Source organism: Streptomyces sp. NPDC019890, from assembly GCF_044903445.1.
Taxonomy (GTDB): domain Bacteria; phylum Actinomycetota; class Actinomycetes; order Streptomycetales; family Streptomycetaceae; genus Streptomyces.
In genome coordinates, this window is the sequence record NZ_JBJDQK010000001.1 from 901,884 (window position 1) to 983,966 (window position 82,083).

At 69.3% G+C, this 82,083-nt stretch carries 49 protein-coding genes and 2 pseudogenes (1 of these 51 cut by a window edge); 19 read left to right on the top strand and 32 right to left on the bottom strand.

The annotated features are described in order from the left end of the window. The 5 genes from ACI2LP_RS04065 to ACI2LP_RS04085 all read left to right on the top strand — a co-directional run. Window positions 1-698, top strand: the 3' portion of a protein-coding gene (locus ACI2LP_RS04065; protein ID WP_404722964.1) for a DNA cytosine methyltransferase. Its footprint begins 574 nt before the window's first position; only the last 698 of its 1,272 coding nucleotides appear in the window; its start codon lies beyond the left edge, outside the window; its stop codon occupies window positions 696-698. Continuing rightward, window positions 698-1,828, top strand: a complete 1,131-nt coding sequence (locus ACI2LP_RS04070; protein WP_404722965.1) for a DnaB-like helicase N-terminal domain-containing protein — start codon at window positions 698-700, stop codon at window positions 1,826-1,828. The genes ACI2LP_RS04065 and ACI2LP_RS04070 overlap by 1 nt, the downstream gene beginning before the upstream one ends. A gap of 57 nt (window positions 1,829-1,885) precedes the next feature. After that, the gene (locus tag ACI2LP_RS04075) at window positions 1,886-2,392 is read left to right on the top strand and encodes a hypothetical protein (protein WP_404722966.1); all 507 of its coding nucleotides are present in this window, start codon (window positions 1,886-1,888) and stop codon (window positions 2,390-2,392) included. 642 nt (window positions 2,393-3,034) lie between these two features. Continuing rightward, window positions 3,035-3,910, top strand: coding sequence for a hypothetical protein (locus ACI2LP_RS04080; RefSeq protein ID WP_404722967.1), 876 nt, complete (start codon window positions 3,035-3,037; stop codon window positions 3,908-3,910). Further along, a complete protein-coding gene (locus ACI2LP_RS04085; RefSeq protein WP_404722968.1) occupies window positions 3,907-8,295 on the top strand; it encodes an AAA family ATPase in 4,389 nt (1,462 codons plus the stop codon). Before ACI2LP_RS04080 ends, ACI2LP_RS04085 begins: the two co-directional genes overlap by 4 nt. Before the next feature lie 512 nt (window positions 8,296-8,807). On the opposite strand, the gene ACI2LP_RS04090 is transcribed toward ACI2LP_RS04085, so the two are convergent. The 4 genes from ACI2LP_RS04090 to ACI2LP_RS04105 all read right to left on the bottom strand — a co-directional run bounded on the left by ACI2LP_RS04090 (window position 8,808) and on the right by ACI2LP_RS04105 (window position 13,643). Next, window positions 8,808-9,596 carry a hypothetical protein gene (locus ACI2LP_RS04090; RefSeq protein WP_404722969.1) on the bottom strand — a complete coding sequence of 263 codons (789 nt, stop codon included), beginning with the start codon at window positions 9,594-9,596 and terminating at the stop codon, window positions 8,808-8,810. 108 nt (window positions 9,597-9,704) lie between these two features. Further along, window positions 9,705-9,854: a hypothetical protein gene (locus ACI2LP_RS04095; protein ID WP_404722970.1), complete on the bottom strand. Its 150-nt coding sequence runs from the start codon at window positions 9,852-9,854 to the stop codon at window positions 9,705-9,707. 574 nt (window positions 9,855-10,428) lie between these two features. Further along, window positions 10,429-12,993, bottom strand: coding sequence for a hypothetical protein (locus ACI2LP_RS04100; protein WP_404722971.1), 2,565 nt, complete (start codon window positions 12,991-12,993; stop codon window positions 10,429-10,431). A 302-nt stretch (window positions 12,994-13,295) separates the two neighbouring features. After that, window positions 13,296-13,643, bottom strand: a complete 348-nt coding sequence (locus ACI2LP_RS04105; protein ID WP_404722972.1) for a hypothetical protein — start codon at window positions 13,641-13,643, stop codon at window positions 13,296-13,298. A gap of 130 nt (window positions 13,644-13,773) precedes the next feature. On the opposite strand from ACI2LP_RS04105, the gene ACI2LP_RS04110 reads away from it, so the two are divergent. After that, complete coding sequence (locus ACI2LP_RS04110) at window positions 13,774-14,352, top strand: Ku protein (RefSeq protein WP_404722973.1); 579 nt, start codon at window positions 13,774-13,776, stop codon at window positions 14,350-14,352. Window positions 14,353-14,380: 28 nt separating this feature from the next. Here the strand turns inward: ACI2LP_RS04110 and ACI2LP_RS04115 are convergent, their stop codons facing one another. Then, window positions 14,381-15,034 carry a hypothetical protein gene (locus ACI2LP_RS04115; RefSeq protein WP_404722974.1) on the bottom strand — a complete coding sequence of 218 codons (654 nt, stop codon included), beginning with the start codon at window positions 15,032-15,034 and terminating at the stop codon, window positions 14,381-14,383. A gap of 206 nt (window positions 15,035-15,240) precedes the next feature. Here ACI2LP_RS04115 and ACI2LP_RS04120 point away from each other — a divergent pair. Continuing rightward, window positions 15,241-15,528, top strand: a pseudogene (locus tag ACI2LP_RS04120) (hypothetical protein); the annotation flags it as partial. Here ACI2LP_RS04120 and ACI2LP_RS04125 read toward each other — a convergent pair. Both ACI2LP_RS04125 and ACI2LP_RS04130 read right to left on the bottom strand, forming a co-directional pair. Continuing rightward, window positions 15,523-15,957, bottom strand: a pseudogene (locus tag ACI2LP_RS04125) (cupin); the annotation flags it as partial. The pseudogenes ACI2LP_RS04120 and ACI2LP_RS04125 overlap by 6 nt on opposite strands. 81 nt (window positions 15,958-16,038) lie before the next feature. After that, window positions 16,039-16,203: a hypothetical protein gene (locus ACI2LP_RS04130; RefSeq protein WP_404722975.1), complete on the bottom strand. Its 165-nt coding sequence runs from the start codon at window positions 16,201-16,203 to the stop codon at window positions 16,039-16,041. 198 nt (window positions 16,204-16,401) lie between these two features. Between ACI2LP_RS04130 and ACI2LP_RS04135 the strand changes: the two genes are divergently transcribed. Continuing rightward, window positions 16,402-16,815: a pyridoxamine 5'-phosphate oxidase family protein gene (locus ACI2LP_RS04135; RefSeq protein ID WP_404722976.1), complete on the top strand. Its 414-nt coding sequence runs from the start codon at window positions 16,402-16,404 to the stop codon at window positions 16,813-16,815. A 423-nt stretch (window positions 16,816-17,238) separates the two neighbouring features. On the opposite strand, the gene ACI2LP_RS04140 is transcribed toward ACI2LP_RS04135, so the two are convergent. The 3 genes from ACI2LP_RS04140 to ACI2LP_RS04150 form a co-directional block, all read right to left on the bottom strand. Further along, complete coding sequence (locus ACI2LP_RS04140; RefSeq protein ID WP_404722977.1) at window positions 17,239-18,129, bottom strand: DUF5655 domain-containing protein; 891 nt, start codon at window positions 18,127-18,129, stop codon at window positions 17,239-17,241. Between the two features lie 510 nt (window positions 18,130-18,639). After that, on the bottom strand, window positions 18,640-18,972 hold the full coding sequence (locus ACI2LP_RS04145) for a transposase family protein (protein WP_404722978.1): 333 nt from the start codon (window positions 18,970-18,972) through the stop codon (window positions 18,640-18,642). A gap of 465 nt (window positions 18,973-19,437) precedes the next feature. Further along, entirely contained in the window at window positions 19,438-22,548 is a 3,111-nt protein-coding gene (locus ACI2LP_RS04150; RefSeq protein ID WP_404723055.1) for a CHAT domain-containing protein, read from the bottom strand. 85 nt (window positions 22,549-22,633) lie between these two features. On the opposite strand from ACI2LP_RS04150, the gene ACI2LP_RS04155 reads away from it, so the two are divergent. After that, window positions 22,634-25,669 carry a hypothetical protein gene (locus ACI2LP_RS04155; RefSeq protein ID WP_404722979.1) on the top strand — a complete coding sequence of 1,012 codons (3,036 nt, stop codon included), beginning with the start codon at window positions 22,634-22,636 and terminating at the stop codon, window positions 25,667-25,669. After that, complete coding sequence (locus ACI2LP_RS04160; protein WP_404722980.1) at window positions 25,666-26,802, top strand: ComEC/Rec2 family competence protein; 1,137 nt, start codon at window positions 25,666-25,668, stop codon at window positions 26,800-26,802. The genes ACI2LP_RS04155 and ACI2LP_RS04160 overlap by 4 nt, the downstream gene beginning before the upstream one ends. A gap of 25 nt (window positions 26,803-26,827) precedes the next feature. Here the strand turns inward: ACI2LP_RS04160 and ACI2LP_RS04165 are convergent, their stop codons facing one another. Beyond that, window positions 26,828-29,935: a CHAT domain-containing protein gene (locus ACI2LP_RS04165; RefSeq protein ID WP_404722981.1), complete on the bottom strand. Its 3,108-nt coding sequence runs from the start codon at window positions 29,933-29,935 to the stop codon at window positions 26,828-26,830. Between the two features lie 98 nt (window positions 29,936-30,033). Beyond that, window positions 30,034-30,789: a hypothetical protein gene (locus tag ACI2LP_RS04170; protein ID WP_404722982.1), complete on the bottom strand. Its 756-nt coding sequence runs from the start codon at window positions 30,787-30,789 to the stop codon at window positions 30,034-30,036. Window positions 30,790-31,117: 328 nt separating this feature from the next. Between ACI2LP_RS04170 and ACI2LP_RS04175 the strand changes: the two genes are divergently transcribed. Together ACI2LP_RS04175 and ACI2LP_RS04180 are read left to right on the top strand one after the other, a co-directional pair. Beyond that, window positions 31,118-33,154 (top strand): dynamin family protein, encoded by a 2,037-nt coding sequence (locus ACI2LP_RS04175; RefSeq protein WP_404722983.1) that lies wholly within the window; start codon window positions 31,118-31,120, stop codon window positions 33,152-33,154. A 3-nt stretch (window positions 33,155-33,157) separates the two neighbouring features. Then, window positions 33,158-35,272 (top strand): dynamin family protein, encoded by a 2,115-nt coding sequence (locus ACI2LP_RS04180; protein WP_404722984.1) that lies wholly within the window; start codon window positions 33,158-33,160, stop codon window positions 35,270-35,272. A gap of 599 nt (window positions 35,273-35,871) precedes the next feature. On the opposite strand, the gene ACI2LP_RS04185 is transcribed toward ACI2LP_RS04180, so the two are convergent. The 11 genes from ACI2LP_RS04185 to ACI2LP_RS04235 all read right to left on the bottom strand — a co-directional run bounded on the left by ACI2LP_RS04185 (window position 35,872) and on the right by ACI2LP_RS04235 (window position 48,751). Next, the gene (locus ACI2LP_RS04185; protein ID WP_404722985.1) at window positions 35,872-36,153 is read right to left on the bottom strand and encodes a hypothetical protein; all 282 of its coding nucleotides are present in this window, start codon (window positions 36,151-36,153) and stop codon (window positions 35,872-35,874) included. Window positions 36,154-36,173: 20 nt separating this feature from the next. Continuing rightward, window positions 36,174-36,896 carry a hypothetical protein gene (locus ACI2LP_RS04190; protein ID WP_404722986.1) on the bottom strand — a complete coding sequence of 241 codons (723 nt, stop codon included), beginning with the start codon at window positions 36,894-36,896 and terminating at the stop codon, window positions 36,174-36,176. 739 nt (window positions 36,897-37,635) lie between these two features. Then, window positions 37,636-39,225 (bottom strand): alpha/beta fold hydrolase, encoded by a 1,590-nt coding sequence (locus ACI2LP_RS04195; protein WP_404722987.1) that lies wholly within the window; start codon window positions 39,223-39,225, stop codon window positions 37,636-37,638. After that, window positions 39,222-40,574, bottom strand: coding sequence for an alpha/beta fold hydrolase (locus tag ACI2LP_RS04200; RefSeq protein ID WP_404722988.1), 1,353 nt, complete (start codon window positions 40,572-40,574; stop codon window positions 39,222-39,224). The genes ACI2LP_RS04195 and ACI2LP_RS04200 overlap by 4 nt, the downstream gene beginning before the upstream one ends. 480 nt (window positions 40,575-41,054) lie before the next feature. Then, on the bottom strand, window positions 41,055-41,753 hold the full coding sequence (locus ACI2LP_RS04205) for a class F sortase (protein WP_404722989.1): 699 nt from the start codon (window positions 41,751-41,753) through the stop codon (window positions 41,055-41,057). Window positions 41,754-41,941: 188 nt separating this feature from the next. Then, complete coding sequence (locus ACI2LP_RS04210; RefSeq protein WP_404722990.1) at window positions 41,942-42,796, bottom strand: hypothetical protein; 855 nt, start codon at window positions 42,794-42,796, stop codon at window positions 41,942-41,944. A 240-nt stretch (window positions 42,797-43,036) separates the two neighbouring features. Continuing rightward, entirely contained in the window at window positions 43,037-44,419 is a 1,383-nt protein-coding gene (locus ACI2LP_RS04215; RefSeq protein WP_404722991.1) for a PP2C family protein-serine/threonine phosphatase, read from the bottom strand. Between the two features lie 50 nt (window positions 44,420-44,469). After that, a complete protein-coding gene (locus tag ACI2LP_RS04220; protein ID WP_404722992.1) occupies window positions 44,470-46,020 on the bottom strand; it encodes an MFS transporter in 1,551 nt (516 codons plus the stop codon). Window positions 46,021-46,268: 248 nt separating this feature from the next. Next, window positions 46,269-47,114 (bottom strand): alpha/beta fold hydrolase, encoded by an 846-nt coding sequence (locus ACI2LP_RS04225; RefSeq protein ID WP_404722993.1) that lies wholly within the window; start codon window positions 47,112-47,114, stop codon window positions 46,269-46,271. Window positions 47,115-47,186: 72 nt separating this feature from the next. Continuing rightward, window positions 47,187-47,585 carry a RidA family protein gene (locus ACI2LP_RS04230; RefSeq protein WP_404722994.1) on the bottom strand — a complete coding sequence of 133 codons (399 nt, stop codon included), beginning with the start codon at window positions 47,583-47,585 and terminating at the stop codon, window positions 47,187-47,189. Continuing rightward, entirely contained in the window at window positions 47,582-48,751 is a 1,170-nt protein-coding gene (locus ACI2LP_RS04235) for an acyl-CoA dehydrogenase family protein (RefSeq protein ID WP_404722995.1), read from the bottom strand. The genes ACI2LP_RS04230 and ACI2LP_RS04235 overlap by 4 nt, the downstream gene beginning before the upstream one ends. Window positions 48,752-48,874: 123 nt before the next feature. Here ACI2LP_RS04235 and ACI2LP_RS04240 point away from each other — a divergent pair, with 123 nt between their 5' ends. The 3 genes from ACI2LP_RS04240 (at window position 48,875) to ACI2LP_RS04250 (ending at window position 51,854) form a co-directional block, all read left to right on the top strand. Beyond that, entirely contained in the window at window positions 48,875-50,491 is a 1,617-nt protein-coding gene (locus ACI2LP_RS04240; RefSeq protein WP_404722996.1) for an AMP-binding protein, read from the top strand. Window positions 50,492-50,495: 4 nt separating this feature from the next. Further along, window positions 50,496-51,302, top strand: coding sequence for a PaaX family transcriptional regulator C-terminal domain-containing protein (locus ACI2LP_RS04245; protein ID WP_404722997.1), 807 nt, complete (start codon window positions 50,496-50,498; stop codon window positions 51,300-51,302). Window positions 51,303-51,386: 84 nt separating this feature from the next. Beyond that, window positions 51,387-51,854: a hypothetical protein gene (locus ACI2LP_RS04250; protein ID WP_404722998.1), complete on the top strand. Its 468-nt coding sequence runs from the start codon at window positions 51,387-51,389 to the stop codon at window positions 51,852-51,854. Here ACI2LP_RS04250 and ACI2LP_RS04255 read toward each other — a convergent pair. After that, the gene (locus tag ACI2LP_RS04255) at window positions 51,841-54,093 is read right to left on the bottom strand and encodes a bifunctional salicylyl-CoA 5-hydroxylase/oxidoreductase (RefSeq protein ID WP_404723056.1); all 2,253 of its coding nucleotides are present in this window, start codon (window positions 54,091-54,093) and stop codon (window positions 51,841-51,843) included. The two genes, ACI2LP_RS04250 and ACI2LP_RS04255, sit on opposite strands and share 14 nt — an antisense overlap. 302 nt (window positions 54,094-54,395) lie before the next feature. Next, complete coding sequence (locus ACI2LP_RS04260) at window positions 54,396-55,223, bottom strand: enoyl-CoA hydratase family protein (RefSeq protein WP_404722999.1); 828 nt, start codon at window positions 55,221-55,223, stop codon at window positions 54,396-54,398. 242 nt (window positions 55,224-55,465) lie between these two features. Here ACI2LP_RS04260 and ACI2LP_RS04265 point away from each other — a divergent pair, with 242 nt between their 5' ends. Then, window positions 55,466-55,885 carry an ATP-binding protein gene (locus ACI2LP_RS04265; protein ID WP_404723000.1) on the top strand — a complete coding sequence of 140 codons (420 nt, stop codon included), beginning with the start codon at window positions 55,466-55,468 and terminating at the stop codon, window positions 55,883-55,885. 56 nt (window positions 55,886-55,941) lie between these two features. Here ACI2LP_RS04265 and argF read toward each other — a convergent pair whose 3' ends face one another. From argF to ACI2LP_RS04285, 4 genes are all read right to left on the bottom strand, one after another. After that, window positions 55,942-57,003, bottom strand: a complete 1,062-nt coding sequence (gene argF / locus ACI2LP_RS04270) for an ornithine carbamoyltransferase (RefSeq protein WP_404723001.1) — start codon at window positions 57,001-57,003, stop codon at window positions 55,942-55,944. 110 nt (window positions 57,004-57,113) lie between these two features. After that, window positions 57,114-58,346, bottom strand: coding sequence for an arginine deiminase (locus ACI2LP_RS04275; RefSeq protein WP_360870460.1), 1,233 nt, complete (start codon window positions 58,344-58,346; stop codon window positions 57,114-57,116). 272 nt (window positions 58,347-58,618) lie between these two features. Then, on the bottom strand, window positions 58,619-61,198 hold the full coding sequence (locus ACI2LP_RS04280; protein WP_404723002.1) for a polynucleotide kinase-phosphatase: 2,580 nt from the start codon (window positions 61,196-61,198) through the stop codon (window positions 58,619-58,621). Then, window positions 61,195-62,670: a 3' terminal RNA ribose 2'-O-methyltransferase Hen1 gene (locus ACI2LP_RS04285; protein ID WP_404723003.1), complete on the bottom strand. Its 1,476-nt coding sequence runs from the start codon at window positions 62,668-62,670 to the stop codon at window positions 61,195-61,197. The genes ACI2LP_RS04280 and ACI2LP_RS04285 overlap by 4 nt, the downstream gene beginning before the upstream one ends. Window positions 62,671-63,144: 474 nt before the next feature. Here ACI2LP_RS04285 and ACI2LP_RS04290 point away from each other — a divergent pair, with 474 nt between their 5' ends. The 3 genes from ACI2LP_RS04290 to ACI2LP_RS04300 all read left to right on the top strand — a co-directional run bounded on the left by ACI2LP_RS04290 (window position 63,145) and on the right by ACI2LP_RS04300 (window position 67,599). Continuing rightward, complete coding sequence (locus ACI2LP_RS04290; RefSeq protein WP_404723004.1) at window positions 63,145-63,378, top strand: hypothetical protein; 234 nt, start codon at window positions 63,145-63,147, stop codon at window positions 63,376-63,378. Between the two features lie 129 nt (window positions 63,379-63,507). Next, window positions 63,508-64,119, top strand: a complete 612-nt coding sequence (locus tag ACI2LP_RS04295) for a TetR family transcriptional regulator C-terminal domain-containing protein (protein ID WP_404723005.1) — start codon at window positions 63,508-63,510, stop codon at window positions 64,117-64,119. A 639-nt stretch (window positions 64,120-64,758) separates the two neighbouring features. After that, window positions 64,759-67,599, top strand: a complete 2,841-nt coding sequence (locus tag ACI2LP_RS04300; RefSeq protein WP_404723006.1) for a BTAD domain-containing putative transcriptional regulator — start codon at window positions 64,759-64,761, stop codon at window positions 67,597-67,599. A 223-nt stretch (window positions 67,600-67,822) separates the two neighbouring features. On the opposite strand, the gene ACI2LP_RS04305 is transcribed toward ACI2LP_RS04300, so the two are convergent. From ACI2LP_RS04305 to ACI2LP_RS04315, 3 genes are all read right to left on the bottom strand, one after another. Beyond that, complete coding sequence (locus ACI2LP_RS04305) at window positions 67,823-68,188, bottom strand: YbaB/EbfC family nucleoid-associated protein (protein ID WP_404723007.1); 366 nt, start codon at window positions 68,186-68,188, stop codon at window positions 67,823-67,825. A gap of 37 nt (window positions 68,189-68,225) precedes the next feature. Then, the gene (locus ACI2LP_RS04310; RefSeq protein ID WP_404723008.1) at window positions 68,226-69,026 is read right to left on the bottom strand and encodes a ricin-type beta-trefoil lectin domain protein; all 801 of its coding nucleotides are present in this window, start codon (window positions 69,024-69,026) and stop codon (window positions 68,226-68,228) included. Window positions 69,027-69,784: 758 nt separating this feature from the next. Then, a complete protein-coding gene (locus ACI2LP_RS04315; protein WP_404723057.1) occupies window positions 69,785-81,886 on the bottom strand; it encodes a hypothetical protein in 12,102 nt (4,033 codons plus the stop codon). Between the last annotated feature and the right edge of the window lie 197 nt (window positions 81,887-82,083).

Sequence of the window (82,083 nt, forward strand, 5' to 3'; positions counted from 1 at the left end):
CTCCCGCGCCCACACATGCCAAGGTCGCCGAGCCGGAGACGCTGTTCGGGCCGGGCCGCGAGCGGTGGGTGTCCATGGCCGAGGCCCTCGGCTGGGGCGCCACCGACCGCCCGGTGCCGACCGTGTGCGCCGGCGGCGGACCGGGCGGAGGCCCCGAGCCGTTCCCCTCCGGCTCCCGCAAGGCCCTCGCCGGCGCCCGTGACCGGGGCACCTGGAAGCAGCATGCTGCCGGCCCAGAGGTCGTCCTCAAGTCCCGTCGCGAAGGCTCCGGGTGGGCTGAGCGACACGGCACCCGCGAGAACCGCCCGGCCGATGCGCCGGCTCCCACTTTCACGGCCGAGGCGCACCGCTGGTCGTGGTCGCTGCGCAGCAACAACCAGGCCAACGCCACCATCCGCAGCGTGGACGAGCCAGCCGGGACGCTCTTCTTCGGCCACCGCGCCAACGAGTGCGCCTGGGTCGGCGAACCCGTCACCGACGGAACGGTCCAACAGACCGCGTCTCCGGAGTCCATCCGGATCACCGCCCAGGAGGCCGGGCTACTGCAGACCTTCCCCGCCGACTACCCGTGGCAGGGCAACAAAGGCCAGCAGTTCTCCCAGATCGGCAACGCCGTCCCGCCCCGACTCGCCGCCCACCTGCTTGCCCCGCACTTTGGCAAGACCCTCGGCCCCGACGACTTCACCCTGGCGGCCTGATGCCCAACCCCACAGAGCCGTACGAGGAGTTCGACCTAGACGACACGGCTCCCCCGCAACCGGTGCACTACGCCGAGCAGGCCCTGCTCGGCGCACTCCTCCTCGCCCCCCAGCGGCTGACGACCATCGGCACGCTGCTGCCCGAGCACTTCGGCAACCACGCTCACGGCACGCTCTTCGCGGCCATGCGCACCCTGCGCCCGCCCGATCCCGAGGCGCACGTGAAGGAGCCGGTGTGGCTGAACGCGGTCCTGGATGCCGCGCGACCCGAGGCTCCCGGGCTGACCGCCTCCTACCTGCATACCCTGATCCAAGCCTGCCCCTGGCCCGAGCACGCGGCGACGTACGCGCGGATGATCCGGGCCGATCACGCCCGCCGGACCCTGCGCACGCACGCTGAGCGCCTCGCCCAGACGGCCACCGACGCCACCTTGCCGAGCCCGGCCGCCACCGTCCTCGCCCAGGCCGACGCGCTGACCCGGTATCTGGAAGACCTGGCCGGCCAGTTCGCCCCGCACCCCGGCTCCCTGCCCCGCACACCGCTGCCTCCACCGCCGCTCCGGGACACGGGCGAGGAGGCGTTGGACGAGGAGCGGCTGCTGCTGTCGTCCGCGACCGCGCACCCCGCCGACCTCAAGTCGATGCGGTGGCTGCAGGCCGACGACTTTGCCCTGCCCCTGCACGGCCAGCTGTTCCTGTGCCTGACCGCCCTCGCGCACCGCGGCGATCCGGTCGACCCGGTCACCATGCTGTGGGAGGCCCAGCACCGAGGACTGCTCACCAAAGACATCGCATCGGCCGACCTGATGGCTCTCGTCTCGACGCCGGTCGGCTCACCAGAGCACTGGGGCGAGCGCATCCTCCAGCGTGCCCTGCTCAGCCAGGCACACGCTGTCGCCCTGCGGATCGAGACGTTCACCGACGACCCGGCCAACACGCCTCATCAGCTGATCATGGGCAGCCGGCGCGCGCTGGCCGACCTCACCGCCCTGCGCGTGCGCTGGCAGCGCACCACGCTGCAACCGCCCACGGCGGCCAGGCCCCGTGCGCCCCGCACGCCGACCGCCTCCCGCGCCGGCCCACCTCCTCGGACCGCCGCTCCCGCTACGGCGGCCCGAGCCATCCGATAGCCCCACCACCACCGGTCCGGCCGAGCCCTGCCCGGCCGGAACCTCGAATCGAGCGCCATGCCCCATCCCGCCACCGACGCCCACGTTCACCTCGCCCGGCACCCCGAGCACCCCGACGCCGTCACCGCCACGATCACCGGTGCCGGCACTTACACAGCCCGCGCCCTGCTGACCGTTCACGGCTTCCGCCAGGTCGGCGAGCAGACGATGATCCTGGCCCGCATCGACCACGAGGAACCGCACTATGCCCACCAGGCCGCCCACGCCTTGCGCGAGGAGGGCGTCATCGTCCACATCACCCCCGGCCTGCAGGAGGACATCGACACCGAGTGGACCTGGGCCAACTACCGCATGCACTGGCTGAACCGCGACGAGATCCGCGATCTCCGCCGCGGCCCAGAAGATCCACGACGACATCGCCTCGGGCCGCCTTGTTATCCACCTCCACACCCACGACGGCCATACCACCCTCGCCGCCGGCACGTACCGCGGCGGCAAGAGCGTCCACCTGCACGGCGAGAACCACCTGCGCCAGGTCGCCCTCGCCTACGACAACCCCAGTGAAGCCCTGGCTGAGTTCGCGCGCCTCTACGGCGACGCCGTCCGCCCCCGGCCCGGCGCACGCCACCCACATCGAGCAGCGCGCCACAGCTGCCCTCGCCACCATTGCTGGAGGACCTATGGCCACCCCACCCGACACGTCCCCGGAACCGGACCGAACGGCAGAGCGGACCGTACCTATGTACGCGGGCGACCATGAGACCCTGCTGAACACCTTCTCGAGTCCCAGGGCGAGTGGGAGAAGTAGCCGAACCTTCCCTGTTGAATCCGCGTGTTGAAGCGGATCAAGAAGGGTGCCACCTGGGGAGTTGGCGTGTGTTCTGGGTACCTCCGGAGGCCGTACGAAGCGGGGTTCGGGCCGGTGTCGAGCAGGGATGGGACGACCTGCCGGCGCGCGAGGACGCGGGGGGCGTGATGGCCGGCGATCCCAACTTTCTGTCGCCCGATCACCGGGTAGACCCCGTCCTGAACCTCTACGGCCAGTCCCGGCACCTTCCGCCGCTATGAAGAGGCATCACGCCGTTATTACGCTCCGGACAGCGCCCTGCTTCTGAACCAAGTGCTGCATTTCGCAGGTGCGGACGGCACCTGTTTCCTACGCTTCGACGGCAGGCCAACGACAAACAGGTACGTGGGGGCGGCGTAATGGCGCGTGTGATCGTGGTGCACGGAGTGGGGCAGCAGTTACTGGGGCGCCGTACCCTGCAACACCCGGTAGCGGCGGCGCTCCTGGACGGCGTGGAACTGACCGAGCCATCACTGGCCTTGAGCGAGCCGGACGTCGGCGTGGCGTTCTATGGCCACATCTTCCGGAAGGCTGGCACCAAGGGCACCGAGGCCCCTCGCAGCGCAGCAGACATCGCCGATGCGTTCGAGGCGGAGTTGGTCGAGCAGTGGTGGCGGGCCGCCGTGGAAGCCGAGCCGGACAGGGTGGCTGAGGCGGCCCGGGCAGGGGGAAAGGCACCCACTCCGGTGACGGTCCAGCACATGATCAACGCTCTGCTGCGGTCACGGTGCTTGTCCACCGCCACGGCCGAGCGTTTCCTGCTGGGGGTGCTCCGGCAGGTACGGCGGTACTTCACCGAAGAGGATGTACGGGCGGCAGCGGTCACGGCGGTCGCGGACCGCGTCAGCGCGGACACGCGGGTGCTGGTAGGGCACTCGCTGGGATCGGTGGTGGCCTATGAAGCGCTCTGTGCGCATCCGCACTGGCCAGTGCGGACACTGGTGACGCTGGGGTCTCCGCTGGGCATGCCCAGGCTGATCTTCAATCGGCTGCTGCCGACGCCGACTGCCGGGCGGGGGATCTGGCCCCCGGGCGTGGCGGCCTGGTCGAACATCAACGACCGACACGACGTCGTGGCCTCAGTGAAACAGCTCGGACCCTTGTTCGACAGCCCCGGACGGGCGGTGACCGATCTCACGGTGGACAACGGATGGAAGGTCCACGACCTCCTCCATCACCTGACGGCCCAACAGGTCGGACGGGCGATCGCCGATGCCTTGAAGACCACCCCGTGACCGGGCCGGCCGGGACGGGGCGCCGGTTCCTGGTCGCATTCGGCGCCTCCCAGTACACCGCAGAGGACCTGCCCGACCTCCCCGGCGTGGAGGCCGATCTGCCCGCCGTCATGGAAGCGCTCAGAGCCTGCGGCTACCAGGCAGCGGATCCCTTCCCGCTGCTGAACCCGGGCGAGCCAGGCCACGTGACCCGGCCCCTCCTGGACTGGCTCCAGCAGGACCACACCGAAGGCGACACCCTGATCGTCTACTACAGCGGACACGGCAACGATGGCTTCGACGCCCACTACCTGCTGTGCCGCGACTCGCGGACCAGCCCGGCCGAGCTCGAGGAAACCGCGCTGGCCGCCACCCGACTAGTGAGCCTGCCAGCCAAGAGCGACGTCCAGCACCTGCTGCTGATCATCGACGCCTGCTACGCCGGGCGGGGGGCGGCGGAAGCCCTCGCCCACGCGGTCAAGCTCGCCGTCGCCGCTGCGCCGGGAGCCGATCTGCGGTTCCTGCGCTCTTTTGGAGTACTTGCCGCCGCACGGGCCGGCGAGCAGGCCCAGGACGGGACGTTCAGCACCGCGCTTGCGAACGTGCTGAGCGACCGCACCCGGCTGGGCAACCGTGCCAGCCACCTGACCTTGCCCGAGCTGGCGCGCGCGCTGAACGCCGAGTTCCGCCGCCTAGAGGTCGACCAGCACGCCGACTGGTCCCAACTCTGCGACGACACGATCGACGGCGATCAGGACACTGGCTTCTTCCCCAATCCCTACTACGTTCCCCACTTGCACAATGAAGGACGCGACTTCGACCTAGCCGAACAGCAGACCTACATCCATGCTCTCGAGCAGCGCGCCTCCGCAGAACCACACGAAGGCGACGGCCTCTACCTCCCCATGCCCATGAGGGCGGTTGAACTGCGGAGCGAAGCCGCGCTGACCGAGCACTTCCTGCCTCGCGGATCCGGGCTGCAAAGCGTGCGCGACGTGGGTCACTTCTTCACCGGCCGCAGCACGGTGCTCACCAAACTCGCCGGCTGGCTGCGCGGCGACAGCGACCAAGCAGTACGGCTGATGGTGGTCACCGGCCCCCCGGGAGTGGGCAAGTCCTCCGTTCTCGGAAGGCTGGTCGCCCGCTCCCACCCCGACACACGCGACGCTATCCCGCAGGACACCATCCTCGTCTCCACCGACGTGCCTGAAAAGATCATCGACGCCGCCGTCCACGCCCGGCACTACACACTCACCGAGCTGATCACCGCGCTCGCTCACGCCGCCGGACTGGACGCCGCCACCGAACAGGACCTGATCGAAGGCCTGCGGCAAAGGCGCCGCCCGTTCGTGGCCGTCATCGACGCCCTCGACGAGGCAGGCACCACAGCCGACGAGGGGGCGCGCATTGCCGCCTTCCTGGCCCGCCTGACTGCGGCGGTGCCCACCCTGCGCGTGCTGGCCGGCACCCGGCCCCAGCTCGTCCAGGCCATCACCACAAACGAGGAACACCTGGCGATACTCGACCTCGCCGAGCCGCAATGGACCTTGGTGGGCGACCTGACGAGCTACGCCGAACAGCTGCTCCACGCGCCCCACGGCCCGGGCAGCAGCAGCCCACTGCCCGACGCCTTCATCCGCCACATCGTCGGCGACATCGCACAGAACGCCTACCCCGTGTACCTCAACGCCCGCCTGATGGCCCGCGGCATCGCCACAAGCACCCAGCACCCCCCCGACAACCGGCCTATCACCCTGCCCACCCCCGCCGCCCAGGCCCCGAGCCTGGAGCACAGCGTCGGCACCACCTTCCGCTGGGCCCTCAAACAACAACTCGGCCCCGAAGCAGCCGCCTACGTGCGCGCAATGCTCCGCCCCCTGGCCTTCGCCCGCGGCCAAGGGCTGCCCCTCCACGACATCTGGCCCGTCCTGGCCACCGCCACCGACGGCAGCCGCATCACCGCCGACCGACTACTCGAACTCCTCCACAGTGGTGAAGCCGGCCCCTACGTCGTCGAAGCACTCGATGACGACGGACGCTCCGTCTACCGCCTCTACCACCAAGCGCTCGCCGACGACCTCGCCCAAGAAGCACCCCAGAACTACGAGAAGGCGCTGTACGACGCCCTGCTCACCACCATCCCCCGCACCTCGGCCGGCGCCCGCGACTGGACCCAGGCCGACCCCTACCTGCTACGCCATCTCCCTGACCATGCCAACGCCGCACAACATCTGGACGACCTGGTCACCGACCCCGACTTCCTCATCCACGCCCGCCCTGAGACCCTCGTCCTCACCTTACGCACCCTCCGCACTGCCAATGCCGTTGCGGCCGCCACTGTCTATCGCGCATCTCTCGAGCAGCACCGCCACGCCACCCCGGATGCAAGACGCCACATCCTGGCCCGGGACGCCACCCGCTACCGACTAACCCATCTTCACCAGTCACTGGTCCACGGCCTGCCCGCGAACAGCTGGAAACCCATTTGGGCCACCGGAAGCGCCGCCCCCTCACCAGCGCTGCTGGACACCCTCGCCGGCCACACCGAATGCGTGAGCGCGGTGGCCTGCACCATCCTCAATGGTCGCCCCATCGCCGTTACCGGCAGCTGGGATGGGACGGTGCGGTTGTGGGAGTTGGAGGTCGGCCGGGCAGTGGGTGAACCCCTTAGAGGGCATGACGGCCGGGTGGTCGCGGTGGCGTGCACCACGGTCAACGATAGGTCGATCGCCGTCACGGGCGGCGAGGATGGGACGGTGCGGCTGTGGGACCTAGCGGCCGGCCGGGCAGTGGGTGAACCCCTGAGGGGGCATGACGGCCGGGTGGTCGCGGTGGCGTGCACCACGGTCAACGATAGGTCGATCGCCGTCACGGGCGGCGAGGATGGGACGGTGCGGTTGTGGGAGTTGGAGGTCGGCCGGGCAGTGGGTGAACCCCTTAGAGGGCACGACGGCACAGTGGCTGCGGTCGCTGGCGGCACGATCAACGACCGGCCGGTGGCCGTAACCGTCGGCCATGACAACACAATGCGGGTTTGGGATCTGCCGGTTGGCCAGGCCATGCGTGCCCCCCTCCGTCACCGCGGCAAGGTGGTGGCATGCGGCGTGGTCAATGGCCGCCCTGTGGCCGTGACCGACGGCGGTGATCATCGCATGTGGGTGTGGGATTTGGCGGCGGACGAGCGCGTTGCCGAACCCCTCCGCGGTCGCGATCACGACCTCGACGTGGCTGCGGTGGCGCTGGGCACATTCAACGGCCAGCCGATGGCCGTGACCGGCGGCTACGACGCCACGGTACGGGTGTGGGACCTGGCCGTCGGCCAGGCTGTAGGCGAACCCCTCCGCGGGCATGACAGTTGGGTGCGCGGGGTGGCGTTCACGACAGTCAACGATAGGCCGATCGCCGTCACCGGCGGCCACGACAAGACAGTACGGCTATGGGACCTAGCGGCGGACCAGACCGTTGGCCAACCCCTCCGCGGGCACACCGGCAATGTAGACGCGGTGGCCTGCACCACACTCAACGGCCGGCCTGTGGCCGTGACTGGCGCGGGCTTTGATGACCATGTGTATGCATGGGACCTGACGGCTGGCCAAGTCCTTAGCGAAAACTTCATGCGGTGCGACGAGTGGGTGGGTGCCGTGGCGTGCACTACGGTAAACGGTCATCCGATGGCTCTGATTGGCGGCTCGGACGGGGCATGGGTATGGGATCTGGCGTCCGACCAGGCCTTTGTCGTAGAAACTGATCCCATCACCGAGCACGACGGCGCGGTGACAGCGGTAGCGTGCGCCACGGTCAAGGGCCGCCCATTGGCCGTGACGAGCGGTCACGACTCGACGGTGCGGATGTGGGATCTAGCGGCCGGCCGGGCCGTTGGAAAACCCCTCACCGGACACGACGGCTCAGTGGATGCGGTGGCATGCACCACGGTCAAAGGCCAGCCGGTGGCCGTGACCGGCGGTCACGACTCGACGGTGCGGATCTGGGACCTGACGACCGGCCAGGCCGTTGGAAAACCCCTCACCGGACACGACGGTTTCGTGAATGCGGTGGCATGCGCCACGGTCAAAGGCCAGCCGGTGGCCGTGACCGGCGGTCACGACTCGACGGTGCGGATCTGGGACCTGACGACCGGCCAGGCCGTTGGAAAACCCCTCACCGGACACGACGGCTCAGTGAATGCGGTGGCATGCGCCACGGTCAAAGGCCAGCCGGTGGCTGTCACCGGCGGCCGAGATCGGACAGTGCAGATCTGGAACTTGAAGCAGTTTCGCTCCACCGGGACCCTGCATATGCCAACAAGCGTTGGTGCTTGCGCGATGAGCACAGATGAGACGCTGGTAGTGGGCACCGGCAACGATGTGATGGTTTTCAGACGGGACGGACGTGCGTCCGGCGCATAGGCCCGCCCACGCGCTGACGTTCGGCCTGACCCGACCTGGTCTCCTGATACTCCATCCGCGGTGGACCGGGAATCTTCGGCGACAACCCCAGCGCGGTCCAGAAATGGAGCTGGCCACGGCATCCTCACAGGCTTATGCCCGGCCGTGGCTTCATGGCGGGATCGACCTGATGTCGCCGCCTAACTACTCCGACGGAGCCAGGATGACCGTCCGCATCACCTTTACCAACAGCGCAACCCAGACGTTCCGCACCGACTTCGTCTGCTGCACCGCCAGCGCCAGCCCGCTGTTCACCCCGCACGGCACCGACGCGCCAGCCGCAAGGCCGCACGCCGCCACGACTCTGCGGTCGTACGGGAACGACTTAACTCCACACAGAGCAGGAACGCAGAAATTCTCCAATATTCCTGGGAATTCCCGCACTCGACCAGATCGTGGCTCACGAAATCTGCGTGAAGGGCACCGATGTGTGAGGTGGTTAAGCAGTCATGGTGCACAACAAAGAAGCACTCCTATGGATCTTCGCTCCGCTCGGCTTGGTTGGCTGTCTCCATGAACATTCCTGCATATCGACTCCAGTCACGCCTCGTGTCCTCGACTCTGCTCCTTTGCTTCATGAATGGGATTTCATCCTCCATTCGCGCCCAGGAGAGCAGAAGCAAACTGAGAACTCGTGATGTCTCCTCATCTCGCCCCATAGCCTTCGCTATCGATTTCCCCATGGGGTGCGTGGTGTTTAGTGACACGATGAGCTTCCCGGCAACGCTCTTGACGGAAAACATTTCAGGCCCCGACCAGGCAGTGGACTCGAGAATTACGCGGACGCCTTGAGCCGTGGGGCCCTTATCTTCTGCAGCGTCCGGACCTGCTGTCGACTCGTTGGCTGAATCTTCCTGAGGCTGGGTCTGCACGGTCGACGCGGTTTCGGGCTCTGGACCAACAAGTGGAGCAGGATTGGGGGCTTTCGGAGATGAACCAGGCTGATGCCCAGGCCAAGGGCGGTTCAAGGCATCGTCCAAGATCCCCACTATGGGCGGCTCTGAGCCTTCCTCGCTATAATGCGCGGCCACCCACAAGGGACGAAACCGTTCAAGCTCGGCCTTGATGGATTCGGATCTACCCAGGGTCAACAGCGCTGCCGCCATTGCTTCAAGCCTCAGCCATGCTGGGAAGCTCTTGCCGTTGAGTATGTTCGCCGCTGCTTGATGAGAGATTGCGTCTCGGACGAAATCCACCTCTGCGGCAGTCGAGCTAATCTTGCGCGTGCCCGGACATCCGGCATTGCGATAGATTGCATGCACTGCTTCAAGCAGAGTGCGATGAGCCCCCAGTGGCAGTTCAGACGTGGACGGCATCGAGATTCTTCGAGGTCTCCCGCGCACTAATCCCCCTTTGGTCGTCGTGTCAACTCACGACCCCATCAGCTTCTCTATCACTGCCTGCGCTATGCCGCCTGCGATGGCCGAGCACACGGCGATGAATGCCGTGCTGATGAGTCCGTACCTCTTTCGCTCTCGGTTGGTGGAGCCTTCTGATCCCTGGTCCAGATCGTCGTCCATGCATTAATTCTCAGCAGCTGCTCTGGCCGGAAGAACAACAGTGGACGCAAGTTGACAAGACTTTACACACGGCCAACCTTCGCGAGCGCTAGTTCAGAGAAATCCCGTACGAGGAAGTCGGGCGCGGCGTCGCGATTTCTCTGGGGCTTCGACCTGTGGCGTGAGCGGGATTGAACGACTCAGTGCAGCTCAGCGTCGATGCAGTCCACCGTTGCGAAACAACATGTGTGGCGCCATCGCTGGATCGAGCGATGGTCCATGCAGCTGCTGACCGGGGCCGGGGCGGGGCCCGCGTCCGGCCGGGCGTGGGCTGTGGCTGGGCGTCTCGCAGTCTCCGGCGGGCCGGTGGCCCGCGTCCCCGGTCGGGCGGCAGGCCGAGGCCCCGTACAGGGCCGCCAGGTGCTCGTGTACGGTTCGCGCGAGCCGGACGGCTAGGGCGAGCTGCTCGCCGTCCATCGACTCCAGCCGCGGCAGCCCGGCGGCGGCAGGCGCTCCACAACGGGCTGCCGCCGTCGGCGCTTCGCGTTGGCGGGCGTCGGCCGCTCGCTGAGATCCCCTGCGTTCGGTGGTCGGGTCACTCCCGTTGGATGGCCCGGCTGAGTCCATAGACCAGCGTCGTTGCGAAGATCCACCCCAGGCACGTGAAGAACGAGGTGACCCACACCCAACCGTGCAGCGGGAACCAGACGGCGCGCTGGCCGAGGCTTACCACGGGCAGTAGCAGGTCCAGGGAGTAGACCCAGCCGAAGAACGACGGTGGGGTGTTCGCGGTCGTCTTCGTATGCTCCGGCGGGCAGGCGGGGATATTGCCCTGAGCCTGCTGCAAGCATGAGGGGATGCCGTCCAGGTTGTTTGCCAGCGCGATCTGTCCGTAGTAGTCGAGGAGGTAGAACAGCAAGCCCCCTAGAGCCCACGCCCCTACGAACCACCGGATGATCCAAAAAGGGTGGTGGCCATACCCAATGGTCAACCGCAGGAGCCGGCGTAACCCCCTCCTCCAGCTGTTCGGCAGTTCCTTCGCCCTCGCGTCCTCGCCAGCGACCAGCACCTCGCGGGCCGCTGCCGATTTGCCAGCGGCGCGGTAGACCTTGGCCAGCTGCTGGTACACCTGCCGAGACTGCGTCCCGGCGGACGAGCTGCTCAACCACTCCTTACGGCGGCCTGTCAGGCTCTGGTCGCCTTCCTCCAGAGTCTCGTACGTGAAGTGGTCGAGCCGGGTCCGAGCGGGCCACACGAACCCGGTGTCGTCCAGTTGCAAGACTCGCGCGTACGACAGGTCGATTTCTCCGTTGATCGTTCGCTCGCTCGGTTTGGCCAGCCGGAGCGTGCCTGTGATCTCGGCGCCCCGCAGGTTGAGCAGCGTTCCGTCGGCAGCGGTGAGTTTGGCGCCGTCGATCGTGAGCTCGACGCCGATGCTGGCGCTCTCCAGGTTGACGGTGCCGGTTGCGGCGAACCTGTGGAGCAGACGGATCCCTTGCAGCGCCTCCACCCGGCTCGCGCTGAGCGCTTCCCCGTTCGGATTATGTAGGGATGCCCTGGAGGATTCGATCTTGCCTTTGATTTGCGAGCCGTCCAGAACGACCGATCCCACGGCGGAGAAGCGGTTCCCGAAGTCGAGGTTGTGGTGTACGACAAGGCGGGTGGCGTTGACGGCCACCGCACCCACATCGGTGTGAAACCGGCCACCTGACCAGTCGGCGTGCCCCCTGACTTCGGCTCCGATCAGGCGCACTGTTCCTGTAGCGTGAAAATCGTTGGCTAGCAGGAGATCGCTGCCAACGATCAAGCCGGGGGCCGACAGCGCAGGTCCCCCCTGGCCGTCGAAGCTCCCGCCTTGGCAGTCCAATTGGCCGCCGATCTCGGAGTCAGCCAGCACCACGCTGCCGGTTGCCTGGAATTTCACCGCGTGCGGGCTGCCGGGATCCGCGATCTTGGCGAGGCGAACGTTGCGCCCTACCCGGACGCCTTGCGCGGAGATCGCTACACCCGCGCCGTTATTGAACTGGCCGCCTTCCCATGAGAGGTTTCCGCGAATGTCGGCGCCGTCCAACAGGACCATCCCCGTCGCCCGGAAGCCAGTCCGGCACAGCATGTTCTGTTCTACTCGGGCCCGCGACATCTCCAGCGCTGGTCTCCCTCCGCCCTGGATGAACTCGCCCTTGGTGCAGTCGAGTCGGCCGCCGATCTGGCAGTTCGTGATGTCTACCCCGCCGACGGCCCGGAACCCGTTGTTGAATCGGACGCTCTGGGCCACCTGCAGTCCCACAGCCTGTAGCGCTGCGCCCGTGCCGTGGTCCAGTTGAGCGCCAGCGCAGTCCAGCTCGCCGATGCGGGCTGCGTTCAGCAGGACGGCGCCGACCACTTCGCAGTTGGGCGCCATGCAAAGGTTCCCGGCAACCACGAGCTCGTCTGCGTGCAGCGCCGTCTCGCCAGCATGTCGCAACCGCGCCCCATCGAACTTGAGCCGCCCGCCGATCTGGGCGCCGACCAAGCTTACCGGGCCCTCACTCCTGAAGCCCTTGTCGCAGTACATGCCGCGCCCGACTGTCAGGGCGTCCGCCGCGAGCGCGTCGTTGTGGCTCCGTGAGACGCCGAGCAGTTTGGTGTTCCGGAGTACCAACTGTCCGTCGATTCGGGCGCCGATCAGAGTGACACCGTTGCGGATGGTGCAGTTCTCTGCCTTGAAGCTATGCCGGGTGTGGAGCTGGGTCGCTTCGATGCTGGGGAGGTGGCAATTGATCAGATAGATGCCGGAGGCCTCGGCCTGGTCGAGCACCAGCGTGTCGTCGAAATAGCACGAGACCAGCTTCAGGTGGCATGTTAGGGCCAGATGCTCCAGGTCCAGCCTCCCGGTGATGCGGGCACCGGCTAGCACCAGCTTGCGCGGTCGACAGCGTTCTGTTCTGCCCAGCAGGATCTGACGGATCAGGTCGGCCCGCACCTGCCGATCGGACCCCCAGGTTGCCCCGGTGTTGACGTCTACCTGGGACGGATCGCCCGGCGCGAGGTTGACCGCGTCCTCAGGCGCTGACAGCTTGTCGTGGTGGTGCACTGCGTCCCACCGGGCGAGGGCGTCCCAGAGTCGGGACTCGGGGCTCGTCAGGTCCCTGCGCGTCAGATAATGCGGGGACAGGGCCATCGAGGTCTCCAGATACTGGCTCAGCGGACGCAGACGCCACGTCTCCCAGGCTATGAGCGGACGCCTTGCGGAGCATCCAAGGTTAGGCCGCTCGTGCTGCGCAACTGCCTACGCTGATTCGCGGCACCGGTCCGGGACCAGTCCTGTGATCCTGGGCTCCACGCACTTCACCGGCGCTGGTGCCCTTGCTCTGGGCAACCGCCAGGAGGCTGTGTCCGACGACTCCTGGGGCGGCCGGTGGTGCTCGGTGGTCCGCGACTGCAACGACGGCGGCTGGCGCGAGTACGACGACGCCGTCCCGGTCATCGCGACCACCCTGGAGCTGCTGGCCGAGCACGGCCGGCGCCGCTCCCGGGCCGGGCTGCACCACCGGCATCACCCCGTCCCGTGGCGCCGGGGTGTAACTTCAGCCAGATCATGAACAGGCCCAAATCCCGGACCGCCTGTGGCCACGCCCGGCCCGTCGCCTTGCACCACCGCAGGTACAGCGCGACGCCGCTGTCGTACGCCTTCGTCGTCAGCTCGGCCCGGTCCCGCCCGAACCGAAGGTTTCGCAGCCAGTGATCGGCGACGGCGACGACCTCCAGGTCGTCATCAAGGACCGTCCAGTATTTCTGCCCGGACGGCATCACCACGGGAAACGCCCGCATCAGCAACTCCTGCTTCGAGTCGTGCAACAACCCGCCGCAGAGCCACACCCCCTGAGAACGAGTCCCAGGAGATCAACGAACCCACCTCACCCCACGTCACACCACAGCCGATCCACCCCCAGAGAACGCGATGCCGGACGGCCGAGTGGTGGCGCTCACCGACGAGGCCCTGGCGCACATGCCGCTTCCGACGAAGCGCACCATGGAGGTGCTCGGTTTCGTCCCGGGGCAGGACATCGACCCGATCTCCTACAGCCGACCGTATTATGCGGGTCCTGGCGGCCCGGGAGCTGATCGGCCGTACGCCCTGCTGGTTGAGGCGCTCGCCCGTACTGGCTCCGTGGGCGTAGTCAAGATCGCCATCAGGAGTCGCGAGCGCCTGGCTCTGCTGCGACCACGGCACGGGGTGCTGGTTCTTCAAACTTTGCTCTGGGAGGACGAGCTGCGTGAGCCAGGTGACCTTGCCCCGTCGACACCGGTCACGGATCGTGAGCTGGAGCTCGCCGAGGTCTTGATCAGTGAGCTGACCGGCATCGAAGTAGGCGAACTGCATGACGAGTACGCGCACGCCCTTGAGCAGCTGGTCACCGCCAAGGTGTCTGGTGGAGAGCTCCCCGGGGTGGCGGAGGGCGGGCCCGCGCCAGCGATGGATCTGATGGCCGCGCTGGAAGAGAGCGTACGGACAGCGCGGGCCGCGCGTGGGGAGTGATGGTGCCGAGAAACGCAGAGCAGCGGGATCAGGCGGGCTGCTCAACGACGGTGACGCCGACGACGCCTTCGTACCAGCGGCTGTCCGCCACGGGCACCGCAGTTTCGATGCCGAGCACCGGGGCGACCTCCGCCAAGCTCACGTAGTCGTATCCCTGCTCGCCGAGCCGATACGCCATCAGCTCACCGCTGACCGGGGTCGGAAAGTGCGGACGCTCGCTGCCGTACGCCAGCAGCGCCGCGAGGATCTCCGTCACGGCCCGTCCTAGACGGCGACCGCGGACCTCATCAGTGCGGACTACGTCCATCAACGCCGCCCAGCGGTCGGCGTACGGGCCTGTGGGGGCTGGCCATCCCGTTTCGCCGGGCACCGGGTAGTCGACGCCGTAGCGCAGCCACACCGCCAGCTCGCCCTTGAGCATGTCGAGGGACAGATCGCCGAGCCGCCGGCTGCTGCGTCCCATCAGGAGCCTCAGCGACTCGGCGATCCCGGCGACGACCAGGTGCCGCTCGATCTCCTGCAGTTCGACGCGACGGCGCCAGGTCCCGCCGGGCCACCGCTCGCGCCACGCGACGATAGCCTCCGCCCACGGCCACACGCTGGTGTACGGGTGTTGGCCGCCATGGACGCGCGCGTACTCCTCGGCGTGCTCCTGCAGTTGTGTATCCGGATCCCACGCCATCGGGCCAACCCCTTCATCGACTTCAGTAAGCAGTCTGCCCGCTTACGGCACCGCGCGGATGCCCTTTGAGGGAGCGTGAAGTTGTCCAGATTGACGGACCTCAAGGGCTCTTGAGCGACCGGACACTCTTCTCGGCGACCGCGAGCCCGTGGCGGCTGCTGTGGCTGGATCGTCCGTTCACAGCAGCAGCTTGCTACGGTCCGCGTATGACGCTGCCTGTGCCTCGCGCTGTTGATCTACGTCGGGAGCCGGTTGATGAAGTACTGGACCGCGTGGAGCGGTCGCTGCAGGTCCGTCTCGACCGGGACACAGTGGTACGCAAGCGCCGCTCCGTCGGGGGGCGGACGGACCGCGACACGTGGATGCGGATCGAGCGGCGCGGATTCGACCGGATCCGCGCCCAGGGCTGGAACGGCCCGGAAGCCACTGCCGTCCTGAGCGGCGTCGCCATGCCCCGGTGGTACGCGGGGTTTGCCTGGCGCGAGCGGGGGGAATCCGGCCGCGTCGTTCGTCGTCAGGTAGGCGTTGACCTGCACCCGCTCGTGAGACCACCACTGCAACGCCCTGCACGCGACCTCCATGGTCGGGTCGAAGACGTTGGCCTGGTCGAGGATGAGCGTTGCCCCTTCCCGTAAGAGATCGCGCAGGCGGTGCATGTTGACCATGGGGATTGCCTGCCCCCGAGGGCTGATGCTGTCGGTGAAGTACACCGCGGGGTGCACCTCCTCGCCCTTCCGGAAGCACCGAAACTGCGGCCGGTTCAGGCTCCTGCGCATGGCGATATCGAGCAGCCCGCTCGGGGTCAGGACACGGGAGACGAGTTCCGGATCGTCTATCTGCCCCCGCACGAAGCCCTTGCCCAGCTCGTGCGATCCCTTCCATCCAAGGGCTGTCTCGATAGCGCTGATCAACCGGTGCTCCAAGGCTTCCTCCTCATGGGGTCGATCACGTGATGCGGACGACCGGGGCCCGCACGTTGACCGCGCGGGCCCCGTCGTGTGCCGCTACTCGGTGTCGTGCAGATTGCCGTCGCCACCCGGCCACGGGGAGTCGCCGGAACTGCCCGCATTGTCGGACCGGAGGCTGTCGTACCGGTCGTGGACGGTGGTCAGTTCCTCCACCGCCACAAGAAGGCTCCTGGCTGGCGGCGGGTTCACGCTCTCTGCCACCTCGTGCTCCTTCCCCTTCGGTTCCGAACTTGAGTTCGGACGGAAGGTCCGAGTCAACCCGGACGGCTCCCGGGACAGAAGGCGGGATCCGGACAAGCTATGCGCGCCTGCCAGCCCCTGCCATCATCCGCACACCAGCCACGTGGAGAGAATGGAGCTCGGCCCCGCCGTTCAGCACCACCCGCATAAGGACCTGTCGTGACCAGCGAGACCTCCGTACCCCCGACGTCGCAGGCCGGCTTCTGGGAGGAGCACCGGACCTGCTTTCTCACTACGACCCGGCCCGACGGGAGCCCCCACCTGGTGCCCGTCGGTGTGACCTACGACCCGGAAACCCGCATCGCCCGCGTCATCAGCAGCGGCACCAGCAAGAAGGTCCGCAACGTACGCGACGCTGGCCCAGGCGTCCCTGTCGCAATCAGCCAGGCCGAGGGACGCCGTTGGTGCACCCTCGAAGGCACTGCCGTCATCAAGGACGACGCGGCGTCCGTGGCCGATGCCGAGCGCCGCTACGCCGAGCGCTACAAGCCCCCGCGCCCCAATCCAGAGCGCGTGGTCATCGAAATCACGGTCACCCGGGCTATGGGCACCGCAAAGCCGCCCGGCTGGTGACAGCACAAGGCTCAAGGGTGCTCTGGCAGATCAGCTTCTACGGTCCGAGACCCCGTGCAGCACTACTGGAGGGGCTCCGGATGGTGCAGCAAGTGGCGGGGGCTACGCCATCCACCGACAAAACGAGAAACAGTTCGCCCACTACTGGGCGAGCGTCCGGGCATCTGAAGACGCCCTGCACCAGACCAGGTAGCCCCCTGGGAGGCAGCAAAACCCCCGGCTGGCGGCACCGGACTGGCGGGGTCGATGTTGGCGCTTATAGCAGTGGATCCCCGGTTAGCGAAACCGGGGATCCACCGCACCATTAAGAAATCCACCGCCATTGCCCTGACCACCACGTCGAGAGGCATCACCACGCACCAGGCCCTAACTTCACACGACACCCGGCCTGCCCCAGCGCTCGACGCGGACACGCCTGGCTTGTTACGCCGCGGCGTAGCTGAGGCGGAACAGTTCCTGGGCCCGCTCCAGGTCCCGGTCCGTGCGCAGCCGCACCTCCAGGTCGCCGGTTCCGTGATGGCCGAGTCCGGTCACGTCCCGGGTGAACCCGGGGACGAGGTCGACCTTCGCCGGGTCGGCCTTGAGGTAGACAAGGAGCTTGGTCTGCTGCGGCGGGCAGACGCAGGCGAAGTTCCGCAGCCGCTGGTACGCGCGGTAGGTCCTGTTCTCTGCCTTGGTGATGTCGTCACCAAGCCCGAGCAGCACCTCGTCAACTGCGGCAGCCAGCTCAGCCATCGCCCCCTCCGCCCGACGGGCGCGCGGCACCTCAGCCGCGCGGCGTCGACGGGCAGCCCTGGGGGCAGCCGTCTGTCCGGTGACGGAGGCCACCGTCTCAAGACCGACGTGCTCGTTGCCGAAGAAGCGGTAGCGGACCAGGTCGATGCTGCGCCGGTGTTCGCGCACGGCATGGACGTCGTATCGGGTGAAGTCGCCGGCCACGCAGATCAGCCTCGGTGCGCTCCAAAGTACCTGGGCCGCGACCGCGGCCCCGAGCCGATCGCGGACCAGGTGCCCGAACTCCGCCTTGTGGTCCATCAACCACGACAGATAGAAGAGGCCCTGGTTGATGACGCCCGCATCGGTCGCGCGCTTGTACTCGACGATCACGGGAGCGCCGTTCTCATCGATGCCCAGCGAGTCGATCCGCCCACCGTGCACAGGGCCGGTGCTGTACTCGCTCGCCAGGAACCGCACCCCCACCATCGTCTCCATGTGCGCCTCGATGAGGTCCTGCACATCCCCCTCGACCTCAGCCAGACGCGGCGCGACCTCCGTCACGCCGCTTTTCGTGTTGAACAGCTTCAGGCCCGACACCTTCCCCTCCTCGCCTCCGCGTCCTGCAACAGCAGACGGAGGCAAGATTGTTTCCGGGAAGGTCTTCGGGCCTGTGAAGATGGTGTGAGACGCTACGTACCGGCTTCCGGGACGCATCCGTCCCAGATCCCACATGCGTCCCACGCGTTGCCGGGACGAGCGCTGGAAGACTGCGTTTACGCAGGTCAGCCCCCGTAGCTCAGTGGATAGAGCACGTGCCTTCTAAGCGCCTGCTCCATGTTTCTATCTTCCTGGTGCGGTGCACCACCGCTCACGCAAAGGGCACCCGTCCGACAACGACCCGGGTGGTTGGAGTTCGGTTCACCTCTGCTCGCCCTCGAGCTCTTCGGGGTCGGGGTCGGGGTCGATCCACGCTGGCTGCAGGGCAGCCTTCGACATCAGTACCGGCACCTGGTGACGAGCAGTGGTCCGGGGACCGATCAGTACCGTCGGTGCATGTCCATCGAGTACCTGAAGAAAATCCTCCAGATACCACTGAGCATTTCCGATCTACGCCCTGTCGAGTGAAGATCGTTTCTGGACGATCGCGAGGAGTGCGTGCAGCAGGCCGGTGATCCGGTTCGGGCTGAGGCGGACTAGGTCGAGGATCCGCCACCGTTTGAGGACGGCGAAGGCCCTTTCTATCGGCACTCGGAGCTTGGTGTGGGCGCGGTTGGCCCGTTTCTCGTGGCGTTGCTGCTCTTGCCCTTCGGGCGTCTGACCGGGGTGCGGATGGTTCCTCCGGCACCCTGGTAACCGGAGTCCGCAGCGGTCTCGATGTCGGTGGCGGTGACCGCGTTGAAGTGACCACGAAGCTCCTTGCTCCGTAGCGGTGGTTGACACTTTCGCAACGGGCAGGGAGCTTCGTGCATCACGGCCCAACCGTCACCCGATCCAAGCACGATCGAAAGAGCTCACTAACTCTGCCGGTCATGGAGCCGCGCGCCTATGCACGGCTGATCGCCAGCCTCGCACTGTCGGCGGCACCTAGATGAATGAGTCCAAGGGGTGTGGTTGCGGTAAGTGATCGTAGGCGGTCAGTGACCGCTTGGTCGGCTGTCCGGTTTTGTCGTTGTGCCAAATCGCCGCTGTGAGCGCGAGGATCCGGCACAGGACGCGGACTGCCACCCCTGCCGGGCTCTTGCCGCCGTGTCGTTCCACCCGCATTGAGGCCCCGGATCCGGATCGCGACCTGGATCACCGACTTCCACAACACGCGCCAGCTGCGCAGTATGTGCGAGTGGATGAACCCGATCGACTACGAACACGACTACTGGGCCGGCCTCACCGAGGTGCCGGCTGCAACCGCTACCGGCCGACTTGCACGAACGATGCCCAAAGGGCCAGGGGCAGAATGCCGGAGACGGCCCGTTGTGTCCGTGCCAGTGCCGTGGCCGGCGTCTCCCCCCGAGCCAGGCGACGATGGTAGTCGGCCATGAAATCAGGAGCGGTCGTGTCATCGACAGGCCACAGCGCAGCGAGGACGGACCGAGCGCCTGCGGCGAGCAGGAGCGGTGCGGGACCGATCGCCTCGTCGGGCAGGCGTGTTCCGGTCAGCCCTGAGTCACAAGCGCTGAGGACCAGATGGACGGGAGACGGCAAGGTCCTGCCGAACAGATCGGCCAGCAAGACTCCGGGGCCGAAGCGCAGGACCGAGTTGAGTGGATCACCGAAATCAATCGTGAAGTGGCAGGCGATATGCGCCACATCCACGTTTTGCAGTCGGAGGAGGAATTCGTCGCCGGCGTCGGCGCCGCCGACCGTCGCTTGCTCAGTGGCCCGAAAGGCCGCGCTTTCGGCGGATGTTCTGCTGCGGCGCAAGGCACGACCGGGTGTGACGGCACCGACCGATACGGCGACGCACTCGTCGGCGTGTCCGTAGCAGGAGGCTACCCGGTGAGCCTCGGACTCGATCGCGGGCAGGTGCTCGGTGCCTGCGCCCGCGTCGCAGACGACCGTCGCCCTGGGTGCCGCAGGCCACGGCTCTTCGTGGCCGACCGAGCGTGCGTTCGGCAGTACGCACGGGATGGTTCGCTCGAACAGCGCCTCGCCCTCCTCACTCCGCGCGACCGCGAGCGGTAGCGCGGCGAGTCGGCCGACCGGAATCAGTCCGACCGCGCTCGCGCCCTCCAGGGCCCTCGCAGTGTCCAAGGCATCGATGATCCTCGTGACCACGGTTCGCCATGTCCAGTCCAGCAGCGCTTCGACGGCCCCGTTCCACAGGCCGAGTTGGGCTTCTGCCTCAGCGGGGCAGTTCGCGGCGTCGTCCGCTTCGAACGTCTCACGCAGGCCGTCGAGTACCTCGCCGATCTCCGATGTGGTCACGTCGAGAGGGACCGGGGTCACCACCCCGTCCGGAGTGACGACCAGACCAATTCCGGCGGCATAGGTGGCCGCCCAGTACACCAGGGGACCGTTCAGGCGCCGAGCAGCCGCGACAACGTCGCTGAAGACAACCTTGTCCACAGGCCGCCCCGCGACCTCGGCGAGAAGCGTGGCGGACGCCTGTTCGAGGTGGACCACGGCCCGCTCCGGTGCTCCGACCCGTACAGCGGCCAGTGCCGCCACCGCGGCCGTACCCTGCACCGCGAGGCGAGCCCGCTCGCGGTCCGCGAGACGGGGACGCACCGCTGTCAGAACCCGAGCGGCGTCGAGGGACAGCGAGAGGGCCTGCTCGCACTTGTCCCACTGTCCGATCTGGAAGGCAACGTCACCCAACCGCTGTCCGGCGAACTGGGTGATGAAAGGCAGCTCCGCTGCGAGGGCGTCGTCCCACAGGTCGCAGGCCCGCTGCAGGTCACCAAGGTTGTCGGGCGGACCGGTCAGCTCGGCTCTGGAGGCGTAGTGACAACCGAGGGTGTAGGCGATGCGGGCGTATACAGAGGAATTCTCATCCGCTTGGTCAAGGGCCATCTCGTAGCAGGTGACCGCGGCTTCGAAGTCCTCGCGCGAGTCCGTCAGCTCAGCGCGCGACGACAGCAAGGAGGCCAAGTTCATCCGGTAGATCACAGAGTTCGGGGACTCCTCCGGCGTCAGGTCCAGGGCCTCCCGTGCGTAGCGGACGGCCTGGTCGAGGTCGGCGACAGCCGTGCGGACCTGGCCGTCGGACCGCATGATCAGCGCCTTGCTCTCGTACATACTTCCGGCAGCGGCGAGGGCGATGGCCCGTTCCTGCGACGGTGCGCTCCGCTTCCTAAGGACGGGAAGGACACAGGCGATGCCCTCCATCAGGTCCCGCCGCTCATGCGTCAGCTCGAAGCGTTGGTGGAGCGCGTGCGCGAGGTTGACGCGAAGCACCATCTCGATGTCGAGACGGGTGCCCGCGTCGAGTACCTCACTCGCCAGTGAGATCGCCTGGTCGAGGTCGTCACGGTTCCCGTCGCGCTCGAACCGCTCGGTGACGGTCAAACAGATCTGATTGGCGAGGATCGCGAGATCCTGCGCCCCGAGGCCCTCACGCGTCCGTGCGTCCTCGGCCGTGGAGATCGCGATGTCCAACTGCAAACGGTCGCCACGGTGTTCGTAGCGCGCGAAGTCCAGCACCGCCGTCGTACCGAGGTAGCCCGCCCGCCCCGGGGAGTCTTCGGGCAACAAGGTGAGCGCCCGCCCCATGGCCACGCCCGCCTCTTCCAAGTGCTTCTCGCTCCCGTCCCGGTCGAACTGCGCCAGCCGTACCTGGGCCAGGGTGTCCCACCAGTTCGCGTGGTCCTGGGCCCGCATCGGTCCGACAGGCTCCAGCCGCATCAGGGAAGCTGCCTCATCCAGTCGGTCTCCCGCCCCGACCCCGGCTCCGTGAGCGGCCAGAAGCGCCAGAGCGAGGTTGGCCCGGGTACCCGTGACGGTGCCCGGCTCCGGGTCGGTGAGGGCGATCCCGTACGTCGTGATCGCGCGCTCCAGATCCGCCGGGTCCCGCCGGAGACCAAAACGCTTGCTGTACGCGGTCCCGAGGTTCGAGGCGATCTTGATCCGGCCCTCGTCGCCGATGCCCTCGTCCGCGAGCGCAGGCTCGAGCAGCGCGACGGTCTCCTCCAGATGGTCGGCGCGATCCCGCTCCTCCCAAGAGGTGAGCAGCGCGTTCGCCAGGTTGACCCGGTCGGTGACCCAGGTGCTCTCGTCACCGGCGCGGACGCGCGTGCGGCCTAGTTCGATCGCCGCCTCCAGATCCGCGAGCGCGGCCGCTCCGCGGCGGCGGAAGCGCCTGACCAGATCGACGGTTAAGCAGACCTCGACCCGCCGGCCGGTGTCGGCGTCAAGCGTCAGGGCCAGCAGTTCTCGGCCGACCTGTACCGATTCATCCTCCAGGTCCGCTAGTTTGTCCTCGTCGTCGATTTTGTCGTCAAGCGCCCGCTGCAGACGTTCGTAGTGCAGAACCCTGGCTCGCACGTGTTCTTCGCAGTCCGCGATCGCGGGCGGGAGCATATCCACAGTTGCGAGTCTAGGGTCCACGGATCCGCGACGACGGAACTCCACGGCGCCCCGCACCCGTCGACAGTGAGGGCTGTCCATGAGCGCTCGCCACGCCGCCGTACGACTCGCCGAACTCTGGCCGCGGCTGCCGGTGTTGATCGGCCCCGACTGGCTGGAGCTGAGGCCGCGGTTCGTGGACGGGATCGGCGCACTGGCGACCGCAGACGGCGACCGGGCAGAGCATGCTGAGCGGTTACTGGCCCTGGCCGAAGAACTCCCGGCTCTCCAAGCACTGTTGGAGCCCGCGGATGGAGAATGTGTGCCGGAGAGCACTCGCGAGCCCGCCTGGCAAGACGTCGCCGTCGCTCTCTTGGCGGCGGACCCCGCAGGGCAGTTCGACCGGACACTGCACGCCGTCACGGAGGCGCTGGGGCCGTACGCGGACGGCCGACGGATCACGGACACGCTCCTCGCGGCGGGGATCGCCACCGCGCTCGGGCTCGACGCGAACGCCTTCAGCGAACCGGAGGAGTGGACGGAGTCGGGACACCTCGGGAAGCGGTCGAGCATCCTCGGGGGTTCCGCCCCCCGGCTGGTTCCCTGGGCCGATCCGCTGCCCTGGTTCCGCGAGCGGCCCGACGAGGCGCAGTGGGTCTCCGACACCTGGCAGATCGCCGTCGGTGACCGGTCCGGGATCCGTCTGCTGCTCACCGACGGGACCGGCGTGAACACGGAGACGGCGGCGGTGCTTTCGCTGGGCACCGGTGTCGCCTCCGTCCTGCACCGTACGGAGGCGACAGACGCGCGGGAGGTGCCCCGCTGGAGTTGGCCACTGCGCCTCGCAATCCTGCCCGGAGCCGGTCCCGCCGCGCGGCTGCGGAGCGTGTTGCTGGCCGCGGCCGAGACGAACGCTGGGCTGATCACTCCAGTCGCAGCCTCGGGACGCTGGAGCCGCACGTCGTTGCTGCTGGTTCCGCACACCGGGGGCGGCGACGTGGTCCACTCCCCCGGTCAACCGCAGGCCACCGCCGTGGTCGTGGTGAGTGAGTCGCCCGAACTCGTCCCGCCGCCCGAGGAGTTACGATCCCTGGCCACCCGACATCGGGCCGCCATCGCCGCGATGGCGCACACAGGCCCGTCACCACAGCGTTGGCTGAACATCTTGCTCGACCGGCTTTCCCAGGACCTCCCTCTCGACATGGCGTTATACGGAGCGGCCCAGGAGTGCGGCGCGCTCCCGCCTGTCATCGGCGCGGACCCCCGTTTCCTCGACGCCACCCGGATCCGTCCGGTGCTGGCCGCCGTCCCACCCGATGCCCTGCGGCCTTCCGAAGAGGCCCGAGTGGGCCGCGCGCTGCGCGGCGGCCCCGGGCCCGACGGCACCGGTCTCACCCCGGAGGCCGCCGGTGACCTGCGTGCGATCGCCGACCGCGCCCGGCGGGTACCCGCGCGTTACGTCCGGGCCGACGTGGTCGGACCGGACGGAGCCATCCCGGCCCCCTATATCGCACCGCACCTCGCTTTCCATGTCAGGGTGTTCCTCGCAGCCAACGCCCGGGTCGACTCCGAGGAGCCTCCTTTTCCCGCCGACGCCCTGCCTCCGGGACGGACGCACCGGCTGACAGTCCTCGCCACGGATCTCACTCCCGTGCCGGGCCCCGACCGCACCGCGGCACAGGAGATCGAGCTGTCGGGGGACGGCGACAGCACCTCCGCGGTCCTGCGGTTCTCGGCGGGCGCTCCCGGAACCGACGTACTGATCCGGATCGCCGTCCTGTACGGCTCGCGGGTCCTCCAGACAGGGGTGCTGAGCGGTCGGGTCGGGGCGCAGGAGCCACCCAAGTTCCGCGTCGAGTCCGTGATCCGGGCCCGTACCGACGAGCTCGACCTAGCGCAGCCCCATGACGCGACACTCCTTGTCGGCCACACGGCGAACGGCCTGCCGCTCGTCACCACGCGCACCGAGGAGTTCCTGCACCGCAGCACATCGCACGACCTCCGCAGAACCCTTCAGGTACTGCTCGCCGGCCTCAAGGCACTGGTCAACGGCGCCGACCGCTTCGGCGGCTACGGGAATCCCGAATTCGCCACGTTGTTGACCGAGTTGGCGCGGCGCGGCCGCAGACTGCGCAAGACCTTGTTCCCGGACGGCTGGGAGACGGACGGACTCGTCCAGCAGCTGCGACGGGCGCACAGCATCTCGGTGTACTCGGCGGGGCCGGAGGCGATCCTGCCCATCGAGTTGCTGTACGACCGCGAGCTGGACACGGGGCCCGGCCGATCGCTGCGGCTGTGCCCGCACGCCCCCTCGCGGGTGGACGACGACGGATGCGAGGGGTGCCCGGAGCGGGACGAGCAGTCGACCGTCTGCCCCTTCGGTTTCTGGGGGACGTCGAAAGTGATCGAGCGTCACGTCCGGCGGGAATCGGACGACGCCCGTTTCGCCCTCGGCGTCAGCCCGGACATCGACTGGCACGCCTGCTCTCTCACGCCGGTCTGCGCCGCCGCCTCCGCGCGGGCCGACGACAACGACGACCGTGCTTGGACCACCGCGGCGGCGGCCCTGACGGACGGGGACCCGGAGGCCGTGCGACTCGCCGCCGACTGGGCGGACCTGAACACGCTCGTCCGCAAGATGCGCGACCTGAACACCCCGCCCGGTGTGGTCCTCCTCTTCCCGCACTCCAGCGAGAACGCCGACGGCGTCGTGTTCCTCACCCTGGGCGAGAGCGACGAGGTGGACGTCATCGACGGGATGGAATTCCTCTTCGCCCGTGACGGCGGGACGGAACCGGTCATCCTCCTGCTGGGCTGCGCGACCGCCGACGGGCCCACACCCTTCTCTAACGCGTCCACCGCCCTGCTGGACGACGGCGCACCGGGTGTCGTCGCCACCGCGGTCCCCGTGCTTGGTCAGCACATCGTCCCGGTCGGCGTACGGCTGCTGACGGAGCTACGGGCCGCGGCCTCCGGAACTTCGGGTTCGCCTCTCGGCGAGGCTCTGCTCAGGGCCCGCCGGAAGCTGCTGACAAGTGGCGACGCGTGCGTGCTCGCACTGGTGGGATTCGGCGACACCGACTGGGTGGTGCGGGCCCGGAATGCGTCGCGCACCGCGGAGGAGGGAACGCCGTGATCACCGTGGAGGCACTGCCGGCCCGCGCGGGTGACTGCCTGTGGGTGGAGTGGGACGACGGCGGGCGACGCCGGAGGATGCTCATCGACGGTGGCACGGTCGGCGCGGGACCGGCCCTCGCCGAGCGGTTCGCGCGTCAGCCCGTCGGCGAACGGGACTTCGAGCTGATCGTGTGCACCCATCTCGACGACGACCACATCGGCGGGCTGCTCGCCCTGCTCACCTCGCCGCCGGAGGGGTTCGGCACGCGGGACATCTGGTTCAATGGCCAACGTCACCTTCTGCCGCCCGACATGCTCGGTATGCCCAAGGCCGAGAAACTCACGGCACTGCTCGCGGCGGCCGGAACACCCTGGAACGCAGCGACGGGGGGCAGGGCAGTGGTCGTACCGACGGACGACGGCGAACCGCTGCCCGTGGTCGAACTGCCCGGACTCACCTTGACCCTCCTCTCTCCGACCTTCGAGGGGCTCGCGGCCCTGCGCGACACCTGGGACGAGTGGCAGGCGGAACAGCGGCGGAAGGCGCGGGGGGAACCCCCGGCGCCACCGGACCTGCTCGGGCCGCCGCAGCCCGCCGAGGAGATCCCCTGGCACCAACTGGCCCTCGAGTACACGCCGGACAAGGCGCCGGCCAACGGCTCCAGCATCGCCTTCTGCGCCGAGCACACCGGCGACGGCAGCCGGGTGCTGTTCACCGGTGACGCCCACGCCGAGGTCCTGGTCGGTTCGCTGGAGCGTCTCGCGTCCGACGGTCGCTACCGGGTGGACCTGTGCAAGGTGCCGCACCACGGCAGTGCGCACAACACCAGTCCGGAACTGCTGGCGGTGCTCGACTGCGACCAGTGGCTGATCACCACCCACGGCGGCCACAAGGTCAGAGGGGACAAGCCTGAGTACCTACCCTCGGAGGGCTCGCATCCGAGTCGGCCGACCATGGCACGGCTCGTTCTCGGGACCCGGTGGCCGACAGTGTGGTTCAACTACCGGGCACCCAGCACCGAGCGGTACGAGGACGGATTCCTGCAGCAGCGGCTGGGCTTCAGCGCGAAGTACCCCCCGCACGGCACCGGGGGCATCACGCTCGTCGTCGAGCGCGGCACGGTGACGCAGGCTCCGCCGCCACCGGGCTGAATCCGGCCCCGTCGGCCCGTACGGGTCACCCCATGTGCACCAGACCGGGCCACACCACCGCCGGCTGGTCGCCAGCCGCTTCCCGCTGGACCGCGACCAGCGCCTGTGCCGGGTCCTCACCGGCCGCGAGCCGGTGGTGGTATGCGCCCATGAACGCGGCCGCGAGCTCGTCGTCCAGCGGCCACAGCGAGGCGACCACGGATCGCGCCCCTGCCGCGAGCAACGCGCTGCCGAGTCCCAACGCCTCGTCGGGCAACCGGACACCGCCAAGTCCCGTGTCGCAGGCGCTGAGTACGAAGTGCGGTGCGCCGGGCAGACGCCGCTCCAGCAGGTCCGCCACGCGCACGCCGTCGCCGAAACGGAGCACGGAGTCGAGCGGCTGGTCGGGGTCCAGGTCGTAGTGGCAGATCACGTGGGCCACCTCGGCGCCGCCGAACGCCCCGATCCACCTCTGCGCGCCGGACGCTGCCTCCGGTGTCCGCGTCGCCGTGCCGCGGGCGCGCAGTACGCGCCCCCCGGTTCCAATCGGCGCGGGTTCGCCCGGGCACGGGACCGAGAGCCGCCCCACCCGGGTATAGCAGTCGGCGACCAGGGCGGCCTCCGCCTCGGCGTGCGGAAGCCTGCGGGTTCCCTCCCCCGGATCGCATCCGACGACGATGCCGGGAGCCGTCGGCCACGGCGCCTGTGGGCGGACCGCACGGCTGCCAGGCAGGAGCCGGGGCAGCGTGCGGAACAGCAGGGACGCCCCTGAGGGCGCGGCCGCGGCGGCCAGAGGGAGAGAGGCGAGTCTGCCGATCGGAATCAGGCCCACGGTGGCGAAGCCGTCGAGGTCTTCCGTCACCGGAGCCACCACCGCGTCCCAGGTCCAGGCGAGCAAGTGGCGGACCGCCGCCTCCCAGTCCGCGAGCACCGAGCGGGTCGTACCGCGGTGCGCGGTGAAAGCCACCCTGAGCGCGGCCAGCCGGGACTCGACCTCCGCGCTCGTCACCGCGAGCGGACGCTCGACGATCCCGCCATCGGGCCGCACCACGATCGCGAACCCGCCTGCCGACGTTGCCGCCCAGTAGACGAGAGGGCCGTCCAGGATCCGTGCGGCCTCGGCGACGGCCTCGTAGGGGACCTGCCGCGCGCGCTGACCCAGGGCACGGGCCAGCAGGGTGGCGGTGCCCTCCTCCAGGCGGAGCACCGCCTCGCGGACAGACCCCGCCCTCAGTTCCGCCAGTGCCGCGGCTGCCGCGACACCCTGAACCTGGAACCGGGCCAGTTGCCGGTCGACCGCCAGGCTGCGGCGGGTGGTCAGTTCGTCGGCGGCCCCGAGCGCCACCCGGTAGCTGAGGGCCGCCGCCTCCCACTCCCGCAGAGCGAAGGAGGCGTTGCCGAGCTGCTGGCCCGCCTCGATCGTGACGAACGGTTCGTCCAGCCCCACGGCCTCGCGCCACAGCTCGAAGGCTCGGCGCAGATCATCCGCCTCGGTGGCGGTCAGCGACTGCGAGCGCTCCGCCGCGTCGGAAGAGGCGAGGACGGCGTGCAGGCCGGCTCGTTCGGCATGACGGCAGCCGAGCAGGTAGGCGGCCCGGGCTCGCACCGCGGACGTTTCGGGGGCTTGCCGCCACGCCTCGTCGAGCAGCGCGATCAACGCGTCGCGCGTCGCGCCCCCATCCGCCGGTCGGGCCGCTCCGGCGTCCGCGCGGTCGCTGATCAGAGTCGCTTTGTTGATCAGGGAAGCGGCCCGGTCCACAGAGCCCGCCGACGTCACTGCGATCGCCTCGTCGAGACGGCCGAGGGCCTCACGGAAATCCGCGTCACGGCCTGTCCGACGTCCCTTCTCCCCGAGCAGCAGGGCCAGGGAGTTGAGAGCGTCGGCCTTCTCCGGCGCGTCGGAAGCACGGCTCGTCACCACCCTCGTCAGGGCGATGCCCCGGTCCAGGTCCCTGACCGCCTCGTACGACTCGTAGCGCCGGTACAGGGCGTTGGCGAGGTTGGTTCGAATTCCGAGTGCGATGTTCTGCGGCAGCGGGTCGTCCAGGCTCCGCTGTGCCACCTCGACCGCACGATCGATGTCTCGTCGCGCTCCGTCGAGAGTGAACCTCTCGGTGAGCAGCAGACAGGCTTCGTTCGCCAGAACCGCCCGGTCCTGTGGGTCGGGCGTGGAAACGTCGTCCAGGACGCCCAGTGCCTCCTCGGTCAGGTCTATCGCCTCGTTCAGTACGGCGCGGTCGTGACGGGCGAGATACCGGAGGTGGGCGACAGAGGCGGCCGTACCCACGAAAGACGCCCGCGCCGGGGAATCCTGGCCAGCCCCGTCCAGCAGCGCGGTGATCAGTTCCCATGCCTCGGTGAGCCGCCTGTCGTCCCGGTCCAGAGCGCAGCGCTCGCGCAGGATGCGTACGAGCAGTTCGTGGCGCCAGGAGGCCGACGGTGCCGAACTGCCAGCCAGGGCGGCCCTGGCCAGCCGCTCCGCCTCTGCCAGATCCTCACCGTCGCCGCCCGCGGTGCGGAAGCGGTCCAGGTACGCCGCCGCCAGGGACGCATTCCCCTGCGCGGCGACCGAGGGGTCGGGCGAGGCGGCCGCCACGGTGTACTCGTCGATCGACTTCTGCAGATCCGCGACGTCGCGGCGCAGGTCGTAGAGCCGTGCGTGGACGTTTCCGAGCCCGCCCGCGATCACGGCCCTCTCATCGGCGGTGGTGGCCAGTCCGGCAGCCGACGCCAGCGCCGTCCGCGCGTCCACGAGATGCTCCTCACGGCGTGTCCAGTCCCAGGACGTCATCAGGAGGGACGCCAGATTGACCCGTGCAGCGCACCCCCACTCCGAGTCGGTGAAGTCCGTCTCGGCCCGCCGGATACTCAGGGCTTCGTCGAGGTCCGCCAGCGTGCCCCGGTCCAGAAACCGCTCCAGCAGCGCGGAGGAGCAGAAGTCGGACACCAGCGCTCGGTCGTCGGCGGGAAGGCCCCGGCCCAGCAGAACCTGAGCGACCCGAAGCCCGTCGTCCCGTGCGGTCCGATCCTCCGGCTCCGGCTCGTCGCTGTCCTCCGAGTAAAGACGCTCCACAAGCCGCAACGCGTCACCCGGACCCCCGGAAGTGGAGAGATCGACGGCGGCCAGGAGCCGCCAGGATTCCGTGGCTGTCACCTTTCCACACACCCCCATTCAATAAGAATAGGGACAGACAGGGATGTTCGTCCGCAGATCATGGACATCCCCAGGAATACTCCGCGGAGTTCGTAGAATCAGCCCGCACCAGCAGCCGGGCCGCCCGTGTCCGGTATGTTCACCGTCTCGTACAACTGACGCGCATAGTCCCAGGCTGCGGACTCGACCCAGCTCGGACGCACCGTCGCATACCAGAATGTGAACAGCCCCAGGTCCACCACGGCCAGCGCCGACCACAGCACGACCTCTCCGGTTTCGACCCCCGCCCCGGTTGTACCCGCCCATGCCACCGCACCCGCCAGGGCGACGGCACCGATGGCGGCGGCAGCCAGCGCATAGCCACGCAGGCCAAGGGCGTTACGTCGAAAGCCGTACTCGCAGTTGTGCTCTGCGAGAAGGCCGGTTCCCGGCAACGCGCGGGCGCGGGCACGCAGAACGGTGCCCGCGGTTTCGTAGACCTCGTCGGCCTTGCTGAGGTCTACGCGCTCCTCTTCCTCGGTCGGCAGCAGCAACGAGACCCCGACAATCTCCTGCACGCGCGTACGCAGGTAGATGAGCTGGGTTCGATTCATCGGCCCGCTCCAGCGCAGCAGTTGAACACTGGGTTTACCGCCCCACGCGGTAAAGAGCCCTTCTTCGACCCTCTTTCCTCTGGCGCGGCCCAGCGGTTCCGCCAGCAGCAGCAGCCCGGCGAGTTGCGCGAGAATCCACAACCGGCCGCCATTCGCCCACTCCGGGGCAACAGCCGCCGCCGGCAGGGCGATGGGGAGGAGCACGAGCACTACAGGACGAATACGCGCCTTCCAGCTGTACCGGTCGATGGCGCTGAGCAAGGTACCGACCCCCATGCAGCCCCCCGACCGTCACCCTGTGAGGCACGTGCCTGCCCGGGAACTACCCTTGCGACTCACAGAACATGCGGCGCCCGAAACGCCGCCCCATCCGGGACCCTCACCCGCTGACAGTGGGCGCTGACCACACAGGGGTCCAACAGGGCAAGCTGTTCCTCTTCACCGGACCGCCGTGTACGTGTAGCTGCGGGGTGGCGTCGCGAGACACCGTAAGCCTGGCGCCCGCACGCACGGCGCCAGACGCCACGCTCGACCATTATCCGGCACTGCCCGACATTCACCCATTCGGGTAGCACAGAGAGTGGTCAAGTTGACGCTGAGCGTGCAACCATCACTGCGGGGCAGGCACACAGTGCTGACGGGGGGCGCGGTGATGGAATCGATGCGCTGGGCGGATCTTCAGCGGGATCAGGGCCTAGTACGGCTGGGACGGTTGACCGACACCGCCCGTGCCCTCGTGGCGGATGCGGGCATCGAACCGCCCGCGCATGCGCAGCTTCTCGACAGCGACTGGCTCCGCCGTGTCACGGACCGGGTATCGGCGACACTCTCGGTCTTCGTCATCGGCCAGGTGTCCAGCGGGAAGTCGTCGCTGATCAACTCGCTTCTCGGACGGCGGCTCCTGATCTCGGACCCTGACCCAACGGACGGCGTCATCGCGGTTCTCAACTGGCTCGGGGAGTCGGAGACCGAGGAGTACGCGGAGCGTGTGTGGTCGGACGGACGCATCACACGCTTCACCTCGGTGGGTGAGGCCGTGCAGTTCCTACGGCAGGAGGACGTCCGGGTGGCACGGCAACTGGCGTGCCGGGAGGTCCGATTCTACCTGCGTGAACCAATCCTGCGCAGGCTGCGGCTGATCAGCACGCCGGGGCTGGGCGACCGCCTGCAGCCGTTCGAGGACGTGACACTGCGCTATCTGCGGGAAGACGAATCGGATCTGGTGCTGTGGACTTTCTTCCCGGAGAGCGCTGGCAACGTCGACGAAATCAGGGTGTTCGCCCAGGAACTTGCCAGTCGAAAGGGCTCAGTCCTCGGCGTCCTCACGCGAAGCCTGGAAGACCACGAGGACGATCCGGCGTACGACCCCCACACGGATCCGGAGATGGCGGCCGTAGTCGGCGCGCTACATGAGTCCCTCGCCGCGTACCTCTCCGGCGTGGTGCTCTACGACTCCGACCATGCACACCGATTGACGGAGCGGAAACGGGACGACCCCGCGCTGGCCCATGACACTGCGTTCGCGGGTGAAGTCGAACGCTGCGGGCACGCTGCTCTGTGGCGCGCACTCGAAGACCTGGTGGGCCCCGATGGCGAGAAGGTCGAGCGAGCCAGGGTCAGCCTGCTGCTCCGGCGGTGTGCCGGACACGCGGGCGGCGTGGCCGACGACGTGGAAGCAGTGAAGGAGGAGTTGCTCCGCAGGGCTGCCGACCGACAAAAGCATGTGGATGACTGGACGCAGCGCGAGCTCAAGGTGGTCGAACCAGCGCGGACCCTGCTACGGGACGAGCTCCAGACGGTGGCGGCCGCGCAGGGCGACGAACTGGCCCGGGTCTTAGGCCACGCCGCCGCGGACGCGGTTTTGCAGAACTTCAAGCTGATCGAGACGCTGGCGCGCTCTGCGGTCGCATGGGTGAGCGATGTCGATTCCGCTGCCGAGCGGCTCAACCACCACATCGACGCCGCCACGGAACGGGCCGTGGGCCGCATCCGCTTCTGGGAGCGGACGGATGCACGCGGACAGGTCGTCGTCGACGAACGATTGCGCGTACTGCGACAGGAACTGCATGAGGAGCTCGCGCCCGCCGTACTGCCTGCCGACCGGACCGAAGTGGACCCGCTGTTGTTCTACGGCAGTCCGGGAGCCTCCGCACAGGGCAACGTGACCAATACCGGGAGCGGCATGGCGAAACTCGGCTTGGAGGTCGGTGCCAGCATGGTCGCGGGGATGGCCGCGAAAACGGCGGCCAAGGCAGCTGCCGAGGAGGCCGCCAAGGCCGGAGGAGTTACTGCGGCCAAGGGCGCGGCCTCCGTATTGTCCATCGTCATGGCAGGCTTCGACGTCAAGAAGCTGATCGAGGACTTCGGGGAGGGGCGTGAGCAACTGGCCGAGACCGTCCGGTCGCGGCTGGACACACAGCGGCCGGCGTTCGCCGCGCTGATCTTCGACCGCTTGTGGGCATCGGCGCAGAAGCAGCTCAACACTCTTCTGGCACCGAAACGCGAATCCCTCATGCCCTGCACCGCCGCTGCCGTGGCATGGAACACGGCTGCGGAAGAGGCGAACCACCTCCAGGACGAACTGACGGCCCTTGCCAGCAGGTTCACGGAGCGAGCGGGTCGCTAAGCGATGGATTCCATCGAGAACCGGGATGGTTCTGCCCATGCCCCCGAGGGCCTGACCGCATCCGCCTCGCCGGAGGACGGTGAGGACAGCCGCTTCGAGCCCGGCTGCCTGCGCACGGAATCCCTCGTCTTGTTGCAGCGAACGTACGACCTGGCGCGGGGGGCGCAGGAGAGCGGCGCTGAGGAGACGGCGTTCCAGGCCGATGTCAGGGAACTCTCCTCGCGCTGGGAGCGCGACGTCCCGCTGGTGCTGCTGCTCGGTTCCTTCTCGTCCGGCAAGACGAGCTTGCTGGCGCGCCTGTTGGATCTGGACTGGCTCCCCGTCTCGAAGACCGCGACGACCGCGGTGCCGACCGAGTTCCGTTTCGGACCGGAACTGCGCGGCGAACTGTGGTTCCGTACGACTGTCCCCTTCACCGCGGTGCCCGCAGCCGGACACCGCGGCCCACAGGGCTCCCAGGCGATGACACATGAGCTCCTCACATGGCTCCGGGATCCGTATGCCTTCGGCATACGGGAAGTCCACGAAGTCACCAGCGGCGACCGCATGCCGGTACGACCACGGGAACTCGCCGACGAACTGACTGCAGCAACGCAGAGCGCTGTGAAACCCGGTACGGTCCGGTCCTTCGAGGTGTCGCTGCACCCGCGGCAGCCGAAGGTATTCGATCTGACGGACCCCGGCGAGTTCGCCCGCCACCTGACCGAGCCCGGCTTGGCGCTGACGCTTTCCAAGGCCGTGTGTGAGGTGCCGCATCCCCGTCTGCGGCACCTCACCTTCCTGGACAGCGCTGGCCTGTGTGCGCCAGCGTGGTTTCACGCCGACGTGATGGACGAACTGCGGTACCGCAAACCCGACGGTGTCGTGGTACTGCTGGACGCCCGTCGCCCGGTGTCCCCGATGAACACGGCGGCGCTCGAAGCATTGCGCCTGTTGGTCAGGACTCCTGCCGACTACCAGCGGGTGCTGTTCGGCTTCTCCTGGTGGGACCACGCACTGCGACGATTCATGAAGGGCGAGGACCATTCGTCCGGGCCACCGCGTGACTTCGGCTCTTCCGTCGAGCGGCAGGCCGCGACCGCCGAACGGCTCCCCGCCGTGCACGACAGGCTGAAGGGCGCCGTAGCGGACGCGGTGAGCGTTCCTGTGTCGGGCGACCTCACAGTGATTCCGCTGGCCCTGGGTCCCGTGCCGCCAGCCGAGATGCACAGTGGCCCGGCGGATCTCTGCAGAAGGCTGGAGTCGGAGTTCGCGGGTCGGCTGGGTGTGCGGATGTGGGCCGACCGATGGAGGGGGGCGGGGGATCCCGGTCGCCTGTTGTCGACGGCACACAAGAACGTCACTGACGAAGTGCGTCGGCGGTTGCATCTCCTCTCCGACGACACCGACCGGGAGTGGGAGGCGCAGAGGATCGCGCGCGAGCAGGCACAACTGCGGACGGCCGTCGCCCGCGCCACCCGGCAACTTACCGAGATCGTCCTCTCGCAGGAACGGACGATGCACACCCAAATAGCGGGACTGCGCCGCAGGAAGGACCTACTCGAACACATCGACTCGGGATACGACCGGGCAGCGACGACCGCCGCGGCGGCACTGTCTGAGGCCGCCACGGCCCAGGCCCGGGCGATCTCGCACTTCTATCCGGACGTCAGCGCGCTGCGGCCCGTCTCGGTCGACGCACAACTCCTGCGCCTCGACAAGGCGACGAGAGACCGGATCCGGGACCTGTTGAGCGGTGCCGACTACTGGCTCAAGGCCACGAGTGACGCCTTCTTCGACAGCATTGTGGACCTGACCGCAGACGACCGTGAGGCCGCACGCGCGGTGTTCAGAAACCAGCTGCGTACGACAGCCGGGGTCCTCACCGAGGCAGCACACGCCTGGTCGATACGCGCCCGGATACTGGAGGATCAGACCATGGCGGAGCTCCGCGCACGGTCCGACGCCCTGGCCGCCGGTCAGCAGGAAACCAAACGCCTGAGGGAGGAACTGCGGCAACGGCTAGCCGTATTGCTGGAGCTTGAGCCGCATGTCCGGGAACTAGCCCGCGATATTGACGCCTTCACACAGAAGCTCGCCGCACGGAACGACATGGCCTCACCCGTGGTGCCCGACTGAGGGAAGCGCCAGACTGAGGGAGCGCGTCTTGGATCCGCACCTCACGCGGCATTACGAAGCGGACCCGCACGCCTCGCTCAGCCTCAGCGCGCACCGGTACGCCTCGTCGAATGGGCAGCGTCCTGGACGTCGAGCTGCCCTCCGCGGACGTCACAGGCCGGATTGCCCTGGCCCATTTGGCGCGTGCCTGTACCAAGGGCAAGCGGGAGGGACGGGAGTACCGGGTTCCCCTCTCCGACGTGCCTGGCGGGCTACATGGACCCGATCGAGGACTCCCACGCAGGGCGGTGCGCCGGGCCCGGCAGGCTGGCCGCTACGACCGGGTTCCGGGCTTGAAGATCGTCACGAGGTTCAGCCCGCAGGCCCGTACGCTGACGGTCCTGACGGATCAGGGCAGCACCACGCAGTCCCTGGACACCCTGGGGCCCGAGGAGCGGCTGCTGTTATTCCGGCAGACCGCCGAGTGCCTGGAGCCGCTAGCGGTCTGGCTGGGTGTGAGCGGTCTGCCGCTCGACGACTACCAGCACCAGGAGGGCCCGTCAACACCGCGTCGGCCAAGAAGTCCTTGCGCTGCTTCCGCCGCTGCCGGACTAGCCAAGTCACCGTCCGTCCCGTCGTTCCGGCCAGTAGGGGCTCCACCCCTTCAGATGTGGTTCGAGCTCCTCCGGCGTCGGTTCACGCGTGTTCGGCATCCCCGGAAGCCGGGTCAACGGGTCGATCGCCCGCGCGTAGCCGTACGTCCACTCCAACCAACGCCGGGCCGAGTCCAGAGCCGATTCGTCCATGGCACCGCCCAGCTTGCCGAGACGACGTTCCAGTGCCGCGCAGTACTCACCGAGCACAGCGGCCTCCCGCCAGCGTTCGGCCTCTTCGCGAAGCACCTCGGCGAGTTGATCCTGAACTACTCGCTCCTTCGCCTCCTCGACGGCCGCTCGCCAGTGAACTGCACGCTCCGCCTGGCCTGCTCTTCGCTGTCTCTGCGCCGAGCGTCCTCCAGTGCTCGCGCCTCGATCTCCCCGAGGATCAAGCCCAGGGCGTCCTCAAGCGACCGGCCCTTCCGATCCCGCCATCGGCCCGGCCGACCGGACCGGCCATGGTCAAGCTCGACGACGACGCGCGCAGCCCGCGCCGGATTCGTGGACTGTGGGAACTCCTGCCTGACAGTCACGGTGTGCGCGAAGCCGTCGACAAGCACGTCCACTCCGCCCTCGCGCCGCGAATAGTACGACCGGCCGCGCCTGACCTCGTACCCTCGCTGCACCGCCTCGGCAGCCAGCGCCTGCAGCAGCAGAAGCGACCGGCGACGGAGCACAGGCGGAATCACCAGCTGCCCCTCGTCGTCCCTGAGCGCAACCACAGCCGGATGGAGGGAACTCAGTCGCGCGGGTACCGGGACCGCCGACGCGCCGTCTTTCGGCCGCTGGCTCCGTGAATTGGGATGTGGGCCCTCCACAAGGCGCATCTCCAACTCACGTGAACCGAGGCCCACCTTCTCGATGCGCTTGCCCGGCGGCTCCAAGCCGTGTCGCTTCGCGTAGTTGACCACGCGCCGCCACTCCGCGACCTCGTCGTCATCGGGATCGACGAGACAGACACGCCCCTCGGTAGCCAGTCGCTCGATCAACTCCTGCGCCTTCGCCTGTCGAGCGCGTGCGACGGGCCGCTCACTGTAGGGCGTCAGGCTGCGCTTTCGACCCATTGCTCCGCGCCGCCCTCCCCCTTTGCCGGCGCCGGAGGCCGGGCGGACACCACCTGAACACCCTCGTCCGCGAACGCCGGGTCGTCGGGATGATGACCATGCCGAAGGTAGAACCGGCCGGCCTCAGTGACCTCGATACGCACGTCACCGCCACCGCGGCGAACAGTCAGGAGTCCGCGATCACGCAGGGCATAAGCCGAGCGCCGTTCACCCGGCGCCCAGGCTCCGGGCTCCTCTCCGGCCGCGAGCCGTTCGAGGGGCACACGCATTGCCGTTCGTTCAGGGCCGACCACCGATGCACGAGCACCAGCCCACACCGCACCCGCACACTCTGCATAGAGCCGAACGAGTGGCAGCGGGCGGTGGGAGTCCCCTGGGACTTTTCTGGGACTTCCGGCTGCATCAAGAGGCATGAGCGTGAAACAGCCGAAAGGACATTGATGCAGGTCAGCATCCCGGAGCCACCCGTCGCTGCAGGTCACCGGGTTCGCTGGTCTCTTCCGGGACATCTGAGGCACCCCCGGGTCAGGAGCTGTCCCCGCGTAGGTGCCCTCCGCTGCTGCGAGCAGATTCGAAAGTCCTGGTCCGGCAGTCTGGCGCAGCTCGATCAGCGCGAAGTCATCGGGCCCCGGCGGCTGTGGGATGACCGCGCTGGGATCAGCCCTCACGTCCCGATCTCGAACTGGGGCGGCTGGAGGCCCGCGAGGCATCCCGTGTTCGGCGCGGTCGGAGCGTCGAAGAACGAGCGGGTGATCGCCTGCGCACACGGCGACTCGGCGAACGCCACATGGGCGACGTAGGGGACCGTGACGACGGTGGACCGGCTCAGCGTACGGGCGGCGTACGCCCCGTTGCTCGCCCCGGTCTGTGCGTCGAACCCGGCAGACACGACGAGGGTCGGGATGTCGCTCCGCGTCACCTGCCTGACCGAGCGCGGCGCCGCCGGGACGTCCCAGGCGCGGCTGTCCGCATGGAGGAAGGGCAGCTGCGGGGCGTTGGCGAGCACCGAGCGGGGGAACGACGGGAACGCGCGCCGCCCTGCCCTGATCACGTCGGCCTCGCTCTCGAACGGGGTCCACTCGCTGCAGAACACGCCGTAGGCGAGCCCGTGGGCGAGCCTTCCGACGGCCTGGGGGCTGAGTTTGCCCCCCGCCCACTGCTGGGCGATCCGCTGTGGGTTGCCGTGGGCCAGCTCGTCGATGGAGCGGGGAACCCCGGCCGCCAGGTGGGTGGCGGAGGTCAGCCAGTTCACCAGGACTCCGCCGTCCAGCACGACCTTCACCGGCCCCGGACGGTCCGGGACCGTGACGGTGGTGGTGAGCGGTCGGGCCTCGAGCTCACGGACGAGGCGTTCGAAGGTGTCCGACAGGTTCGGATAGCGGCTGTCGCAGGCGGGCTGCTCCGCGCAGGCCTTGAACAGGCCGTCGAAGCCCTGACGTGCGGCGCTCCAGGTCAGGCTCGCCCCGGCCAGGGACGGCGGCAGGACGCCGTCGATGCCGACCGACCGGATGCCCTTCGGGTGCTCGCGCATGTAGGTGAGAGCCAGGTCGGTGCCGTAGGAGATGCCGAACACGTTCCACCGCCCGATGCCCAGCGCGACGCGCAGAGCGGCGTAGTCGGCGGCGCTCTCGGTGCTGTTGTAGGCGCTGAGGTCGGCCCGGCGCGCCGACCGCTCGCGGCAGGTCCGTGTCTCCCTGACGTGCAGGCGCCCGGTGGACGGTGCGCCGTAGACGAGGCCGACGGCGCGTGCGTTGAACTCGTCGATGTTCGGGCAGGTGAGCACCGGGTCGGCCGAGTAGGTCCCCCGCTGGGACATGAAGATCACGTCCCGGTCGCGGTTCAGGCCGCCGTCGATCGCCAGCTGGGCCTCGGAGACCGCGTCGTCGCCGGGCCCGCCGGCGAACCACACGATCGGGTCGGGTGCCGGTCTGCTCGTGGCCGCCGGCACGATCGCGACTCCGAGGGTGATCTTCCGTCCCTTGCGGTGGGAACGCTTCTCGGGCACGGTCAGCGTGCCGCAGCGGGCCCCTTCGAGCGCGGGGATCGGGTCCGCCGTCCTCGGGCAGGGGCCCGGCACGAAGCGGGCGTCGCCCGCCGTTCGGGCGACGGTGCCAAGCGGCGCTCCGGCGCCGCTCTCGGCCCGAGCCGGCGTCACGGCGAGACCGATGACGAGGACACCGGCCGTGGCCCCGGCCAGCGCGAACGGGAGCCGGCGCACGGTGCGCCGGAGGTGGGGCGGGCGGATGGACATCATGCGCTCTCCGGTTCGGGGGTGATGGTGAACGGTCTCGGTGCGAGTCCGGCCACACAGGCGGTGTCGGGCGAGGTCGGACGCGCGAGGAAGGACGCCAGGACGCTCTGCGCGCAGGGCGACTGGGGGACCACCCAGTGGCCGATGCCGGGAATCTGCACGGCGGTCGAGCGGGGCAGCGTACGGCCCGCGTACGGCCCCCAGCGTGCTCCGGTCTTCGCGTCGAAGGACCCGGAGACGATGAGCGTCGCCACCTTGCTGAACGTCGTCACCCGCTGGACGGACGTGCGGTCCGGGACGTCCCAGACGCGGCAGACCTCGTGCTCGAAGGGAAGCTGCGGCGCCTGGGCCAGGACCGTGTCAGGCCAGCCGGGGAAGGCCTCGCGCCCCGCCTTCAGCAGGTCGTACCGCGAGTACCCCGGAACCCACTCCGCGCAGGCCACGGACTGCGTCAGGCCGTGGGCGAACTCGCCGATGACGGGCGTCGCGCCGGCGGCGCGGGCCCGCGCGAAGCGCTCCGGGCGGCCGTGGGCGAGTTCGTCGAGGGCCGCGGGGACGTCGACGGCCGGGACGGCGTTGGCGACCAGCAGGTTCACCAGCGCACCTCCGTCGAGGACGACCTCCACCGGGTCTCCGCCTCCCGGCGGCTGCGCCGTCAGCGTGAGGGGGTGCGCCTCCAGCCGCCGGACCTGCTCGGTCAGCATGAGCGGGAGGTCCGGGTAGCGGCTCTTGCAGCGGGGCTGGGCCGCGCACGCCGCGAAGATCGCGCCGATCCCCTCCCGGGCGCTGTCCCAGGTCCACGGCAGGCTCACGATCTGCGGAGGGACGACGGAGTCGATCGCCACCGAGCGGATCCCCTGGGGGTGCCGGCGCAGGAAGGTGAGGGCCAGGTCGGTGCCGTAGGAGTACCCATAGACGTTCCACCGGTGGATGTCCAGCGCCTTGCGCAGGTCGGCGAAGTCGGCGGCGTTCTCGGTGGTGTTGTAGGCGCTCACCTCGATCCCGTCGGCCGTCAGACGGTCCCGGCACTGCTTCGTCGCGCGCACCAGGAGACGCCCGGTCGACGGCGCGTCGTAGCGCAGCCCCACGGCGTCCGCGTAGAACCGGTCGACCTCCGGGCAGGCGAGGCTCGGCTGGGAATGGAGCGTTCCGCGCTGGGCCATGACGATCAGGTCGCGATCCCGGTTCACGCCGGCGTCGATCAGGAAGGGGATGTCCCCGATCGCGTCACCTCCGGGGCCCCCGGTCATGAAGACCACCGGGTCCTGGGCCGGTGTCGCCGAGGCGGCCGGAATGATCGCAACGGCCAGCCGGATGGTCCGCCCGCCGCGGCGGGCGCGATTCTCGGGCACTGCCAGGACCCCGCATCGCCCGGGGATCGGCTCGGGCGTCTTGGGACAGGGACCGGGCACGAACCGCGCCGGAGTTCCTGACCGGGGCTCGCTTACGGGTGGGGACACCGCACTGCTCGGTGTCCAGCCGGCCGCACCCAGGAAGGCCAGACCGGCTGCGACGAGCGCTGCCCCGGTGCGCGCGCCTCGGGAGCGTCGCCGTGCGTACCGGCGCTGCGCCCGCATTCGTACGGACCCGCCGCTCCCCTGAACGGACGGCGGGCAACCCGGACTGATGAGCCGTTCCACCATGTGATCCCGTCTCTCTGACGTCCACGGCCGCCCCGACCGGGACAACGCCGCGTGGCTCTCCCCGCCGCCGCGTGGTTCGGGCGGGGCGTTGCGTCAGCCTGTGCCCGCGGGGAGACGTCCACCACTCGTGGGCTCCACTCGGAGCAGTCCCGCATCGCCTCTGGGCGGAAGCGGCATTGTCTGGGACAGCTACGGAGCGACGCGCTTGACGGAATCCAGGTGGGCGAACGCCACCACGTTCTCCTTGTAGTCCTTCGCCTTCCTGTCGTAGTCGCCCCCGCAGGTGATCAGGCGAAGCTGGGGGGACTTGGTGTCGGCATAGACCCGCTGATCGGGGAAGCTCGCCTTGCTGAAGCTTTCGACCGAGTCGACCTTGAAGGTGGCGACGTTGCCGTCCGCGCGCGTGATGTCCACCTTGCTTCCCGGCTTGAGGGTGCTGAGCTGCAAGAACACGGCCGGGCCGGTCATGGTGTCGACGTGGCCGGCGACGACCGAGGTGCCGCGCTCGCCCGGTGTCGCTCCGCCCAGGAACCAGCCGACCAGGTTGGTGTCGTTGACCGGTGGTGCGTTGAGATGTCCGGTCGCGCCGATGCCCAAAGCGATGAAGGGCGCGTCGACGGCAATGTCCGGGATCGACAGCCGCGTCGGAGGGGACGGCGGCAGCGCCAGCTGAGCAGCGGCAGGGGCGGCGGCAGGTCCGGGGGTGGTGGGCCCGGACACCACAGGAGGGGCCGTCGGCCTGCTCTCCGCCGAGGGCTCGAAGGTGTTGTAGATCATGAGGAAGCCCAGCCCGACCGCTGCGGCGGGCCACAGCAGGGCGCGGCCGAGGCTGCGGGAAGCGAAGGTGGTCCGGGGCGCGAGAGGACTGGAAGGCTGCTGGGCGGCCATGGGAGCGCGTCTTTCTCGTAGGGGCACCAGTGGGGCGCGAGTGGGCGGGCGGCGGAACGGGCTGTGGGGCGGGGCTGCCGTCCGGGGCTGTGCGCGGGACGCGGTGGCGGAAAACGGCAGCGCCGCGGCCGCCGTCCTTGGAAGACGGCGGCCGCGACACTGCGCGACCTGCTAGTGGGTCGCGCCCGTCAGGCCGCGGCACCACTCGTCGCGTTGCGACGGCGCAGCATGTACGCCCCAGCACCCAGACCACCGAGCATCAGCAGCGAACCGGCCGCGAGGCTGCTGCCGGACAGCGCCATGGCGCCACCACCGGCGTGGACACCGCCGTGCGGCTTCTCGTGCTTCCAGGAGTCGTGACCACCCTTGTCGGACTTCTCGCCCTGCCCCCAGTCCTCGGACACGGTCATGGCCATGGCGCCACCACCGGTGTGGACACCACCGTGCGGCTTCTCGTGCTTGCCGTGGTCCTCGTGGTCCTTCTTGTCCGACTTCTCGTGGTCTTCCTTGTCGGAGGAGTCGTCGTGCCCGTAGTCCTTGGTCAGGTTCATGGCCAGGGCACCACCACCGGTGTGGACACCACCCCACGGCTTGTCGTGCTTGCCGTGGTCCTCGTGGTCCTTCTTGTCCGACTCCTCGTGGTCTCCCTTGTCCGACTTCTCGGAGTCCTCCTTGTCGGACTTTTCGTAGCCACCCTTCTCCGACTTGTCAGAGTCCTCCTTGTCGGACTTCTCGTAGCCACCCTTCTCCGACTTCTCGGAGTCCTCCTTGTCGGACTTCTCGTAGCCACCCTTCTCCGACTTCTCGGAGTCCTCCTTGTCGGACTTCTCGTAGCCACCCTTCTCGGAGTCACTCTTGTCGGACTTTTCGTAGCCACCCTTCTCCGACTTCTCGGAGTCCTCCTTGTCGGACTTCTCGTAGCCACTGCTGGAGGAGCTGTCCTGCCCGTAGTCCTCGGAGATGATGGCGTTCGCAACGGGGGCGGAGGCGGCGATGACCGCGGTAACGGCTGCTGTGGCGAACAGGGTGCGAGCTGAGCGCATGGGGACGTATTCCTTTCGTCGCTACCGCGCTGGCTGACACATCGTCGGCTCATCGGATCGCAGTGGCGACGTGATCCACCGTCAGCCCGATTTGGACTTCGCACCAGCGGAGAGCACCGCATTCGGGCGACATGATGGGCTCTTCGAGTGGCTTGGGGGCCAATGATCACCCGTTGAGCCGCACGCCACGCGAGCCCGGGTTTGGCTCTGCCTGACGCATTTTCAGGTCGGGGGGAACCGTCAGTCGTGGTCCGGCGGTGGCCGCCTGCGGATGCGGGCCGCCATCACGGCAACGTCGTCCTCCGCATGGGATGCGTCCAGGGCGGCCAGAACCTCGTCCACCAGCTCGTCCGCCGTTCCGGAGGGGTCGGGGCGGACGCGGGCGAGGCGGGCCAGGGAGGAGTCGATGTCCTCGCCGCGGCGTTCGATCAGGCCGTCGGTGAACAGGAGGAGCGTGTCGCCGGGGCTGAGGTTGCGCGAGGCGATCCCGTAGCCGCCGAGGCCCGTGCCGAGGGGTGGGCCGACCGGGACGTCAATCAGCTCCGCGCTGCCTTCGCCGCTGAACAGGGCCGGAGGAAGATGGCCCGCGCTGGAGAAGGAGCAGAGGCCGCGGGCGGGGTCCACGCGGGCGAGGAGGCAGGTGGCCGGGCGGCGGGCGGTGGCCTCGGCGAAATTGAGGTCGAGCTGGCTGAGCACCCGGTGCGGCGGGAGGTCGGCGGCCGCGACGCTGCGAAGGGTCGAGCGGTAGCTGTTCATGTCGACCGCGGCCTCCACGCCGTGGCCCATCACGTCGCCCATCACCAGCAGCGTCCGCCCGAAGTGGAGACGCACTGTCTCGAACCAGTCCCCGCCGACCAGGGTGCCCGAGCCGGAGGGCAGATAGCGGGTGGCCAACTCGAGGTTCGGGTGCGGCAGTCCGGGGTCGGTCAGCAGGGCGCGCTGCAGCTCGACACCGGTCCGCTGCGCCTCGGCGAGGATGCGGGCGTGGCCGATGCCGACGGCGGCCCGATAGACCGCCGACCTAGTAACCAGCAGGTCGCGTTCGGAGAAGCCGCCATGGCTCCGTACGAGGTGTACGGCGCCCAGGACGCGGCCGTGAACCATGAGCGGTACCGCGAGCGTCCGGTCGTCCAGGAAAGGCCGGCCGCTCAGGGCGGTACGAAACGGATGGGCGGGAAGAAGGTCCCGGCGGCCGGCCACGGCCGCACGGTGCGTCGGCTCGGGGAGCAGATCGATCGCGACGGCGTCGGCCACCGACGCGTGCAGGTAGTTCACGGCCTCCTCGCACGTCGTCTGCTCGTCGAGCGTCGTTCCGATCCAGTCCGCTGTGGAAACGGTCTCGGCGAGCAGCCCTACGAGGCCGGCCGCCTCCCCGTGCAGCACCAGCCGGTACCAGGTGCAACGGCTGACGGGCGTCACATGCGTACGCGGGTGCCCGTCGGCGAGGACCGCGGCCAGCAGCGCCGCCGGTCCCACCCTCAGCTCCGCCCGCGGGCCGATGGGCCGGCCCTCAAGACCCGCCCACGCCTCGCCGGAGATCCGGCAGTAGGCAGGGTCCGCGAAGAGGTACCTCGTGTCCGTACCAAGAACGGCGAGCCCCGCCGAAAGGGAGTCGGCACGCACACGATCACCTCCCGCCATGACACACCGGTGCGCCCCCGGCGGGGACGGGCTCAGGGCTGGCCGGGGGTGACGCCGCCCTTCAGGCGTTCCAGGTCCGAGGGGCGCACCTGGATCGCCAGGACGGCGACCACCGCGGCGATCACCGCGAAGATGGCGGCCACGATGAACGCGGACGAGACTCCGGAGGTGAGGATCTCGTCGCTGAACGTTGGTGGGAGCTGGCCCGTGCGTTCAAAGCGCAGGCGTTCCGCCGGGGTGGCCTGGGCGAGGAACTGCGGGACCTGGTCGTGGGCCTCGTTGCGGCTGGCCGTGCCGAACACCGTGACCAGGATGGACAGGCCCAGCGAACCGCCCACCTGCTGCGTGGTGTTGAGCATGGCGGATGCCGCGCCCGACTCGTGCGTGGGCACTCCGGAGACGGCCATCAGCGTCAGCGAGACGAAGTTGAAGCCCATGCCCAGGCCGAAGACCAGTATCGGTCCGAGGATGCTGCCCAGATAGGTGGAGTTGATGTCGGTCAGGGTCAGCCAGGACAGGCCCGCCGCGGCCAGGATCGAGCCGGTCACCATGAAGGGTTTCGGGCCGTACCGGGGCAGGAGTTGGGAAGCGGTGCCGGCGCCGACCGCGATGATCGCGCTCACCGGCAGGAAGGCGAGCCCGGCTTGCAGGGGACTGAAGTCGAGGACGGTCTGTACAAAGAGCGTCAGGAAGAAGAACATGCCGAAGATCGCCGCGGCGAGGCTCAGCATGATTCCGTATGTGCCCGCCCGGTTACGATCGGCGAACATGTGCAACGGCGTGATCGGCTGGCTGGAACGCCGCTCGACCAGGATGAACGTGGAGAGGAGCACGATCGCGGCGCCGAACGACGCGATTGTCCACGGGTCCCGCCAGCCTTCCTGCGCAGCCCTGATGAAGCCGTAGACCAGCGCGACCATGCCGAGCGTCGACGTCAACGCGCCGGCCAGGTCGAAGTGGCCGGGATGGCGCTCGGACTCCTTGATGTGACGCGGCGTCGCCAGCACGATGAGCACGGCGATCGGCACATTGACGAAGAACACCCAGCGCCAGTCGAGCCATTCGACGAGGATGCCACCCGCCACCAGACCGATCGCGCCGCCGCCCGCGGAAACCGCGGCGAAGACGCCGAACGCCCGGTTGCGTGCCGGGCCTTCGGTGAAGGTGGTGGTGATCAGCGCCAGTGATGTCGGTGACGCGATGGCGCCACCGACGCCTTGCAGGGCACGGGAGGCGAGGAGCTGGCCCTCGCTCTGCGAAAGGCCGCCGAGCAGGGAGGCGAGCGCGAACAACAGCACACCGAAGATGAAGACCCTGCGGCGTCCCAGGATGTCACCGGCGCGGCCGCCGAGCAGCAACAGGCCGCCGAAGGTGAGCGTATAGGCGTTGACCACCCAGGACAGGCTCGTGGTGGAGAAGTCCAGCGCGCTCTGGATGTGCGGGAGCGCGATGTTCACGATGGTGATGTCGAGGACCACCATCAACTGGCACGAGGCGATGACGAGAAGCGCGATCCCGTCGCCGCTGCCCTTCTTCTTCGCGGCGGTGGCGGGGGGTGTGGGTGTCGGCTGCGGGGTCGCCATGGCGCATCGTGCCCTCACACGAGGGTCAGCGGACGGTTCCGTCCACTCATCGACGGTAAACCCGGCACAGACCCGCCACCAGTCGATCACGCGCCGGGCCGATCACGTCCCGCAGCCGGTCGTTTTCGCGGTCGACCGGTCACGCCCTCGGCAGGTCGTCGTCGCGGCCAACCGGTCACGCCCCGCAGCCGCCTGTCTGCGCGACCGGCCGCTCAAGAGCCGCCGCCCGGCCATCTCGCCGCCGTCGCTCAGGACCCGCCGCCCGTCCCCTGCGCGACAAACTCGCGCAGCGCACTGGCCAGCGCCTCGGGCTGGTCCTCCGCGATGAGCGTGCAGCTGTCCTCGATCTCCAGCAGCTGCCCCCGTGGCAGCAGTTCGGCCAGCCGCCTGCCGTGTTCGCGCGGCATCATCCGGTCCTCCGTCGCCCACACGACCAGCGCGGGCCGGTCGAACTTCCGCAGCCCGTCGACCGCCTCGAGGAGTTCGGTTTTGCGTACGCCCGAGTTGTAGCGCTTGAAGTCGGCCCTGATGGCCTTGTCGGTCAGCAGCGGACGCAGCCAGCCGTCGGCGATCTCGTCAGGTAAGGGTCGTTTGGTGAGCGCGCCGAGGCCGATGGGAAGCCGGCGCAGCGTCTTCAGCGCGAGGATGCGGGCCATCAGCCCGATGCCGCCGGGCACCTTGCACACAAGCGAGATCATCTTGCCGGGGGCGCCCGGTGGGTAGTTGTCGAAGGCTTCGCAGGAGATGAGCACAAGCCGGGCGAGCCGCTCGGGATGCCGTCCTGCGACGGTCTGGGCGCGGCCGCAGTCGTTCTCGACGAGGGTCACCTCGCTCAGTTCCAGGCGCTCAAGAAGCTCGGCGATCAGCTCGTTGACGGAGTCGGGACTGAGCGGGACGTCGGGGCGCATGGGGGTGCGGTGTGCGCCGTAGGGCAGGGTCGGGGCGATACAGCGGTGATCGCGCCCCAGGTCCGCGATGACCTTGCGCCAGACAGTGGCGTCGTGGACCAGCCCGTGCAGCAGGACGACGACGGGCCCCGGGCCGCCCGTGTCCTCGTACGCGATCGTCCCTGCGCTGAGCTCGATGTCCGGCATGGCGGCTCCCCTCGTGGAATAACGATGTTATGCGGACAGGAGGACCTCAAGGTGCGGGGCCGCCAGGCCGGGTCAGGGGAGCACGGCGGTGCCGTCCAGCTCCACCAGGGCCTCTTCGTCCCAGAGCCGTACCACACCGATCACCGCCATCGCGGGATAGTCGCGGCCTGCCAACCGCCGCCAGATACGGCCCAGTTCAGGGGCGTTGTCGCGGTAGTCGGCGACGTCGGTCGCATAGATGGTGACGCGGGCGAGGTCCTGCGGCGCTCCGCCTGCGGCCGCGAGCGCGGACAGCAGATTCGCCAGCGCCGTCTCGAACTGCTCGGGCAGGGTCGCACCGACCACCTTCCCGCCGGTGTCCAGCGCGGTCTGCCCGGCCAGGAACACCAGCCGCGATCCGGTGGCGGTGACGGCGTGCGAGAAGCCGGTGGGCGGCGAGAGCTCGGCCGGATTGTGGCGGTGCAGGCTCATGCGCTGGGCTCCTCGGCGGTTGCGTGCGACGACGCGTGCGACTCCTTCGCGGACAGCTCCTTGTACAGCTCCTTGGCGATGATCGTGCGCTGGACCTCCGTTGCGCCCTCGTAGATCCGCGGGGCGCGCACCTCCCGGTACAGATGCTCCAGCAAGTGGCCGCGCTGGAGCGCACGGGCGCCGTGCAGCTGGACCGCGGCGTCCACGACGTACTGGGCGGTCTCGGTCGCCAGGAGCTTCGCCATCGCGGACCGCTTCGGCACATCGGCGGCCCCTTCGTCGTACGCGGCGGCCGCCGCGTGGACGAGCAGCCGGGCGGCTTCCGTACGGGTGGCCATCTCGGCGACCTGGTGGGCGACGGACTGGAGGTCCTTGAGCGGGCCGCCGAAGGCGGTGCGGCGGGCGGTGTGGGCGATGGCCGCATCCAGCGCCGCCTGGGCCATGCCGACGGCGAAAGCGCCGACGCTCGGGCGGAAGAGATTGAGGGTGTTCATGGCGACGCGGAAGCCGCCGTCGGTCTCGCCGAGCACATCGTCCCTGGTCACGGGAGTGTCGTCGAAGGTCAGTGCGCCGATGGGATGCGGCGAGAGCATGTCCAGGGCGGTCCCGGTCAGCCCCGGCCGGTCGGCGGGGACGAGGAACGCGGTCACGCCACGCGCGCCCGCGCCCTCGGTCGTACGCGCGAAGACGCTGTAGAAGTCCGCCTCGGGGGCGTTGGAGATCCAGCACTTCTCGCCGCTCAGCCGCCAACCCTCCTGATCCGGAACGGCCTTGAGGGCGAGGGCCGCCGCGTCCGAGCCGGCGTCCGGCTCACTGAGCGCGAAGGCTGCGACGGCGCGCCCGGCGATCACCTCGGGCAGCCAGCGCTCCTGCTGTGCGGCGGTGCCCGCCTGGACGACGGGGTAGCTGCCCAGGCCCTGGAGGGCGAGGGCGGTCTCGGCCTCCGTACAGCCGTACGCCAGCGATTCGCGCAGCAGGCACAGCTCGAGCGCACCGGCCCCGAACAGGCGCCGCAACAGTCCCAGTTCGCCGAGAGCGGCGACCAACGGGCGGTTGACGCGGCCCGGCTCCGCCTTCTCCGCGAGCGGTCGCAGCCGCTCGCCGGCCAGGGTGCGCAGCTGCGCACACCAGGCGGTCTGTGCCGGATCGAGCGAAAATACGGGCATACGTGCCCCCATTTCGTGCGGCCGGGGGTGTCCCCTTGGAAAGCACCGTATCGCGGACCGTTGACTGTCGTCACCTTCACGATACGCTCGATTCGCGACCCCACCACGACAAGGGGGCGAACCATGGAGCTGTCACCGTCGGCCCACCTCGACACATTCGCGCGCGACCATCTCCCGCCCGCCGGGCAGTGGCCGGAACTTCTCTTCGAGCTACCCGATCTGCACTACCCGCAGCGCCTCAACTGCGGCGCCGAGCTGCTGGACCGTACGATCGAGCGCTTCGGCGCGGACCGGCCCGTCTTCCGCACCGGCGGCGGTGAGGTCTGGACGTACGGAGAGCTGCGCGATCAGGTCGACCGCATAGCGCATGTGCTCACCTCGGGTCTGGGCGTCGTCCCCGGCAACCGTGTCCTGCTGCGCGGGCCCACCACGCCATGGCTCGCTGCCTGCTGGCTGGCCGTGATGAAGGCGGGCGCGGTGGCGGTCACCGTCCTGGCCCAGCAACGGGCCAAGGAGCTGGCCACGGTGTGCGAGATCGCCGCCGTCAGCCATGCCCTGTGCGACATCCGCTCGCTCGACGATCTCGCGAAGGCCGAGGTGCCGGGGCTGCGGATCACGGCGTACGGCGGCGACTCCCCCGACGATCTGGTGCAGCTGGCCGCCGCCGCGGCGCCGGAGCCGTACGAGGCGGCCCGGACCGCGGCCGACGACGTTGCGCTGATCGCGTTCACCTCCGGCACGACCGGCCGCCCCAAGGGGTGTATGCACTTCCACCGCGATGTGCTGGCCGTTGCCGACACCTTCTCCGCCCACGTGCTGCGGCCCGAGCCCGACGATGTCTTCGCGGGCAGCCCACCGCTCGGGTTCACCTTCGGGCTCGGCGGCCTGGTGGTCTTCCCCATGCGCGCCGGGGCCTCGGCGCTGCTGCTCGAACAGGCAGGCCCCAGCCAGCTGTTGACCGCGATCGCCGCGCACCGGGTGTCCGTCCTGTTCACCGCGCCGACCGCGTACCGGGTGATGCTGGGCAGCCTCCACGCGCACGACATCCGCTCGCTGCGCCGCTGTGTGTCGGCCGGTGAGAATCTGCCGGCCGCCACCTGGCAGGAGTGGCAGGAACGGACCGGGCTGCGCATCATCAACGGCATCGGCGCCACCGAGCTGCTGCACATCTTCATCTCGGCGGCGGACGAGGCGATCAGACCGGGGACCACCGGGGTTCCGGTGCCGGGGTGGCAGGCGCGCGTGGTGGACCGCACCGGCAACCCGGTTGCGGACGGGGAGCCGGGACTGCTGGCCGTGCGCGGCCCGATCGGCTGCCGCTATCTGACCGACCCCCGGCAGCTGGAGTATGTGCACGACGGCTGGAATCTCACCGGTGACACGTATGTGCGTGAACCCGACGGCTATTTCCGCTATGTCGCCCGCGCCGACGACATGATCATCTCGGCCGGCTACAACATCGCGGGCCCGGAGGTGGAGGACGCGCTGCTGCAGCATCCGGACGTGGCGGAGGCCGCGGTCGTCGGCCACCCCGACGAGTTGCGAGGACAGATCGCGGTGGCGTACGTCGTCCTGCGCGAAGGGGTCCCCGCCGGCGACGAGACCGTCACCGCGCTCACCGAAGCGGTCAAGCAACGGCTGACACCGTACAAATGCCCGCGCGAGTTCGTCTTCCTCGACGCCCTTCCACGCACCCCCACCGGCAAGCTGCAGCGCTTCCGCCTGCGGGCCCTAAAGTGATCACGTGGCCGAGCAGCACACTCCCCGTTCCCTGATCGTCACCCTCTACGGCGCGTACGGACGCAGACGGCCAGGTCCCCTCCCCGTGGCCGAACTGATCCGTCTGCTTGCGGTACTCGGCGTCGACGCGCCGTCCGTGCGCTCATCGGTCTCCCGGCTCAAACGCCGCGGCCTGCTGGTGCCCGAGCGCACCAAGGACGGTGCGGCCGGCTACGCACTGTCGGCCGACGCCCGTCAGCTGCTCGACGACGGCGACCGGCGGATCTACACCCGCGAGTCCCCGCTGCTCTCCGACGGCTGGGTGCTCGCCGTCTTCTCGGTGCCCGAGGCCGAGCGCCACAAGCGCCATCTGATGCGTTCACGGCTGGGGCGGCTCGGCTTCGGGTCGGCGGCACCGGGGGTGTGGATCGCGCCCGCGCGACTGTACGAGGAGACACAGCACACGCTGCGCCGGCTCCAACTCGACCCGTACGTCGAGCTGTTCCGCGGCGAGCATCTCGGTTTCGCGGCGACGGCGCAGGCGGTGGCGCGCTGGTGGGACCTGGGCGCGATCGCCAAGGAGCACGAGGAGTTCCTGGATCTGCACGAGCCGGTGCTGCGGGCGTGGGAGGCGCGCGACGAGGTGCCCGCGCGGGAGGCGTACCGGGACTATCTGCCGGCACTGGACTCCTGGCGGCGGCTGCCGTACATCGATCCGGGGCTGCCGCCCGAACTGCTGCCGCAGGGCTGGCCGGGCGGCCGGTCCGCGGAGGTCTTCGCTCGCCTGCACGCGCTGCTGCGGGACGCGGGCGCGGCCTTCGTGCAACCGTGAACGGTGCGGCCTTCTTACAACCGTGCCTTCGTGCAACCGTGCCTTCGTGCAACCGTGAACGGTCCGCCCGCGTCGTATTCGGGCATGAGCGAGACCCCGGAGGACATACCCGGCACACCTGCCGGCATACCGGAGCCGCGGTGGCTGGTCGTCGCCAATGTCGTGCTGTGGCGTCGCTACGGCGACGGCGGCCAGGAGCTGCGACCGGGCACCAAGGCGTACAAGGGCGGGGCGAAGGTGTATGTCGTGTCCACCTATCCGGGCATGGGGCACGAACAGCTGACCACGGTCGGCCGCGGGCGGCACAACGGCCGCTGGATCACCATCGACACGGCGACCCGGCATCTGCACTCCTTCCGCGCCAAGCTCATCCACACCCCTGCCGTCCTGCGCCGGTACGCGGAATCCGCGTACGCACCGCCGATGACGCGGGAGCAGGCCGTGGAGCACGCCGCGATGCTGGAGCGGATCGCCGCGGACGGGCGGCGTACATATCACGGCGGCCCGCATCCCGATCCGTGCCGGTGCCACGAGTGCCTCAGTCCAGAGTGAGCCGGGGCCTGGGCGCGTCCGTGCGACCGGTCGGGGGTCTGCGGCTGCCTGCCCGGTACTGATCCGGCCAGATCGCCCCCGGTCCCGCGTAGTCCTGCTCGGCCGCCGCGTGCAACGTCCAGTGGGGGTCGTACAGATGCGGCCTCGCCAGCGCGCAGAGGTCCGCGCGGCCCGCGAGCAGGAGCGAGTTGACGTCGTCCCAGGAGGAGATCGCGCCGACCGCGATGACGGGGACGGAGAGGGTGTTGCGGATCCGGTCGGCGTACGGCGTCTGGTACGAGCGGCCGTACTCCGGCTGTTCGTCCGGCACGACCTGCCCCGTGGACACGTCGATCGCGTCCGCGCCATGGGCGGCGAAGGCTCGGGCGATCTCGACCGCGTCGTCGGCGGTGGTGCCGCCCGCGGCCCAGTCGGTGGCGGAGATGCGGACGGTCATGGGCCGGTCGTCGGGCCAGATGTCCCGGATCGTGTCGAAGACTTCGAGGGGGAAGCGCAGGCGATTGACGAGCGGGCCGCCGTAGGCGTCGGTCCGCCGGTTGGTGAGGGGCGAGAGGAAGCCGGAGAGCAGATAGCCGTGGGCGCAGTGCAGTTCGAGGAGGTCGAAGCCGCTGTGCACGGCCCGCCGGGTCGCCGAGGCGAACTGTTCGCGGATCTCGTCGAGCCCCGCGCTGTCCAGCTCCTGCGGGACCTGGTTGACGCCGGGGCGGTACGGGAGAGGTGAGGCGGCCGAGACGGCCCAGTTGCCCTCGGGAAGTGGTTCGTCGATCCCCTCCCACATGAGCTTGGTGGAGCCCTTGCGGCCGGAGTGGCCGAGTTGGACGCCGATCGCCGTGCCGGGCGACTGCTGGTGCACGAAGTCGGTGACGCGACGCCAGGCCGCGCCCTGCTGCGGGGTGTAGAGGCCGGTGCAGCCGGGGGTGATACGGCCCTCGGCGCTCACACAGACCATCTCGGTCATCACCAGGCCGGCGCCGCCGAGAGCCCGGGCGCCCAGGTGGACGAGATGGAAGTCGCCGGGGACACCGTCCACGGCGGAGTACATGTCCATGGGCGAGACGACGACCCGGTTGCGCAGCGTCAGTCCGCGCAGCCGGAAAGGCGTGAACATCGGGGGTGTGCCGGCCGGGCAGCCGAAGTCGCGCTCGACGGAGTCGGTGAACGCCGGGTCGCGCAGCCGCAGATTGTCGTGGGTGACGCGGCGGCTGCGGGTGAGCAGGTTGAAGGCGAACTGCCGGGCCGGCTGGTCGAGACAGGTGGCAACCTCCTCGAACCAGCGCAGGCTGGCGGCGGCCGCGCGCTGCGTCGACTCGACGACCGGGCGGCGCTCGGCTTCGTATGCGGCGAGGGCCTTGTCCAGCGTCGGGTGCTCCTCGATGCAGGCGACGAGCGCGAGTGCGTCCTCGACGGCGAGCTTGGTGCCGGAGCCGATGGAGAAGTGGGCGGTGTGGGCCGCGTCGCCGATCAGGACCGTATTGCCGTGGGACCAGCGGTCGTTGACGACGGTACGGAAGGCGATCCAGCTGGAGTTGTTGCCACGGAGCGGGCGGCCGCCGAGGGCGTCGGAGAAGATCTTGGCGCAGCGGTCGGCCGACTCCTGCTCGTCGCAGACATCGAGCCCGGCCGCGCGCCAGACCTCCTCACGCATCTCGACGATGACGGTGCTGGCGTCGGGCGAGAAGGGGTAGCCGTGCAGCTGCATCGCGCCGTGCTCGGTCTCGGCGATCTCGAAGCGGAAGGCGTTGAAGGCGAAGTCGGCGGCGAGCCAGATGTAGCGGCAGCGGTGGGTGGTGATGCGCGGGGCGAAGGCGTCGGCGTGTGCCTCGCGGGTGAGGCTGTTCACTCCGTCCGCGGCGATGACCAGGTCGTACGAGGCGCCGAGCGCGGCGGCGGGCGGGGCGGGGGTGCGGAAGAGAATCCGCACGCCGAGCTCGGCGCAACGCCGGTGCAGTACGTGCAGGAGCCTGCGCCGTCCGAGCGCGGCGAAGCCGTGCCCGCCGGAGGTGAGGGTGCGGCCGCGGTGGACGATGTCGATGTCGTCCCAGCGGACGAACTGCTCCTGGAGTGCGCGGTAGATGACGGGGTCGGCGTGCTCGATCCCGCCGAGGGTCTCGTCGGAGAGGACGACGCCGAAGCCGAAGGTGTCGTCGGGGGCGTTGCGCTCCCAGACGGTGATCTCGCGCTGGGGGTCGAGCCGTTTCAGAAGTGCCGCGGCGTAGAGCCCGCCGGGTCCGCCGCCGATGACGGCGACACGGAGGGCGCGTCGGGGTGCCTCGGCCGCGGTGGCCGTCGCCCGACCGGGCTCGGGGGCCCGGACCCTCTGCTCGGCCGGGGAGCGGGAGGTCGTGGGCGACTGCGGCGCGGGGGGCTTTTCCTCGCCCCGTCTCCCGTAACTGGGGGCAGGCCCCCAGACCCCCAGTACGCCCTTCGGGCGTGTCCTCAATCGCCGGACGGGCTTGATGTGCCCGGGCAATTCAAGCCCCGCCGGCGATTGAGGCGCGGGGGGTCGGGGGCGGAGCCCCCGGGGCGGACGGCGTGGCATCGTCAGCGCCCCCGCCACTTCGGCGCGCGCTTCTCCGTGAACGCCGCGTGGAACTCCGCATAGTCCTCGCCGTTCATCAGCAACGCCTGCGTCGCCGCGTCCAGCTCGACCGACGCGGCGAGCGGCATGTCGAGTTCGGCCGTGAGCAGCGCCTTCGTCTGGGCATACGCGAGGGCCGGGCCGTCCGCCAGGCGGCGGGCCAGTTCGGCTGCGCGGGCGTCCGCCCGGCCCTCCTCCGTCAGCTCGCTGAGCAGGCCGATCCTTTCGGCCTCGGGCGCGCGGACCGGTTCGCCGAGCATCAGCAGCCGGGTGGCATGGCCGAGCCCGACGACCCGCGGGAGCAGATACGCCGCCCCCATGTCGCCGCCCGACAGCCCCACCTTCGTGAAGAGGAACGCGAACCGCGCGGACGGGTCCGCGATACGGAAGTCCGCGGCCAGCGCCAGAACCGCACCGGCGCCCGCCGCCACGCCGTGCACGGCCGCGAGCACCGGGAACGGGCACTCACGCAGCGCCCGTACGACCTGTCCCGTCATCCGGTTGAAGTCGAGAAGCTGGGCCGTGTCCATGGCGAGCGTGGCGCCGATGATCTCGTCGACGTCGCCGCCCGAGCAGAATCCGCGCCCTTCCCCGCCCAGCACCAGCGCCCGGACCGAACGTTCCCGCGCCAGCTCGGCCAGCAGATCGCGGAGGTCGGCGTAGGCGCCGAAGGTGAGCGCATTGAGCTTCTCGGGCCGGGCGAGTGTGACGGTCGCGACCCCGTCGTCCGTGGTGAGCCGCAGATGGCGCCATTCCTGGGTGCGCTGCGCGGAGCCGGAAAAGGGGCTCATGGAGTGTGGCCTCCTTCAGCGGGCGGTCGGCTGCCTGCCTCTTGAAGTTATCACTCATACGTGACTCCCGTCACGAGTACGCAATACGCCGGTGGTGGCCGACTTGTATCCGGGCAAAGTTCCCGTTCCAGCTGTGGCACAGGTCCCATCCCGTTCGGGCCTCAGCACCTTGTTTGCCCGCTTGCGCCTCATAAGGTTGAAGACAGGACCACGCCCCGCGTCGTCGAACGGAACCCCGCACCTTGCTCGAAGCCTCCGGCCCCGCCTCCTGGCGCATCGCCCTGCCGCACACCACGGCCGCCGTGCCGATCGCCCGCGCCCTGATCCGCACGGCGCTGGCGGACATCGAGGTGTCCCCGGACAGCGACACGGCCGAGCTGCTCACGGCGGAGCTCGTCGCCAACGCGGTCGAGCACACCGACACCGGCACCCCCATCAAGCTGGTGGTGGAGCTGCTGCCGACGGGCTGCCAGGTGGAGGTCCATGACGGCGACCCGGCCCTGCCGGGGAATCTGACCAGGCCCGCGCACGGCTCCGGCCCCGGCCCCTGGCAGGAGCACGGCCGGGGTCTGCTGCTGATCCGCGCGCTGAGCTCGGCCTGCGGGCACCGCCCCACCGACAGCGGCAAGGCGGTCTGGTTCACGCTCCCGTCGCGGAGCTGACGACTGAAAAGCGGGGCTCGGGCATGCGAGCCCGAACCCCACTCATCGCGCTTGGCTTACGGCTGCCGCGTCTTTGCGGGCACGTCGGCGGAGGCGTCGGCAGGCTCCTCGGCGACGGGCCCGGCGAGGGTGGCGACCATGATCGCCTTGATCGTGTGCATGCGGTTCTCCGCCTCGTCGAACACGACGGAATGGTCCGACTCGAAGACCTCGTCCGTGACTTCGAGCTCGGTCAGGCCGTGCCGCTCATGGATCTCGCGGCCGACCTTGGTGCCCAGATCGTGGAAGGCCGGCAGGCAGTGCAGGAACTTCACATCCGCAGTGCCGGTGGCGCGCAGCACGTCCATCGTCACCGCGTACGGGCCGAGCAGCGCTATCCGCTCGTCCCACACCTCCTTCGGCTCCCCCATCGAGACCCACACGTCGGTGGCGACGAAGTCCGCCCCGCGCACGCCCTCCTTGACGTCCTCGGTGAGCGTGACGCGGGCGCCCGACACGGCGGCCAGCCTGCGTGCGAGGGCCACGATCGTCTCGTCCGGCCACAGCAGCCGGGGCGCGACGATCCGTACGTCCATGCCCAGCAGCGCGCCCGTGACCAGGTAGGAGTTGCCCATGTTGTAGCGGGCGTCACCGAGATAGGCGTACGCGACCCGGTCCAACGGCTTGTCGGTGTGCTCGGTCATCGTCAGCACATCGGCGAGCATCTGGGTGGGATGCCACTCATCGGTGAGCCCGTTGTACACGGGGACTCCGGCGTGCGTGGCCAGCTCCTCCAGAACACCCTGACCGTGCCCGCGGTACTCGATGGCGTCGTACATCCGGCCGAGCACGCGCGCGGTGTCCTTCACCGACTCCTTGTGCCCTATCTGCGAGCCGAACGGATCGAGGTAGGTGGTCGACGCGCCCTGGTCGGCGGCCGCGACCTCGAAGGCGCAGCGGGTCCGGGTGGATGTCTTCTCGAAGATCAGCGCGATGTTCCTGCCCCGCAGCCGCTGCACCTCGGCACCCGCCCGCTTGGCAGCCTTCAGCTCGGCGGCCAGGTCGATCAGGCCGTGGAACTCCTCGGCGGTGAAGTCCAGCTCCTTGAGGAAGTGGCGGCCTTCGAGATGTATCGCCATGGTGGCTGCTCCTGGGTCGCGGACGCGATGACCGTGGAAGTATATACGAGTCCCTGCATTGCTATACGGAGCCCCGGGGCTGCCGTCCCCGGGACCGCTGGACGGCATTGCTAGACGGCATCACGCTCGATCGGACAGCTCATACAGCGAGGGCCTCCCCGGCCACGCCCCAGTTCGCTGCCGGGGATCTCTATCACTTCGATGCCCTGTTTGCGCAGATGGGTATTGGTGGTGACATTGCGCTCGTATGCGACGACGACGCCGGGCTCCACGGCGAGGACGTTGCAGCCGTCGTCCCACTGCTCGCGTTCCGCCGCGTGCACGTCCTGGGTGGCCGTGAGCACCCTGATCTCCTTCAGGCCCAGCGCGGCGGCGATCGCGCTGTGCATCTGCTCGGGCGGATGGTCGGAGACCCTGAGCGCCATGGGGCCTTCGGCCGGTTCGATGGTGTACGAGCGGAGCATGCCGAGCCCCCCGTACTGGGTGAAGGTGTCGCGGTCGACCATCGTCATCACGGTGTCGAGATGCATGAGCGCCCGCCGCTTGGGCATGTCCAGCGCCACGATGGTCCGGGCCGAACCGGCGGCGAACAGCCCGCGCGCCAGCATCTCCACGGCCTGCGGAGTGGTGCGCTCGCTCATCCCGATCAGCACCGCGCCGTTGCCGATGACCAGGACGTCACCGCCCTCGATGGTGGAGGGGTAGTCGTCCTGCCCCTCCGACCAGTGGTGGAAATCTCCCGCCAGCGGGCCGGTGAAGTGGGGGTGGTGCTTGTAGATCGCCTCGAAGTGGACGGTCTCGCGCTGCCTGGCCGGCCAGCGCATCGCGTTGATGGAGACGCCGTCGTAGATCCAGGCGGAGGTGTCGCGGGTGAACAGGTGGTTGGGGAGGGGGCGCAGGAGAAAGTCGTCCAGGTCCATCACATGGAAGCGGACGGATGTCGGCTCGGTGTGACCGGCGAGGAACTCCCGCTTGGTCATCCCGCCGACCAGCGCCTCGACCAGCTCCTGAGTGGGCAGCTCGTCGAAGGCGGCCCGGAGGTGATCGGTGGCGAGCGGCCCGTACTCCTTCTCGGCGAAGACCCGGTCCAGAACGAGCTTTCTGGCTTCCGGGATCTCCAGCGACTCGCGCAGCAGATCGCCGAACAGGTGCACCTCGACGCCGCGGTCGCGCAGCACGTCCGCGAAGCCGTCGTGCTCCGCCCGGGCACGGCGCACCCACAGCACATCGTCGAAGAGCAGAGCGTCCTTGTTGCTCGGAGTGAGGCGCTTCAGCTCAAGATCGGGCCGGTGCAGTATGACCTGGCGCAGCCGCCCGGTCTCGGAGTCAACATGGAATCCCATGCCCCCATACTCGCCGCGCGGAGCCCGGTTCACCCGGCGAATGGCCCACTCATCTGCCGAATCCGCCGCCGGGAGTACGGGACGACCCGCGCGGGCCCCAGCCACGGGCTCCGGAACGGTCCCACCCGGCTGCACTCGTCGGCCCGACCGTGGCCGGGATCGTCCCGTCCGCGGGGCGCGTCGGGTCGCCCCGTGGCGTCCAGGGTCGTCCCGCCGCGCCCTGCCTGCGGGGAGGCGCCGGCAGTGCCTCCCCGCAAGCCGTGCGGCTGCGTTCACAGCCGGGGGTCGACCGGCTCCGACTCCAGCGCCAGCACCGCGAAGACCGCTTCGTGGATCCGCCACAGCGGCTCCCCGTCGGCCAGCCGGTCCAGGGCCTCGAGCCCCAGCGCGTACTCGCGCAGCGCGAGCGAGCGCTTGTGGTTCAGGAACCGGTTGCGCAGGCGCTCCAGGTTCTCCGGGCGGGTGTACTCGGGACCGTAGATGATCCGCAGGTACTCCCGGCCGCGGACCTTGATGCCGGGCTGTACCAGCCGGCCCTTCTCGTCCCTGGCGAGGGCCTGGAGCGGCTTGACGACCATGCCTTCGCCGCCCCTGCCGGTCATCTCCAGCCACCAGTCGACACCGGCCGCGACCGAGGCCTCGTCGCCGGTCTCGACGATCAGCCGGCGGGTGACCTGGAGCAGGCCCGTGGGGTCGTGCTCCACCAGCCGGTCCAGCCACGCCAGTTGCTCGTCGTGCGGCACAGCGGCGAGCGAACGCCCCTGCACGGCGAGGATCTGGAACGGAGCGAGCCGCACCCCGTCCAGGCCTTCGGTCGTCCAGCAATAGCGCCGGTACGCGTCGGTGAACGCGGCCGCGTCACCTGTGCGTTCGCGCTGCTTGGCCAGCAGTCCGTCCACCGGGACGCCACGCGCGACCGCTGCTTCGAGGGCCGCAGTGGCGACCGGCAGGACCGCGCCGGACGCGGCGCCGACCGCTGCGTACTGCGAGCGCAGCAGCCCGGACGCCTTGAGCGACCACGGCATCAGCTCGGCGTCCAGGAGCAGCCAGTCAGTGTCGAGTTCCTGCCACAGACCGGCCTCGGTGACCGCCGTACGCAGCCGGGCGAGGATCTCCTCGGTCACGGCCGGGTCGTCGAAGAAAGGCCGCCCGGTACGGGTGTGCAGCGCGCCGGTCGGTCCTTCGACCCCGAAGCGCTCGCGCGCCGCCGCGGCATCTCGGCAGACGAGCGCCACCGCCCGCGAGCCCATGTGCTTCTCCTCGCACACGACCTTCGCGACGCCGTCCGCGCGGTACTGCGCGAAGGCCTCGGCCGGATGCTCCAGAAAGGGTCCATCAGCGGCTCCGCCGCGGGCGTCCCCCTTCGATGTCGCGGTCGGCGACATCGTCGGCGGCAGGTAGGCGAGCAGCCGGGGGTCGACCGCGAAACGGCTCATGACTTCGAGCGCCGCCGCGGCGTTCTCCTCGCGCACGCCGATGCGGGCCATGTGCCGGGTCTCCACGACCCGCCGCCCCTGCACATCGGCGAGGTCCAGCGGCCGGCCCTCGCGGCCGCCGGGTGCCTCGGTGGCGAGGGGCTTGGCCGGCTCGTACCAGACCTTCTCGGCCGGTACGTCGACGAGCTCGCGCTCCGGCCAGCGCAGCGCGGTCATCTTTCCGCCGAAGACCGCACCGGTGTCCAGGCAGATGGTGTTGTTGATCCATGAGGTGTTGGGCACGGGTGTGTGGCCGTAGACCACGGCGGCCCGTCCTCGGTAGTCCTCCGCCCAGGGGTAGCGCACGGGCAGGCCGAACTCGTCGGTCTCGCCGGTCGTGTCGCCGTACAGCGCGTGCGAGCGGACCCGGCCGGAGGTGCGCCCGTGGTACTTCTCGGGCAGGCCCGCGTGGCAGACGACCAGCCTGCCCCCGTCGAGGACGTAATGGCTGACGAGTCCGTCGATGAACTCCCGCACCTGCTCGCGGAAGGCGTCGTCCTCCTTCTCCAACTGCTCGATGGTCTCGGCGAGTCCGTGCGTGTGCTGGACCTTTCTGCCCTTGAGCCAGCGTCCGAGCTTGTTCTCGTGGTTCCCGGGCACGCACAGCGCATTGCCGGAGGCGACCATGCTCATCACGCGGCGCAGTACGCCAGGGCTGTCCGGTCCCCGGTCGACGAGGTCACCGACGAACACAGCCGTACGCCCCTCGAGGTGTGCGCCGTCCACATAGCCGAGCGTGGCGAGCAGGGTCTCCAGCTCGGAACGGCAGCCGTGGACGTCGCCGATGATGTCGAACGGCCCCGTGAGGTGGGTGAGGTCGTTATAGCGGCGCTCCAGGACCACCTCGGCGGCCTCGGTCTCCTCCACGCTGCGCAGGATGTGGACCTTGCGGAAGCCCTCGCGCTCCAGCCCGCGCAGCGAGCGGCGCAGTTCGCGGCGATGGCGCTGGATGACATGGCGGGGCATGCCGGCCCGGTCGGGACGTGCGGCGTTGCGCTCGGCGCACACCTCTTCCGGCAGGTCGAGGACGATCGCGATCGGCAGCACGTCGTACTGGCGGGCCAGCTGCACCAGCTGCCTGCGGCTCTCGGGCTGCACGCTGGTGGCGTCGACGACGGTCAGCCGCCCGGCCGCCAGCCGCTTGCCCGCGATGTAGTGCAGTACGTCGAAGGCGTCGCCGCTCGCGCTCTGGTCGTTCTCGTCATCGGCGACGAGGCCGCGGCAGAAGTCCGAGGAGATGACCTCGGTGGGCTTGAAGTGCTTACGGGCGAAGGTGGACTTGCCGGATCCGGTGGCGCCGATCAGGACGACCAGCGACAGGTCGGTCACCGGGAGCGTGCGCCTCGCCGGCGCGGTGTTCGTGGTGGTGCTGGTCATGCTGCCTTCGCCTCCTTCACGGCTTCGGTCTTGTCGGTCCTGGTGAACACGGCCATCTGGGTCGGCGGGCCCACCTCGGGGTCGTCGGGGCCCACGGGGACGAACTCGACCCCGTAGCCCTCCCGTTCGGCGATGTTCTCCGCCCAGGCGCGGAACTCGGCGCGCGTCCACTCGAAGCGGTGGTCGCCGTGGCGCACATGCCCGGCGGGCAGCGTCTCCCAGCGGACGTTGTACTCGACGTTGGGCGTGGTGACGATCACCGTCCGCGGCCGGGCCGACCCGAACACGGCGTACTCCAGGGCGGGCAGCCGCGGCAGGTCGAGGTGCTCGATGACCTCGCTGAGCACGGCGGCGTCGTATCCGGCCAGTCGCTTGTCGGTGTAGGTGAGTGAGCCCTGCAGCAGCTTGACCCGTGCGGCCTGCCGCTCGCCCATCCGGTCCAGTTTCAGCCGGCGCCCGGCGATGGTCAGCGCGCGTACCGACACATCGACTCCGACGATCTCGGTGAAGCGCACATCCTTGAGCAGCGCCTGCACCAACTGGCCCTGACCGCAGCCCAGATCGAGCACCCGGCTCGCCCCGGCACCGTGCAGCGCCTGGAGAATCGCCTCCCGCCGCTGCTCGGCGAGCGGCACCGGTTTCTCCTCGGTGTCGGTCGTCTCGTCCACGGCGTTGTCCACGTCCTCGACCTCGAGGTCGTCGGACTCCGCGAGCCGCACCAGCTCGAGTCGCTCCATCGCCTGCCGGGTCAGCCCCCAGCGCCGGGACAGATAACGGCTCGTGATCAGCTTCTGCTCGGGATGCTCGGCCAGCCAGCCCTCGCCCGCCCGCAGCAGCTTGTCCACCTCGTCGGGCGCGACCCAGTAGTGCTTGGCGTCATCGAGCACCGGCAGCAGGACGTACAGCTGGCGCAGCGCCTCGGCGAGCCGCAGCTCCCCCTCCAGCACCAGGTGTACGTAACGCGAGTCGCCCCACTCGGGGAACTGCTCGTCCAGCGCCACCGGCTGCGCCTGCACCGATGCCCAGCCCAGCGGCCCGAAGAGCTTGTGGACCAGCTCCGCGCCACCGCGCGCGGGCAGCGCGGGAACCTCGATACGCAGCGGTATCGCGGCCTCGGCACGCTCGGGCAGCGCGGCGCAGACACCCCGCAGGGCGCTCTTGAAGACGGTGCTCATGGCAACGGACAGCAACGAGGACGCGGCGTACGGACGGTCGTTGACGTACTGCGCGAGCGCGGAATCGGGCGCACCGCCACGGCCCTTGCCCTTGCCGCGCCGCACCAGCGCCACCGGATCCACCTCCAGCAGCAGGGCGGCCGTGCAGCGCTCGGCGGATGCCTCGGGGTAGAAGACATGCGCCGTGCCGTGCGAGGTGGAGAACGCCTGCGCCTTGTCGGGGTGCTTGTGCAGCAGAAAGCCGAGGTCGGTGGCGGGACGTTCTGGAGTACCGCTCGTACTGATCGTCAGGAACATCCGACGCACCTCTTGATCTTTGCTTGCACGGGGTTGAAACGACTGTGACCTGCTAGGACGGGTTTCAGAGGCTATAGGAGGCAGTCGGAGCCAACCACTGGGTTTCGACCCCGATTCGACCCGGTCCGCCCGGAGGCAATCAGAGGCAACACCGGCAGCCCCTCGTGAAGTCCCGCGTAGCGCTGCCGGAGTTCCCGGGCAATGAGCCGGTTCAGCTGGACCCCAGCCTGGTGAACTCGGCTCCCTTGCCGCCGAACCGCAGGCGACTCAGCGCGTCGCTCAGGTGGAGGTCAGGCCGGGCACCCTGCCGCTCTTGAACGTCGGCGCACGAGGACTTGACCGGGGACGGCATGGAGATCCGCCGAGGGGCTCTGCTGATCGCTCCAGGGTGTGATGCGCACCTGTTGGCATGCGAAGCACGCAACCCCTGGTTGAAGAGACTGTCTGCCCGACAGGTGTGACGGTGGAGGCGTTGTGGCCGTTGTCCTCTCGACGGATTCCGTAAGCCCGTCCGACAGGCGGGACTACTGGAACGACGTCGTGTGCCAGACCTTCGTACCTCTGGACATCGCCACGGCCAAGGACAAGCCCTTCTTCGGGTCGGTTGCCACGGAGCGGCTCGGACATCTGCAGATTTCCACGGTCGACGCAGACCGGGAGCTGGTCCGGCGCAGCGGACGCCTTATATCGGAGTCCCGGGGCGAGTAGCTGCTCGTCGGTCTGCAGAGCCGTGGATGCCCTCGCACCGGCCTATGGAACCCGGAACCACGCAAGCGGCCGCGTGACCCACTGGGCGATGCTGAACTGGTCGGTCGGCCCTGCGGTTAGGCTGTGCATGTGCCCCGACCTGCCAATCCCCTCGTCCGCGAGAGTCTCCTCGACGCAGGACTGACCCTTTTTCATGCTCGCGGCTTCAACGCGGTGGGCATCAAGGAGATCACGGACACCGCCGGCGTCCCGAAGGGGTCGTTCTACAGCTACTACAGCAGCAAGAACGCCTTCGCGGCGGCGGTCCTCGACCGCTTCTGGGCCGGAATCCTCCGTCATCACGGCCCGATCCTCACCGACCCGTCCACCCCGCCGACGCGCCGCCTCGTCGCATTCTTCGAGGCCTTGACCCGGGACAATGCCGAGCGCGGGTTCGCGTTCGGGTGTCTCCTCGGCAATCTCGCTCTCGAACTCTCCGACGACAACGGGGAAGCACGGCTCCGGCTGACGAACATCATGGAGCAGTGGTCGGATCTCATCGCTGCCTGTCTGGCGCAAGCCGGGAACACCGCTGATGACGTCGTCGCGACGACCGAGACAACAGACCTGGCATCGATGATCATCGAGAGCTGGGAGGGAGCTGTCATGCGCGGCCGGATCGACCAGAGCCGCGCCCCGTACGACCGGTTCCTCACCGTCTCGCTGCCGCGACTGCTGGACGCAGTCGGGGTATCCGTCTGAAGGTCCAAAGCGCACACCCCGGCACTGCCTCACTGTGATGTAAGCCCCTTCGGTTCATTTATAGGCGACTGGTCGCTTATTATTTGGTGAGGGTCTCTTCCACCTCTCGGAGTCCCTTCCGTCTCTCGAACTCATGCCAACCAGGAGTCCGACACAGACGGCACCCAGACCGGCCTCCACGCGGAACCCTCGTCGATGCGCCGGTGGGCGGGGACGGCGACCCGCCGCTGGTGCGTGACCACCCGTTGCGGCAACCGCTCCCGTGTGACCCGCACCTACCAGCGCCACAAGATCGCCACCGCACAAGGGGAGACTGCGTCCGCCTTGGACGATTACGCAGGTTCTCCAGACTCTTGATCATGGCCCATCCCGCCGGCGGACCGTAGCGTCGCAGCCAGCCGTACCTGCGGCCGCAGCGAAGTCATCCACGGCCAGAAACGAATCAGTGGAAGGCACACCATGCGGTACGAGCAGGCTGCCACAGGGCTCTTCGTTCTCCCGGATCGCTGTGGGAACACTGACGTTCCACGGCGCGGGGACACCGCCGTGGAGTCGGATGCGGAACGTCCGTGCTCCTCGGGGAGCACGGCAGCAGGGCGGCGATGGCCTTGCTCCACGTCTGAGCAGGGGAGAGTTTGAGTGCCGGAACAACTGCGCTTCGCTGTTCTGGGGCCTGTCCGTGGCTGGTGCGGGCCGGACGAGGTGGACCTCGGGCCTCCGAAGCAGCGTGCGGTCCTTGCCATGCTGCTGCTCGGCGAAGGCGCACAGGTTCCGGTCGACGCGCTGGTCGACGCCGTCTGGGGGACCGGATCGCCGGGCTCGGCGGTAAGTTCGCTGCGCACCTACGTCCATCGGCTGCGTCGGCTGCTCGGCCCCCTGGCGATCCTTTCCGTGCGGGACGGATACCAGATGCATACGTCGCCCGAATCGCTCGATCTGGCTGCCTTCCGGGACCTCGTCGCCCGGGCCGACCGGGCGCGCCGCGACGGCGATGTCAAGACTGCCGCACGGCACCTGGACGACGCCCTCGCTCACTGGCAGGGGACCGCGCTGGGCGGAGTCCGCGGTGAGTATGCCCAAGCCCAGCGCGAACGGCTTGACCGACTGAGGCTTTCGGCCCTGGAGGCGAGCCTCGCGGTCCGGCTCGAACTCGGCGAGCACACCGATGTCGCAAGGGAGTTGGCGGCCCTGGTGGCCCAGCACCCGCTGGACGAACGGTTCCGGGAGATGCTGATGCTCGCCCTGTACCGGTCGGGACGCCAGGCGGAGGCGCTCGTGACGTACCGCGAGGCCCGCGCGGTACTCGCCGATGAGCTGGGTGTCGATCCGGGACCTGAACTCCGGCACATGTTCGAGCGCATCCTGCGGGCGGACGCCGGACTGATCGCCCCGCCCACGCCCACGCCCGCGCACCCGGCCGCGCCGACACCCGACCAGCCGACGCCGGCTCAGCTCCCCGCCGATCTGCCGGCCTTCGTCGGGCGTGCGGCGCAACTCGCACAGTTGGACCTGCTGCTTCCCGGCAACGGCGAGGTGCCCACGACCATCGTCGTCAGCGCCATCGCCGGCATGGCAGGAGTCGGCAAGAGCACCTTCGCCGTGCACTGGGCCCACCATGTCTCCTCCCGTTTCCCCGACGGTCAGCTCCACATCAACCTGAGGGGCTTCGATCCGGCCGGACTCCCCGTCTCCCCGGACCGGGCGCTGCGCACGCTTCTTGAGTCACTTGGGGCCGATCCGCTGAGCCTGCCGCAGGACGCCGACGCGCTGGTGGCCTGCTACCGCACACGGCTCGCCGGGCGGCGAGTGCTGCTCCTGCTGGACAACGCCCGAGACGCCCAGCAAGTGCGCCCGCTGCTGCCGGCGAGCCCCGGCTGCCTGGTGATCGTCACCAGCAGGAACCGGCTGTCCGGGCTCATTGCCGCGGACGGAGCCCAGCCCATCCACCTCGACGTGCTCTCTGCGACGGAGGCGCGCGACTTCCTCGTACGCAGGCTGGGCGCCGACCGGGTGGCCGCCGAGCCGACGGCCGTCGACGAGATCATCGAACACTGCGCCCGGCTGCCGCTCGCTCTGTCCATCGCGGCCGCGCGGGCGCTGACCCGCTCGGGCTTCCCTCTTGCGAGCCTCGTCGGCGAACTCGCCGACGGCCAAAACCGCCTGGACGCTTTCCACGACACCGACACGGCGGTCGACGTACGCGCCGTCTTCTCGTGGTCGTACCACGCCCTCACCCCCGCCGCCGCACGCCTGTTCCGACTGATCGCCCTGCATCCGGGCCCGGACACCTCGTTGACCGCCGCCGCAAGCCTCGCAGGCCTCAGCGCCCCGCACACCCACCAATTGCTGACCGAACTGACCCACTCCCACCTCATGGACGAACCCGTGCCCGGCCGGTACGCCGCCCACGACCTGCTGCGCACCTACGCCGGTGAGCTGGCCCGTGCCTACGACGCCCCGGAGGCGCACCACGCCGCGCGGGTCCGCGTCCTCGACCACTATCTGCACAGTGCCCACCGCGCAGGGCGGGCGTACTCTCCCGACCGGCCCGCGATCGTGCTGCCTGCCCCCTCCCGGGGCGTCCGGGCCGAGGAATTCGCCCCGCAGCCTGGGCACTCCGGCCCGGCCGCGGCCTGGTTCGACGCCGAACGGGCGGTGCTGGTGGCGGCCATCAGAACGGCGGCCGCTCATGGGCTCGACACGCACACCTGGCAGCTCGCCTGGGCCGTGGGACACTACCTGGACCGGAAGGGGCTGTGGCACGACCTCGAAGCCACACAGCACATCGCGATGGAGGCGGCAGAGCGTCTCGGCGACCCCCGTGCGCAGGCACACGTCCACCAGGGACTGGCGCGGGCCGCGACGGATCTGGGCCGGGTCGAAGAGGCACGGAACCGCATGGAGCGGGCGGTGGAGCTGTTCACCGCTGCCGGTGACGTGACCGCCTGCGCCGAGAGCAACCGGGCGCTGAGCCGGGCGGCCGAACTGCAGGGCGACCTGGAGGCAGCGCTCGCCCACGCCCAGCAGTCTCTCGCTCTGCACCGGGCTGCCGGCCACAGTGCGCGCACCGCCGCGGCACTCAACGCCGTCGGCTGGTGCCACACCCTCCTCGGGCAACACCAGCAGGCCCTCGACCACTGCCAGGAAGCCCTGACGATAAAGGAACTGCCCGACCGCCCCTACCTCAACGCAGACATCTGGGACAGCATCGGCCTCGCCCAGCACCATCTGGGCCGGTACACAGAGGCTGTCGCCAGCTACGAACAGGCCCTCGTCCTCTTCCATGAAGTCGGCGTCGCCCACGCCGAAGCGGGCACGCTGAGCCGCCTCGGGGACACCCACCACGTGGTGGGCCGCGTGGCCTCGGCGCGTGAGGCATGGGCCGAGGCCCTCGCCATCCTGGAACGGCTCGGCCATCCGGACGCGGAGGCCACCCGTGCGAAGCTCACGGGGCTCACAGAGAACCGACCTTGTTCCTGACGCGCTCATACAACTCCCTCGCCGGCTCACCCGGACGCGGTCCCGCGAGCCATTGCGGTGCCGAACAAACGCTCGGCCCGTCGGGGGCGAAGAAGACCTGCGGACCGAGCGTGCTACATGCTCTGGACGGTCCACAGCCCCTCCACGACAGGGTTGGAAAAGGCCGACAGGCCGGGGAATCGCAACCCCACCAGAGGAGTATCCGACCGGCCGGAGAGGCAGGTCAGTGGCCACCCGTCGCATCGCGCAGATTCGCGGTAATCGACTCGCCGAACGTGTGTGCGATGGTCGGCAGCAGTTTCTGCTGGGCCAACTCCCGGGCCGACTCAGTGGCTTCGCGGATGGCCGCGAGCACCAGTTCGGCGAGGCCCTCGGTGTCGTGCGGGTCGGCAGCCTCGGGCGCTATATCCAGCTTCTGCAGCTGCGCGGAGCCGTCGACCGTGGCTCGTACGGCACCGTTGCCGGAGGTGGCCTGGACCTGCAGCATGGTCAGCTCCTTATGCGCACTGAGCAGATTGCGCTGCATCGCCTGGGCCTGCTGGAGGAACTGTTGCATATCGGGGCGTTGCGCGCCCAGCGGGCTTGTCATGGTGAACTCCTGCCTCTTCCGGCCGGTTCGAGGGTGGTCAGACCAGGCGCCACTTCTGGTTGCTGCTGCCGGCGCAGGGCCACAGCTGCAGCCGGGCGCCATCCGCGGTACTGAAGTCCCTTACGTCGACGCACTTGTCGGCCTTGACATTGACCAGGTCCCCTGCGGTGGTGAAGCGCCACTGCTGGCTGGGGCTGCCGTTGCACTGGTAGACGTCGATCGCGGCGCCGTCCGCGGTCGAGCCCTCCAGCACGGACATGCACATCCCGAGCGAGCGGATGGTGCCGTCGTTGTAGAAGGTCCATTGCTGGTTGGGGTTGTTGCCGCAGCTGTAGATCTGCAGCACAGCCTTGTTCGGAGCGCTGTTGATGTGGTCGGTCACATCGATGCACTTGTTGGAGGCCTCACCCACGATGCGCGGCGTGGAGCCACCTGAGTCGCTGCTGTTCACCGACTGCTGGTTGGCTGACGACAGTTGCCGCTGCGGCGTGCCGCCACCCGAGGTGGATCCCGGACCGCCCTTGTCGCCGGAGCCGGTGGAGGCCGAAGCGGACGGACTCGGCGAGCCCTTGTGCGGGGTGTACGGCGGCGGAGCGTACCGCGCCGTGCCGCCGCCCCCGGCGGAGATGGACGGCGGGCGGTTGCCCTGCCGTTTGTTGCCCCCGGGCGGGGTCTTGCCCGGGCGTGGCAGGTTGTCCATGGCCGCGGCTCGCTCGGCCGCCCGGGCGCGGAGGGCCTGGTCGCGGTCGCGCTGGTAGTCGATCAACCTGCCGATGCCGAAGACACCGGCGCCCAGGACCACGATCACCAGGCCGACGGTGAGCACTCGTGCCAGCACACTGGGTGTGTCGCGATCCCCACGCTGCCGGGAGCTGGACGCGAAGCTTGCGGCGAAGCCCGGTATTCCTGGTGCTCTGGGTTCTTGACGGGTGGGTTCGCCCACTGACGTGAATCCTTTCGCGAGACGGGCTGCTACGTCCGCTGACTACACCGCGCCGATGCCGGTCGATCGTCGGCCCCTGGGGAATTGCTCTCAACTCGGGGCCGACGGCCTGCAGCGCGGCTTCCGAAGTGAAGCCGACACTCCCTGCTACGGGGCAGGTCCCGGAAGGGTTCTCTCGCAGCGGCCCGATGCACAACCGTGACATCCCCCTGCCCCCCGGCACAGACCCGGATCCGCGTCCCGTGCGCGGACGCGGACTCATCCCGGACAGGAACATCGGGGAGTCGGGCCAGGGTGTTGCGCCGGTCGAGGTGTGCGAGGGCCGGTACTCATCGTTGGTCCGCCACCCGACAATCTGCCCGGCAGCGTCCGAGAGCCACTGCCCGACCACGGCCCACTCCGGCGGCGGCCCCATCCCTGCCCAGGTCGGGTCGACCCTGCCGAACCAGTGGTCGGGCGCCAGCCGGGAGGCCTTGCGGTCGTCCTGGGGCGGCTCGGGCATCGCGGACCCGCGGCGCCCTCCGGGGAGTGGTCCGGATCCACGGAAGTGGTGGGAATGTCACCGGCCACTCCCGGTGCCTCCTACTCGCTCTCACTCATCTGCTGCTCCCTTTGCTCTCGGTGGTTGATCAGGTCACACGGCGCCGTGTCGCTCACGAGCCGAAGGCGCTCTCCCAGAACTGCTTCGCCCTGTTGAAGCGCTCCGAGGAGTTCTGCATGTGCGCCTGGGCCACCGACAGCTCACAGCCGGCCGTCCCCGCGCTGCCCGCGAGGGCGGCCGCCGCCTCCCGCTCCCGAAGGGTCATCGCGGCCGCCGCCATCGCGTCCGCCGCCTCCTGGTACTCCCGCCGGATGAGCTCCGCCGGATCCGGCCGGTCCTCGAACGCGGCGCCCCCGGCCGTGCCGATCCCCGAACCGCCGTCGCCGACGCCGGCGCCCTCATGGGGGAATTCGCCCGCCCACGCCGACCGCGCCGCGGGCTGCGGCGGAACGGCCTGGTAAGTCGGCTGCGTCTGGGCCAGTGGCGTCGGTGGGTCGACGGCCATCGCCGCGTCCGCACCCGCGCCCGTGTCGGTGGAGGGGTCCACCACCTCCGTCTGCGTCCGCACGCCCGCCCCACCCACAACGGACGTTCCTTGCGCAGGCCTGTCGAGTGTGTTCTCGCTTTCCGGGGTGACCAGACGCAGTTGGTGTGGCGCCGACACCACGCCGCCGCCATCCGCGGCCACGGGCTCTTCCGCGGGCTTAGGGGGCCTGGGTGCGTCGAGGAACGCCTCCGGGATGGCGGGCCTCGGGGGCATGGTGGTTCCGGGCTGCGCCGGCGCGGGCTCGGTTGCGGGCGGCGGCGTGACGGACGGAGCCGCGGACTCGGTTGTGACAGGCAGGACCGCGGGCGCTGTCGTACGGGACAGAGACGCGGGCGCGGACTCGTCCGAGAGCGACAACTCCTCGGCGGTGTCCTCCGGCACCCAGAGGTTCGCGAGGTCCTCCTCCGGGATCGGCCGCAGTTGGGGCGACCAGAGCCCGGACCAGCCGTGGGACCGGCGCCCGAAGGCGTTCGCGGGGACGGCCACCGTCGACTCGGCCCCCTCCGCCGGGGTGGCGGTGTCCGGCAGCGGCGGCAGGTCCTTGTTCCGGTCCCGCAGCGGCGGCAGGTCCTTGTTCCGGTCCGGCCCGAAGAGCTCCGGCAGCGCCGCCTCGAGCCGGTCGAGCAGCTTGCCGTCCTCGCCGAGCGGCAGCATGGCGAACAGGCCGCGCGGTGCTTTCACTTCGAGCGTGCGCTGCGGCCCCTCGAAGACCACCGTCAGGTCGAACTGGTAATAGCGGTGCGAGCGCTTGACCTTGCCGGTCCTGGGGTTCTCGTCGTTGGAACCGTCCCTGTACGCGTAGCCGCTGCTCTGGGTGACGCCCCCGGAGGCCGCCGCGCTGCCGTAGAGCGTGGTCGGCCCGGCGCCGTCGCCCACGGTCCGCGGTCCCGCGCCCGCCGACCAACCGCTCGACCGGGCCTCGGAGTGCGCCGTGGACGGATCCTTTTTGGAGATCCGGGCTGCGTCGTACACCGCGCCCCGCGGCGGGCCCACCACCCTGGCGTGGTCCAGGCGGAAGCCGACACGGACGTTCTGGCCGTTCACGGGTACGTCGTACGTGTGCCCAAGCAGCGGGGCGATGTTGGCCTTCAACATGCCCGTACCGGTGAAGTGGGCGTACTTGGGGCCCGCGGTGGTGGTGAAGTCGACGCCCTCGACCTCCCAGGCCTTGGCAGCCTGGAGGTCGGGGTCCCGTTTGGCCGTCGAGGCGGCCAGCTTCGCCCAACGCTCCACCGCAGCCGCGGCCGGGACGGCCAGCGGGTGCAGGCGGCGGAGCAGGCCGGCCGCGAGTCCGGACACGGGCGGGCGCGCCACCGCAGGCGCGGCCGGGGCGGCCAGCGTGTGCAGGTGTTGGAGCAGGCCGGCCGCGAGTTCGGACACGGGCGGACGCTCGACCCAGCGCGGCTCCTCGCCGTACACGCGGCTGACGGGCGGTACGAACTGGTCTCCGGCGGGTCCGGTCAGGTGCGAAGGGACGAGGATGCGTACATCGCCCGTTGCCTGTCGGGCACCGGAGCCACCCTCGAACCAGGTCCACGCGCGGTGCCCGTTCAGCACCTTGGCGACGGGTTCACGCGAGTCGAAGCCGTGGTGCGCCATGCCCAGCACCGCGTGGTGCACCCCGGTCACCGGCAGGTCCAGGACCTGGGGCAGCTCGGTCGTACCGCCCATCTCGATGCTGAAGACCAGCTTGTGGTTGAACTCCTCCGCCGTGTCCTGTGGGTCCGCGTCGTAGATCTCCGATTGGGGCTCCGCCTCGGACACCGTACGGCTGCTGGTGCTCCGGTAGCCGGCGTTGGCCTCGAAACCGTCCCTGCCGCTGGCGTCGATCGCTCCGCCCCGGCCGTGCAACTCCCCGCCCCACGAGCTGAACGTGCCCACGTCCTTCCGGGGGTTCTCGGTGGCCGCCACCGCCACGTTGAGCTTGACATCGGTGCGCGGCCGGTGCGCGTGCGCGGCCTCCAGCTCCTTGGCGCGCACCCGCACCCAGATGTACGAGGTGGCGCCCAGGAATCCGGGCACCGGGAGCCACGCCCAGACCCCGGTGCCCATCAAGTCCGGCATCTGGTTCTCCAACGCTTCGGAGGAGAAGACCTTGTGCAGCGCGCGGGTGAGCAGATCGGGGCGCGGCGAGTCGGAAGGGGCGGGTTCCTGGACCGAAGGGTCGGGCTCCTGGAAGGAAGGGAGGACGCCGTGCGCCTGGAGGCTGGTGGTGATGACGTCCATGACCTCGTCCGCGCGCAGCCGTTCGACCCGGCCGATGCCGGCCGCGATGTCGGAGGTGAGGTAGTCGCGGTCGGGCCGGACGGGCGGCTCTCCAGCAGACGCTGTCCCGGGTGCCTTGTCCGCGGAAGGCGGATCCTTCGGCTCCAGATCCTGCCACACCCGTTGCGGTACGAGCAGTTGGAGGCCGTCTTCCACGCTGAGGTAGCCCGTCTCCTCCCCCGCCGGCTCGCCGTTCTTCTTCCAACGGAACACGGTGAACTCGAAGACCGGCAGCGACTTCACCTCGTGTGGTGACGTCTTGTAGATGGCCTTGTTCCTGCCGAGCTGTCCGGGCTCCTTACGATTGGTTTTGCTCCACCCCTTGGAGACCCAGCCCCGGCCCTGCAGGTACAGATGGCCGCCGCCCGGACCCACCGCGGACTTCTGTTCCCGTATCGGGCCGTCCGCCGGGTCCGGCTCGGGCATCGCGCGCGCCGCCGTGACGTAGCCGCCCACCGTGGCGCTGACGCCGAGCTCGACGGTTTCCTCCTCGACCGAACCCTGTACGGTGCCTGCCTCCTTGGTGTCGACGATGTCCACACCGGCCGGGGTCTCGCCCAGGTCTTCCGGCTCGTACGTCCGCAGCCGCAGCCGGAAGGCCTGCTCGAAGCCCTTGCGGTGCGGCAGTTCGCCCTCGTGGCCGAACCGGCCGACCATGCCGTTGAAGGCCGATTCCAGGACGGCCGGGTCGGCCAGGGCGTGGATTTCGTCCGGCCAGAGCTCGCGGTTCTTCGCCCACTCGTCTCCCAAACCGTTGAGCCTCGCGTACAACTCGGCAGCCAGCTTGACGAGTTCGGGCGCCGGCAGGAAGGCGGGGACGACGCCCGCCGTGCCGCCGCTCTTGAAGTCGACGCGCTTGCCCTGGGCCGGCCAGGCATCCCCCCGCTTCGCCGTGCCGGCCTGGGCGGCCTGCTCGGGCTTGACCGGCTTCCTGGGTACGAACGCGTGCGGCACGACGACCTCTGCCACCACGTCGTTGTCCTGTTTCAGCCACCAGGTCTCGGTCTCTCCGTCCGGCTGCGGCTTGCGCAGCACCTCATTCCTGTCGCCGTGTGGTTTCAGCGGGGTGAGGTTCAGCTCGTAGACGATGTTGTAGGCGTGCTCGTCGGGCCCCCCCTTCGGCTTGGACCGGCGGCTCGACTTGCTGCCGCCCGTGAACGAGGTGTCCTTCCCCCGCCCGTACCCGGCGAACAGGTGGACGCCGCCGAGGTGCAGCGAGAGCAGGTTGCGGATCTTGACCCGCAGACCGCCGCCGAAGTTGGCCCCTATGCCCAAACGGGTGCCCCGATGGGCGGAGACACTGCCGCCGGCACCTACAACCGACTCCACCTCCATCCCGGTGTCCATGACCTCCATCCCGGTGTCCATGGCGCTGGGCAGCCGTTCCCGCAGGTGGCCGTAGACGGACAGTCGGTAGGGCAGGTTCCCGACCCAGACGGTCCGCCGGTAGCCGGCGAACACCCGGCCTGGGTTCTGCTCCATGGCAGGCCGGCCAAAGGCGGACGACAGTTCCCGCTCCACGGTGGTCCAGTCCTTGGCCTTGTCCTTGACCTTGTCCTTGAGCGCGGCGAGGAAGTGGCCCTGGACCAGCTCGGCGCCCGGGAGGGCGAGCGTGGTCGCGAAGCCGCCGCCCTTGCGGGAGGCCAGCGCAAGCGGCTCCCGCGGGTGCGGCGCCGACAGCTCCTCGTCCAGCTGGGCGGGCCGATTGTGGTCCCGTTTCAGCGGTGTGCCCTCCCGCGGCAGTGCCCTGACATGGGGCCGGGCACCCAGCGGTCCGGGCCGCAGCGGCGGACGCGCGGCCTCCTCGGCAGGCGCCGCCAACGGGCGGAACTCCGGGGTGTGCACGTCGGCGAGCACTCGCCGCTCGAAGTCGGCGGCCTGCGGCCGGCCGCGGAACATGATGCCCAGCTCCGACTGGACCGTAAAGGTCACAGGCTCGATGTCCGGGTGGGTCGGCGACTCGACCGACACCGACATCCCGAGCCCGGCCGCGTAAGTGACCTGCGGCTGACCGGACTTGAACTCGGTATGCCGGGTGGCGGTCGAGGACACCGAGTACCCGCCGCTGCGTGTGGAGCTCCCCGTGATGCCGGCGTCGGGGAAGCTGCCCGCGACTACGGAATCCTCGCCGATGTGCGACAGACCGCCCAGCAGGACGCCACCGGTGATGGCGGCGCCCGAACTTCCAGCCACTGCGGCAGAGTTTTTGGTGGCGATTCCCTCCAGGCCGCGACTCGGTCCCGGTTCGGAGAGCCCGAGGAACTGCAGGCTGTCGATCCCGGCCCGGATGGTGAAGGAGCCTCGGAACGGCTTGCGCTTGCGCGGGATCGCCGCCTCGATCGGCCCCGTCGACAGCCCTGAGGTGAGCACCCAGCGGGCGTGCTGGCCCAGCTCCTTCTCACCCAGCCACGGCTCCAGCTGGGTCATCACGTCCTCCACCGTCACGGCGGGCAACCCGGCGTCCTTCAGCCGCCGGTGCAGTCCGGTGACCAACGGGACGTTGTCGAGGGCGTTGAGGTACTGCGGGCTCCGTACGGGCCGCTGCACCGCGGGCTGCTGGCCCTGGGCGGCCTGCCCCGCGGCCGTACCGTCCTGCAGCGCACCCACCGGCGATACGCCGGCCGGAAGCCCGGGCGGGAAGACGACGCCGAGGTCGCGCTGGACGACCGCCCAGTTCTCCGGTTCCTCGTTCTTCAGTTCCTCGCCGTCCACGAACACGCGGAACCGGATGCCGGCGTCGGCCGCCGAGAAGTCCTTCCACTCCGGGTGGGTGCGGTGCGCGGTCTTGACGGTTCGCTCCGCGTTCCGGCTCTCGGTGGTCGACGCGGTGACGCTGACGCGCGGGACGAAGGACGCGCCGGACGCTTGGGCCAGAGCCAGGTCCACGGCGGTGACCACGGCGGCGGACGCGGCGGAGGTGGTGGTCCGCGCGCCCGTACGGGTCGTGGACTGGGTGCCCACCGTGAACTCGCGGTCGCCTTCCGGCGTCCAGCCGGGCGGTACGGGGACCTTGGCGGGGGTGGTGCCCGTCTTCGGGGCTGCGGCGTCGGTGCCGGTGCCTGAGCCGGTTGCGGTACCGGGTCCCGCGGCGGGGCCGGCGCTCTGGCCGTGCGGCCGTACGCCGGTCAGCACCGGCTTCAGCCAGACCAGCTGGTTGCCGACGACCAGCGTCCGGCCAGTGGCCAGCACCTTGTTCCACTCGGCGGGGTCCGTGGAGATGAGGATCTCCCTGAGGGCCTGGGTCACCGCGTCCCGGATGGGCGGTTCCTCGATGTATTGGGCGGCGATCGTGGCCCACATGTGGGCCAGGCCGTCCGACCACTTCGGCACGCTTCCGACCTCGGCATCGCCGAGCGCGCCGTGGTCCACGTACCAAGGGTAATTTTGCGGCGGGGGCAGCGGAGCCGGGTTCTCCTGGGCCGGACCCTCCTCCGGGTGGTCGACGACGGAGTGCGGGGACTCCCCGGTGAGACCGTAGTCGATCTCGTCGTGGTCGATCGGGGTGCGGGCGGGTGGGTTCTGGTCGGCGGGGGGCGCCTGCATGGCCGGGGGCAGCAGGGCGGTCCTGTCCCGGCCTTCCTCGCGGCCCTTGCCCTTGTCCGGCGAGGTCCCGGACGGGCCTGCGGTGGACACCTGCTCTCCGGTGCCCGTCTCGGTCGCCATGACCGAGGTCGATACCTCCGGCTCCAAGCCGGACGGAACGATCCCGTCAGACTCCGGCAGCGCAGACTCCGTGGTCTTGACAGCGTCGCCCGGGGGCGTGATCCGAACGTCTTCGGCGTCCTCTTTCTCCTGGCCATCGGGCTGTATTCGAGGCGTCCACTGCGGTATCGCGGCCTCGAGACGGCGAATGAGATCCGGGTTGGGGTGTTCGGCCTTCCGGGCATCGGAGAGTGCCCTGGTAAGCCCGTTCAGCATCGAATTGTCACTGCGGGCCATGCCGACGAAAGGCCCCTGAGAACTCTCCCCTTGACTCCGGCCGGGCGTGGCCGAGCGGCCCGGGGCAGATTGCGTAACGGTCGGGTGCTGGCGGGGCGAAGCGGCGGTGGCCTCAACCGACGATCCGGCGGGTGGTACAGCACCGTGTGACGTTCCTTGCGCAGGCCGGTCGAGTGTGTTCTCGCTTTCCGGGGTGACCAGACGCAGTTTGCTTATCCAGTCGGTGAGCTGCGGATCGAACAATAGGGTGGTCTCGTGCTGCCCCAAACTGGGCTTCAGTGTGCCGGCGTCTTCCAAGGAGACGGCGCCGAAGATGTCCTGGGCATAGGCCGACATCAAATCGGGCGTGCCCTTGGGCAGATAATTACTCTCCTGCAGCAAACCCGGCCCGGAGATGTTGCCGGCCGACTCCTTGAGATTCCTGCTGAACAGGTCGGCGTGTCTGGCGTGTGCTTCTTCACCATAGTTTGCGTTGAAGTTGTCCTTGAACCTCTGATAGCGCAGCGGGATACCCTCCAGGGCGCGCTGTGCAAACACCGAACCGGCAGGGGAAATGATGACATTGGTATTGAGAAAGCCCCGCCGATACATGTGCTCGGCGGCACGGGAGATCTGCTGGTCGGTATCTGTGATGTGGTCAAGTTTCGCGTGGCGCAAGGCGTCTTTGACCGAGGCCATGTCCCGCAGCCGGGGCGCGAAGACCGGAAGGTCCTCGGGGTGCATCATGATCCCCTCCAGCGCCTCCAGGTCCACATCACCGGGGTCAATGTCCACATCGAGGTAGACACCACCCCCTTGGGTCTGATCACTGAGGATGGCGAAGCGGACCAGGTCGGAGACCATGGTGTGGACCCCGCGGTTTTTTGCCTCTTTGTACACCTCCTTCGCGGCCGCCCCGCCCTGCTGCTCGACCAGAGACTCACTATTGGTATGCACGGTCAGGTGGTTCCGCAAGCGATCACGGACCTGTTCAGGCCACATATCGAAGCTGTCATCGGTCCACAGATGGAGTCTCCACCCCCTGTTTTGAGCCTCGGTCGCCCAGGCCTCGATGTTGGCCAGGGCCTCCGCAGAGGGCTGGTTCCCCGCCCAGTACATGGGGATCTTCTTCGGCAGCGCGGCACGATCGGCGCTTTCCGTTTGCGACGCAACCTGACGGTAGTACCGATCCAACTCCTTGTACCTTTGCGCGGGACCGATGACCTGCAACCGATGCAGCAACAAGCGGACGGAGGCATGCTTGCCGACGGCCACCCAGGCATTGATGAATGAGCGCATACCCTCGAGATCGTTGCGATCCACCATCCGACCGTCATAGCCACGCAGATGCAGCCTGTTGTCAATATCCGACTTAGCCAAATCAACACTGGCCACCCGCGGCCGACCGGTGCCTACGCTCTTGCCCGGTTGAACCAGCTTCTTGGCCACGCTCTTGGCCTGCTCTGGATCCATCTGATCGTAGATCAGCTTCTGGGTCAGGTGGTCCACGAGCTTGGCCCGGACCTCGCCGGCCCGCTTCGCGGCGGTTCGGCCCGCCTGCGCATCAGCGGCTCTGGTCGCCAAGCCGGACAAGCCCGGCGCCCCACCGAGCGTCGCGCGCAGGGCCACCCAGCCGTGGCCACCGGCCTCGATGGAGACCCGCAGCCGATCCGGATCTACGTTCGCCCTCAGCTGCTGCACCACGTGCTCGGCGAAATCGGTCAACTTCCCTTCGGCGACCGCGTCGACCCGGGCGGACCCCTCAGAGAAGTCCACCACCGTACGGGCGAGAACATCCCGCTTCGCTGTAGAAGTCAGATTCTGAATGCTCTGCCGGACCCGGCCTCCGGGCACACCATAGGGAGAAAAGCTCTCATCAAACACATCAGCAATCTTCTTTTGCAACCCGATTGTCGCCATCTCCCGATTAAGGGATTCCATTCCGAGGCCAGAGTAAACGACATCGACTCCATGGACGGCGATCAGGTTGCTGAGGTCAAAGAAATCCTTGGCATGCCCCCGATGACGAGCCGCATCCGCCTTGTTGTAGATGCAGTCCTGAATGGACATGACCGGCATACCGTCGATCTGGAATCCTGCAGGATCCCTCAGGTCCATATTGGTGATTTCGAAAGAAACCGCGTTGTCCGCCTTGCCAGGACGGTAAACCCTCTGCTCATGCATCGAATGCGTATCGAACGTGTCGACCTGGTAACCAGCGACCCTCAACGCCGAGGCGGCACGCTTGCGAGCCTTCTCGGGGTCCCCAGCATGGGTATAGATGTCAACATCCCCTGCCGGGCGATCGGTCACCTTGTGAGCATGCAACGCCAAGCTGCCACCCAGGACAAAACCCGTGCCGAGGGCCTTCAACGCGATGCGGGCGATCTCCCATTTCTCCGCTTCCCGCTCATGTGCCAGGTGTGCCCGGGCATCCGCCACACGCGCGGACGCGGCGGCGACCGCGCTGCCGTCAGCGTGGGAGGAGGACTCCACTCCGGCGGCGTGCGCCGCCTCGGCGGCAGCCAACGTGCCCTCCGCTTCGAACACGGCACGCTCTGCGTCCTTGAGCGCCTGGTGAGCCTCGCCCTCCTCCCACAACTCGACTAGGTCGGCGGCCTTGCCTTTCCCCTTGTCCGTTGCTGTGGTCGCCCCCGCCTCCGTCTCCACGGCCGTCGGCGGGCGCTGCGGGTCGTCGGAGAGCAGCGCGCCGAGGGATTGCACGGCCCCGTTGAGTTCGCCGTCCGGGCCCACTTCGGCCCACATCAGCGTGGTGGCCGGGTCCCGGTCCTCCGCCACCGGCACGATGACCGGCGCGTCCAGGGCCTCGGCCGGCACTTCCGGCAGCGTGAGCTCGGTGATCCCATGATTGTCCGGGACCCCCGGCTCGCTCCCGGTCACGGCGTCCAACTGCCGTCCGGGCGCCTGGGGCATCTGGGTGGACAGCAGTGTCGGACTACCACCGCGCCTCCGGATGACCTGGCCGGTCTGCAGGATGTCAGCGATGCCCTGCGCCATCAGCCGCAGATGGGCGAAGCGCAGGTCGGCCGGCAGCTGCTGGTACGCGCTGGCAATCTCCTCAGCGCCGGCCACCCGGACGTCCCCGCGGTTGTGCAGATGGAGGTTGACCTCATTGAGGAGATCGGCGAGGTTCGGCGGCGGCGCCCCGACGCTGCTCCCGGTGAGGACGCCGGCTGCGCGTTGTGGCCCGTTGACCGGTCCGTCCACTTCCTCGACCACCGGAAGCGGCTCGCTCCCGGTCACGGCGTCCAACTGCCGTTCGACCTCGCTCAGGTGTGCCAGGGCATCCGCGACACGCACGGACGCGGCGGTGACCGCGCTGCCGTCGGCGTGGTCGGAGGACTCCACTCCGGCGGCGTGCGCCGCCTCGGCGTCCGCCAACATGTCCTGCGCTGCGAACACGGCACGCTCTGCGTCCGCGTACGCCTGCCGGGCCTCGGCCTCATCCCCCCACTCGACCACCGGAAGCGGCCCGGGCTGCGGTTCCGTGCCCGCCTCGAGGTCGGCGGCCTTGCCTTTCCCCTTGTCCGGTGCTGTGGTCGCCTCCGTCTTCACAGCCGTCGGCGGGCGCTGCGGGTCGTCGGAGAGCAGCGCGCCAAGGGAGTGCGCGGCCCCGTTGAGTTCGCCGTCCGGGCCCACTTCGACCCACATCAGCGTGGTGGCCGGGTCCCAGTCGGCGGCCACCGGCACGATGACCGGCACGCCCAGGGCCTCGGCCAGCACTTCCGGCAGCGTGAGCTCGGTGATCCCATGGTCTTCTGGGACCCCTGGGGCGGCCGGGGTCAGCGGGACGGGGAGGACCACCGGCCGGCCCGGGAGCCAGCCCATGTTCTCCTGCAGGAAGTCCGGCAGGCCGGTCAACGGCACGGTGTGCGCGCCGAGTTGCACGGTGTCCTGAGCCGGGTCGTACGTCGCCCCGTACAGCACTGGCGGCACCTCGCCGCCCGGCTGCACGGACCCCGGCAGGATCTGCCCGGCCAGCACCTGACCGGACAGGACGCCGTGCCGGAGGATCTCCGCGGCGACCAAGTGCTGCGCACGAACCATCGCCGGGTGGATCACCACGCCGGGGCGGCTCTCCGGCCGCGGTACGAGCGGGGCGATACCGCGCGGGTCGACGCCCGGCAGCACCTGGTGGGCGCGGACGGTGAGGATCGTCGAGGCGTTCGCCAGGGCGGAGTTGGCCGTGGCGGGGTCGAGGTCCGGGTTGGTGAGGACCGTGTGCGCCGCGTCGGGGTCCCAGCGGAGGTCTTGCGGCCGGGTCGGCGGCGAAGTGAGGGCGGCGCTCTGGTTGTCCGCGCCGGGTCGCGAGGCGTCGGGGTGAATGTCTGCCCCGGGACGCGGGGTGCCGGACTGGCCGTCCGCAGCGGGACGCTCGGTACCCGCCTCCGCACCGGCCACGTCGGCCGGACGCTGCGACACCGACGTCGTCCCCGAACCGGAGTCGGGGTGCTCGACCTGGGTGGCCGAGCCGTTGCCGCCCCTGTTCATCGTCGTTCCGGCGCCCTCGGGCGAGCCCGGGCCACCGATCCCGCCACCCGATCCGCCCGCCGGCAGATCGTTGATCGTCATGCTGGGCTCCGTACGGGCCGGCCAGATCCGGCCAGGAGAACCGCCCGCAGGCCTCGCGGCACCCGACTGCGGGCGGGAGACGGGCGTTTCGACACCCAGCCGCCCGCCCGTGCCCGGAGACGAACTGCCGCCCGCGGTAACCGACTCTGCGTTGCCGACCCCGCTGACGGTGGCGCGGCAGCGCACGTCGACCCGGCGGATCTCACCGGAACGCAGGCGGAGGTGAGCCATCTGGCCCTCCTTCGCGATCAGCCGTGCGGAGGCACCGGCGGAGCGGGCGGCCTGGGCACCGCCACCGGGACGGAGCTCGATCGCGTGGATCGTGGTACCGAGCGGGATGTCGCGGAGGGCCAGGATGTTGCCCGGCTTGATGTCGGCCCCGGCGCTGTTCGCCCCGTCGGGCACCGGGCGCCCGGACGTGTTCGGCCCGGTGTGCTGAGGCAACGGGGAATCCGGCATGGACTCGCCCGGCCCCGGCCGCGCCTCGGAGTTGGGGGTATTCGCCGTGGGCTGCGACGTGTCCGGGGTGTTGGCACCGTCCTGAGGCCTGGCGGTGGTAGTGGCGGGGTGCTCGACCTGGGTGGCCGAGCCGTTGCCGCCCCTGTTCATCGTCGTCCCGGCGCCCTCGGGCGAGCCCGGGCCACCGATCCCGCCACCCGATCCGCCCGCCGGCAGATCGTTGATCGTCATGCTGGGCTCCGTACGGGACGGCCAAATCCGGCCAGGAGAACCGCCCGCAGGCCTCGCGGCACCCGACTGGGCCACGGGGTCGATGCCGTTCGGCACGCCACCCAGCCTTTCACCGCCACCCGGAAACGGATTGGCCGTCGAGCCGCCCGCGCCCGCGTCCGGACGGCTCGACCCGCCCGCCGGCAGATCGTTGATCGTCATGCTGGGCTCCGTACGGGCCGGCCAAATCCGACCAGGAGAACCGCCCGCAGGCCTCGCGGCACCCGACTGGGCCACGGGGTCGATGCCGTTCGGCACGCCACCCAGCCTTTCACCGCCACCCGGAAACGGATTGGCCGTCGAGCCGCCCGCGCCCGCGTCCGGACGGCTCGACCCGCCCATCGGCAGATCGTTGATAC

Bases quoted from the DNA above. Each gene is read 5' to 3' on its own strand.
- ACI2LP_RS04070 (WP_404722965.1), top strand. From the start codon at position 698: ATGCCCAACCCCACAGAGCCGTACGAGGAGTTCGACCTAGACGACACG.
- ACI2LP_RS04075 (WP_404722966.1), top strand. From the start codon at position 1,886: ATGCCCCATCCCGCCACCGACGCCCACGTTCACCTCGCCCGGCACCCC.
- ACI2LP_RS04080 (WP_404722967.1), top strand. From the start codon at position 3,035: ATGGCGCGTGTGATCGTGGTGCACGGAGTGGGGCAGCAGTTACTGGGG.
- ACI2LP_RS04095 (WP_404722970.1), bottom strand. From the start codon at position 9,854: ATGGACGACGATCTGGACCAGGGATCAGAAGGCTCCACCAACCGAGAG.
- ACI2LP_RS04100 (WP_404722971.1), bottom strand. From the start codon at position 12,993: ATGGCCCTGTCCCCGCATTATCTGACGCGCAGGGACCTGACGAGCCCC.
- ACI2LP_RS04105 (WP_404722972.1), bottom strand. From the start codon at position 13,643: ATGCGGGCGTTTCCCGTGGTGATGCCGTCCGGGCAGAAATACTGGACG.
- ACI2LP_RS04110 (WP_404722973.1), top strand. From the start codon at position 13,774: ATGCCGGACGGCCGAGTGGTGGCGCTCACCGACGAGGCCCTGGCGCAC.
- ACI2LP_RS04115 (WP_404722974.1), bottom strand. From the start codon at position 15,034: ATGGCGTGGGATCCGGATACACAACTGCAGGAGCACGCCGAGGAGTAC.
- ACI2LP_RS04150 (WP_404723055.1), bottom strand. From the start codon at position 22,548: ATGCTCCCGCCCGCGATCGCGGACTGCGAAGAACACGTGCGAGCCAGG.
- ACI2LP_RS04155 (WP_404722979.1), top strand. From the start codon at position 22,634: ATGAGCGCTCGCCACGCCGCCGTACGACTCGCCGAACTCTGGCCGCGG.
- ACI2LP_RS04180 (WP_404722984.1), top strand. From the start codon at position 33,158: ATGGATTCCATCGAGAACCGGGATGGTTCTGCCCATGCCCCCGAGGGC.
- ACI2LP_RS04195 (WP_404722987.1), bottom strand. From the start codon at position 39,225: ATGATGTCCATCCGCCCGCCCCACCTCCGGCGCACCGTGCGCCGGCTC.
- ACI2LP_RS04205 (WP_404722989.1), bottom strand. From the start codon at position 41,753: ATGGCCGCCCAGCAGCCTTCCAGTCCTCTCGCGCCCCGGACCACCTTC.
- ACI2LP_RS04210 (WP_404722990.1), bottom strand. From the start codon at position 42,796: ATGCGCTCAGCTCGCACCCTGTTCGCCACAGCAGCCGTTACCGCGGTC.
- ACI2LP_RS04220 (WP_404722992.1), bottom strand. From the start codon at position 46,020: ATGGCGACCCCGCAGCCGACACCCACACCCCCCGCCACCGCCGCGAAG.
- ACI2LP_RS04225 (WP_404722993.1), bottom strand. From the start codon at position 47,114: ATGCCGGACATCGAGCTCAGCGCAGGGACGATCGCGTACGAGGACACG.
- ACI2LP_RS04230 (WP_404722994.1), bottom strand. From the start codon at position 47,585: ATGAGCCTGCACCGCCACAATCCGGCCGAGCTCTCGCCGCCCACCGGC.
- ACI2LP_RS04235 (WP_404722995.1), bottom strand. From the start codon at position 48,751: ATGCCCGTATTTTCGCTCGATCCGGCACAGACCGCCTGGTGTGCGCAG.
- ACI2LP_RS04240 (WP_404722996.1), top strand. From the start codon at position 48,875: ATGGAGCTGTCACCGTCGGCCCACCTCGACACATTCGCGCGCGACCAT.
- ACI2LP_RS04250 (WP_404722998.1), top strand. From the start codon at position 51,387: ATGAGCGAGACCCCGGAGGACATACCCGGCACACCTGCCGGCATACCG.
- ACI2LP_RS04260 (WP_404722999.1), bottom strand. From the start codon at position 55,223: ATGAGCCCCTTTTCCGGCTCCGCGCAGCGCACCCAGGAATGGCGCCAT.
- argF (WP_404723001.1), bottom strand. From the start codon at position 57,003: ATGGCGATACATCTCGAAGGCCGCCACTTCCTCAAGGAGCTGGACTTC.
- ACI2LP_RS04275 (WP_360870460.1), bottom strand. From the start codon at position 58,346: ATGGGATTCCATGTTGACTCCGAGACCGGGCGGCTGCGCCAGGTCATA.
- ACI2LP_RS04280 (WP_404723002.1), bottom strand. From the start codon at position 61,198: ATGACCAGCACCACCACGAACACCGCGCCGGCGAGGCGCACGCTCCCG.
- ACI2LP_RS04285 (WP_404723003.1), bottom strand. From the start codon at position 62,670: ATGTTCCTGACGATCAGTACGAGCGGTACTCCAGAACGTCCCGCCACC.
- ACI2LP_RS04305 (WP_404723007.1), bottom strand. From the start codon at position 68,188: ATGACAAGCCCGCTGGGCGCGCAACGCCCCGATATGCAACAGTTCCTC.
- ACI2LP_RS04315 (WP_404723057.1), bottom strand. From the start codon at position 81,886: ATGACGATCAACGATCTGCCGGCGGGCGGGTCGAGCCGTCCGGACGCG.